Genomic DNA, 115,343 nt, shown 5'->3' with positions numbered 1-115,343 from the left:
CGCACCGGCCTCAGCTCCTCCACCAGCTTCTCGAACGGCACGTCCTGGTGCGCGTACGCCCCCAGCGCCACCTCCCTCACTCTCGCCAGCAGCTCCCGGAACGTCGGCGCTCCGGACACGTCCGTCCGCAGCACCAGCGTGTTGACGAAGAAGCCGATCAGCTCCTCCACCTCCGCGCGCGTGCGCCCCGCCACCGGCGTGCCCACCACGATGTCTTCCTGTCCGCTCCAGCGCGCCAGCAGCGCCTGGAAGCCCCCCAGCAGCACCATGAACAGGCTGCATCCTTCCTGCTGCGCCAGGGACTCCAGGGCCTCGCTCACCTCACGGGACAGCGCCACCGGCACATGGCCCGCACGCGAGGACCTCCGGGCCGGACGCGGCTTGTCCAGCGGCAGGTTCAACACGGGCGGGCTCCCCGCGAGCCGCTGCTTCCAGTACCCCAGCTGCGCCTCCAGCACCTCGCCCTTCAGCCACTCGCGCTGCCACCGGGCGTAATCCGCGTATTGCAGCGGCAGCTCCGGCAGCGGGCTCGGCTCTCCTCGCGAGAAGGCCCCGTACAGCGCCGCCAGCTCCCGGAAGAGGATGCCCGTGGACCAGCCGTCGAAGACGATGTGGTGCACCGTCAGCAGCAACACGTGCTCCCGCTCCGCCAACCGCAACAGCGTCGCGCGCAGCAGCGGCCCCTCGGAGAGCTCGAACGGCCTGCCCGCCTCCTCGGACGCGCGCCGCTCCACCTCCTCGTCCCTCCGCCCGGCATCCAGCGCCGACAGGTCCACCGGATCCAGGCTCAGCCGAGGCGGCTCGTTCAGTCGCAACACCGGCTCTCCGGCCCGGCTCTCGAACGAAACCCGGAGGACCTCGTGCCGGCGCACCACCTCCTCCAGTGCGCGCTCCAGCGCCTTCCGCTCGAGCCGGCCCTCCAGCCGCAACGCATAGGGAATGTTGTAGGCCGAGCTCCCTGGCTGGAGCTGCTCCAGGAACCACAGCCGCTGCTGGGCGAAGCTGAGTGGCTGAGAGTCCCCCGCCCCCTTCGCCTGAAGCACGGGTTGCGCCGAGCTCCCCACCTCGCGAGCGGCGGCGATGCGCGCGGCCCACGCCCCGAGCGTCGGAGCATCGAAGAGGGTCCGCAGCGGCAACTCCACCCCGAAGGTCTTGCGCACCCGCGATACGAGCTGCGTGGCCAGCAGCGAGTGCCCGCCCAGCTCGAAGAAGTCGTCGTGCATCCCCACACGCTCCACCCGGAGCAGCTCGCGCCAGAGCCGGGCCAGCGCGATCGCCACCGGGCCCTCGGGCTCCACGTACCCGGAGCGCGCCGGGCGCCTGGGAAGGAGCGGCGGAGGCAACCCGGGACGAGCCCGCGCGGTGCCATCCCCCAACACGCGGGGAAGCGGCTCGTCCGGCGCCCTCGCCACCTCCGCGAGCAGTGCCTCCAACTCGGAGATCCACCGCCCCACGGTGCCCTCGTCGAAGAGCCGGGCGTTGTAGCTCAGCAGCCCCCGCAGTCCGCCCTCCCACGCCTCCAGCGCGAGCGAGAGATCGAACTTCGAGCTGCCCGCCACCGGCTCGAGCCCGGTGAGCGTGAGGCCCGGCAGCTCCAGGGACGTCCGGGGCATGTTCTGAAGCGAGAACATCACCTGGAAGAGTGGCGTGTACCGCATGTCCCGCACCGGCCGCAGCTCCTCCACCAGCTTCTCGAACGGCACGTCCTGGTGCGCGTACGCCCCCAGCGCCACCTCCCTCACCCTCGCCAGCAGCTCCCGGAACGTTGGCGATCCCGATACGTCCGTCCGCAGCACCAGCGTGTTGACGAAGAAGCCGATCAGCCCCTCCACCTCCGCGCGCGTGCGCCCCGCCACCGGCGTGCCCACCACGATGTCTTCCTGCCCGCTCCAGTGCGCCAGCAGCGCCTGGAAGCTCCCCAGCAGCACCATGAACAGGCTGCACCCCTCGCGCTGCCCCAGGGCCCGGAGCGACTCCACCCGCTCTCTCGACAGGGAGAAGCGACGCGTGCCCTCATGGAACTCCGGCACCTCGGGCCGCGGCCTGTCCAGCGGCAGGTTCAACACGGGCGGGCTGCCCGCGAGCCGTTGCTTCCAGTACCCCAGCTGCCCCTCCAGCACCTCGCCCTGCAACCACTCGCGCTGCCACCGGGCATAATCCGCGTATTGCAGCGGCAGCTCCGGCAGCGGGCTCGACTCTCCTCGCGAGAAGGCCCCATACAGCGCCGCCAGCTCCCGCACGAAGATGCCCGTGGACCAGCCATCCGTGACGATGTGGTGCATCGTCAGCAGCAGCACGTGATCGGCCTCGCCCAGGCGCAGGAGCGTCGTGCGCAGCAGCGGCCCCTCCGCGAGCACGAAGGGCGTCCGGGCCTCCCGCTCCGCCAGCCGAAGCACCTCGGCCTCGCGCTCGTCCGCCGGGAGCTCCGAAAGCTCCACCATCCCGAGCGGCACCGGCATCCGCGCCGCGACACGCGCCACCGGCCTGCCCTCGTGCTCGCCGAACGTCGTCCTCAACACCTGGTGGCGCTGGACGATCTCCTCCAATCCCCGCTCCAGCGAGGGGATGTCCAGGGGGCCCGTCAACCGCACCGCATAGGGAATGTTGTAGGCCGCGCTCCCGGGCTGGAGCCGCTCCAGGAACCACAGCCGCTGCTGGGCGAAGCTGAGCAGCACTTCCTCTTCCCGGCGCGCGATCAGCGGCGGAGGCGCGGCGGTGCCCGTGGCGAGCCGGGGTGCCTCCTCCACCCGGCGGGCGAGCTCCTCCAGCCTCGGGGACTCGAAGACCGCGCGCAGCGACAGCTCCACGCCGAAGCCACCCCGCACCCGCGACACGAGCTGCGTGGCCAGCAGCGAGTGTCCACCCAGCTCGAAGAAGTGGTCCCCCACTCCGACCCGCTCCACCCCCAGCGTCCGGGACCACAGCTCCGCCAGCCGCCGCTCCGTGTCCGTGCGAGGCGGGACGAAGCCCCCACTCGCCCTCACCGAGCCCGGCAACGGCAGCGCCTTGCGATCCACCTTGCCGCTCGGCGTGAGCGGGAAGGCGGACAGCTCGACGATGGCCGCGGGCACCATCGGCTCGGGCAGGCGCGTCTTGAGGGCCGCCCGCAGCTCGGAGGTGTCCACCAGCGCCGACACCACCACGTAGGCCACCAGGCGTTGATCTCCCGGTCCGTATTCGCGCACGGCGGCCACCGCGTCACGCACCGAGGGCTGCTCGCGCAGGGCCGCCTCCACCTCGCCCAGCTCGATCCGGTGGCCGCGCAGCTTCACCTGGAAGTCCACGCGTCCGAGGAACTCCACCGTCCCGTCCGCCAGCCACCGGGCCCGATCCCCCGTGCGGTACAGCCGCGCACCGGGCTCGCCGCCGAAGGGATCCGGCACGAAGCGCTCGGCCGTCGCGTCCGGACGCCCGAGGTACCCACGCGCCAACCCCGCTCCGCCGATGAACAGCTCGCCCGCGACGCCCACGCCCACCGGCTGCCCGTCCCCGTCCAGCACGTACAGCCGCACGTTGTCGATGGGCCGGCCGAGCACGGGACGTCCGTGCTCCGCGGTCACGGGGCACACCGTCGCGTCCACCGTGCACTCGGTGGGGCCATACACGTTGAACGCTCGCACCCTGCGCGAGGCCGCCAGACTCCGCCACAGCGTCTCGGAGAGGGCCTCTCCGCCCACCAGCAGCGTCACGGGGCGCGTGGCCTCCTCCAACCAACCCGTCTCCTGCAGGAGCAACAACTGCGAGGGCGTGCAGTCGAAGACGTCCACCCGCTGTTGCTCCAGGTACTCGCGCAGGGCCTCGCCGTCGAAGCGCACGGACTCCGGCGTCAGATCCAACGCGTGGCCGCGCAGCAGTTGGAAGAGCTGCTTCACCGAGGTGTCGAAGGACACCGAGCCATTCACGCTCACCCGCCGCCCCGGCCCCAGCGGCGCGTACACCGCCCGGTGCAGCGCCTCGATGAGGTTGGCCACCGCGCGCTGCCGCACCATCACCGCCTTGGGACGGCCGGTGCTGCCCGAGGTGTAGATGGCATAGGCCAGGTGCTCCGGACCCGCGCCGCCCGGCACCGGCGTCTCCGGCTCCGCACGCAGCGCCTCGGCCTCGGCATCCAGCCGCAACGACGTCTGCCCGGGCCCCACGAGCCCGGCGGCGGCCTCACCCTCCGTCACCACCACCCCGGCCCCCGAGTCCTCCAACATGTAGCGCAGCCGCTCGGGCGGATAGGCCGGATCCAATGGCACATACGCACCACCGGCCTTCAGGATGCCCCACAGGCCCACCACCAGATCCAGCGAGCGCTCCACGCACAAGCCCACGCGCACGTCCGGGCCCACGCCCATCCGCCGCAACCGGTGCGCCACCTGGTTGGCCCGCGCGTCCAGCTCGCGGAAGGTGAGCCGCGCCGGCCCCATCCCCACCGCCAGGGCCTCCGGCGTGCGCGCCACCTGCGCCTCCAGCAGCGCCGCGAGCCCCCCTCCGTCCTCGCGCGCCACCGCCGTCGCGTTCCACTCCCGGAGGACACGCTGGCGCTCCGCCTCGTCCAACGGGGACAGCTCCGCCACCGGGCGCTCCGCCGACTCCACCATCCGCGCGAGCAACACCTGGAGGTGCCCCAACATCCGCTCCGCGTCCGCCCCGTCGATGCGGCGCTCGTCGTGCAGGAGGTGCAGGCTCAACCCCTGGTGCGTCTCCGCGATCAGCGTCAGCGGGAAGCTGTCGAGCATGTAGCTCCGCACGTCGCGGACCTCCAGCTCCGCCCCCTTCCCGAGCGAGCCATCCAGCGGGAAGTTCTCCACCACCACCAGCGTCTCGAAGAGCGGCGTTCCGAGCGGCACCTCTCCGCAGCGCTGGGCCTCCACCAGCGGGGTGTAGTCGTACTGCCGCATCTCCAGCAGCCAGGCCTGCAGCTCCCGCAGCCACCCGCCCACGGGCTCGCCTCGCGGCATCCGCACGCGCACCGGGAGCGTGTTGATGAACAGGCCCACCAGCGCCTCCACCCCTGGCAGGGTCGCGGGTCGGCCGGAGCTCGTGTTGCCAAAGACGACGTCGTCCTCACCGGAGTGGTGGCGCAGCAGCAGCGCCCAGGCCCCCTGGATGCACGTCCCCAGGGTGACCTGGTTGCGGCGCGAGAACGCTTGGAGCGCGGCGAGTTGCTCCGGAGCCAGATGGACCCGCTTCTCCCGGCGCACGGGCGTGCCGTCAGCCACGGGCCCGCGATCCGCCCACACCCGCGTGGGCGACGAGAAGCCCGCGAGCGACCGGCGCCAGAACTCCCGGGCCTCTCCCAGATCCCTCCGCTTCAGCCATTCGATGAAGTCGCGGTAGGGGCGCGCCTCGGGCCAGGTGCGCGCGAGGCCCCGCACCTGGGCCTCGTAACGTCCGAACACCTCTCCCAGCAGGAGCGGCAGGGACCAGCCATCCAGCAGCAGGTGCGAGTAGCTCAGCGCGAAGAGCCACGCCCGCTCGTCGATGCGCATCAACGCGATCCGCATCAGGGGCGCCCGCTCCACCTCGAAGCCGCGGCGGAGATCCTCCTCCAGCCACGCGCCGAGCCGCGCCTGACGCTCCGAGGGCGGCACCTCGCGCCAGTCCTCCGAGCGGATGGGCAGCTGCACCTCCCTCATCACCAGCTGGAGCGGAGCCTCCAATCCCTCCCAGAAGAAGGCCGTGCGCAGCGCGGTGTGCCGCGCCACCGTCTCCTGCCACGCGCGGGCCAGGGCGGTGACATCCAGCGCCCCGTGCATCTCCCAGGACATCTGGTTGAAGTACAAGCCCGAGGCGCCCGAGGCCTGCAGCACGTGGAAGAGCAGCCCCTGCTGAAGGGGCGAGAGGGGATAGAGATCCTCGATGTTCCGCTGAAGCCGGGCATCCCCTCGCGTCACCCGCGCCACCAGCGCGTCCAACGACTCCTGCCCCAGCTCCGCGAGCGGGAAGTCGGACGGCGTGAAGCCTCCCACTCCCTCCTCCGAGCAGCGGGCGATCAGTCCACGCAGTGCCTGCTGGAAGTCCCGCGCGAGCGCCTCGACGGTCTCCCGCGCGTGGATGTTCTCGCTGTACGTCCAGAAGACCTGGAGCCGATCCCCGGAGACGACGCCGTGGATGTCGAGCAGATGCGCGCGTCGGGTTCGCTCGGGCGAGGTGGGGCCCACCCACTCCGATGCCATGGAGAGGGAAGCGCCCTCGGGCAGGCCCGCATCGAGCTGCCCGCGGTAATGGAAGGAGACCTCCGGCACCGGGAGTGCCCTCATGCGGGCGGAGAGCTCCGGCTCACCCGAGAGGTAGCGCAGCACGCCGAAACCCAAGCCGCGCCAGGGAATGCCTCGGAGGGTCTCCTTGATGTGTTTCAGCCCCGCCTCCAGCCCCTCCCCTGCTTCCAGCAGCACCGGGTACAGGCGGGTGAAGCAGCCCACGGTGCGCGACACGTCCACGCCCTCCAGCAACTCCTCGCGCCCGTGCTCCTCCAGGTTCACGAGCAGCCCCGGTGCACCCGTCCACCGACGGAAGGCCTCCGCCAGCGCGGCCAGCAACACCTCGTCGATTCGTGTCCTCCAGGCGCGTGGCACCTCGTGAAGCAGCGCCCGGGTCTCCTCCACATCGAGCTCCACGCCCACCTGCCGCGCGGAGGCCAGGGTGTTGTCACCGCCCGGAAGATCCACGGGAAGGCGCGAGACACGCGCCCAGGACAGCCCCAGCCAGTACGCGGCCTCCTCGCGAGCAGCGGGGGTCTGGGCATGGGCCTCCAGCCGCTGCGCCCACTGCTGGAAGGAGGTGGTCTTCGGCGGCAGTTGGACCGGAGCCCCTGCCTGGAGCTGGCGCAACGCCGTGAGCAGATCCTCCCGCAGCACCCGCCACGACACCCCATCCACCGCGAGCTGATGGATGACGAGCAATAGCTTGCTCGGCTCCCGCTCGCCCGACGTGTACAGCACCGCGCGCCCGAGCAACCCGCTGCGCAGCTCCAGCGAGGTCCGCGTCCGGGCGGCATGGGCCTCCAGGGCCGAGAGACGCGCGGCCGGCTCCAGCCCGGAGAGGTCCACCCGCTCCAACGGGAAGGAACCCTCGCCGTCACCGTTGCTCGCGAGCCAGCCCTCGCCGTCCCGGGTGAAGCGCAGGCGCAGCGCGTCGTGGTGCAGGCGCAGGTGTCGCAGCGCCTGCTCGAGCAGCTTCGCCTCCACCGGCTCGGTCAGGGTGAAGAGGAGCGACTGGTTGGCGTGATGCGGCTCCGGTAGCTCCTGCTCGAAGAACCAGCGTTGGAAGGGCGTGAGCGGCACCGGCCCCGTCACCAATGCCTGCTCGGCGGCGCTTCCCGGCGCGGAGCCAGCCACCGCAGCGATCCGGGCGATCGTCGGATGGGAGAAGAGCTGCTTCGCGGTGACGCGGACACCCGCCTGCGCCGCCCGCGAGATGATCTGAATGGCGAGGATGGAGTCTCCGCCCAGCTCGAAGAAGTCGTCGTGGATGCCCACCCGCTTCTGCCCGAGCACCTGCGCCCAGACATCCGCCAGCGCCTGCTCCTCGGGGGTGCGCGGTGGCTCGTAGCGGTCGGCGACCTCACGCGATTGCTCCGGCGCGGGCAGGGCCTTGCGATCCACCTTGCCGCTCGTGGTGAGGGGCAGCGCCTTCAGCACGACGAAGAGCGCGGGCACCATGTACTCCGGGAGCTTCGTCCCCAGCCCCTCGCGCAGCGTGCGCACCGAGGGCTCCGCCGCCCCCACCGCGGGCACCACGTACGCCACCAGCTTCGACTCTCCCTGAGCCCCCTTGCGCACCACCACCACCGACTCGCCCACCGACGGCTCCGCGCGCAGGGCCGATTCGATCTCCCCCAGCTCGATGCGGAACCCTCTCACCTTCACCTGATCATCGGCGCGGCCGAAGAACTCCAGCTGCCCGTCCGGCATCCACCGGACGACATCGCCCGTGCGGTACATGCGGGCACCGGGCTCATCCGAGAACGGGTCCGGCAGGTAGCGCTCGGCGGTGAGCTCCGGGCGCCCGAGGTAACCCCGGGTCACGCCCTCTCCGCCCACGTACAGCTCCCCGCGTACACCCTGGGCCACCGGGTGCAGGCGCGCGTCCAGCACGTAGGCCCGCGCTCCGGCCAACGGCCGTCCAATGGGCGTGACCTCCGCGTCCGGTGAGCAGTCCGTCAGGGTCGCGTAGATGGAGATCTCCGTGGGCCCGTAGGCGTTGACGAAACGCCGCCCCACGCCCCAACGCCTCGGCAGACCCGGGTGGCAGGCCTCGCCCGCCACCATCATCGACTCCAGGGCGGGCAGCACCTCGACGGGCGTCGCCTCCAGCACGGAGGGCGTGAGCACGGCGGTCGTCACCCGCTCCTCGCGCAGCACGCGCAGCAGGTCCGCGCCCGGCATCAACGCCTCTCGCGCAACCAGAACCAGCGCCGCGCCGTCGCTCAGCGCGCCGAAAATCTCGAAGACCGACACGTCGAAGCTCGCCGAGGCGAACTGCAGCACCCGCTTGCCCGGCCCGAGGGCCCAGGCGCCACGAGAGGCCCGCACGGTGTTGCTCGCGCCCCGATGCTCCACCAACACGCCCTTGGGCCTGCCCGTCGAGCCCGACGTATAGATGATGTAGGCGAGCTGCTCGGGGAGCACCCGCACCTCGGGGGCCGTGCGCGAAGCCCGTGAGATCGCCTCGCGATCCGCTGGTGCGTCGAACACCACGCGAGACACCCGCGTGCCCTCCAGCCAGGCCGAGGTCCTCGACTGCACGATCACCACGGTGGCCCCGCTGTCCTCCAGCAGGGACTGGAGCCGCGCCGCTGGCCAGGCGGGGTCCACCGGCACGTACGCGCCACCGGCCTTGAGGACGCCCAGCATGGAGATGATGAGGTCCGGGGAGCGCTCCAGGCACAGCATCACCCGGGACTCGGCCCCCACGCCGAGCCCACGCAGGTGGTGCGCGAGCTGGTTGGCCCGCGCGTCCAGCTCCGCGTAGGAGATCCGCTCGGAGCCGAACACCAGCGCCTCCGTGTCCGGTGTCCGAGCCACCTGCTCCTCGAAGAAGCGATGGAGCAGGGCCGGCTCCATGGGCGGTCCTCCCGCGAGGCTCCACTCCCGGAGGACCCGCTGGCGCTCGGCCGCGTCCACCGGAGACAGCTCGCCCAGCCGCTGCTCCGGCCGGGCTGCCATGGACTCGAGCAGGTGACGGAGCTGTCCCAACATCCCGTCCACGTGGGCAACGTCGAAGCGCGCGCTCTCATGGGCCAGCTCCAGCCGCAGCTCACGCCCCGGCACCGCGACGAGTGTCAGGGGATGGTGGTCCGCCTCCACGGAGCGCACATCGCGAACCTCCAGCGAGGGCAGCGACGTGGTGAGCGCGGTATCCACCGGGTAGTTCTCGAAGACCACCAGGCTCTCGAAGAGCGGCGTGCCCGCGGGGACCGCGCTCCAGCGCTGGACCTTCACGAGCGGCGAGTGCTCGTGCTGACGCATCTCGAGCAGCCACGCCTGGAGCTCCTTCAACCACGGAACGAGCGGCTCCTCCGGAGGCAGGCGCACGCGCACGGGCAGCGTGTTGATGAAGAGGCCCACCATGCTCTCGACGCCGGGCAGCTCCGGCGGGCGCCCCGAGACGGTGGTGCCGAAGACGACATCCCGTGTCCCCGCATGGTGCCCGAGCAGCAGCGCCCACGCGCCCTGCACCACGGTGTTGAGCGTGAGCCCCTGCTGGCGCGCGAGCCCGTTCAACAGCTCCGTGGTGGCGGCGGAGAGGTGGATCCGCCGGGCCGCGCGACCGGACGTGGACGCACCACTGCCCCCCGGGAATCCCCGTCCCAGCTCGGTGGGCTCGAAGAAGCCCGCGAGCGAGTGGCGCCAGAAGCGCTCCGACTCCTCCAGGCCGCGCTCCTGGATCCACTCGATGTAATCGCGGAAGGGCCGCCCCTGCTCCACGCGCGGCGTGAGTCCCCGGACGAGGCTCTCGTAGAGGACGAAGACCTGACGGATGAGGAGGGGAACGGACCACCCATCGAGCAGGATGTGGTGGTGGCTGAAGACGAAGCGGTACGCCGAGTCCCCGGTGCGCAGCAGCGACAGGCGCATGAGCGGCGGCGTGCCGAGGTCGACGCCGCGACGGCGATCCTCGTCCAACCAGGAGGTGAAGCGCGCCTCCTGCTCCGTCGCCGGAATCCCGCGCCAGTCCTCCTCGACGAGCGGCAGCTCCACCTCCTCGAGCACCACCTGGAGGGGCTCCTCGACGTCCTCCCAGACCATGGCCGTCCGGAGGATGGGGAACGCCGCCACCGCCCGCCGCCAGGCCTCCACGAAGGCGGAGACGTTCAGGGCCCCACGCAGCTCGCAGGAGAGCTGGTTGAAGTACAGGCCCGTGCCCTGCTCCCGCAGGACGTGGAAGAGCATTCCCTGTTGCAGCGGGGAGAGCGGATACAGGTCTGCGATGTTGTCGCTCATCGGGTCTTCTTGCCGAACCTTGCGGAGAGCTTGTCGAGTTGGGTCTGCTTCACCTTGGCCAGCGGGAAGTCGGAGGGCGTGTGGCCTCCCGCCTCGGGGGACAGGCAGTGCGCGATCAGCCCGCGCAGCCGCTCCAGGAAGTCCGCCGTGAGCCTCTCGACGGTCTCCCTCCGGTGGAGTGCTTCCCCGTACGTCCACGTCATCTGCAACCGGCCGCCCACGACGGCGCCCACCACGTCGAGGAGGTAGGGCCTGCGAGTGCGCGGGCCTCGCTGCGGTCCCATGCCCTCGGGCGCGAGCGCGAGCATTCCATTCCCGGACAGCGCACCGTCCACCTGTCCGAGGTAGTTGAAGCTCACCTCCGCCGAGGGAAGCGCGGCCAGGCGGGAGTCCCCACCCAGGTGGCGCAGCAGCCCGTAGCCCATGCCCTTGGAGGGCACGGCGCGCAGCTGCTCCTTCACGGCACGCAGCGCCTCACCGGGGCCTCCGGACTCCGGCACCTCCAACAGCGCCGGGAAGAACGTGGTGAACCAGCCCACCGTGCGCGAGACATCCAGGCCCGCGAGCAGCTCCTCGCGCCCGTGGCCCTCCACGTCCACCAGGACCAGCGGGTTGCCGGCCCAGCGCCCCACCCCCTGCGCGAGCGCGGTGAGGAGCACATCATTGATCTGCGTGTGGTACGCGCGCGGCACGTCCTGCAGGAGCGCGCGAGTCTCCTCGGCGGTGAGGCTCAGGCTCACGCTCCGGGCCAGTGCCTCGGTGTTCTCCCCTCCCGGATGCTCCACCGGCAGGCGCGAGACGCGAGCCCACGGACGCTCCAGCCACCAGGAGCGCTCGGCCTCCAGTGCGCCCGAGCGCGCGTGCTCGGAGAGCCCCCGGGCCCACGCCTGGAAGGAGGTGGTCTTCGGAGGCAGACGCACCGGAACGCCGCCCGCGAGCTGCTGGTAGGCCCCCAGCAGATCCTCCAGGAGGATGCGCCAGGAGACGCCGTCCACCACCAGGTGGTGCAGCACGAGCAACAGGCGCCCGGGCCGTCCCGCTCCGAGGTCGAACGACACCGCCCGGAGCAGCAGCCCCTCCTCCAACCGGAGCGATCCCTGGAACTGCGTGGCCCACCGCTCCACTTCCACGCCCTGTACTCCGGCCGGTACGCCCGACAGGTCCACGTGCTCCAGGCGCACGGGCTCGCCCGGAGGCGCGCACACCTGCCGCCAACCGTCCTCGCCCCGCGCGAAGCGCAGTCGCAACGCATCGTGATGCTCGACCACGTGCGCCAGCGCGCGCTCCAGTACGGACATGTCCAGGGCCGCGCGCACCTCCAGGAGGAGCGACATGTTCCAGTGGTGTGGCTCCGCGGGCTCCTGGGCGAAGAACCAGTGCTGGATGGGCGTGAAGGCCACCGGGCCCGTCACCGGCCCCTGGTCGGCCTGCACCGCGAGCCGCGTGTTCGCCACCGCCGCGAGCCGGGCCACCGTGGGATTCTGGAAGACCTGGCGCGGCGACAGCTCGATGCCCGCCCGGCCCGCCCGGGTGACGATCTGGATGCTGAGGATGGAGTCCCCGCCCAGCTCGAAGAAGTTGTCGTCCACGCCGACACGCTCCACGCCGAGCACCTCGCTCCAGACGCGCGCGAGGCCCTCCTCCAGCTCGTTGCGTGGCGCGACGTAGGCCGCGCTCCGCACCGCGGACTGGAACTCCGGCGTGGGCAGTGCGCCCAGGTCCACCTTCCCGTTGCGCGTGCGAGGCAGGGCCTCCCGCTCCACGAAGGCGGACGGCACCATGTACTCGGGGAGCCGCTCGCGGAGGAAGGCACGCAACGCGTCCGGTTCAGGGCTCGGGCGCTGGTGGGGCACGACGTAGGCGACGAGCCGCCTGCCACCCCGTCCGTCCTCGCGCGCGGCCACCGCCACCTCGCGCAGTCCGGGGTGTGCGGCGAGCGCCGCTTCCACCTCTCCTGTCTCGATGCGGAAGCCCCGCACCTTCACCTGCCCGTCCTGGCGCCCGAGGAACTCGAGCACCCCGTCCTTCCTCCAGCGCACGCGATCTCCCGTGCGGTACAGCCGCGCACCGGGGCTCGCGTCGAACGGATCCGCGAGGAACCGCTCGGAGGTCAGCTCGGGCCGCCCGAGGTAGCCGCGTGCCACTCCGGCGCCACCCACGTACAGCTCGCCAGGGACGCCCGCGGGGACGAGCTGGAGACGCTCATCCAACACGTACACCCGAGCGCCGGGGATGGGACGGCCGATGGGCACGGAGCCCGACTCCGTGGGCTCCACCCGGTGCACGGTGCTCCAGATGGTGGCCTCGGTGGGGCCGTACTCGTTGAAGAGCGGCGTTCCCGGCAGGGCCTCGTAGTGGGCACGGACCAGTTCCCGGGGGCAGGCCTCTCCACCCACGGAGACGGCGCGCAGGCTGGAGAGCCCACCGGCCGGAGCCGCCGCGAGGAGCTGCGCGTAGAGCACCGGCACGCCGATGAGATGCGTGACGCCGTGCCGCGAGAGCGAGGCGGCCAGCGCCCGGGGATCATCCATCACTCCGGACTCCGGGAAGCGCAGCGTGCCGCCGTGGCTCAGCGTCCAGAACAGGCCGGCGAGCGAGGCATCGAAGGTGAACGGAGACAGCGAGACGGTGACGCCCGGAGCGCCGAACACCTCGAACCGGGCCCGCGTGGCATGAGCGAGCTGGCGATGTTCCACCACCACGCCCTTGGGACGCCCCGTCGAGCCGGAGGTGAAGAGGACATACGCCGCGTGATGGGGCGCGGGTTGCGAGGTGGGAGACGAGTCGGGCTCGGAAGCGGAGGCCTCCAGGGTGAGCACGGTCCTCCCCTCGCCCATCTTGAAACGGGCACTCAGGGACTCGCGGGTGAGCACCAACCGCGCGCCCGCGTCGTCGAGCACGAGCCGCAAACGCTCCACCGGGTGCGAGGCATCCAGCGGGAGCCAGGCGCCTCCCGCCGCGAGCGTGCCCAGGATGGCGGACACCGCTTCCATGGGGCGCTCCAGCGCGATCGCCACCACGCACTCGGGGCCCACGCCATGACGGCGCAGCAACGAGGCGATGCGCCAGGCCCGGGCGGCCAGCTCCCGGTACGTGAGCACCTCCGAGGCATCGGACACGGCGGTCGCGTCCGGAGTCCGGGCCACCTGCGCCGCGAAGGACTCCAGCACGGTGGCGGAGTCGCGAGGCGCGGGAGACGGATTCCACTCGACCAGGAGCTTCTCGCGCTCGGCCTCGGAGAGGAGCGCCAGGGTGGAGAGCCGCTGCTCCGGCGCCGCGGCGATGCCCTCCAGCAGGCGCACGAAGTGGTCCCCCATCCGCGCGAGGGTCTCCGGCTCGAAGAGATCGGTGTTGTACTCGAAGCCGCCCCAGAGTCCGTCGGACGTCTCGCGCAACTCCAGCGCGAGATCCAACTTGGCGGCGCCCGCGTGGACATCCATGCCGCTCAGGGTGAGGCCGGCGAGCTGCACGGTGGGCACGGGGGTGTTGTGGAGCACCAGCAGCGTCTGGAAGATCGGCGTGTGGCTCAGCTCTCGCGGGACGTGCAGCGCGTCCACCAACTTCTCGAAGGGGGCCTCCTGATGGGAGAAGGCACCCAGGGCGGTGCGGCGGACGCGGCCGAGCAGCTCCACGAAGGACGGATCCCCGGAGAGGTCGGCACGCAGGGCCAGCGAGTTGACGAAGCACCCGACCAGGGGCTCCAGCTCGGGGCGGCTGCGGCCCGCGACGGCCGTTCCCACCGCGAAGTCCTCCTGGCCGCTGTAGCGGGACAGGAGCAACTGGTAGGCGGACATGAACACCATGAAGGGCGTGGCGCCCTCCCGCCGGGCGATCGCCCCCAATGAGTCGACCAGGGCGCGGGGAACGGTGAAGCGGTGCTGGGCACCCCGGTAGGTCTGCACCGCCGGCCGGGCCTTGTCCGTGGGCAGTCGCAGCACCGGGACATCGGCCAGCGACTCCTTCCACCAGGACAGCTCCTTCTCCAGCGCGGGTCCACGCAGCCACTCGTGCTGCCACGCGGCGTAGTCGGCGTACTGCACCGGCAGCTCGGGCAGTGGGGACTCGGTTCCCGTGGCGTAGGCGCCGTAGAGGAACGCCAGCTCCTGGAGCATCACGCCCGCGGACCAGCCGTCGGAGACGATGTGGTGCAGGGTCACGAGCAGCACATGCTCCGTCTCATGCACGCGCAGCAGCGCCGTGCGGATGAGCGGACCGACCGCGAGATCGAAGGGTTTCCGGGCCTCCGCGAGCACCCACCGGGTGATCTCCGCGTCGCGCTCGTCCGCCGGCTCCAGCTGCGTCACCTCCAGGGAGAGGCTCAGGGACGGAGCGATGCGCTGGACCGGGCCGGAGTCTTCCAGGGCGAAGGTGGTCCGGAGCACCTCGTGGCGGCGCACCACCTCGTTGAGGGCACGCTCCAGTGCGGCGGCATCCAGACGTCCGCTCAGACGCAGCGCGGACGGGTTGTTGTAGGCCACGTTCCCTGGCTCGAGCTGGTCCAGGTACCACAGCCGCTGCTGGGCGAAGCTGAGGGGCAGCGACTGCTCTCGCGGCACGTGGGGAATGGCAGGCGGGCCCTCGGGACGGCGGGCGGCCTCCGCACGAGGCGCCTGCACGGGCACGGGCGCGGGGGCCGGACGACGGACCTTCGGGGCCTCCACCGGGAGGATCTCCACGGAGCCATCCGCGCGGAGCCGGGCACGCCGTCCCGTGACGAGCAGCCGGGCTCCCGCTTCGGAAGGATGAGGCACGATCCGATCGCGCGTGGCGTCCGGAGCCATCCAGAACCCGCGCGGAACACCACCGCCTCCGACGGCGAGCACACCGGCCACACCCACGGGGACGGGTTGTCCCCTCGAGTCCAACACGTGGAGCCTCGCATGGGTGGAAGGCGGCGGGAGCACCTGGAGACCCGAGGTCTCCTGGGCACGCACCGGCAGCCACGTCCCGAGCCCGAGCGTTCCCTCGCGGCGCACCACTTCAACACCCGCGGCGCGCGCGAGCGAAGCGGCCAGCTCCGGAGCCACGCCCTCGACGAAGAGCCGGCGCACGGGGCGAAGGGACTCGGCCACTCCGGGCAGCGACGAGAGCGCGCGAGCCAGGGCCGGCGTGCAGTGCAGATACGTGACGCCCGCCTCGCGGACGAGCGCGAGCAGGGCCTCCGCCTCCGAGCCGCTCTCGTGCAGCACGGTGGGCGCGGGCCCGGTCTCCTCCGGCTGTGTGCGCCGCCGCAGGGTGTCCAGATGCTGGAGGCTGGCCAGCGTCGTCTCCGTGCCCGTGCCGAAGTCCACCAGGCAGGCCACCTCGTCGACGTCCAGCCGCCGCACGCGCTCGATGATGGCCTCGCAGGACTCGGGCGTTCCGAAGAGCCCTCCGGCCTCCAGGTAGCGCTCGAAGCCGTGCTCCAGCAGCGCGTCCATGTCCTGGGGCGTCAGGGTGCGCGCATCCACCTTGAGTCCCTGGCTGGCGGCGAAACCGCTGAAGATGTCCACCGAGCTGCGGAAGTAGCGAAGCAGCGGCTCGCGTACGGTGCGACGCACCTCCTCGGCATCCGTGCCGAGGAACGCGTGCATCATCAGGCTCACGTGGCCACGGCCGGGGCCATGACCATGCTGCCGCCACGTCTCGCGGTAGAGCGCCACCTTCTCGGCCAGCGAGTCCAGCTCCTGGCCCATCAGGTTGGTGAGTACGTTGGCTCCCAGCTCGCCCGAGAGCCGGAAGGTGTCCGGATTGCCCGCGGCCGTCAGCCAGAAGGGCAGCTCCGCCTGGACCGGACGCGGGCGGATGGAGATCTCCACCTCCTTGCCCTCGCCATTGCGGCGGAGCACCGTCCCGCCGCGCCACAGGTGCCGTACGGCCTCGATGCCGCGGAGCATGATCTCCTTGCGGCGCGCGTAGTGGTCGGGAGCGAAGACGAAGTCATTCGCGTGCCACCCCGAGGCGAATGATACCCCCACCCGTCCACCGGAGAGGTTGTCGATCATCGACCACTCCTCCGCGACCTGGAGGGGATCGTGCAGGGGGATGACCACACTGCCGGCGCGAATGCCGATGTTCTCGGTGAGGGTGGCGATGCCCGCGCCGGTGATGGCGGGGCTCGGGTAGAGACCACCGAAGGAGTGAAAGTGGCGCTCGGGCGTCCAGATCGCCGAGAAGCCATGCGTGTCGGCGAAGCGGGCTCCATCCAGGAGCAGCTGGTACTTGCGCTTGCCCAGCCCGTCCTCGTCATTGGCGAAGTACGAGAGGCTGAAGGCCAGGGGACGGCGAGCCGTGGCGCCCTTCCCCACCGACACGAACCGCGCACGCGTGGACTCGGGAGCGAGGACGACACGCAGACCCCGGCTCAGGGCCCACAGCACCTCCAGCCCACTCCCCTGCGCTCCGGGCTCCTCGGCCCAGAGCCACGCGCCACCCGGAGCCACCTCGTGGCCCTCGTCGAGCGCGCGGAACAGGTGGGCCACGGTGCGGTGCGTGTGGATGGCGTGGAGCGGAGCACCCGCGGAGCCAGCCATCGGCTCGAGGCAGACCATGGCCTCGGCATCCGGCGTGGACGCGCGGTGTGGCACGGAGAGCGCGGACTCACTGCCAGTCAGCGCATCCACGCGCAGCACCCGCGAGGCGTCGAGCACCAGGCTCGTCTGCAGCCGTGAGTGCGTGAGCAGCAGCGGCGGTGGAGTGCCCGCGGGGGCGAGCGACGTCAACTCCCGGAGCCGTGCCGGTGGCAGGAGGACCCAGGCCGCTCCGGCCTCCAACACGGCCCAGAGGGCCACGAGGCGCTCGGGAGACGGATCCAGGCACACGGCCACGAGCTGCTCCGGACCCACGCCCTTCTGGACCAGCAGGCCGGCGAGGCGCAGGGCATGCTCGCGCAGCTCCCGCCAGGAGAGACCACGCTCCCCGGCGGAGACGGCGAGTCCCTCGGGCGTCCGAGAGGCCTGGGCCTCCAACAGGGCCACCACGAAAGCGGCCTCGGCGTTCAGCGCCGGCACCGGAGCGGCGAGCTGGCGCCGCTCGGCCTCGGTCAGCAGGGAGAGCGCGGAGAGGCGCTGATCGGGCTGGGTGACGGCGGACTCGAGAAGCGCCTCGAGGTGGCCGAGCAACCGGTCGATGGTGGGCGGATCGAACAGCTCGGAGGCGTACTCCAGGGTGCCGGAGAAGCCATGCTCGCTCTCTCCCATGTAGATGGAGAGGTGGGAGAGCGTGGCGCCGAACTGCGCGGGAATCTCCGGCACGTCCACGAGCTCCAGGTGGAGTCCCGGCAGCTCCATCGTCGACGCGAAGCCGGCGTGGAGGACGAAGAGCGCATCGAACAACCGGGCGCGCTCCGGGTCCTTGCCGGGCTCCAGCTCGCGCACGAGGTGCTCGTAGGGGATGTCCGGGTTCGCGTAGGCACCGAGCGTGGTGTCGCGCACGCGGGAGAGCAGCTCGAGGAAGGTGGGATCGCCGGAGAGGTCCGTGCGCAGCGGGACGGCGTGGGCCACGTAGCCGATCAGCGGCTCCAGCTCACCCCGGGTGCGATTGCCGATGGGCGTGCCCACCACGACATCCTCCTGGCCGGCGTAGCGGGCCAGCAGCGCCTTGAAGGCGGTCAGGAGGATCATGAAGTCGGTGAAGCCCTCGCGCTGGCCGAGCGCATGGACGGCATCGGAGATCCGGCGGGAGAAGCCGAAGGGCCGGCGAATCCCGAGCAGCTGACGGACGGCCTCTCGAGGACGATCCGTGGGGAGAGCCAGGGGACCGGGCGGGTCGGCCATCCGCTCGCGCCAGTACGCCTGCTGATCCGCGAAGGCACCCGCCTCCAGCGCGCGCCGCTGCCACGCCGCGTAGTCCAGGTATTGCGTGGTCAGGGCCGGGAGCGGCGAGGGCTTGCCCAGACGGAACGCCTCGTAGATCGCCGCCAGCTCACGGACGAGCACCACCATGGACAAGGTGTCCGAGACGACGTGGTGCACGGTGGCGAACAGCAGGTGGACGTCCGTGTCGATGCGGATGAGGCTCGCGCGGATGACGGGGCCGCGCTCCAGGGAGAAGGGCCGTGCCGCCTCTTCACGAGCGAGCCGCATGGCCTCCGCCTCACGGGCCTCGCGGGAGCCCTCCAGCGCGGTGACCAGGAGCGGCAGCGCCAGACTGGGATCGATGCGGAGCACGGCTCTGCCGTCCACGGTGGCATAGGTGGTGCGAAGGGTCTCGTGCCGGCGGATGACCTCGCCCAGGCTCCGCTCCAGCACGGCCACGTCGAGCGAGCCCGTCAGCCGCAGGGCCACGGGCATGTTGAGCGTCGGAGTGCCAGGAGTGAAGCGCTCCAGCGCGCACACCCGCTCCTGCACGAAGGAGAGCGGAAGGACGCCCTCGCGCGGGATGGACACGATGGGCGGCACCGGGACGCGTCCCGAGCCAGGCTGGAGATCCTTCAGACGGGCCTCGATGCGCGCGGCGACTCCCGCGACCGTGGGCGCCTCGAAGAGATCACTCAACGGGAGCTGCACCGGGAACGTCTCGCGCAGGCGCGTGAGCACCTGCGCCGCCATCAGCGAGTTTCCGCCCAGCTCCAGGAAGTTGTCGTGGATGCCGAAGTCCGCGATGCCGAGCCGCTCGCGCCAGATCTCCATCACCTGACGCTCGATGTCGGTGCTCGGACCGGCGGCTCCCTCGACCGCCACGGGGCTCGGAACCACCGCGCTCGGAACAGGGCTCGGAGCGGGACGAGCGGAAGGCTCGGGCGACGGAAGCTCGGGAGCATCCACCCACCTGGGCTCGAGCGAGAAACGGCGGCGCTCGAAGGGATGGGTGGGCAGGGAAATGCGGAGGCGCCGCTCGTGCGCGTAGAACCGCTCCCAGCGGATCTCCAGCCCCGCCTTCCACAGCGTGCCGACCGCCTCGAGCAGCGTGCCATGCTGGGACGTGGACACACCCGAGCGAGGAAGCGACGGCACGGCCATGGCCCCTGCCTCGCCGCGCAGCTTCAAACGGGCGAGCGCGGTGAGTGCCTGATCCGGACCCACCTCCAGGTGAAGGACGCACCCGTCGCGCAGCAGGGTGTCCAATGCCTCGGAGAAGCGGACCGGCTGGCGCATCTGCCGGACCCAGTAGGAGGGATCGGTCGCCTCCTCGGGGCGGATCCACGTTCCGGTGAGACTGGAGACGTAGGGCCGCTGGGGCGCGGAGAGGCGCAGGCCCGCGACGACCCGCTGGAGCTCCGGCATCACCGGCTCCACGTCGGCCGAGTGGAAGGCATGACGCACGGGCAGCCGCAGCACGCCCACGTTGCGGCGCGAGAGCTCCTGCTCGAGCCGCTCCACCTCGGGAACGGGGCCGGAGACGACGCACCGGGAGGCACCGTTGACGGCGGCCAGGGAGAGCCCACCGGTCAGCAGCGGGCGCAACTCCTCCTCGGAAGAACCCACGGCGGTCATGGCCCCCAGGGGCATGTCGGCCATCAACCGGCCCCGCGCCACCACGAGCGTCAGCGCGTCCTCCAGGGACATCACGCCCGCGAGGCACGCGACGACATACTCACCCAGGCTGTGCCCGAGCATCGCGTGGGGCTCGATGCCCCAGTCCATCCAGAGGCGGGCCAGCGCGTACTCCACGGTGAACAGCGCGGGCAGGGCATTGCGAGGATCCGCCATCGCCTCGCGGGCCGCGTCCTCCTGGCCGGGCGCCGGGAATAGCACCGGGCGCGGGTCCTTCCCCATGCGGGGGGAGAGGAGGGAGAGACACGCCTCGGCGTGCTCACGGAAGACGGGCTCGGAGACGTACAGCTCGCGCGCCATGCCCACCGACTGCGAGCCCTGTCCAGGGAACAGGAAGGCCACGCGCTGCTCGCGGGCGGCCTCCAGGTTGGCGAGGCTCCGGCTCGCGGGAGGCGTCTTCAACCGGGCGAGCAATCCGGCCACGTTCTCCGCGACGAGGGTGCGCCGGTGCTCGAAGGCCTTGCGACCCACGGCGCGGGTGAAGGCCAGGTCCGCCAGGTCCACGTCCGGCCGGGCCTCGAGGAACGCGGCGAGCTCGTGCGTCATCGCCTCCAGCGCGGTGGGAGTGCGAGCGGAGAGCGTGACGAGCTGATGGGGCCGGGCGCTCGGCTGCCCTTCCACGAGCGGGGCCTCGCCGAGGATGGCATGCGCGTTGGTGCCGCCGATGCCGAAGGAGCTGACGCCCGCGAGCCGTGGAGCCTCACCCCGCTTCCACTCGCGGCGCTCCGTGACGACGGAGAAGGGGCTGTTCTCGAAGTCGATGGAGGGATTGGGGCGCTCGAAGTGGAGGCTCGGAGGGAGCTCCTCGTGGTACAGCGAGAGCGTGGCCTTGAGCAGGCCGGCGATGCCCGCGGCGGTGTCCAGGTGCCCGATGTTCGTCTTCACCGAGCCGATGCCACAGAAGCGCCGGGCCTCCGTGCCACGCCGGAAGGCGCGGGTGAGCGCGGCGATCTCGATCGGATCCCCGAGCGGCGTACCGGTGCCGTGCGCCTCCACGTAGCCGATGTCCCCTGCCTCGACGCCGGCATAGGCCAGGGCCTCGGAGATGACCTCGGATTGCCCCTCGACGCTGGGGGCGGTGTAGCCGACCTTGAGGTTGCCATCGTTGTTGATGGCCGAGCCCTTGATGACGGCATAGACATGATCCCCATCCCGCAGCGCGTCCGCGAGCGGCTTGAGGACGACCACGCCCACGCCATTGCCACTCACCGTGCCCCGGGCGCGCGCGTCGAAGGCGCGGCAGTGCCCGTCGGGGGAGAAGATCATCCCCTCCTGGAAGAGGTAGCCGGTGCGCTGCGGGAGCGAGATGCGCACGGCTCCGGCCAGGGCGATGTCGGACTGACGGAGCAGCAGGCTCTGGCAGGCCATGTGGACGGAGACGAGGCCCGTGGAGCACGCGGTGTAGATGGCCAGGCTCTCGCCGCGCAGCTTCAGCTTGAAGGACACCTTGGTGGCGGCGTTCTCCGCGGTGGTGGTGCCGAGCGCCTCGAAGAGGGCCGCCGGCTCCTTCTTCACGTGCCCCAGCAGGGAGAGCACGTGGCTGGACTGACCCACGCCCGCGTAGAGGGAGATCTTCCCCGGGAAGCGATCGGGATCATACGCGGCGTCCTCGAGCGCGGCCCACGCGCACTCGAGGAACACGCGCTGTTGGGGATCCATCCACAGCGCCTCGCGCGGGGCGATGTCGAAGAACTCGGGATCGAAGAGATCCGCGCCCTCGAGCACGCCGCCCGCGCGCACGAAGTCCGGGTGTCCGCGCAGCGCCGCCGGGACGAGCGGCGACGTCTCCAGCTCGTCCTCGCGGAAGCGGGAGATGGACTCGACGCCCTCGCGCAGGTTCTTCCAGAAGGCCCGTACGTCACCGGCCCCGGGGAAGCGCCCGGCCATGCCGATGATCGCGATGTCGTTCCCCGTACCCTCCATCATCTCCTGCTCAGCCATGGCCTCGGGTTCCTCTCGGGTTGCGGCGCTGGAGGGCCTGACGACGGGCCTCGGCGCGATCCTGGTGTGGGGTGTTCCCAGCCTGTGGGGCGGGAGTCGGGTCCAGACGCTTCGCGAGCGCGTGGACGGTGGGGTGTTCGAAGAAGTGGGTGATGGGCACGTCCTGCTTCAACTCCTCGCGAAGCAGGGCGCAGGCGCGAACCACGGTGAGCGAGCTGCCGCCGAGGTCATCGAAGAAGTGCTCGTGCAGCCCCACCGCCTCATGGCCGAGCGCCTGGGCCCAGACGCGGGCGATGGACACCTCGAGCGGCGTGCGCGGCGGAACGAAGGAGGCATCGCGCTCGGGCGGACGGGGAGGCGGGAGGGCCCGGAGGTCCACCTTGCCGTTGGGAGTGAGAGGCAGGGACTCCAGGAGGACGAAGGCGGCGGGCACCATGTGCTCCGGCAGACGCTGGCGAAGGAGCGATCGGGCGTCGCGGGCCTCTCGCGGCGTGGACTCTCCTGGAACCAGGTACGCCACCAGCCGCGTCTCTCCACCCGGCCCCTTCCAGGGACGAACGAGCGCCTGCCGGGCACCGAGCACCTCATGCAGCGAGGCCTCCACCTCTCCGGGCTCCACGCGCATGCCGCGCAGCTTCACCTGGGCGTCGGCGCGACCGAGGAACTCCAGCGCGCCATCGGTACGCCAGCGCACCAGATCGCCGGTGCGGTACAGGCGCGCACCGGGCTCACGGGAGAAGGGATGGGGAACGAAACGCTCCGCCGTCAGCTCCGGCCTGCCCAGGTAGCCCCGAGCCAGTCCAATCCCTCCCACGAACAGCTCTCCGGCCACGCCCGGGGGCACGGGACGCAGGGCCCCATCCAGCACGTACACCTGGGCGTTGCGCATGGGCCTTCCGATGGGAGGAACGCCCTCGCCCGCCACGCACTCCGCCCAGGTGGCGCACACCGTCACCTCCGTGGGCCCGTAGGCGTTGAAGAAGCGCCGCCCGGGTGCCCACCGCGCCACCAGCTCCGGCGAACAGGCCTCGCCCGCGGAGATCACCACCCGGAGGCCGGCCAGAGCACCCTCGGGCAGCAGCGCCAGCACCGAGGGCGGCAGGGTCGCCACCGCCACCCTGCCCTCCTCCAGCGTGCGCTTGAGTGCCTCGCCCACCAGCACCTCACCAGCGGGAGGGACGACGAGCGTGCCGCCCCCGGAGACCGTCATCAGGTACTCCGACACCGAGGCATCGAAGCCGAGCGGCGCGAACTGCAACACCCGGTCTCCCTGCGCCACGCCAAAGCCCCGCTGCTGGGCCACGGCCAGGTTGCGAGCGCCCCGGTGCGTCACCTCGACCCCCTTGGGCCTGCCGGTGCTGCCCGACGTGTAGATGACGTACGAAATGTTGTCGGCCTGGACTCCACCCTCGAGTGGGCTCGCGTCCTCCCCCACCTCCTCCAGGCGGATGACACGGACGCTCTCCGGAACGCGGCACCGCTCGCCCAGACCGGCGCGCGTCACCACCGCCCGGGGGCGCGAGTCCTCCACCATCCACTCCAGCCGCTCCCGAGGCTGCACCGCCTCCAGCGGCACGTACACTCCGCCCGCGAGCTGCACGCCCCAGAAGGCCACCACCGCGTCCACACCCCGCTCCAGGAGCACGCCCACGCGCACCTCGGGGCCCACGCCCTCGCGCCGCAGCCGGTGCGCGAGCCCTCGGGCCCGAGCCTCCAGCTGCCGGTAGCTCAGCCGCTCGGCGCCACACACCACCGCCTCCGCCTCGGGCCGGACTTCCACCTGCCGCGCCAGCAGCCGGGCCAGGTTCCCCTCCTCCTCGGCCTCCCGCGGCCCCTCGCTCCAGGAGCCGAGCACCGTGGTGCGCTCCTCTCCACCCAGCAGCTCCACTTCCTCCAGCCGCCGCTCCGGCGCCGCCACCAACCCCTCCAACAGCGACCCGAAGTGCCGCGCCATGCGCGCGGCCGTGGAGGCCTCGAAGAGGTCCGTGCAGTACTCCAGCGAGGCGCTCAGCCCCTCCCCGGACTCGGCCACCATCAGGGTGAGATCGAACGCCGAGCCCCGTTGCGCGAGCGGCAGGGACTCCAGCTCCAACCCGCCCAGGCGCATGCGCGCGCCGGACTCACCCAACGCGAAGGCAGCGAGGGCCTCGCCCACCCCTGGCAGGTGCCCGCGCTGGAGGACGAACATCGCCTGGAAGATGGGCGAGCGCCCCGGCTCTCGCGAGGGCTGGAGCTGCTCGACGAGCCGGGCGAACGGCAACTCCTGGTGCTCGAGCGCCTTCAACACGGTGCCACGGACCTGGGAGATCAACTCCTGGAACGTGAGCCCCGAGGACAGACTGGCGCGCAGCGCTACCGGATTGACGAAGTAGCCCACGAGCCGGGCCAGCTCGGGCCGGGCGCGTCCCGCGGTGGGCGAGCCCACGACGAGCTCTTCCTGGCCGGTGTAGCGGCGCAGGAAGGCGAAGAAGGCCGCCAGCAGCACCATGTAGGGCGTGGCGCCATGCTCGCGCGCGAGCGCCTTCACCCGCGCGGTGGTCTCCGGCCCCACCTGGAACGCGAGCGAGGAACCCCGGAAGGACTGGAGCCGGGGCCGGGGGTGATCCGTGGGAAGCGCCAACGCGGGCAGCTCACCGGCGAGCTGGGTCCGCCAGAAGTTCCACAGCGCCTCTCCGCTGGGGCCGGAGAGCCGGGCCGCGAGGGCCCGATCGGCCTCGGTGGGGCTCAGGGCAAGAGCCGGCAGGACCGCGGGGGCACCTCCCGTCTCCGCGGTGTAGAGCGAACCCAGCTCCTCCACCATTACCGCCAGGGACCAGAAGTCGGTGACAAGGTGGTGCAGCGCGAGCAGCAACACGTGCGCCTCAGGCCCCCGGGAGAGGAGCAGGACACGCATCAGCGGACCCCGGGCCAGCTCGAAGGGCTGGTGGGCCTCGGCGTCGAGCCGCGCACCCAGCTCGGCCTCGCTCCAGCCGGAGGCGTCCTCCACCCGGAGCACGGGACCCGAGGGCTCCACGAACCGCTGGACGGGAGCGCCCTGCTCCTCGGGGAACACCGCGCGCAGCGACGGATGCCGCACCACGAGCGCATGGAAGGCCCGCTCGAGCGCGGCGACATCGAGGCGCGAGTGGATCCGCACCGCGCGCACCACGTGGTACGCGGTGCTCTCCGGAGCCATGCGCTGCAGGAACCACAACGCCCGCTGACCATCCGAGAGCGGCTGTGGGCCCGCTGGCACCACGGGGGCGGGAGGCGTCACGACTTCGCGCGTGGGACGCTCCACGAGGAGCGCGGCCAGCTCGCGAAGGGAAGGACCTTGCAGCAGACAGGTGATCGGCAGCCTCACGCCCAACGCCGTCTCGAGCCCGCTCTGCACTTCCATCGAGCGTAGCGAATCGAGCCCGTACCGGGTAAGGGGCGCCTCCGGATCCAGCTCGCCGGACGGAATCCCGAGCGCCCGAGACAGCCGCACGGAGAGCCATGGAAGCAGCGCCTCCGGACCGGCCCCAGCGGCGGGAGGAGCGGTCTCCTCGGCCACGACCGGGTTGGAGGTCTCCGCCAGCACCCCTTCCAAGGAGCCCTCGAGGAACGCGGCGCGGCAGGCATGGCGCTGGATCTTCCCGCTCGAGGTCTTCGGGATGCTCCCGGGAGCGAGCAGCATCACGGCATGCACGCCGAGCTCGTGCTGCTCGGCCACCGCCTGGCGGATGCGAGCGATGGCCTCGCGAGCGCGCTCTCCGGGCTCCCCGCCGGAGCGGTCGGCGAACTCCTGGACCACGACCAGACGCTCCTCGCCCTCCACGTCCACGGAGAACGCCGCGCCGCAACCGGGCCGCATCCCCGGATCACACCGCTCCACCGAGAGCTCGATGTCCTGCGGGTAGTGATTGCGCCCCCGGATGATGAGGAGATCCTTCCGGCGGCCCATGACGAACAGCTCGCCCCCGTCGAGCACGCCGAGATCTCCGGTGCGCAGGAAGGGCCCTTCCCCGGAGCTGGCCAGGCGGGCGTGGAAGATGCGCTCGGTCTCCTCGGGCCGCTCCCAGTAACCCCGAGCCACGCTGGGGCCGCGGACCCAGATCTCCCCGATGCGGCCGGGAGGGCTCGGCTCGAGCGTCTCGGGATCGACGATGCGCACCTCCTGGTCACCCAGGGATTGGCCGCAGCCGATCATCGGCACGCCCTCCTGCTCCCCATCGGGAGCCCGCGCCTCGCCTCGCGGCAGCCCCTCCCGAGCGAAGCGGCGCACCACGGGTGGCTCGGCCCGGCGTCCACCGCTGACGATCAGCGTGCCCTCGGCGAGCCCGTAGCAGGGATAGAAGGCCTCGCGCCGGAAGCCGGCGGGAGCGAACGCCTCGGCGAACCGGTCCAGCGTCTCCTGCCGGATGGGCTCGGCGCCGCAGAAGGCGACCTCCCAGCTGCGCAGGTCCAACGCGGCCCGCTGCTCGGGGGTCGTCTTCCGGACGCACAGCTCATAGGCGAAGTTGGGGCCCCCGCTGACGGTGCCGCCATGCCGGGAGATCGCCTCCAACCAGCGCAGGGGCTGCTGGAGGAAGAAGAGCGGCGACATCAGGACGGTGGGGATGTCGCGGTAGAGGGGCTGGAGGATGCCGCCGATGAGCCCCATGTCGTGGTACGGCGGCAGCCAGATGACGCCCACCGGCCGGGGCGACGCATCGAACCCGAGCGAGATGAGCCCCGAGTTGTGCAGCAGGTTGCCGTGACTGAGCATCACGCCCTTGGGCGTGCCAGTGGAGCCCGAGGTGTATTGAAGGAAGGCCAGGTCCTCTACGGAGACGTGAGGGGCGGACCATTGCCCGGCGGCACCGGGCTCGAGCGAGTCCGTGGCCAGCCAGCGCAGCGCGCGGAGATCCGGAGCGTCCTCGGTGAGGAACCCGACCATGTCCAGCAACGCGGAGGTGGTGAGCGCGGCGGTGGCGCGGCAGTCCGCCACCAGGGCCTGGAGCCTGGGCAGGGTGCGACCCAGACGCATCGGATCAGGCGGATACGCGGGAACGGCGACGACCCCCGCGTAGAGACACCCGAGGAATCCCAGCACGTACTCACGACCTGGCGGATAGAGCAGGAGCACCCGCTCGCCCGGAGCGAGGTGCCGTCGCAGGGTGGCCGCGACGGCGCGCGCACTCTCATCCAATTCTTGGTATGTGAGAGAAGACTCGCCATCTTCGTCGAGGAAGGTAAAGACGCGCGCCTCGGGCTGACGAAGGACCCTCTCGCGGAGCACGTCCACGAAAGTGACATCCTTGGGAAGACAGACAGCGCGTGCGGAATCATCTCGCGACAGCAATGGCATTCGACCTCACGAGCGGAGCTCAGAGGGCGCACATGGCCATGCGTGGAACCACACGACCACCGGGGCCGGGCAGTTCGACATACCCATCTGCCCCCTGTGTCGGCCGTTACATTAAACATGATGCCCTCTGAATTCCAACACTCCTGATTCAAAACCATGACCTCCCCCTTCACTGGCAGAGAAGGGCGAGAAGAGGTGCACATCCCCAGACAAAGCGTGAGATAGAGTCGCGCACCTATGCGCCATTGGTTGATGCTCGCCGCAGTGCTCCTTCCAGGGCTGGCCGCGGCCTCCGGACAGGAGCTGTCCCTCGGGGGAACCCTGTTCTCCGCGAGTGGTCTCTCCCTCGCACTACCTTCCCGCCCGGGCCTCGAGGCGGCCTATGCGTATGAGTTTGACGCATGGCGCCTCGGGGGCGGTGTGCGCTGGGGGATCACAGACACCAGCAAGCTCCCGCTCGAACTCTACGTGCGTGCCCAGCTCTCCGCCGGGCAGGGCGTCTGGAGGCCGCTGGTGGGCCCGGAGTTGGGCCTCTCGGGATTGACCGTCGTGACCCAACCCCGCAGCGGCCTCCCCGACGACTATCCCAAGACCCGGGCCGAGCGGTTCGGGCCCGCCTACATCGCCATCCACGCGGCGCCCCTGCGCTTCGCCTTCAACCATTTCACTGTGAGTGCCCTGGAGCTTCACTGGGGCACCCTCCTCTCGCCCATGCCCGGCTCCATGCTGCGTCTGCAGTTCGGCCTCGTCCGTCTGGGGGTGATGCTGTGAGAGCCCTGTTCGCCGCCCTCCTCTTCCTCGCCGTGAGCTCCTGCACCTCGCGGTCCCCCGTCGACGACGCCGCCGTCACCCGCGTGGGGACCTTCGCCGCCGACGTGGAGAAGGACCGCCTGATGTCGGACGTGAAGGCACTCGAGAAGGCCCATCTCGAGGACACCCCGATCGACTGCTCCGTCCTGGATCTCGAGAAGATCAACACGGAGCACTCCCCGGTGTGCCACCTCACCCGCGAGAAGGCTCGCCAGTTCGTGCGCGAGCGCTTCGAGGCGCTCGGGTACACCGTCACCACGCAGGACACGGAGGATCCGCACTTCCCCACCAGCAACCTCATCGCCGAGCTGCGCGGCACCGAGCGCCCCGGTGAGGTGGTGGTGATTGGCGCCCACTACGACGCCTACTTCTCGGGAGCGGACGACAACAGCTCTGGCGTGGCCGCCATGCTGGAGATGGCGCGACTGGCCGCGGGCAAGCGCTTCGCGCGCACGGTGCGCTTCGTGGGCTTCGACCTGGAGGAGCTCGGCGTGGTGGGCAGCACGCGTTACGTGCACTCGCTCCCGGGGGAGACGATCATCGCCTCCATCGTCTTCGACTGTATCGGTTACCGGGATGCGCGCCCTGGCACCCAGCAGCAGCTGCCCGGCTTCCCCATTCCCACCACGGGGGACTTCATCGCCGCCATCGCCAACGAGCAGTCCCGCCCGCGCCTGGAGGAGCTCCACATCCTGGGCAACCGGCTGGGCTTCGTCCCCGTGCGAGGCGCGATGATGCCGATCGACGGCTCCGGCGCCTTCGCGGGCAACCTCATGCGCAGCGACCATGGCCCCTTCTGGCTGGCCGGGCAGAGCGCGCTGTTCCTCACCGACACCGCCAACTTCCGCAATCCCCACTACCACACGGAGAAGGACGTGCCCTCCACGCTCGACCCGGACTTCCTCGCGGGAGTCACCCGGCTGTCCGCCGCCGGGCTCGCCTTCTGGGCGGAGGGTCCCCAGCCATGACTCCGACGACACTCCTCCTGCTCTCCACGCTGGCCACCGCGCCGAACGGGGAGACAGTACCCCCGAGGCACCAACTCTCGCTGTACGCCCACTCGGGGGCGACGGTGTACCTCTCTTCGAAGCGCACCCAGGGCGGCGTGGGAGGCGGATTCGGCCTGCGTGACACGGTGGATGGCCGATGGCTGCTCCAGGTGGACGCGAGCGGCCTCACGGGCCTGGGCTCGGTGCTCGCGGTGCGAGTGGGTGCGGGCATGCAGCGCCAGGGGTGGTGGTCTCCCGCCGCGTTGGTGAATCTCACCGGCCTGTTCGGAGACAGGATCGACTTCCTCACGCCCGAGCATGTGCGGCCCGTGCAGGGGCCATCCCTGGGGCTCGGACTGACGCTGGCCCCCGCGCGCTTCGACCTGGGGCGCACGCAGGTGTCCGTGTTGGAAGTGGGCGTGGGGGTGGGCACGGACAGGCCCGGACTGGGACTGTTCTACGGGCTCACCCTGCTCGAGGTGGGTGTGGCACTCTGAGGCCCGTGCCTCCCGTCCAACACCAAAATCTCCTGGCACTGAGACCCAACTGGGGGGTTACCAGCAGCTCACCAGGAGATGCCCTGTAGCGCTCATCACCCCCGGCGGACTCTGGCAGTTTGGCATTGAATGATGACTGGCCACTACCCCCGCCTTCGCCTTCGCGGCATTCCCCCGGGCCATTGGAAGCTCTACGACGGAGAGCCGCCTCGCCCGCGACGAGAATTGCTCGCACGAGAGGTGGTCCGTGTCGCTTTCCACATGCCACACGATCATCCTGACCTCTCCCGTGGGGTCAGCCACGCCATCGACAGTTATATAATTGCGGTTGGCCAGGGGCCCAGGACCATCAACTCCGTTCACTTCTCACATGACGAAGGCTCCCGCCTGACGGAGGAGCGGTGGACCTGGGTGAGCCGCCTTCTACAGGCCACGAAGCGGTGATCCTTCCCCGAGGACTACGATTCTTCTGAGCGGAGGGAAATCGAGAAGCGAGGCTTTGAACGAGGGCTCCTCTTCACCGGGGGCATCGACAACCCCAATGGCTACCAACTCGAGTACCGGGCTCGCATTCCCTGGAGCAATCCCCCCGAACATTCGGTGAGCCTGCTGACCGCGATACTTCCCACCGAATATCTCGAAGAGCACGGGCCTGCGCGGGTGCGCGAGTTGGCTCTCGACATGGCGTCCAAGCTCCCCTTCGCCTCTGGGGCACGCTGGCTCAACTTCTTCGGCCCGCCCCTCCTCGCTCGGCTCGGCGGCGCCATGGCCCTCCGTTCTCGGCTGCGCTCAGCCGAGACGATGCTGGAGGAACTCGTCAATGAGCGCGTCATTGTCTCTCTTGGAGAAGGACCGGAGGCGGGAGACCTGACCACCGAGAAGACCCTTCCCGCGTACCGCGAGCTCGCCCAGGTGCTGGAGCCCTGGCTCGAGCCGCTTTTCCTCTCACGAACCACGGTGTCCGCTGCGCCACCCCGGTACACGTCACTTCGCCTCACCGAGAACGAGGCTCGGCGCTGGTGCAGACGCTTCCTCGACTGAGCATCTCTCACGAGCGCCCTCCCCCAGAGGGGCCCCCGGTTCCGCTCGGGGTGCTCAGGGGAGTATCCATCCATGCGCGCAAGCATGTCTCCGGCCAGGAACACCCTGTACGAGCTCGGGCTCGCCCTGGCCATGGGCGGAACGTACTTCGGGAAGTTTCACCTGGACCGAGCACCAGCGTCCTGGCGGTGGTGCTCAACTCCCTCAGCGCCGCCCTGCTCCTGCGAGAGGCGCATGGCACCGCCATCCCCGTGGAGACCGGACTCACGGCCGCATCGGAAGCGACGCCTCGCATGGTGTGGCTACAACACTCCATGACGGTGACGAGCTTCATCCACCTGGCGGCCACGGCGGCCCGCCCTGGGAATGTCCACGGTGTTGGCGGGCTCGAGGGCAACGCCAGGGATTGCAATGGGGTGGCCGTGACGGTCCGCCTCACGGATGATCCAAAGGACGGGAGCTGTAGTAGCCTGCGGCGCCTCAAGGAGGGCTCGCCAGGTGCTCAACGGTCTTCGGTGGTTTGAATCGGTATTCGATACGCTGCGGGGCTACGTCCTGGGCAAGCCGCCCGAAACGCCCCGTCGCTCGCTGTATGACGCTCCCCCGTCCGTGCCGAACGGATATGTGCACGAGCCCCCCGAGCCAGCCGTGTCGATCTCGATCCATCCCCAGCCCGCCACGGGTCGTATGGAGGTACGGCCAGCGGAGATCCGGCGCGAGGCACCCAGGACCGGGGCTCGGAAGGCCGCGCGCGCGAAGAAGGCCGCCACGCCGAAGAAGAAGGCCGAGCCCACCGCCACGCGGAAGGCGGCCTCTGGGAGCCGCAAGAAGGCCCCGGTGGAGAAGGCGGCCAGCCCGGCGCGGACTCCGGCCGAGGAGCCGGGGGATGCCGTGGGGGCGCTGGTGGACGCGCTCCGGGCACACCCCAAGCAGGAGGAGCTGGTGGAGGCCGGGAAACAGAAGGATCAGCTCCTGCGCTCGCTCATTCCGCTCTACCTCGCGCGAGCCCTGGACGTGGAGGTGACATCGGGGACGACCTCGCGCTTCTGGGGTGAGCTCGGCGTGACGTACGCCGCCCCGAACGCGGCCAAGGCGCTGCGCCTGCACACCGGCTTCGCGCAGGACACGAAGAAGGGAAAGGCGATCACCTCCAAGGGCATCAAGTACGTCGAATCGGCGCTGGCCCAGATCCGCTGACGTCTGGGCCGAGCATTCGGGTGCCCATGACGAAGCCCGTGGGCGGCACGCGGTGGTGTGCCGCCCGATTAGCGTACATGCCGCATGGAATCGAGGCGGATGGGCTCGAGCACGTCTGGCAGGAGGAACTGAAGCGATGCCCACCATCCTCGTACGAGGGGACCTTTTCCGGGAGGACTACGTGCCTGGCACGGTGGCCGAGTTGCCCTGAGCCCCCATCCGCATCCCATCGGGTTTGGATTAGACTGGCGGGGTCCTGGAGGCGCGCGTGCGCTACCTGTTCTGCTCGCTTGACAGTCCCGGCTTCCTCTTCCCGGCCCTCGCCATCGCACGCGAGCTGCGGCGGCGCTCACACGAGGTGGCCTTCGTCACCGGCCAGACCTTCGCGAGCTTCGTGCGGGACTCCGGCTTCGAGCGCATTCCCCGGGGCGAGCAGGACGGGAAGAGCTTCCAGATCGAGACCTTCGCCCAGCCGGCGGAGATGGTGAGGCAGGCCCGGCACGTGGAGTACGCGCTCGGGCGCTTCCACCCGGACGTGCTCGTGGGCCAGCAACTCGCGCTCGGGCCGCTCCTCGCCGCGGAGCGCCAGGGCCTGCCCGTGGCGAGCCTGGGCCTGGCCTCGTACATCTTCCCCGTCAGGGACGGGCCTCCGGGACCGGAGCCGCTCGATCGGCGCGCCGCCTCCCTGCATGACGGACTGCTGGCCCGCTACAACGAAGCACGCGCCGCCGTTGGCCTGCCCTCCTCCACTCCGCCCTATCGCGAGACGCCCCTCATCGGAGAGCTGCTGCTGCTGCGCACGGTGCCGGAGCTCGAGGGGAACGTGGAGGCCCTGCCAGAGCGCGTGCGCATGGTGGGAGACTGCCTCTGGGAGCCGCCGGAGGCGCCGCCCGATCCCGAGCTGGAGCGGTGGTTGGAGGACGCGGTGGCCTCCGGCCAACCCCTCTTCTACGTGCAGCCGGCGAGGGACCTGGAGTTCTGCGACTTCTGGCCCCTGGTGGTGGAGGCCCTGAAGGAACTGCCCGTGCGGGTGGTGGCGGCCATCCGCAGGCCGGGCATCGAGGAGGAGACGTTCCCGCCCCACTTCCTCGTCCGCCGCCACGTGCCGCAGTCCGCCATCCTGCGCCGGGCCCGCGGCATCATCGCCAGCGGGACCACGACGGTGGTGCTCGGGGCCCTCACCCACGGGTTGCCCGCCCTGCTCATCGTCGCCGGAGGAGAGCAGTACTCCACCGCCGAGCGCTGCCGGCGCGCCGGTGCCGCCCTCAACCTCCTGCGCCGCACCGACGGCGATCTCACGCCCCAGTCCATCCGCGCGGCCGTGGAGGAGCTGCTCGCGACGCCCGGGCTCGCCGGGAACGCCCGGCGGCTCCAGGAGGCCCTGGCCCGGGTGGACGGGCCCGCTCGCGCCGCGGATCTGCTGGAGGAGCTCGGCCGCCAACGCCAGCGTCCGCCTCGTGTCGCCGCCTCGTGAGCCCACCCGGAGGCGCCCTTGCGTTACCTCTTCTGCTGCATGGACCGGGTGGGGGACATCCACGCGGCCCTCGCCATCGCCCGCGCGCTGCGTGAGCGCGGGCACTCGGTGGCCTTCGTCACCGGCCCTCCCCTCGCCCCGCTCCTGCGGCGTGAGGGCTTCGAGCGGCTGACCCGCGGCGAGCGGGATGGCCCGAGCTTCGAGACGGCCACCTGCGCGAACCCGATGGAGATGGTGCGGCAGGTGCGGCACATCGAGTCCGCGCTGGCGCGCTTCCCGGCGGACGTGCTGGTGGGCCAGCAGCTGGCCTTCGGAGTCCCCCTGGCCGCCGAGCGCCAGCACCTCCCGTTGGGCGTGGTGGGACAGATGGCCTACTTCTTCCCCCGCGCGGAGCCTCCGCCACCCGGGCAGCGCGACGCCGCCACCGAGCACGCCGTGCGGCTCTACGAGGGGCTCCTGCCCCACTACGCCGCCGCGCGCCAGACGTGTGGTCTGCCCCGCGAGGACCGGGCTCCCCAGGACACCTCGCTCATCGGCGAGTTGCTGCTGCTGCGCACCGTGCCCGAGCTGGAAGGAGACGTGGGCTCGCTGCCGGCGCGCGTACACCTGGTGGGAGACTGCCTCGGACTGCCCCGCGAGGAGCCCGACGCGGCGCTGCGCGACTGGCTGGACGAGGCCGCCGCCAGCAACCTTCCCGTCCTCCTCGCCCGCCTCGGCGGTGACACCCTGCCTCCGTCCACCTGGCCCGCCTTCGTCGAGGCCCTTCGGGACGAGCCCGTCCGGGTGCTCGCCCTCGCGCCACGGGCCTCGGCACGCACCGCTCCCGAGCACTTCCTGGTGCGCTCCCACGTCCCCGAGTCCTTCGTTCTCGAGCGGGCGCGGGCGGTGGTGACGCAGCCCACCTCCACCGCCGCGCTCGGCGCGCTCACCCACGGGTGCCCCGCGCTGCTGCTCCTCCACGAGGAGACACAGCTCGCCCTGGAGTACCCCGCCGTGGCCGAGGCCTGCGTCCGCACGGGTGCCGCCCGGAGTCTCGCCCTTCCCTCCTCCGGCTCCGATCCCCTCCGGCTCCGGGAAGCCCTGCGCTCCCTGCTGGAGGATCCGGCTCCGCGCGCCCAGGCCCAACGCCTCCAGCGGGCCCTCTCGGCTTTCGGCGGCCCCGCCCACGCCGCGGCCCTGCTCGAGCGGCTGGGCAACCCCGACGGACCTTTCCAGTCTCCCGGTTCTAACCGGTAAAACATGCCGGACGAGATTTCAGCCGTACTCGCAATTGACAGCTAAACAACAATTAAGTACTGTTTTCTTGGTTGTGAAGAACAGCTCATCCCCGAGCTGAAGCCCACACCGTCAACAGGGAGGCAGCCCCCATGTCGAAGAACGTGATCCGTGCGTGGAAGGACGAGGAGTTCCGCAACGAGCTGAGCGAGTCGGAGCGGGAGATGATCCCCGAGAATCCGGCCGGCATGATGGAGCTGACCGACGAGGCCCTCGACGTGCTCGTGGGCGGTAACGCCGCCGCCAGCTGCGACTGGTGCAGCTGCGTCGCCGCCGAGGAGGCCGCCGAGTAGGCGAGATGCCCTCCTCCGTACGCTGGCGGCCTGTTGAGGTGGTCGCCGCGGGCGGATGATGCTTCGGGCGGGGCGCGCTTCAACGCCCCGCCTTTTTTTTGCCTTCCGGGAGCACTCCCGGAGCCACAGCGAGAGGACTGGCTCGTGCCCGTGACGCCATCGCCCCCGTCGCTCCCTTCTCCTGGCGCGAAACCCGCGCGGCGGGAGCGGGCCGTACTGGAGCTTCCGCGATTCGTCTCGCCCCGGGGCTTCACCCTGCTGTGGTGCGTGCTCGGGCTGGTGCTCGCCGTGGGTGCGCTGGCGGTTGGATACCTGGCGGACGGAGTGCTCGCGCTCCAGGAGGAAGAGGGGGTGGCCGATGAGCGGCGGTGATCAGACTCCGGCCGGGCGCGCGGCCCCACCCGCTCCGAAGCAGCGGACCCGGAGGAGCCTCTTCCGGCGCCGGGTGCCCGTCATCCTGCAGATGACCGCCACCGAGTGCAGCGCCGCCTGTCTGGCCATGGTGCTGGGCTACCACGGCCGCAACACCACCCTCAACGAGTGCCGGGAGCTCTTCGATTCGGGGCGGGATGGAACCACGGCCCGGCGGATCCTCGAGGCGGCGAGGCAGCATGGGTTGAGCACCAAGGCCTTCGCCATCAAGCCGGAGCACTTCGCCCAGGTGCCCCTGCCGGCCATCGTCTACTGGAACGCCAACCACTACGTGGTGGTGGAGCGTTGGTCCCCCTCCCACGTGGACATCGTGGATCCCGCGGTGGGCCGGCGGCGCCTCGGGGCCGAGGCATTCGCGCGGAGCCTGAGCGGCGTGGTCCTCACCTTCGAACCCGGGCCCGGTTTCGAGCAGCGGCGCGCGCCGCCCCCGACGTGGCCCGCCCACCTGGCGAGGTTGGTGGGGACGAAGCTGCTGGGTGGGGTGCTGGCGCAGCTGCTCGGGGTGTCCCTGGTGCTGCAGGGGCTGGGGCTGGCGCTGCCGCTGGCCACGAAGCTCGTGGTGGACAGGCTGCTGCCGGGCCCGACGGACGATCTGCTCACCCTGTTCGGTCTGGGCATCGGGGTGCTGGTGCTGACGCAGCTCGTGGCGGCCTGGCTGCGCTCGATGCTGACGGTGTACCTCTACGCGCGGTTGGATCAGCGGATGATGCTCGGCCTGTTCGAGCACCTGGTGGCGCTGCCGCTGCGCTACTTCCAGCAGCGCACCATCGGCGACCTGATGGCGCGCCTGGGCAGCAACGTGATCATCCGCGAGGCGATGGCGGGCCGCGCGCTCTCGGTGGTGCTCGATGGAGGGCTGGTGCTGGTGTACCTGGCCCTGCTGCTGGCGCGCGCGCCGCTCTTCGGCGCCGCGGTGGCCGGGCTGGGCCTGCTGCAGGTGCTCCTGGTGGTGACCACCAGCACGCGGCGGCACGCGCTGATGCAGCAGTTCCTCGCCACCCAGGGCGAGGCGCAGGGCTACCTCACCGAGTCGATCACCGGCATCGCCACGCTGAAGGCCTCGGGAGGTGAGGCGCGCGCGATGGAGCACTGGACGGACGTCTTCACCCAGCACCTCAACGTCTCCGTGCGGCGCAGCCACCTGGCGGCCGGGCTGGAAGTGGCCCAGCTCACGCTGCGCACGTTGGGCCCGCTCGCGCTGCTGTGGCTGGGCGCGCGGATGGTGATGGCGGGGCAGATGACGCTGGGCACGATGCTCGGCCTGCACGCGCTGGCCGCCGCCTGCCTGCTGCCCCTGGCCTCGCTGGTGGCCACCGTGCAGCAGCTCCAATCCGTGGGAGCCAACCTGGAGCGGCTGGTGGATGTCTTCGACGCGGCGCCGGAGCAGGACGTCTCCCGGGTGCGGCCTGCCCCCCGGCTCACGGGGCGGCTGGAGCTGCGCCACGTGAGCTTCCGCTACAACCGCCACTCCCCGTGGGTGCTGCGCGACGTCTCCCTCTCCATCGAGCCCGGGCAGAAGGTGGCCCTGGTGGGGCGCACCGGCTCCGGGAAGACGACGCTGGGGACACTGCTGCTGGGGCTGCACGAGCCCACCGAGGGAGACATCCTCTACGACGGCCAGCCCCTGCGCGAGCTGGACTACCGCTCGCTGCGCGCGCAGTTCGGCGCGGTGCTGCAGGAGCCCTTCCTCTTCACCGGCTCCATCCGGGACAACATCGCCTTCAACACCCCGGACGCCTCGCTGGAAGAGGTGCAGCAGGCGGCGCGGCTGGCGGCCCTGCACGACGAGCTCTCCCGCCTGCCCATGGGCTACGAGACGAAGGTGACGGCCGGGGGCACCAACTTCTCCGGAGGCCAGCGTCAGCGGATGGCCCTGGCGCGCGCCCTCTGCCAGCGCCCCACCGTGCTGCTGCTGGACGAGGCCACCAGCCACCTGGACGTGGTGACGGAGCGGCAGGTGGACGCGCACCTGGACGAGCTGCGCTGCACCCGCGTCGTCATCGCGCACCGGATGAGCACCGTGCGCAGCGCGGACCTCATCCTGGTGCTGCACGAGGGCTCCATCGTCGAGCGTGGCACGCACGAGGAATTGCTGGCGCTCGGTGGCCACTACGCCGCGCTGGTGGATGGACAGTTGGTGGAAGCGCCCGCGCCCGGAGCGCGGCGCCAGGTGGGATGAGCCGCGCACACGGGGAGGACGCGCCATGAAGTACACCATGCTGGACTACTTGAAGGTGGCCGAGCCGCACCTGCCGCCCGAGCTCGTCTCCCCCGAGGCGTTCGCGGACATCGCCCCCATCGCGCGGGCGCTGCCTCCGTGCAGCGGCTCCGGCTTCGAGTGCCGGCTGGGCGAGCCCGACGCCCGGGCGGACTTCCTGGTGCGCGTGCAGACACATGACGGAACCCGAGGAGCCTTCGCCGGGCGCAATCCGGACGTGCGGCCCCCGGCCGAGCTCCTGGAGAACCCGGTGTGGCGGCGCGTCTTCGACTTCTGCGCGCGCTGGGCCACCCCGGAGGATGCACTGCACGCGGACGTGGAGGACTTCTGGCTGGAGTTCGACGTGATTGGCCGGCTCCCCACCGCGCCCACGCCCGCCATCTTCTTCGGACCGCGGCAGGAGCAGCCGGAGCCGTTGGGCCTCGTCGCCCTGGCCACCGGGGTGATGCGCGGGGAGCCCGGCCCCGCAACGGTGCGCGGCAGCGTGCGCCGCTGCTACGAGGCCCTGCCTCCCGGGGGCTCCGTCTACCAGGTGGGGATGATGCTCTCGCGGCCCATCGACGCGCTGCGGCTGTGCGTGCGGGGAATCCCCACGTCCGGGCTCACGCGCTACCTCCAGGAGATCGGCTGGGACGGGCCCGTGGGCGAGCTGGACGCGCTGCTGTCCTCGCTGGCGCCGCACACCGACCGCATCTGCCTGGCGTTGGACGTGGGCGAGCGCGTGTACCCGAAGCTGGGCCTGGAGTGCTACGTGGACGCCCTCACGCTGGGTGGCTTCAAGGAGCGGTGGAAGCCGCTGCTGGAGCACCTCGTCGGGCGGGGACTGTGCCGGCCGGAGAAGCGCGACGCCCTGCTCTCGTGGATGGGGCTGTCCGACCACCGCACGGAGCGCGAGCGCTGGCCGCCCAACCTCGTCCGGGGCGCCGAGGCGCAGGGGCCGGGCGCGGTGAGCCTCTTCATGCGCTACCTCAACCACGTGAAGCTCGTCTTCCAACCGGGTGCCCCCCTGGAAGCCAAGGCCTACCCGGGCCTCAAGCACCTCTGGGGCCGCGCCCAGGCCAGCGCCTCCTGACTCCGGACTCCCCACCATGAGCCCCACTCCCGAGCCTGTCTGGTACCGGGCCCTCACCCTCCTGGAGCGCGCGGCCACCCTCCCCGCCTCCTCCGCCGAGGCTCCACCGCCCGTGGACGCCGAGCTCGCCGGGAAGCGACTGAAGCGCTGGCGCTCGCAGCCTCCCATGGATCAGGACGAGACCTTCGCCCGCCGCCTCGCCAACGACGGCCTCACCGACGCGCGCTTCCTCCAGCTCCTGGGCACTCCCCCCGAGGTGCTCCAGGCCCGGAGCGGCGAGGTGCCCCGGTGGGTGCGGGACTTCCTCCGGGCGCTCGCGCGTCACGGCGAGCCCCTCCCGGAGCTGCCCCTGCCAGAGAGCGTGCGCCGCCGGCCGGACCACGGCTTCCTCGCCGCCGTGGCACCGCTCGTCCACGAGGGCCTCGAGCGCCTGCGGGCCGGGCTCCGGGGACTCCTCGAGCGCTACCCCGCGGCGCCCTTCTCGCTCGAGACCGCCGAGGCCACCCTCTTCGCCCCACTGCCCGCGGAGTTGCTCCAGCTGCTCGGCCGCACCCTGGTGCTCGAGCTGAACGTGGCCCGTCTGGAGGAGAAGCTCGAGGGCACCACCGCGCAGGAGCGCTTCACCAGCTTCGTGCGGCGGTTGAAGGACCCGGCCTCCGTGCGAGCCCTCTTCGAGGAATACACCGTGCTGGCGCGGCGCCTGAGCCAGCAGGTGGACACGTGGGTGGAGGTGTCACTGGAGCTGATGGAGCGGCTGTGCGCGGACTGGGAAGCGCTGCGGCGGACCCTCAGCCCGGGACGTGAGCCCGGCCGGCTCGTCCGGGTGCGCACGGGCGTCGGCGACGTCCACCGCGGCGGTCGCTCGGTGCGCATGCTCGTCTTCGAGTCCGGCCTGCACGTCGTCTACAAGCCGCGCTCGCTGGCCATCGACGCACACTTCCAACAGCTCCTGGCGTGGCTGGATCGCCGAGGCAACCCCACGCCCTTCCGGCGGCTGGAGGTACTGGACCGGCACACCTACGGGTGGATGGAGTTCGCCGAGACGGCCCCCTGCGAGACGGAGGAGCAGGTGGCGCGCTTCTACGAGCGCCTGGGCTCGCTCCTGGCCCTGCTCTACGCGCTGGAGGCCACCGACTTCCACTTCCAGAACATCGTCGCCTCCGGCGAGCACCCGGTGCTGGTGGATCTGGAGTCGCTGCTGCACCCGCGCCTGCCGGTGGTGGACGCGCGCTCGGCGGACCAGGCCCGGCAGGAGATGTTCGAGTCGGTGCTGCGCGTGGGGATGCTCCCCCAGCGCGTGTGGGCCAACGCCGAGTCCGCCGGTATCGACATCAGCGGCCTGGCCGAGCTCAGCGGACAGGTGAGCCCCCGCGCCGTGCCCCGGATGGAGGGCACCGGCACGGATCAGATGCACATCGCGCGCAAACGGCAGGTGATGCCCGGCGGCCACAACCGCCCCACCCTGAAGGGACAGAGCGTGGACACGCTCCGCCAGACGGACGCGCTGCTCGCCGGCTTCACGCGCATGTACGAGCTGCTGCGCACCGAACGCGACGCGCTGCTCGCCGAGGACGGTCCCCTGTGGCACATGAGCGATGACGAGGTGCGCGTGCTGATGCGCCCCACCCTCCTCTACACCTCGCTGCTGGAGGACAGCCTCCACCCGGACGTGATGCGGGACGCGCTGGACAGGGATCGCTTCCTCGACCGGCTGTGGACGGACACCACGCGCTTCCCCTTCATCCCCCTCATCGTCCGCGCCGAGCGCGAGTCGCTGGAGCGCGGGGACGTTCCACTCTTCACCACCCGCCCCGGCTCGCGCGACGTGTGGGCCGGTCCCGACGCGCGCATTCCCGGACTGTTCGAGGAGGAGGGACTCGCCCTGGTGCGGCGGCGCCTGGCCGGGTTCGGCGCGGAGGATCTGGAGCGGCAGACGTGGCTCATCCGCGCCTCCATGGCCACGCTCGTCCCGGACGTGGACTCGCCGGGCGTGACGTATCCGCTATCCGAAGGGTCCGCGCCCGCCACGCCCGATCGCCTCATCGCGGCGGCGGTGACCCTGGGAGATCGGCTGCTGGAGCTCGTGCCCCTGGAGCCGGGCGCCCGAGCCGCGTACGGGCTGTCGCTCGGCCGGGAGCGGCGCTGGGTGCTGGGCCCGCTGGGCCTGGATCTCTACGCGGGGCTGCCGGGCATCGCCCTCTTCCTGGGTCAGCTGGAGTCGATGGCCGGCACGGGCCGCCATGGCGAGGCCGCCCGGCGGCTGGTGGCCGTGGTGCTGCACCGGCTGGAGCAGGAGCACGAGCCCCTCACCTCCGCGGGCGGCTTCGACGGCTGGGGTGGCATCGTCTACGTGCTGACGCAGCTCGGGGCGCGCTGGGGACGGGAGGATCTGCTGCGCAAGGCCGAGGCCCTCGCCACGGAGCACCTGCCCGCGCTCGTCGACGCGGACACCGGGCACGGGATTCTCAGCGGGACCGCGGGGGCGCTCCTCGTCCTGGTGGCACTGCAGCGCACCGCGCCCTCACCGCGCGTGCTGGAGCTGGCACGGCGCTGTGGGGAGCGGCTGTTGAACCCGAAGGCTCCGGTGGAAGCAGACCTCGCCCGAGGCTCGGATGGCACCGCGCTGGCTCTCCTGGAGCTCTCCTCGCTCACCGGAGAGGAGCGTTTTCGCGTCGCGGCCCGCGAAGCGCTCGCCACCGGGAACGAGCGACGCTTCGGGCCCGGAGAGACATCCTGGTGCCAGGGCTCGTCCGGAGCGGGGCTGGTCCGGCTGCACGCGCTGCATCACGGGGAGTCGAACGTGCGCGAGGCACTGGAGGCGGCGCTGGAGACGGTGCGGGCGCACGGCTTCGGCCAGAACCACTCGCTGTGCCACGGTGACCTCGGCGCGCTGGAGCTCCTGCTGCGGGCGCGCGAGGCACCGGGCGGCGAGCGCTGGGCTCCCGAGCTGGAGCGGCGCTCGGCCAGCGTCTTGGAGTCACTCGAACGGCGCGGGTGCCTCGGTGGCGTTCCCTTCGGGTTGGAGATGCCGGGGCTGATGCACGGACTGGCGGGAACGGGCCACGGCCTGCTCCGCCTGGCCCGGCCGGAGCAGGTGCCTTCCGTGCTGCTCCTGGAGGGGCCGATCAAAGACTCTCGGGATTGAGCAGCCCGCGCGGATCCAACTCCTGGCGCAGGGCCCGCATCCGCGTGTAGTCCTGCTTGTAGAGGGCCTGCCGGGCGTCGCGGTCCAGCTCCATCCAGCCGTAGAGGTAGGGACGGCCGCCCAGCTCCAGGCACTTCTCCATGCACGCGCGGTGCGCCTGCCGGGCCGCCTCGAGCCCGGCCTGATCCGAGAGCGGGCCCAGGTAGTACAGGCCAATGCCATACACGCGCTGGGGCCCACCGTAGGCGGCCCGGATGTCGAAGGGCCAGCGCCCGCCGTCCTTCGGCTGGGCGAGCCCGAGCAGGCGCACCAGGTCCAGATTGGGCAACCAGAAGCGCGAGGGCTGCTCCTCGAGGAAGGCCACGAAACGCCGCAGCCCCTCCAGATCCAGGCAGTAGTCGCCCATCACCCGATACATGGCGGGGTCGAAGAGCTCCCCCTCGTCCTCGCCCTTGTGCAGCATGTCGACGTTCGCCACCATGTGCACGCGCTCGCGCGCCATGCGAACGAGCGGCTCGGGGAGCGAGGAGGCCTGGGCCGCCGCGTCCGTCTCGAACTGCGTGCCGAAGATGGACCAGAGCTTCCCCGCGCGGTGCTCGGCGAAGAAGAGCTCCGGTCCCGGCCCCTCCCACTCCGCCGTCCACGCCAGCGAGTCCACCATCTCCCGCCAGTTGCGGTGGCGGTTCATCTGCAGCCGGGCGATGGGCCGGTCCGGAAGGGTCCGCAGCACCACCCGCTCCAGGACGCCCACCTGGCCGAAGCCCGCGAGGGCGAAACGGAACAGCTCCGGGTTCTCCTCGCGCGAGCACCACACCGCCTGTCCCTCCGGAAGGATGAGCCGGGCCCGCTCCACCTGATCCACCTGCGCCCCGTCCACGAAGGAGCGCACGCCGTAGCCGCCCACGGACAACGTCCCGCCCACCGACGTGCGGAGCAGGTTGGTGAGGATGGGAAACATCCGCCCCGCCCCGGCCAGGGTGCGCTCCACGCGCTTCCACCGGCTGCGGCAGGTGACCTCGGCGCGCCCGTCCTCCAGCACGCGCACCTCGCCCGCTTCCGCGTCGTGGGCGAGCACGATGCCCTCGCACAGACACTGCCCGCCGACGGAGTGCCCGGCGCCACGGGAGCTGACGGGGACGCCGAAGGACCGGGCCACCCTCAGCGTGTGCACCACGTCCTGCTCGCTCTGGGACCGGACCACGGCCAGGGGCAGGCGCCGGCGCAGATTCCCGAAGTCGAAGCTGTAGCGTTCGAGCGAGCTCTCATCGGTGAGGACGGGACCGCGCACGCCTTCACGGAGAGCATCGGCCAGCGAGGAGGAGGACATGACTGCAATTCTACCGGCACACCCAAGGTATCGCGCCAGCCCCCACCCTTCAGCGCTTCGACCTGAAGCCGTGGCCGTCTACCCGGGACGCGAGTCAATGGGCGGGAGGTTCACATGAAACGGGTCCTGGACGTACTGACGGTACTGCTGTTGGCGGGATGTGGGAGCAACCCGCCCCCCGTGACGGGTCGCTTCGGAGAGGTGACGAGCGCGGTGGTGGTGGTCAACCCGGTCATCAACCAGGGATCCACCACGACCGTGGTGGTGGGCAACGATCGCTCGGGCGTGCGCCTCAAGGCAGCGGACCTCGAGCCGGTGCAGACGGATTCAACGGGCCTGGCGCTGGTGGAGGAGCTGCCAACGGGGACGGTGAAGCTGGACTTCGAGCCCAGCACGTACTCCTTCCAGGTGTTCCAGGAGAAGGAGCTCTATGACGTGGTGGTGGCGTACCGGGACGGCACGGTACAGCAGGTCATCCCCCCGGTGCGCTACCCCATTGGAGGCACGGTGGCCGAGGTGGAACCTGGGGGCGACATCGCCCAGGCGGCGGCCAGCGACAACACCATCATCGTGCTGGCCCCGGGCACGTACCCTGGTAACTTCGAGCTGCGCGCCGCGAATGTGCTCATCTTCGGCGCCTGGTCTCCGGAGGAAGGGCCGCTCTCCACCATCGAGGGCAACGTGACGGTGCTCGGAGGTGGCAACCGGATGCGGGGCGTCAAGATCAACGGCCGGCTGACGAGCAATGCCAACAACCTGTCGGTGTCCTTCTCGGACATCGCGAGCGCCACCCTCTCTGGCAATGGCGTGTCGCTGCTGCGCAACCGCTTCACGGCCGGTCAGGCCACGGTGCCCAGCTCCAACGCGGTACTGGTCGACAACACGGGGATTCCCTGATGCGAATGCAGACACTGCTACTGCTGGGACTGGCGCTCGGGGTCTCGGGCTGCCGCATCCACCTCCACGATGACTGGCCGCGACGACCGCCCCGAGGGGAGCCGTATCCGTACCCACCACCACCAGGCGAGCCGCAACCCTCCCCCCAGCCGCCACCACCCCAGGACGTGCTACGCGCCAAGGAGATCAAGGCCGAGCGTGTCTACGCGCGAGTCATCTACGCCAAGGAAGTGAAGGCGCGAGGTGGCCGGGTGGGCCGCACCTACACCGGAAAGGGCGGCAAGGGCGGCAAGGGCGGCAAGGGCGGATGGGGTGGTGGTGAAGTGCATGCCCCAGAGGTCTCCGCGGAGATCATCTACGCCAAGGAGATCAAGGCCGATTGGATCGAAGCGGACGAAATCCACGCCAAGGAAGTGAAGATTGGCCGGTAGAATTCAGCGCACTCCCAGTGCCACCCCCTGAAGGGAGTGCTCCTGGTAACCTTCCCCCTCCTTCCATGGAACCGACCGCCGTCACCGATCCCCGAATCGGCATTGTCTTGCAGGAGCGATACCGGATTCTCCAGCGGCTCGCCGCCGGGGGCATGGGCGTGGTGTACCGCGGCGAACGACTGGAGCTGGGCCGGGCCGTGGCCATCAAGTTCCTCCACTCGTGGATGGCGGCGGACGAGAGCTTCCAGCGACGCTTCCAGATCGAAGCGCAGGCGATGAGCCGGCTGTCCCATCCGTGCTGCGTCCCGGTCATCGACCATGGCGTGCATGAGGGCGCCCCCTTCATGGTGATGGAGTTCGTCACGGGACAGACCCTGCGCGCGCTGCTGCGCGAGGGCGGACCCCTTCCCGTGAAGCGGGCGCTGGGCCTCGTGCGCCAGGTGCTGGCGGGATTGGCCCACGCACATGCCCAGGGCATCGTCCACCGGGACATCAAGCCGGACAACATCCTGCTGACGGAGGCCATCGGGCTGGGCGATCAGGTCCGCATCCTGGACTTCGGATTGGCGAAGCTGCGCGATACGGTCTCGGGCCTGACCACGGGCCTGGCCGTGGGCACGCCCAGCTACATGGCCCCGGAGCAGATCCGTGCCGGGGAAATCGACGCCCGGACGGACCTCTACTCCGTCGGCGTGCTCCTCTTCGAGCTGCTCACCGGCGCCAAACCCTTCAACGGCGAGCGGGCGGCCGAGGTGATGAGCCAGCACCAGGTGGCCCCACCGCCCTCCCTGAGCAGCATCCGCCCCGAGGCGGGGTTCTCCCAGGAGTTGGAGGCGGCGGTCCGCAAGGCGATGGCGAAACAACCCGGGGACCGATTCCAGTCGGCCACGGACTTCGCCGCCACGCTGGAAGCACTCCCGGACGCGAGCGCCCCCTCCGGCTCGTCACCCACGGTGCGGGACCACGCGGCGGCCTCGTCCTCCGCCCTCGAGGCCACCGTCTCCAGCCGTCCCCAGAGGACGGTGTCCGACTCGCGGACACTGGTGCCACCCCGGGACAAGCGCCCGATGCTGGCCGTGGGGGCCGCGGGAGTGCTCCTGGTGGGCCTCGGCGCGGCGCTCCTCTGGCCGGACGCGCAGGAGTCCCGGCCCGCCACGAACACGCCCTCCCCCGTTGCGAAGAGCCCCCCTGCCCCGAAGCAACAGCCCGCTCCCAGCGGGAAGCCAGCCACCTCCGCTCAGGAGGAGAACGTTCCGCCGGAGGACCTCCCCAACATCGAGCAGATCGAACGCTGGGTGAAGGAGGGAGAGCGGCGGAGGGATCAGACGCTCCGGGCGCTCGCCAGTCTGCGCGCGCAATACCCCCGGAGCGCCTACGCCCCCTACCTGGAGGGACACGTCAACTTCGACAACCTCCGCTGGGTGGATGGGCTCGCCTCCTACGGCGCGGCCCTGCGCAACAACCCCGCCTATCGCACGGACGCGAAGCTCATCCGCAACGTCATCCGCTGCCTGGTGAGCGATCGCTTCCACACGAAGTGCGCCGACTTCCTCGTCCGGGAGGTGGGAGCCCCCGCGGCACCGTTCCTCGAGGAGGCGGCGCGCTCGGACCCGTACGCCAATGTCCAGAGCCGTGCGGCCAGACTCCTGCCGAGGGTGAAAGCGCAACGCTGACGCTCACACCTGGCGCCTGACGAATCCAACGAACAGCCTCACCGCTCACAAGGAGCCAGGTCATGATCACACACGATGGCATCAAGACCTGCCGTTGAAGCCACCCGTTGAATCACGCGCGCCCCTCAGCGCTGTCGGGCGCCGCGCTTGACTCCGTGCCGCTCGCGCTCGAACCACGCCTGAAGCAGATCCACGAACACGCGCGTCTTCGGCACGAGTGCACCTCCGACGGGAAAGACGGCATGCACCTCGAGCCCGGGCGGTGTCGACTCTCGCAGGATGGCCACGAGTTGCCTCTTCGCGAGATACGGCTCCACGACCGAGGACGGAGCGCGGACGATCCCCAGCCCAGCGGCCGCGGCCCGCGCGGCGAGCGCCAGGTCGGACACGACCAGGCGGGGGCGCAACGTGACTCGCTTTGACCTTCCCGCGACGACGAAGGTCCAGTCCATCGGGGCATCGCCCTTGGGAACCGCGATCGTGTCGTTCGCAAGCTGGACTCGATGAACGACCTCGAGGCGCGCCATGGCGAGCGCCTCTGGCTCGCGCACCTCGACGTCACCGATACGCCGGCCATCAAGCAGGTGGTGAACCGGGCGTTCGCCGAGTCAACACCTACCTGCTCGGCTCGATCCAGGTCATTCGCGCTGCCACTCCGCACCTGCGCGCGCAAGGGGGTGGGCGAATCCTCCAGGTCTCGACGTACGGCGGACAGGCGGCCATGTCATGTTCGACTCCGGCTCGTGGGAGCAGGTCAGCCGCACGAGGCGAGTCTGGAACATGACCTGGCCGGCCCATGGGCGTCCCTCGCACCTTGCGCCATCGGCTTCCCGTTTTAGCTTGGCGCCGCACCGCTCACGGAGCGGTGTGACTCCGAGTCAACAGCCATGCAGCTCCAGCGGATCGCGGGCTCTCGTCCCTTCCAGACCCTCATCACCCTGTCCATCCTGTTCGCCGGTGCCCTCGTCGGTGTGGAGACCTCCCCCGAGCTGGTCTCACGATACGGGGCGCTGCTCCACGTGCTCGACCGGCTGGTGCTCGCCATCTTCGTGGTGGAGCTCCTCATCAAGCTGGGAGCCGAGGGCCGCAGGCCCTGGCGGTTCTTCCAGGATCCGTGGAACGTCTTCGACTTCCTCATCGTGGCCACCGCGCTCCTGCCCATCTCCGCGCAGCACCTGATGGTGCTCCGGCTGGTGCGGCTGTTCCGGGTGCTCCGGCTGGTGCGCGCCCTGCCCAGACTCCAGATTCTCGTCACCGCCCTCATCAAGAGCATCCCGTCCATGGGGTACGTGGCGCTCCTGTTGGGGCTGGTCTTCTACATCTACGGGGTGGCGGGAACCTTTCTCTTCGGCGCCAACGACCCGGTCCACTTCGGCGACCTGCCCACGGCCCTGCTCTCCCTGTTCCGCGTCGTCACCCTCGAAGGGTGGACCGAGTTGCTCTACATCCAGATGCGGGGCTGCGACCGGTTCGGCTACGGAGACTTCGCCGCGCTGTGCACCCAGCCTCAGCCCCAACCAGTGGCGGCGGTCGTCTTCTTCGTCTCCTTCGTCCTGCTGGGCACGATGATCATCCTCAACCTGTTCATCGGCGTCATCATGAGCGGCATGGAGGAGGCCGCCGAGGAAGAGGAGGAGCGTCGCAGGCTCGTTGTCCCCTCGCGGGGCCAGAGCCTGGAACACGAGCTGGAAGAGCTGGAGCGCGCGATGGCGAAGATGCAGCAGCACCTCGCCCGCGTGCGGAAGACCGCGGCCGCCGCACAGCGGCTGACCGCTGATCCCCCGGAGATGGTGTCAGAAGATTCGAAACGCGGGACACACGTCACGCAACGAGACCCGGTATGGACGGGAGACCCCACCGGTTCCCCCCTCTTTCCGAGGACTTGAGGCTGGCTCGCTTCGAATGTCCCGAAAGGTTGCATCTATGACCTTCGGGACATGCGGCACCACGCTACTCTTCTCATCATCAAGCAACCGGTTCGAGTGACGAGCCCTCGTCGTGCGCACTCAGGGAGTGCGTTGCGGCGCATGAGAAAGAAGAGGAGCTGTATATGGTGGAGACTGTTCGCGTGGTCGTCGTCTATCACAGCGGTCATGGTGGCCACACGGCGAAGGTGGCCGAGGCGGTCGCGGCTGGTGCGGCCCAGGTGGCCGACACGGAGGTCCAGCTCATCAGGGCTGAGGATGCGCCGGGACGCTGGGACGTCCTGGACTCCGCCGATGCCATCATCATGGGCGCGCCCACGTACATGGGCAGCTTGTCGGCCCAGTTCAAGGCCTTCATGGATGCGACCTCGTCCCTGCAGTACGCGCAGAAGCGCTGGGCCAACAAGGTGGCCGCGGGATTCACCAATGGCGGCTCCCGTGGCGGCGACAAGCAGACGTCCTTGATTCAACTCATGACGTTCGCGGCGCAGCACCACATGCACTGGGTGAACCTGGGCCTGCCGTACGGCAACAACCGTTCCTTCACCAACGAGGACATGCTCAACCGGGATGCCTATACACTCGGCGTAGCGGCCCAATCCAACATCGACCAACCCGCGGATGTCACGCCGCCGCCAGCGGATTTGAGAACCGCCGAGTTCCTCGGGAAACGCGTGGCGAACGTCGCGAAGGAGCTGAAGGTTGGCCGGGCTGTCCTCGCCCGCGGATAGGGCTAGCGGACGCGAACGCGCATCCCGACACCGTCGAGGATACGCGCCAACCCGAAGTCGAAGTCGGCGGCTCCGTCGTCACTGTCGTCACCCGGATCGAAGGAGCCAGCAGCGGAAAGCTCAGCCAGCGCGGGAAAGCGCTCGGCGTCGATCAACCTGGCCAGCGTCCGGCCATACCAGGCCTGCGCCTCCCGGCTGCTCTGGGAGGAATGCTCGTTCGTCCGCAGCAGCCCCGCCTGGATCTGCGCCTCACCGCGAACGTAGTTGAGGACCAGGAGTATCACCCCCAGCTTCTCGTTCGGGCTCAGGCCGGTACCGGCCAGGGTGCGTAGGCCACGATCGAGCCAGGCGAGCTGGCCCGGTTCCAACGGTGGCCGGCCGATGGTGACCTGCAATATCCAGGGGTGCCGGTAGTAGACCGACCGCAGTTCCCGGGCCCAGCGCTCCAGCCCGCCGCGCCAACCGTCAACCGCGACATCGATGACGGGCGGCTTCCCTGGCGCGGCATCCATCATGAAGACCAGGAGATCGTCCTTGCTCGCGACATGCCGGTAGAGGGACATGGTGGCGCAACCAAGCCGCTCGGCGAGGTGGGCCATGGACAGCGCGTGAAGGCCTTCAGCGTCGGCGATCTCGATGGCCGCGGCGACGATGCGCTCCAAGCTGAGCGCCTGTGGGGGTCCGCGCTGGCGCCGGTCGGTCCGCCCCCAGAGCACCTCCAGACTGCGCGGAAGTTCGTCGTCGGTCTTGTTGCCCATCATCACTCCTGTTCCCGCGTACGGCGACAGCATCGCACGCCAGCGTACACCCCATATGTTGCGTATGAGATACGCAAAGCGTATGCTATACGCAGACGGGCGCCGCTCCACGCTGCAGTCAAGCGAGAGCCACGCGCTTTTCCGGTGCCATGGCCAGACAGGAGCCACTCATGACCACGAAGACAGAAACGACGGACGCACGGAAGCCTCCAGCCCAGCGCACCGCTCCGGCCGACTGGCCGCCTGGACGGCCACGGTGGTGGCAACGACCCTGGATCGCCCCGCTGGCGAGCATCTCCCTCCTGTTCGTCGCGTTCTCGCTGCCGCCCTACCTGTCACTGAATCCAGAACGGTCCCGGGTACCGCAGCCGGACAACTTCGCGGCGCACTACCCGCTCTTGGTCGCGCACGTGGTCTTCGCCTCGGTGGCGTTGCTGACCACCAGTCCTCAGGTGTGGCCCTGGTTCCGCCAGCGTTACCCGGTTGCCCACCGGCTCATTGGTCGGGTGTACGTCCTGGGAGGGGTGCTCCCCGCCGGAATCACCGGCCTGCTCATCGGCGCGTTCAGTCCCTTCGGCCCACTGGCCCGGGTGAGTAGCGTTCTGATGGCTTCGCTCTGGCTGCTCTTCACTGTCACCGGTTACCGCATGGCGCGGCGGCGCCAGTATGTCGAGCACCGCCGGTGGATGATCCGCAGCTTCGCGCTCACCGCATCGATCATCACCAACCGGCTCTGGGGGGTGATCGGCTTCCTCATCCTTTCGCCGCAGTTGGACACGACCTTCGAGGGCAGCGAGAAAATGCTCACCTGGACCATCGCGGGCCTGTCCACCTGGCTGGGATGGGTGATTCCGCTGCTCATCGCCGAGTGGTGGCTGGACCGCGGCGAATCAGGCAGGCACGGCGCCTGGCTTCCAGCCTCCGTTGTCCGGAGCGCGACGGGACCTGCGTAATCCCAGACGCCGACGACGACCTTCGCGACAGGACCGCCGCCGCGAAGGCCGCCGCCGGCTCGACGTGCGGTCAGTCGTTCCGGTTTTGAGCGGTGTTGTCCACCCGGGAGCGGGGTGTCCACCACTTGCCAGCGGCGGGGGCTCCCAGCACACTGACCATCGGCGGCATGATACGTCCCTACCTCTGGTGTAGCCGACCTATCAGGTGTGTCCACGAACTCATCGGGGCAGGCTCAGCTCACTTCACATCAAGATGTGCGCGATGAGGCTGCGAGTGCCTCAGATAGCGGACCGTCCGCTCGTGGGCCACACAGTCCATATCGGATCTCCTGAGTTACACATGCTTCCGGGAAGCTATCGTATCGTCATGGCGGAGTTCGGTGCCCCCCCTCTAAAGGAAGGAAACCATCCATGCCTCGAAAGCTTCACACGCTCTCCACCGTGACCGCAGTGCTTGCCGGACTGGCTACGACCCAGGGATTGGCGGCTCCCAAGGCGGCTTCCGCCTCGCCGGAGCTCATTTCACAGATGCAGCACGACTTCGGCCTCACGGAAGCGCAGGTCCAGCGCCGGCTGGCATTCGAGGCGGCGGCCCCACACATCGAGAGCACGCTGAAGGCCGAGCTGGGCAACCGCTTTGGCGGCGCCTGGCTGAACGAGGACGGCACCCAGCTCATCGTCGGCGTCACCCATGAAGCCGACGCCGACCTCGTGCGCAGCGCCGGGGCCGAACCCCAGCGGGTCTCCCGGAGCCTGGAACAACTGGAGCAGGTGAAGGCGGCGCTGGACCGCAATGCGCGGAGCGCCAGCAAGTCCATCCATGCCTGGTATATCGACGTCACCACCAACAGCGTCGTGGTGCTTGCCGAGAGCTCTGGCATGGCGAAACAGCGGATAGACCCTTTCATCGCTCTGGCTGGGGACAAGGACGGCGCGATCAAGGTCGTGCCTTCAGAGGACGCGCCTCGCCCCTTTTACGACGTGCGGGGGGCGGATCCCTTCTTTACGCCGAATGGCGGACGCTGCTTGATCGGCTTCTCCGTCGTCGGTGGATTCATCACGGCGGGCCACTGCGGCACCGTTGGCACCCCCACCAAGGGGTACAACCTGGTCGACCAGGGCGTCTTCCAGGGCTCGTCCTTCCCAGGCAATGACCATGCCTGGGTCAAGGTCAACTCCAACTGGACTCCCCGAGGGGTGATCAACAACTCCGGTGGCGGCACCGTCGCGGTCACCGGCTCCACGGTCGCCCCGGTCGGCGCCTCGGTCTGCCGCCCCAGCCCCTCGACGGGCTGGAGGTGTGGAACCATTCAGAGCCTGAACGCCACCATCCACTACGCCGAGGGAGTCGTCACCGGTCTCACCCGGACCAATGTCTGCGCGGGGATTGGCGACTCGGGCGGCCCGTGGCTCTCCGGCACCCAGGCGCAAGGGGTGACGTCCGGCGGCTCGGGCAACTGCACCTCGGGCGGCACCACCTACTTCCAGCCGGTCAAGGAGATCCTGAACGCCTACGGCCTCACCCTTGTCGTCGGCGGATAGCCACCCGGGCCCGCTCGGGTGCCCACGGACCGTGGGCACCCGGCACCGTGCCCACTTCGGCGATGGGCCTCAGCGTCTCCAGGTCAGCCGCACCCGCATGCCACGGGGCTCCAGGGGGGCGATGGAGATACCCCAGGAGAACCGCCGGGCCAGCCGCTCCACCAGCGCCAGCTCGAGGAGCGCGCGCGTCACGCTCCTGGTGACCATGGTGCCACCGCACGTGGATCCCGTGTTGGGAGATGCCGCGCCCGTGAATCGGATGGGCGGCATCCAGCAATCCTGGCTGCTGTTGACGGCGGCGCAGGACACGTTCTCCACGGCGGAGAACAACCAGGCGCTGTTCGACGCCGCACCCAGCAAGCACAAGGCCCGCGAGGCCTTCGACAGCGGGCACGCGCTGCCAGGGACGATACGAGCCGGGGTCCTACCTGATGGCTGATCGACACAGGCCAGCTCCCAAACCTTGGAGCTGGCCGGTGTCATCACAGAGAAGATGGGGCGGGAGGAACGCTCCTGGACTGCACTAAATCTTGACGCCGTCCACGAGGCGCCGGGTGCCGCCGCCGTCCACGGTGCTGACGTTCATGACGTAGTCGTCGGCCTTGGCACGCGCGGCGTCGTTGATATCCCAGATGGAGGCGAGGCCCGTCCGGTAGCCGCGCGCCACCAGCACGTTGCTGAAATCGAGGCCGGCGGCCTGGACGGTCTTGGTGCCACTGTCGTGCAGGTGGATGGTGTAGCCGCCCCCCTGGAAGAAGGTGTAGTTCCATCGCGTCTTCGTGATGGTGGTGGCGTCCGGCTTCACGAGAATGGCGGACGTCACGGCGTTCCGGTAGTCGATGAAGCACCTCTGGCAATCGACCGAGCCGCCGTACTGCTGGAAACCATCCTGATGCCCGTTTCCAACCGTCTCCACGTAGGGGCTCACGCTGTGGATGTACAGGTAGCGGGCGTTGACGGTTCCGCTGGAGCGGATGCCGTCCTGACTGTTGCGGATTTCGAAGCGGTTCAGGTTGACCGTCGCTGCTGCCCGGACCTCGAAGAATCCGACGGCGTCGGTGGCGCGCTGCGGGTCATTGATGACGTTGTTGAAGGTCACTGTTCCGCTCTGCGCGACGATGACGTCACGGAAGACGGCGTTGGACACGGTGCACCCGCTGGAGCAGGCGAAGGTGACGTTGCCGATGACCGTGCGGCCCGAGAGCGCGTCCGCCTGGGCCTGCGTGGTCACCGTCCCCGGCGAGGAGACGGTCGGCCCCGGCGTGAACGTGCCGACGTGGGCCTCGAAGAACGAGCGCAGCGTCTCGTGGTTACGCGTCGCCCACGCATCGTCGAAGGCGGTGTCGATGTTCGTGGACGGCGGGGGATTGCTGCCGCACAGCTGGCCATTGGGGATGTTGATGGGGGCCGCGTTCGAGAAGCCCGAGGCTCCCGAGGCGTCCACGGCCTTGACGTAGTAGGTGTAGTCGTCGTTGGGCAGCACCCCGGAGGTGCGGGTGGACGCGGTGACGGTGGCCACCGGCCGGTCCGGGGTATTCGAGGGTTCCCAGACTTCGTAGGAGGTGGCGTCGACGACGTCGGACCAGTCCAGCGTCACGCGGTTGTCGGACGTACGGCACGAGGTCAGATCGGTTGGCGCCGGTGGTGCAGCGAGGGCTGGGGCAACCAGCCCCACGGTCATGACGGCCGCACTGATGTTCAGGACCGCCCGGGAGAGAAGCTTCATTCAGGCCTCCGGAGGAGAGTTGATGCCGCAGAAACGTCTGCTGGCAGGTGTGGACTATAGAGAAATGAAGCGGCAAGGCGACCAAGGGGTACTCCAAAAGATCCGCGTCAGCCCTCCCGGAAGCGCTCCGACAGATCCTCGGCGATGGCGGCCTGCACCGGTCCGGGGTCGTTCTTCACGAACAGGTGCTCCCCCTCGAAGAGCCGGAGCTTGAACACTCCCCGCGTGTGCTGGCCCCATGCTTCGAGGTGCTCGCGGCCCACCAGCGTGTCCCTCGTGCCTCCGAAGATCGAGATGGGGCAGTCGAACGGCGCTTCGTTCCGGTAGACGTGGCTTCGCAGCAGCCGGAAGTCCGCCTGCATCGTGGGCAGCAGCATCTGCACCATCTCCGGGTAGGCCAACAGCGCCTCGGGCACCAGGTTGAAGCGGCGCAGCAGGCCCACGTCCACCTTCGAGCCTCCCGCCACCACCGCCCCCAGCATCTCGTCGAGCCGCGCGTTCGGCACCTGTGGCTCGGACGAGGCCGCGATGAACAGGTGCGCCGGCTCTAGCCCCCACTCCGCCCGCAGCCACCTCGCCAGCTCGAAGGCGATGATTCCTCCCATGCTCGCGCCGAAGAGCGCGAAGGGCTCGTCCAGCAACGGCCGCATCACCCGCGCCAGCTCCGGCAGCAACGCCGGGAAGCGCTCGAAGGCTCGCTCCTTCAGCCGCTCCTCCCGGCCCGGAAGTTGGACCGGGATGACCTCGAGCCAGTGGGGGAGCTTCTCCGCCCAGCCGCGGTACACCAGCGCCCCCGCTCCCCCGAATGGGAAGCAGAACAGGCGCACTCGCGCCCCCGTCGCTCCGGGCTTCCGGCGGAACCACCGGGAGAGCTCCTCCGGCGGAATCGGATCCCCGGGGGGCGGCGTGCGCCTCGGACTCTCCGTCACCGGGGCGGCAATCGGTGTCAGGGATTGCGCGAGCTGTTCCGCCAGATGGCGCGGGCTCGGGCCCTGCAGCAGGTCCGCCACCGGCACGTCCACCCCCAGATCCTTCTGGATCCACCCCTTGAGATCCACCGCTCCCAGCGAGTCCAATCCCAGCTCTCTCAGCGACGCCTCGGGATCAATGTCTGACGCCGCCAGTCCAGACACCGAGGCGGCCTGGTGCAACAGATAGGATTCGAGGTGCCCACGCTTCTCGGCCGCGCTCGCCGAGCGGATCCGCTCCAGCAGCTCGACCGGTTCCTGGCGCCGGGACACCGTGGTTGCCCTGCTCGGACCCTCCACCGCCCGGCGCAACACCTGGGCGCTCACACGCCGCAGATGCATGCCCTCCGAAACGGCCACCACCGCTCCCACCTCGTCCAACAGGCGCAGGTCCGCTCGCAAGGAGTCCGGATCCTCCGACGGGTGCAAGCGCACGTGGCACCAGCGCGTCCGCCCTGCTCCTCCGTGCCGCTGATCGTGCCGATCCACGCCCACGCCGATGAACACGCCCCGCTCCCCTACTCCCGCGGGCAGCGCCACCTTCACGAGCTGCCCACAGGCCTCCACCACGCACGCCTCCGCCAACAGCGGGCCCACCGGGAGCGCGGTCCGCTCTCCGCTCAGCTCGGGCATCTCCGGCACCGAGATCTCCGCCAGTGCCTCGCCGTCCCGGCGCCACAGCCTCCGGATGAGCCGGAAGCTCGGGCCGATCTCATGCTCGCCCACCTTCCAATGCGTGGCGTAGAAGGCCTCGCCCGTCATCTCCTCGCCGCACCTCGCGCGCACCGCGTCCAGCGGGCCCTCCACCCGCGCTCGCTCGAACGCCCCCTCGCGAGCCTCCCCCTGGAAGGTGCCCGAGGTGTGCAGCTTCCACGAGGGCTCGCCCCCACCCTGCCCCGCTTCGAGGCTGAAGAGCTGGAAGGCCGTGCCCCCTTGCCCCTTGTCCTGCAACACGAGCTGCACCGTGCGCGGCTCGCCCTCCGAGAGCAGCAGCGCGTCGGAGAACGTGATGCCCTCCGCGTGCACTCCCGGCGAGGCCCCCGACACCTCCGCCATCGCCGCCATCGCCATGGACAGGTGCACCACTCCCGACACCACGATGTGTCCGTGCACCCGGTGATCTCTCAGCACCGCGAGCCGCCCCGCGTCGAGCTGCGTCTCGAAGGCCACCGTCACCGGCGAGCGCACCCGATGGCCAATCAGCGGATGGCCTCCCCTCGCGCTCATGGCTGGCATCGGCGTGGCACCAGCGGCTCGCGCCGAGGGCTCGACCCAGTAACGCTCGCGTTGGAAGGGATACGTGGGCAGCGTCACCCGGCGGCGGCTCGTCCCCACCAGCCCCTTCCAATCCACCTCCACCCCTCGCGTGTACAGCTCCGACACCGCCTCGAGCACCGTGCGCGTCTCGTTCTGGCCCTCGCGCAGTGAGGGAATCCACCCCGCTCCCGCGTCCTCGGGGACGCAGCGCTTCGCCATCCCCAACAGCGTCGGCTTGGGGCCGAGCTCCACCATCAGGCCGATGCCCGCCTCGTGCAGGCTCTGGACTCCCGCCAGGAAGCGCACCGGCTCCCGCACGTGGCGCTTCCAGTACGCCGCTCCCGTCAGCTCCGCCGCCGTCGCCGGCCGGCCCGTCACGTTGGAGATGACGGTGAGCTTCGGCGCCGCGTACGTCACCTTCTCGGCCACCCGCTCGAAGGGCTCGAGGATCGACTCCATCAACGGCGAGTGGAATGCGTGCGACACCTGCAACGCCCGCGTCTTGATGCCCTTCCCCTGGAAGGACTCCACCACCGCCAGCACTGCCTGCCGCTCACCGGAGATGACCGTCTCCGTCGGTCCGTTGATGGCCGCGAGCGACACCCGTCCCTCGTGGAGCCGCAGCGACTCGGCCACCTCGGCCTCCCCGGCGAAGACGGCCGCCATCTCCCCGTCCCTCGGCAGCGAGTGCATCAACCTCGCGCGCTCGGCGATCAGCTTCAGCCCGTCCTCCAGGCTGAACACCCCCGCCACGCACGCGGCCACCAGCTCGCCCACGCTGTGTCCCAACACCGCCTGCGGCACCACGCCCCACGAGCGCCACAGCTCCGCCAGCGCGTACTCCAGCGCGAACAGCGCCGGCTGCGTGTACCGCGTCTCGGTCAACAGCTCGGCCTCGGCAACCCCCTCCTTCGCGAAGAGCACCTCGAGCAGCGGCCGCTCCATCAACGGACGCAGCAGTGCGTCGCACCGGTCCAGCGTCTGGCGGAACACGGGCTGGGACTCGTACAGGCCGCGCCCCATGCCCACGTACTGGCTGCCCTGCCCCGTGAAGAGGAAAGCCACCTTCGGAGGCGTCTCGCCCCGCGTGCGCCCGGCCACCAGGCCCGCGGCCGGCTCGCCCGCCACGAACGCCGCCAGATGCGAGCGAACCTCGGACACCGAGTCGGCCACCACCGCCAGCCGGTGCGAGAAGTGCGTCCGCCCCGTGGCCGCCGTGGCGCACACCTCTCCCAGTGAGGTCGAGGGGTTGTTGGCCAGGTGCTCCTCGAAGCGCCCCGCCAGCTCCAGCAGGGCCTCCCAGCGGCGCGCAGACAACGGCAGCACCGCCCACCGTGGCTCGGGCTCCGTCGCGGTGGCCTCCGTGGGCGGCGGCTCCGACAGCACCACGTGGGCATTCGTCCCGCTCGCACCGAACGAGCTCACCCCCGCGACGCGCCGCTCGCCCCGGCGCGTCCACGCAGACAGCGAGGTGCGCACCTCCGCCGGAATCGACTCCCAGGGCACGTGCGGGTTCGGCACTCGGAAGTGCAGGTGCGGGGGAATCTGGCCGTGCCGCAGCGAGAGCACCACCTTGAGGAGCCCCGCCATGCCCGCCGCCGCCTCGGCGTGCCCCACGTTCGTCTTCACCGAGCCGAGCACGAACCTGTCACCCGCGGCCCGGCCCTCGCCCAGCACCTCGCCCAGCGCGCGCAGCTCGATCGGGTCGCCCAGTGACGTGCCCGTGCCGTGCGCCTCCACGTAGTCCACCTCCGTGGGCTTCACCCCGGCCCGGGCGAGTGCCTCGCGGATGACGGCCTGCTGCGCCTGACCGTTGGGCACCGTGGGCCCGCTGCTCGGCCCGTCCTGGTTCACCGCCGAGCCCCGGATGACGGCGAGGATCGGATCCTTCGCGGCCACCGCGTCCGACAGCCGCGCGAGCACCACCACGCCGCAGCCCTCGCCCCGGGCATAGCCGTCCGCCGACGCATCGAAGGTCTTGCACCGCCCGTCCGGCGCCAGCGCCCGCGCCTTGGACATCAGCACCGTGCCGCCCGGCGAGAGGATGAGGTTCACCCCGCCGACGATGGCCAGGTCCACCTCGCCCGACCGCAGGCTCTGACAGGCCAGGTGCAGCGCCACCAGCGATGACGAGCACGCCGTGTCCACCGCCACGCTCGGCCCCTGCAGGCCCAGCATGTACGAGAGCCGGCCGGGCGCGAAGTTGAGAGCGTTGCCCGTCATCACGTACCCGTCCTGCTCCGCCGGATCGCGCAACGTGGCCAGCAGCTGGCCGTAGTCGTTGTTGGTGATGCCCAGGAACACCCCGGCGCGGCTCCCCGATAACGAGCCCGGTGCCCGCCCCGCACGCTCCAGCGCCTCCCAGCTCTGCTCCCAGAAGAGGCGATGCTGCGGATCGATGCTCACCGCCTCGCGCGGGTTGATGTTGAAGAAGCGAGCGTCGAAGCGATCCACGTCCCGCAGGAAGCCGCCCCGCCGCGTGTATGCCTTGCCCGGTGCGTTCGGATCCGGATCGTACCAGGCGTCCACGTCCCAACGCTCCGGCGGCACCTCGCTCGTCGCGTCCACCCCGTCCCGCAGCAGCCGCCAGAAGGCCTCCGGGCTGTCCGCTCCCGGGAAACGGCACGCCATGCCCAGGATGGCGATGGGCTCGCGCTTCGCCCGCTCGGACGCCTCCACCCTGGCGCGCATCTGCTTGATCTCATGCAGCGCCTGCTTGAGGACCGCCTGGCGATCCGTCCCTTCCGGAGCCCCACTCATACCGTGCCGTCTCCCTCTGACTTCAACGCGGCCAGCTCACTGGCGAGCATCGCCAGCAGCTCGTCCTCGGAGGCCTCTTCGCCCGCCTCCGTCCCGCCCGGCGCGGGGGCCTGCGCCACCGCCGGCTTTCGTGCCACCGTCTCCGGCGCATCCACCCGGGCCATCGCATCCGACAGGTAGCCCGCGAGGACCCGCACGCTCGGGTAATCGAAGGCCAGCGTCGAGGGCAGCGCCCTGCCCAGATCCAGCTCCAACCGCTTCTTCAGCCGGACGCTCATGATGGAGTCCATCCCGAGCTGGAAGAACCCCTGCTCCAGCCCCAGCGAGCCACCGTCTCCCAGTCCGAGCACGTCCGCGACGCGGGTGCGCACGTGCAGGGCCAGCAGCTCGAAGCGCTCCTCGCTCCCCGCCGAGGCCACGCGCCGCAGCAGCTGCGAGGTGGCCTCGTCCGGCGGAGGCGGAGGCGCCTCGGGCACCTCGAGCAACTCCAGCAACGGCCTCGCGCGCCGGGCCTCGAACACGGGCTTGAAGAGGCTCCAGTTGATGACGGCCACCGCCCGGTGCACCGGCGCCCCGGAGCCCAGGAACAGCCCGAGGGCCTCCAGCGCATCCTCCGTGGCCATGGAGCCGAAGCCGATCTGCTCCAGATAGCGGCGGGCCTCCTCGGGCATGGCGGCGATCATGCTGCCTCCCTCCCAGGCCCCCCAGCTGATGCTGACGGCCGGCAGTCCCAGGGCCCGGCGATGGTTCGCCACCGCGTCCATGAAGTGGTTCGCCGCCGCATAGGGACCGAGCAGCGCACCGCCCCACATGGCCGCCGCCGAGGAGAAGAGGACGAAGAAGTCCAACTCCCGCTCGCGCGTGAGCAGGTGCAGGTTCCACGTGCCCGCCACCTTGGGCGCCAGCACCGCTTCCACGTCCGCTCGCTGCGTCTGAGCCAACATCATCGGCCGCGACACACCCGCCGCGTGGATGACGCCGCGCACAGGCGGCTGGGCCTCCTCGAAGACGGCCGCCATGCGCCCGGCGTCCGAGGCATCCGCCGCCACGATCCGCACCGAGACGCCCCGGCGCTCCAACTCCTGGATGACCTCCGCCGCCTTGCCCTCGTCGCTGCTGCGCGCGAGCGAGTCCCACAGGGACCGCTCGGGCATCCCCCTGCGTCCGGTGAGCACCAGGTGTCTCGCGCCGTTGTCCGCCAACCACAGCGACAGCCTGAGGCCTAGGCCTCCGAGGCCGCCCGTGACGAGGTACGAGGCATCCTCGCGCAGCCGCGCGGAATCGGTGCCCAGCTCCTCGCCGCGACGGGGCTTCACGCGGGCTACCCGCCGCCCGTCGGTCCGCAGGGCGATGTGGTCCTCCCCATCCGGTGACAACAGCTCCTCCGTGAGTGCCGCCAGATCTCCTGGGCCCTGGCCGGACTCCAGGTCCACGAGCCCCCCCCAGAGCTCCGGATGCTCGAGCGCGAACACCCGGCCGATGCCCCACAACGGCGACTGAGCCACCGCGAGCGGCCCCGGCGCCCCAACCGCCGGTTGCGCACCCCGGGTGACGAGCCACAGCTTCGGCGGCGTGCGCCCTCCCGCCCCCGTCAGCGCCTGCGCCAGCGGCGGGATGCTGCCCGTCACGGACTCCTGCGCCGCCAGCAGGACATCCGGTGTGGCGCCATCCGCCTCGGGCGCATCCAGGCTCCACAAGTGCACGATGCCGCGCAGCTCCGGCCCCGCCTGGGACAACAACCATTCGAGGTCTTCCCGCTTCGTGGGCGACACCGCCCACCGCCCCTCGCCTCGGACCTCGCGCTCCGCGGCGGTCCAGGCCCACAGCACCTGCTCGCCCCGAGCCTCCAGCCGCGCCGCCAGCGTCTCGGCGGTGCCTCCCTTGTCCGCCAACAGCAGCCACCGGCCCCGTCCGGAAGCGCGCGGCACACCCACCAGGCGCGGCTTCGACTGCCAGGCCAGCTCGTACATCCACCCCTCCAGCCGCTGGCGCACGGCCAGCCGCAGCAGCCCGCGATCCACCGGGAGCAGGTGCACCCCCGCGATCTCCACCAGCACCCGGCCGGACTCGTCCAGCAGGCGCACGTCGCCCACCACTTCCTCTTTGCCACCGCGCAACACCGCATGAGCCCACACCGCCTCGCTCGGCCGGGAGAGGACGCGGACGGTATCGACCCGCTCCGGCAGCAAGGGCACCTCCTGCACTCCTGGCAGGGCCAGGGACAGAAGCCGCAGGGCCTGCTCCAGCAGGGCCGGGTGCACGTGGAAGGCTCCTGATCCGGCCACCTCCGCCTCGGGGAGACGGATCAACCCGAGCACCTCGCCCACCCGCCGCCAGAGGGACACCAGCCCTCCGAGTTGCACGCCCGACTGGCGCAACCGCTCCTCGTGCTCCGGGGCACTCAGCTCCTCCCGGCAACGCGCGCGAATGGCGGTGAGCGAGGCGGCCTCATTCGGCGTACCTCCGCGAGGCGCCTTGATGAGCCGCCCGGCGACATGCCGCTTCCAGGGTCCCTCTTCCGCTCCGGCACTGAGGAGCTGGAAGGAGAGCCGCCCCTCGCCCTCCGGCGTGAGCACGAGCTGCGTCGGATGGTGGCCTTCCTCGGGGAGGACCCACGGCTCGTAGAGCATCCCCGCCTCCAGCACGCCCGCCGCCCCCTTCCACAGAGAGAGCGCGGCGGAGAGGGCCAGCTCGAACCCGACGGACGCCGGCACGAGCCGCAGGCCGCGCACCGCCGACTCCTTCAACAGCGGAAGCGCCTCGGGCTCCATCACCACGTCCCAGATGTGCTCCCGGCTCCGAGCCACCGTGAGATGCACCCCCAACAGCGGATGTTCCGCGCCCACCCGGCTCCGGCCCGAGTCGGACCGAGCACGGGAAGCGGCACGCGGGGGCGGATCCGCCCAGTAGCGTTGGCGCTGCCATGGGTACGAAGGCAGCTCGACGAACCGTCCTCCCTCCGGGTGCAGCCGCGACCAGTCCACATCGCCGCCCAGCGCGTACAGCGCGCCGAGTGACTCGAGGAGGATCTCCCGCTCGCCCTCGTTGGAGCGCAAGGACGGAAGCGTGGTGGCCTCGCGGCCCAGGTGGGCCAGCCCCTGCTCCAGCGGGTGCAGCAACACCGGGTGCGGGCTCACCTCCAGGAAGACGTCATGGCCCTCGGCCACCAGCCGCTCGAGGGCGGGCCAGAAGAGCACCGGCGCGCGGAGGTTCCTCGACCAGTACGCCGCGTCGAAGCCCGCGCCATCACAGGGCTCGGCCGTCACCGTGGAGTAGATGGGCACCGACGCCGGCTTCGGCGAGACGCCCTCCAGCAGCCGCAGCAGCTCGGGCTCCAGCGCATCCATGTGAGGACTGTGCGAGGCGTAGTCCACCTTCACCCAGCGGCAGAAGACGCCCCGGCCCTCCAGCTCCGCGAGGATCCGCGCGAGCGGCTCCCGGTCTCCCGACAGCACCGTCGAGCGCGGGCCATTGCTGGCACCCACCGCCACGCGTCCCTCGAGGCCGCGCAGCAGCGCCTCCGCCTCGTCTCGCGGCAGGTCCACCACCACCATGCCCCCGACCTGACTCGAGCGCGCCACCAGCCGGCTGCGCTCGCAGATGACCCTCGCCGCGTCCTCCAGCCCGAGCGCGCCCGCCACGTGCGCCGCGGCCACCTCGCCCATGCTGTGCCCGATGACGGCGTCCGGCTCCACGCCCCAGCTCCGCCACAGGGCCGCCAGCGACACCTGCATGGCGAACAGCGTGGGCTGCACCACATCCACGCGCTGGAGCAGCTCGGCGTCCGCCTTCTCCAGCACCTCCTTCAGCGACCACTCCACATGCCGCCGAAAGGCCGTCTCGCACGCCTCGATGGACGCGCGGAACACCGGCTCCGCCGCCATCAGCTCGCGGCCCATTCCCGGCCACTGCGAGCCCTGTCCCGGGAAGACGAAGACACGCCTGCGCGGGCCCACCTTGCCCTCCGGGCGCCGCACAGCCAGGAAGTCCTCCAACCTCGCGGCGAGCTCCTCACGCGTCCGGCCCACCACCGCCGTCCGATGTGCATGGTGCGTGCGGCGGGTGGCCGCGGTGAAGCAGAGGTCCACCACCGCGCCCGCCCGCTCGTCCGACAGGAAGGAACGCCACGAGGTGGCCAGCTCGCGCAGAGCCTCGGGGCTCCTCGCCGAGAGCGGCAACAGGTGGGGACGGGGTGTCTCCTCACGCGCGGGGCGCTCGGCACGCGGAGGCGCCTCCTCCACCACGAGGTGCGCGTTGGTGCCGCTCATGCCGAAGGAGCTCAGCCCGGCGATGCGCGGGCCCTCTGTCTCCCAGGGCGTCAGCGCGGTGGGCACCTTCACCGGCAGCCGCTCCCACGGAATGTGGGGGCTGGGGGTCTTCAGGTGGAGGTGCGGCGGAATCTCCCGGTGCCGCAGCGCCAGCACCACCTTCATCAACCCCGCCACTCCCGCGGCGGCCTCCAGGTGGCCGATGTTCGTCTTCGCCGAGCCCACCCACACCGGAGTCCCCGCCGGACGCTCCTCGCCCAGCACCGCCCCGAGCGCCTGCAGCTCGATCGGATCTCCCAGCGGCGTGCCCGTGCCGTGCGCCTCCACGTACCCCACTCGCGAGGGCTCCACCCCCGCGCTGGCCAGGGCCTGACGGATGACGGCCTGCTGCGACTGCCCATTGGGCACCGTGAGCCCGCTGCTCCGCCCATCGTGGTTCACCGCCGAGCCCCGGATGACGGCGAGCACCTCGTCACCGTCCCGCAGCGCGTCCGACAGGCGCTTGAGCACCACCACGCCACAGCCCTCGCCCCGGGCGTAGCCATCCGCCGACGCGTCGAACGTCTTGCATCGCCCGTCCGCCGACAGCGCCCGCGCCTTGGAGAACAGGACGTGCGCGTCCGGCGTGAGCATCAGGTTGACGCCTCCGGCCAGCGCCAGATCGGCTTCGCCCTCGTGCAGCGCCTGACAGGCCAGGTGCGTGGCCACCAGTGACGACGAGCACGCGGTGTCCACCGGCAGGCAGGGGCCCTGCAACCCCAGCACGAAGGACAGACGGCCCGCCGCCACGCTGAAGGCGTTACCGGTGACGGAGTAGATGTCCGCCTGCTCCATGCCTCCCGCCTTGTTCAGCACCTGGACGTAGTCGTTGCTCGCGAGCCCCACCATCACCGCCGTCCGGCTGTCGGTGAGCCGCTCCAGGGGCTGCCCGGCCCGCTCCAGTGCCTCCCAGCCCACCTCCAGCAGCAAGCGCTGCTGCGGGTCCATGCTCGTGGCCTCGCGCGCCGAGACGCCGAAGAACCCGGCGTCGAAGCGATCCACCGCGACCCCTCGCAGGAAGCCGCCTCGCCGCGTGTACATCTTCCCGGGCGCGTCCGGATCCGCGTCGAAGTACGCGTCCGCGTCCCACCGCTCCCGAGGCACCTCGGCCGTCGCGTCCACGCCGTCGTGCAGCAGCTTCCAGTAGGTCTCCGGATCGTTCGCGCCGCCAGGGAAGCGGCAGGCCATGCCGATGATGGCGATGGGCTCGCCCGGCGCTGCCTTGGGTGGCGACGCCCGGCGCTGCTTGCTCGCGGGTCCCTCCAACTGGAGTACGTCCCGGATGAGGTGCTCGACCAGTACGCCGATGTTCGGATGATCGAACGCCAGCGTCGTCGACAGCGTCCGCCCCAGCCCCGTCTCCAGGCGCTTGCGCAGCTCCACCGCCATGAGGGAGTCCATCCCCATGTCGAAGAAGCCCTGCGCGGGATCGGAGAGCTGCGCGGCCTCCATCTCCATGATCCGGGAGATGGAGCCCCGGACGTAGTCCATCAGCAGGGTCCGGCGCCGCGAAGGCGCGGCCTGGTGCAGCTGGCGGACGAGCTCCGGCTCATCAGCCCCTGGCGCGGAGCTCGTCCGAGCCTCGTTCTCCACGGGGAGGTCCTGCTGCTGCCGGACGTCCATCCAGTGACGCTGGCGCTGCCACGGGTAGGTGGGCAGCTGAACGCGGCGCCTTGCCGCTCCGGACTCCAGCGCGGCCCAATCCACTTCCGCGCCCCGTACCCACAGGGCCCCGAGCGCCGAGAGCATCTGCTTCCACTCGCCCTGCCCCTCCCTCAGCGAAGCCACCCACTCCGGGCCTCCCTCCGCCACGCACTGCTTGCCCATCCCCAGCAGCGTCGCCTTCGGGCCCACCTCCACCACCACGTCCACCCCGGCCTCCACCAGCGCCTTCACGCCCTGGGCGAATCGCACCGGCTCCCTTACGTGCCTCCGCCAGTACTCCCCTCTCGTCACCTCCCCGGCCTCCGCCACCTTCCCCGTCACATTCGCCACCAGCTTCAGCTTCGGCTCCGCGTACCCCACTCCCTCCGCCACCCTCCCGAATGCCTCCAGCACCGGCTCCATCAGCGGCGAGTGGAACGCGTGCGACACCACCAGCCTCTTCGCCTTCACTCCCTCCGCTGACAGCTTCGCCAGCACTGCCTCCACGCCCTCGCCGCTTCCCGAAATCACCGTCTCGCCCGGCCCGTTGAAGGCCGCCAGCGACACCTTCGCCTCCTGGCCCGCCAGCGCCTCCCTCACCTTCTCCTCGGGCGCGAACACCGCCGCCATGGCTCCACCCGATGGCAGCGACTGCATCAACCTTCCGCGCTCCGCTATCAGCTTCAGCCCGTCTTCCAGGCTGAACACTCCCGCCACACACGCCGCCGCCACCTCTCCCACGCTGTGGCCCAGCACCACCTGCGGCTCCACTCCCCATGCCTTCCACTGCCGCGTCAGCGCGTACTCCAGCGCGAACAGCGCCGGCTGCGTGTACTGCGTCCTCGACAGCAGCTCCCCGTCTCCGGGTTCCCGCCCGAACATCACCGACAGCAGCGGCCTTGGCAGCAGCGGGCGCAGAATCTCCTCACACCTGTCCAGTGCCTCCCGGAACACGGGCGCCGTCTCGTACAGCTCTCGGCCCATGCCCACGTACTGGCTTCCCTGTCCCGTGAACAGGAACCCCACGCGTGGCTTCTTCCCTCGCGCGACCTGCCCTCGCACCACTCCGGCGCGCTCTTCCCCTCCCGCCACCGCCTCCAGCTTCTCGCGCAGCTCCCCGGCCGAGCCCGCCACCACCGCGGCCCTCTGCGTGAGCTGCGTGCGCGCCACCGCGGCCGTGAAGCACACGTCCGCCAGGGACTCGGAGGGATTTGCTTCCAGGTGCTTCCCGTGGCGCTCGGCCTGCGCGGCCAACGCCTCCGGGCTCCGGGCCGACAACGGCAGCAGGAACACCGAACGCTTGCTCGTCTCCGAGCGTCGCGCATCCGCCGGAGCCTCCTCCAGCACCACGTGCGCGTTCGTCCCGCTCAGGCCGAAGGAGCTCACCCCCGCCACGCGCGGGCCTTCTCCCGCCGGCCAGGGCGTCAGCTCGGTGGGCACCTTCACGGGCAGCTCGGCCCACGGAATGAGCGGGTTGGGACGCTTCAGGTGCAGCGTCGCGGGCACCTCTCGGTACCGCAGCATCTGCACCGTCTTGATGAGCCCCGCCACGCCGGCCCCCGCCTCCAGGTGGCCGACGTTCGTCTTCACCGCGCCGATGAGCAGCGGCCGCTCCCTGGGCCGCCCCTCGCCCATCACCTCCGCCAGGGCCTCCACTTCGATCGGGTCGCCCAGCGAGGTGCCCGTGCCGTGCGCCTCCACATAACCCACCTGCGCGGGCGTCACCTCCGCGTTGGCCAGCGCGGCGCGGATGACCGTCTTCTGCGCCAGACCGTTGGGCACCGTGAAGCCGCTGCTCGCGCCATCGTGGTTCACCGCCGAGCCCCGGACGACCGCGTAGATGGTGTTCCCATCCGCGAGCGCGTCCGACAGGCGCTTGAGCACCACCACGCCACAACCCTCGCCCCGGGCATAGCCGTCCGCCGACGCATCGAACGTCTTGCACCGCCCGTCCGGCGCCAGCGCGCGCGTCCGGCTCAGGAAGATGTACGGCAGCGGGGAGATCATCAACTGCACGCCCGCCGCGAGCGCCAACCGGCACTCGCCCGCGCGCAGGCTCATGGCCGCCAGGTGCACCGCCACCAGTGAGGACGAGCACGCCGTGTCCAGTGACAGCGACGGGCCCTGCAAACCGAGCAGGTACGACAGGCGCCCGGCGGCGAAGCAGAAGCCGTTGCCCGTGCCCGAGTAGGCGTCAATCCGCTCCAGCGCACCGGGGTCCATCTGGAGTTGCGCGTAGTCGTTGACGCCGATGCCCACGTAGACGCCCGTCCGGGTGCCCAGGAGCTTCTCCGCTGGCTCACCTGCTCGCTCCAGCGCTTCCCAGCTCACCTCGAGCAACAGGCGCTGCTGGGGATCCATCCGCGCCGCCTCGCGCGGCGAGATGCCGAAGAAGCGCGCGTCGAAGCGATCCACCTCGGGCAGGAAGCTTCCGTGACGCGTGTACATCCGCCCCGGCCGGTCCGGGTCCGGGTCGTAATACGCGTCCACGTCGAAGCGATCCTTCGGGATCTCACGGACGGCCTCACGGCCCTCGCGCAGCAGCCGCCAATAGGCCTCCGGATCCTCTCCACCGGGGAAGCGGCAGGACATGCCGACGATGGCGATGGGCTCCTTCTGCGCGCGCTCGAGCGAGCTCACCCTGGCCTGCAACTTCTTGAGGGCCAGCAGCGCGCGTTTCTCGGCGGAGAGGTCCGCCAACCGTTCATTGATGTCGGTCATCGCGGATCATTCCTCGAGGAGCTGGTTGGCGAGCTCGGCCAGCTCGGACGAGACCTCGTCGTCGGACAGGCCCTCCACCTCGGCGAGGAGGGCGGCGTCCCGAGCCACCTCCTCGGTGGGCATGGCGGCGGTTCGTGGCTCCGGAGCCAGCAGTGCGGCCAGATGCCGGGAGAGGGACTCCACGGTCGGGTAGTTGAAGACGAGCGTGGCCGGCAGCGTGCGGCCGAGCGAGGCCTGGAGCCGCTTGCGCAGCTCGATGGCCATGAGCGAGTCCATGCCCATTTCGAAGAAGCCCTGCCGGGGCTGGGGCGCACGCGACGCATCCAGGCCGAGCACCGTGGACACCTCCGTACGCACGTGGGTGGCCAGCAGCTCCTCGCGCTCGGAGTCCGCGGCGGCCATCAGCCCCTGGAGCAACACGGAGGGCCCGGCATCCTTCGGCGAGGACTCGCCGGGGGACCGCGAACCGCCCGCGAGCTCGGACAGCAGCGGAGGCACGGAGGGCATCGCGCCGAGGAACACCGGCCAGTCGATCGGGAACACCCCCACCTCCGCGGCCCCGGACGCGAGCCACCGGCCCAACGCCCTCACACCCTGCTCGGGCGACAGGGGCGACACGCCCATGGAGGTCCACCTGCCCGCCGCCGTCCGCTCGGCCATGCCACCCTCGGACCACGGACCCCAGTGGATGCTCAGCGCCGGCTGTCCGAGTGCCCGCCGGTGATGCGCCAGCGCGTCCAGGAAGGCGTTGGCCGCCGCGTAGTTGCCCTGACCCGGCCCACCCAGCAGCGACACGCTCGACGAGAAGAGGACGAAGAAGTCCAGCGACAGGCCCGCCGTCAGCGCGTGCAGGTTCCACGATCCCGCGACCTTGGGCGCCATCACGCGAGCCAGCCGCTCCGGGTCCATGCGCAGCAGGATGCCGTCGTCCAGGATTCCCGCGGCGTGGACGATGCCCTTCAGCGGAGGCATTCCCGTCCGGATCCGCTCCAGCACCCGCTCCACGTCCGCACGCACCGAGACATCGCCGGCCACCACCTCCACCCGGGCACCCGCCGACTCCAACGAGCGCACCGCCCCCTGGGCCTCGGCCGTGGTGCCACGACGCCCCATCAGCACCAGGTGCCGGGCACCTCGCGTCACCAGCCACCGCGCCACGTGCAGGCCAATGGCCCCCAATCCACCCGTGACGAGGTACGTGGCGTCCGCCTTCGGAGTCAGCTCCTTCGCCGGAGCCTCCGAAGGGGGAACGAGACGAGCGGCGAGCCGCTGTCCACGCTGCGCCACCTGCTCCTCTCCATCTGGCTCCAACAACTCCGCCGCGAGCCGCGCCTCCTCACCGGCGGGCGAGGACGGATCGAGATCGATCAATCCACCCCACGCCTCCGGCTGCTCCAGTGCGAGGACCCGGCCCAGGCCCCACAGCGGCGCCTGCGCCACGGCCGGAGCCTCGGACTTCCCGGTGGCCTGTGCGCCACGCGTCACCAGCCAGAGCCGGGGTGGAGTCCCCTGCGCGGCCTCCTCCATCGCCTGGAGGATCGTGATGACACTGCCGCAGCCCACCGCCCGGGCCCGCTCCAGCACCGAGACATCCTCGGAAGTGGGCGCCGGAAGGTCCAGGCTCCACAGGTGGACGATGCCGCGCACCGGCCCACCCGCGAGCACCTCGCGCACGAGCCGCCGCACGCCCTCCGTGTCCGCGCTCACGCTCCCCAGCGGGGCCCGCACCACCGTGCCGCCGCGCGCTTCCAGCAGTGCCGCCAGCCGATCGCCCACGCCTCGCGCGTCCGTCAGGACCAGCCACCGGCCCTCGGCCTTCGCTCCCGAGACCTGCCGCTCGCGAGGACGCCACTCCAGCGAGTGGAAGCCCTCGTCGCGGGCCTCGGGCTCCCTGGCCGTGCCATCCACGGCCGGGCGTCGCACGCCATCGAGCCAGTAGCGCTGCCGTTGGAACGGGTACGTTGGCACCGGCACCCGGCGCCTCGGGCCCTGGTTGAAGACCACCGGGTCGATGCCCACTCCGCGCGTGTACAGCGTGCCCACCGCCGCGAGCACCTGCCGCACATCGTCGCGCCCCTTGCGCAACGACGGCACCCAGGCGGAAGCGTCCTCGGGCACACAGCGCTGACCCAGTCCCAGCAGCGTCGGCGAGGGACCCACCTCCACGAAGAGACGCACCCCACGCGCGTGCAGCGCCCGCATTCCGGCCTCGAAGCGCACGGGCTCGCGCGCATGCCGGCGCCAATACGCGGCCGATACGGACCGCTGCGTATCGCCCGTGAGATTCGAGATGAGCTCGATCTTCGGCGCTTGATACGAGAACCGCGCCGCGACCCCCTCGAGGGCGTCCATCGCCGGCTCCATCAGCGCCGAGTGGAAGGCGTGTGATACCGGCAGCTCGCGCGTCTTCACGCCCTCGGCCTGGAGACGTTCCAGCAGCGCCAACACCGCCTCTCGCCGGCCGGACACCGTGGTGTCCGTGGGTCCATTGATGGCGGCGATGGAGACCTCCGAGCCCGTGCCCAACATCGCGGCCACGCGCTCCGGCTCCGCGAAGACGGCGGCCATGGCCCCGCCCCTCGGCAACGACTGCATCAACCTCGCGCGCTCGGCGGTCAGCTTCAGCCCGTCCTCCAGGCTGAGGACACCCGCCACGCAGGCCGCGGCCAGCTCGCCCACGCTGTGCCCCATCACCACCCGAGGCACCACGCCCCACGAGCGCCACAGCTCCGCCAGCGCATACTCCAGCGCGAACAGCGCAGGCTGCGTGTACCGCGTCTCGTCCAGCAGAGCGGCCTCGGGGCTCCCCTCCTTCGCGTGCATCACGGAGAGCAGGGGCCGCTCCAGCAACGGGCGCAGCACCTCGGCACACCGGTCCAGCGCCTGACGGAACACCGGTTGGGACTCGTACAGGCCGCGCCCCATGCCCACGTACTGGCTGCCCTGGCCCGTGAAGAGGAACGCCACCGCTGGCGCACCGCCCTCCGCCACCTGTCCCCGGCTCAGCCCCACGGCCTCGCCGCCCTCCGCGAGCGCGGTGAGGCTCTCGCGCAGCTCAGTGACGGTGGAGCCCACCACGGCCGCGCGGTGCTCGAAGTGCGCCCGGCCCGTGTACGCGCTGAAGCACACGTCCGCCACGGACGGCTCGGGCGCGCGCGCGAGGTGCTCCGCGTACCGGCCCGCGAGTGCTCGCAGTGTCTCCGGACGCCGGGCCGACAAAGTGAGCACGTGAGCGGGACGCTCGACACCCGCCGCCGCGGGCCGCGGCAACACCGGGGCCTCCTCCAGCACCACGTGCGCGTTGGTGCCTCCGAAACCGAACGAGCTCACCGCCGCGAGGCGCCGCCCCACCGGGCCCGGCTCCCACGCTCTCGGCGCGGTGGGAATGTAGAAGGACGAGCCCGCCAACGGGACATTCGGGTTCAGCTCGCGGAAGTGCAGGTGCGGGGGGATCGTCTGGTGCCGCAGGCTGAGCACCGTCTTGATGAACCCCGCGATCCCGGCCGCCGCCTCCAGGTGGCCGATGTTCGTCTTCACCGAGCCCAGCGCGCATGTCGCCTCGGGCCGAGTGCCGCCGTACACCTGCCGGAGCGCGTCCACCTCGATGGGGTCTCCCAGCGAGGTGCCCGTACCATGGGCCTCGATGAGGGAGATCTCCTCGGGCCGCACCTGGGCGTTGGCCAGCGCCTGCCGGAGCAGCGCCTGCTGCGCGAGCAGATTGGGCGCGGTCAGCCCGTTGCTGCGGCCATCCTGGTTCACCGCCGAGCCACGGATGACGGCCAGGATGCGGTCCTTGTCCGTCAGCGCATCGGAGAGCAGCTTGAGCACCACCACGCCGCAGCCCTCGCCGCGCACGTAGCCATCCGCCCGGGCGTCGAACGTCTTGCAGCGCCCGTCCGCCGAGAGCATCCGCGACCGGCACAGGGCGACGGTGATCTCCGGGGACAGCATCACGTTCACGCCGCCCGCGAGGGCCACGCGGCACTCGCCACCGCGCAGGCTCTGCACCGCCGAGTGCACCGCCACGAGCGACGACGAGCACGCGGTGTCCAGCGCCATGCTGGGGCCGCGCAGGTCCAACAGATACGAGAGCCGGTTGGCGACGATGCAGTTGGCCGAACCCGAGCCGGCATAGGCGCTGAGCTGGCGCGGATCCGCGAACTGGAGGCTCGAGTAGTCATTGAGGCTGACGCCCACGAAGACGCCCGTGGCGCTCCCGGCGAGCGAGGGCGCCGGCATGCCCGCGTCCTCCAGGGCCTCCCAGGCCACCTCCAACAGCAGGCGCTGCTGCGGGTCCATATGCTGGGCCTCGCGCGGCGAGATGCCGAAGAACTCGGGATCGAAGCGGTCCACCTGGTCCAGGAAGCCGCCCCAGCGTGTGTACATGCGGCCGGGCGCCTCCGGATCCGGATCGAACCAGGCGTCGATGTCCCAGCGATCGCGAGGCACCTCGACGATGGCATCCCGGCCCTCGGACAGCAGGCGCCAGAAGTCCTCGGGCGAGCCGACGCCGCCGGGCAGGCGGCAGCCGAGCCCCACCACGGCGACGGGCTCGGAGCGCAGCAGCTCCACGCCTTCGATCTTCGAGCGCATCTGACGCGCCAGCAGCGCGAGCTTGACGGCGGAGAGGGATTCCCTGGGAGGGGTGGATTGGCTCATGGGTCGGCTTCAGCCCTGACCGGCGAGCAGCGCCTGGAGGGCATCGTCCTCGGAGAGTGTGGAGACCTCGCGCATCGCCTCGTCGAGGGCGCCCCGGTCCTTCTGCTCCTGGGGCGCGGCCTCGGCGGCCGGGGCGAGCGGCACCTGCATGCGGGCCGCCAGATGTGGCGCGAGCGCGGCGATCGTCGGGTAGCCCCAGACGACCGTCACGGACAGGGTGAGGCCCAGGCTCTCCTCCAGGCGGTTGCGCAGCGCGAGCGCCATGAGGGAGTCCAGACCCAATGTGTTGAACGGCGTCTGCCGATCGATCCGCGAGGGATCCAACCGGAGCACGCGAGCGAGCTGCTCGCGCAGGTGGGACTCGAGCAGGGGCAGGCGTGCGGGAGGCTCGGCGGCCAGCAGCGCCGCACGGAAGGCGCCGGCCTGGGCTCCAGCGGAGGCACCCTGCTCCGCCACCAATTCGGCGAGCAGCGGCGAGGCGGCGGCGCGAGGGAAGGATTGGATCCACCGCCGCAGGTGGAAGGGCGTCACCACCGGCCTCGGAGCCCCACCGAGCAGGGTACGCATGAAGGCCTCGGCACCGGCCTCGGGTGGGATGCTGGACATACCGTGCGAGGCCGCTCGGGCACCGCGGTTCTCCTGCGCGGCGGCGAGGCCCACCTCGGCCCACGGGCCCCAGTTGATGCTCTGTCCCGGCAGCCCACGCGCACGCCGCTCGGAGATCAGCGTGTCCAGGAAGGAGTTGGCCGCCGCGTAGTTGGCCTGGCCCGGCGAGCCCAGCACCGACACCACCGAGGAGAGCATCACGAAGAAATCCAGCGGCTCGTTCCGGGTGAGCCGGTGCAGGTTCCACGCGCCGTCCACCTTGGGTGCCAGGGCCGTGCGGAAGCGCTCCGGCGTCTGCTGGAGCACGACGCCGTCATCCAGCACCACCGCGCCATGGAGGATGCCCCGCAGGGGAGGCAGCTCCGCCCGGATACGCGCCAGGGCCTCGCCGAGCTGCGCGGCATCCGCCACGTCCGCGCGCAGCACGAGCACCCGAGCTCCCGCCGCTTCCATCGAGGCCACCGCCTCACGCGCCGCCGGAGTGGTGGCGCCACCGCGCCCCAGCAGGGCCAGGTGCTTCGCGCCTCGGGCCACCAGCGCCCGGGCCAGCACCGAACCCACTCCACCCAGGCCTCCGGTGATGAGGTAGGTGGCATCCGGCCGGATCCGCACGGCCTCGGCCGGCGGGGCGATCCGCACGTCCGGCACGTCCAGCGACAGCACCAGCTTGCCGATGTGCTTCGCCTGCGCCATGCGCCGGAAGGCCTCCGCCGCCTCGGTGATGGGCAGACACGTCACCGGCAGCGGCTCCAGCTCTCGCCGCTCGAAGCGCTCCATCACCTCGCGCAGCAGCCCGGCGAAGCGCTCGGGGCGGTCCATCGCCATCCGCGACAGATCGATCGCGTGGTAGGCCAGGTTGCGCCGGAAGGGCAGCAACCCCACCCGCGAGTTCTCGTAGATGGGGCGCTTGCCGATCTCCAGGAAGCGGCCGTAGGGAGCGAGTGACTCCAGGCCCTTCTGGATGGCCGCGCCCGCGAGCGAGTTGAGCACCACGTCCACGCCCGCGCCGCCCGTGAGGCCTTGAATCTCCTCGGCGAAGGCCAGCGAGCGCGAGTCCATCACGTGCCGGATGCCCAGCGAGCGCAGGTACGCGCGCTTCTCCTCGCTGCCCGCGGTGGCGAAGACCTCGGCGCCGGCCCGCTGGGCGATCCGCACCGCGGCGAGACCCGTACCACCCGAGGCCGCGTGGATGAGTACCCGCTCCCCAGTCTCGACGTGACCCAGACGGTGGAGCGCGTAGTGCGCCGTCATGAAGGCCACGGGCAGCCCCGCGGCTTCCTCGAAGGACAGGTGTGCCGGCTTGCGCACCGCGAAGGCCGCGAGCGTCGTCACGTGCGTGCCGAAACAGTGACTCGCGATGGCGACGACCTCGTCCCCCGGCTTCAGAGCCGAGACGCCCTCGCCCACCGCCACCACCACGCCCGCGCACTCGCCACCGAGCCGCGGAGACTCACCCGGCGCGGCACCCGGGAGCGCCCCGAGCGCCGACAGCACGTCCAGGAAGTTGAGGCTGGCCGCTCGGACCCGGATCTCCACCTCGCCGGGCCCGGGCTCGCGGCGCGGCACCTCGCGCAGCACGAGGCTGTCCAGCACGCCGGCGCTCGCCACCTCCAACCGGTACGGACGCTCCTCCGCCGGACGCAGGGCCTCGGAGGAGGAAGAGACCTGCGCCGAGCCACGCACGAGCCGAGCGGCGTAACGCGCCTCGCCCCGGAGCGCGACCTGCTCCTCCTTGTCGGCGGAGCGGAGCTCCTCGGCCAGGACGGCGGCGTCACGCGCGTCGGGCACCGGTGCCAGATCCACGGCGGTGCAGCGTAGCTCCGGGTGCTCATGAACCACGGAGCGAGCCAGACCCCACAACGGAGCCTGCACGGGAGACAGCGGTGCCTGCTCGGACTCCAGCACCGCCTGGGCTCCGCGCGTCACCAGCCACACACGCGGCGCATCACGCCAGCCCGCCTGGAGCACGGTCTGGACGAGGTGCAGCGCACCGACCGTCCCCACCGCCTCGGCGGCCGGGAACACCTCGGGCCCCGCGTCCTCGGGCAGCTCGGTGCCGAGGGCCCACAGGTCCACCACGCCAGACGGTGCCTCGTTCCCGAAGGCCTCGGCGAGGAGCTGACGGAACGACTCCTTGCGCGCCGGATCCAACCGGTAGCGCTCCGGCCCGATCCGCTCATGCCCGGAAGCGAGCCCCGGCGCCGCCTGCACCAGCACCACGCGGGTCCCGAGCATCGGGGCCAGCCGCTCGGCGAGCCCGTGGGGATCCGCCAGGAGCAACCACGCACCGCGAGCTTCCGCCACAGCGGCGGCCGAACGCGACACGGGCCGCCAGGCGAGCGAGTAGAACCAGGAGTCCACGTCATCGCCCTGGCTCCCGGTCTCGAGCCGCCGGGCCCGGAGGCCGAGGATCTCGATGACGGCGCGCCCCTGCTCGTCGAGGAGGAGGATGTCTCCCTCGAGCTCGTCAGCGGAGTGCGAGGCCCGCAGCGTGGCGTGGCTGTAGAGCGGCCCCGAGGGCGAGGCATGGAGGCGCAGGCGCTCGATGCCGACGGGGAGGAACGTGTCCGAGGACTGACCCGAATCACCCCGAGGCGCGGCTGCCGCGAGGACCTGGAGACCCGCGTCCAGCAGCGCGGGGTGGGCCCGGTAGGAGGACGCCTCCGGAGCGAGGGTCGCGGAGAGCTGAACGCGGGCCAGCGCCTCGCCCTCTCGCCGCCACAGCCGCGTGATGCCCTGGAAGGAGGGGCCGTACTCGAGCCCACGCGCGCGCAGGGCCTCGTAGTGCGCGCCCACCGGGACCTCGGCGCAGCGGGTGACGATGGAGTCGATCAACTCCACCACCTCGGCGCTCCGGCCACGCCGCAGCGAGCCCTCGGCATGGAGGATCCACGGGCTGCCGTCGGCCTGTCCCCGGCTGTGCACGGAGAAGGAGGCCACGTCATCCGCGTCTCGGGAGACGGAGACCTGGAGGCGTACCGCCCCCTCGGGCAGCGCGAGCGCCTTCTTGAACTCGACCTTCTCCAGGACGAGTCCCTCGGCACCGAGCACCTCCGCGGCGGCCGCGAGCCCCATCTCCAGGTACGCGGTGCCCGGAACCACCACCGTCCCCTCCACCTTGTGGTCATCGAGGTACGGCAACGCGCGGACGTCGAGCTCTCCCTCCCAGATCGACGAGCGGGCATCCGCCGCGAGCTCCAGCCGATGCTGCAAGAGAGGATGCGCGCCACTCGCGAGCCGGGCCATCCGCCGGGGCTGCTCGGCGCTCGGCTCGATCCAGTAGCGCTGGCGCTGCCAGGGATAGGTGGGCAGGGCCACGAACCGGCCGCCTTGGGGATGCTGCTTCGTCCAGTCCACCTCGTGGCCCGCCGCGTACAGCGCGCCCAGCGAATCCAGCAGTGTCGCTCGCTCCGGCTCTCCGCGACGCAACGACGGCAGTGCGATCACACCGCCCTCGGCGCTGCCCTCCACCTCGTTCTTGAGGATGGGGTGCGGGCTCATCTCCACGAAGAGTCCGTGTCCTTCCTCCTTCAGCTTCTTCACCGTCTCCGCGAAGCGCACCCGCTCCCGGAGGTTCCTCACCCAGTAGCCCGCGTCGAAGTCGGCCCCACTGCCCGCCTTCATGCTCACCGTCGAGTAGATGGGCACATTGCCAGCCTTGGGCCTCACGCTGCCCAGCACTCGCATCAACTCCGGCTTCAGCGGCTCCATCTGCGCCGAGTGCGAGGCGTAGTCCACCTTCACCCACCGGCAGAACTTTCCCTCTCCCTCCAGCTCCTTCAGCACCTCCCCCAACGCTTCCTTCTCTCCCGCCAGCACCGTGCTCCGCGGCCCATTGCTCGCCGCGACGGAGACTCTCCCGCCCTTGCTCGCTATCCGCTTCTCCGCCTCCTCCGCTCCCAGCTCCACCACCGCCATCCCGCCCTTACCTCTCGTGCTCGCCACCAGTCGGCTTCGCTCGCAGATGACCCGCGCCGCGTCCTCCAGGCTCAACGCCCCCGCCACGTGCGCCGCCGCCACCTCTCCCATGCTGTGGCCCACCACCGCGTCCGGCTCCACTCCCCAGCTCCGCCACATCGCCGCCAGCGCCACCTCCACCGCGAACAGCGCCGGCTGGATGACCTCCACCTTCTCCAACCCCTGCCCCTTCTCCAGCACCTCCTTCAGGCTCCACTTCACGTGCCGCTTCAACGCCGCGTCGCACGCCTCTATCGCCTGCCGGAATACCGGCTCCTTCCCCATCAACTCCCGGCCCATTCCCTCCCACTGCGAGCCCTGGCCCGGGAACACGAACACAACCTTGCCCCTCCGCCCCTCCTCCACCTTCCCCGCCGCCAGCCCGGGGCGCTCCTCTCCCCTCATCCACGCTCGCAGCTTCTCCGTCCACTCCTCCCGGCTCGCCCCCACCACCGCCAGCCGCTGCTCGTGGTGCGCCCTGCGCACCGCCGCCGTGTACCCCGCCTCCTCCACTCCCGGCGCGCCCTGCTCCTCCAGCGCCTTCACGTACTCTCCCGCCAGCGCCTTCAGTGCTTCCTCACTCCTCGCCGACAGCGGCAGCACCACCTCTCGCGCCACCTGTGCAGGGGCCCGCACGGCCTCCTTGCGCTCCGGTGCCTCCTCCAGCACCACGTGCGCGTTCGTGCCGCCGATGCCGAACGAGCTCACTCCGGCCCGGCGTGGCGTGGCTCCCCGCTTCCACTCCGCGAGCCGCGTGTTCACGAAGAAGGGGCTGTTGTCGAAGTCGATCTGCGGATTGGGCTTCGCGAAGTTCAGGCTCGGGGGAAGCTGCCGGTGCTCCAGCGCGAGCACCGTCTTGATGAGCCCCGCGATGCCCGCCGCCGCCTCCAGGTGACCGATGCTGGCCTTCACCGCCCCGAGCGCGCAGAAACGCTTCGCCTTCGTCGCGTTCCCGAAGACCTCGGACAGCGCATCCACTTCGATCGGGTCGCCCAGCGGTGTGCCCGTACCGTGCGCCTCGATGTAGCCGATCGTCTCTGGCGCCACCTGCGCCACACCGAGCGCCGCGGAGATGACCTCCACCTGGCCCTCGATGCCCGGCGCGGTGAACCCCGCCTTGCGCGAGCCATCGTTGTTGATGGCCGAGCCCTTGATGACGGCGTGGATCCGATCGCCATCGGCGAGAGCGTCCTCCAACTTCTTGAGCACCACCACGCCCGCGCCACTGCCGAACACCGTGCCCTTCGCATCGGCATCGAAGGGCCGGCAGTGCCCGTCGGGGGAGAAGAGGCCACCCTCCTGGTACAAGTACCCCGCGTGGTGTGGCAGACGGACGGTGACGCCACCGGCCAGCGCGAGCTCGCACTCACCATCGAGCAGTGCCTGACAGGCCAGGTGCACGGCCACGAGCGACGTGGAGCACGCCGTCTGCACGGTGAGCACGGGGCCGCGGAGGTCCAGCTTGTAGGCCACCTGGGTGGCCAGGTAGTCCTTGTCGTTGCCGAGGAGTGTCTGGAGGTTCTCCACGGACATCGTCAGGTCCCGCTCACCGGCGAGGTTGCCGAGCAGGTACGTGCTGATGCTCGCGCCGGCATAGAGGCCGATGGAGCCCGGGAAGCGCCTCGGGTCGTACCCCGCGCGCTCCAGTGCCTCCCAGGTGCACTCCAGGAACAGCCGCTGCTGCGGATCCAACTGCTCGGCCTCGCGAGGGTTGAAGCCGAAGAAGCCCGCGTCGAAGCGGTCCACGTCCTCGAGCACCGGCGCGGCACGCACATAGCGGGGGTTCGAGCGCAGCGACGGGTTCACCCCCGAGGCGGCCAGCTCCTCGTCGGTGAAGTTTCGGATGGACTCCACCCCGTCGCGCAGGTTGCGCCAGAACTGGTCCAGGTCCTTCGCGCCGGGGAAGCGGCCCGCCATGCCGATGATGGCGATGTCCATGTTGCTGCTCATCTCTTCGTCCGTCCTTGCCGTTCCGTGCTGCGGGAGTTCAGCCCTGCCTGCGGCTGCGCGATGCGAGCCGTGCCTCGGCGCGATTCCGCCCCTTCTGCGTCACCGACTCCCCCTGGGGCGCCTGGCCCAGGTGGGCCGCCAGCGCGCGGATGGAGGGATAGCGGAAGGCATCCGTCACCTTGATGTCCATCCCGAGTGCCTGCCTCAGCTTGCCGTGGATCTGCACCACGTGCCGCGAGTTGGCGCCCAGGTCGAAGAAGTTCCGTGTGACGCTCACCTGCTCCAGCCCGAGCACCTGCTGGACGATCTCCGCCAGCACGCCCTCGAGGTTGCCCGTGGGGGCCTCGTAGACCTCCTCGACGGTCGAGACCACCGCCTCGGCCAGCAGGGCCTTGCGATCCACCTTCCCGTTGGGCGTGAGGGGTAGTGCGTCCTTGAGCACGAGCCGCGGCACCATGTGCCCGGGCAGCCGGGCGCGCAGGAAGTCCCGCAACTCCTCCGCGAGCGAGCGAGGCGCACCGCCCCCTTCCTCCGCCGGAGGCTTCAGCACGCTGGACACCTCCACACCACCACCGACGAGCGAGTGCACCAGCACGTCGTCCGCCCCCAGGCCGAGCCGGTTCCGGACGGCCTCGGCGTCCACCAATCCCAGGCCACACAGGCCGATGCCGCACGAAGCCGACTCGGTCATGAGGAGCTGACCCATGTAGCCAGCCTCGAGCAGGCAGAAATCCCGCGCCATCGGGCCGTACATGGGGGCGATGGCCGCCAGGTGGCCCACCAGGAAGATGGTGAACGCGGCCTGGGCCGCCATCGTCTTGTTCGCGGGCGCGTGGATCTCCTGCCCCAGAGCCTCGCCGGACACGCGGACCAGCCGATGCTGCGCCGGGTGGTGGTAGTAGACGCCGCCCGGCAGTCCCTCGACGCGGCCCGGCTCCACGGACACATAGAGCCGCACCGGGTACAGGCCGCCCGCCGACGGGTAACGGTACTTCGGCAGCCCTCCGGCCTCGATGGACACCAGGCTCTGCAACAACCGCCCGAGCTGCTCCATCGTCACCGGCTTCGGGAACTCGCGGTGGCTACGGCGCAGCGCGTAGAGCGACTCATCGATGGCCGGCGCGGGCAGTTCCACAACCTCCTCGCCCGGCTCCACCTTCCGCACACCACGCTTCGCCAGCTTGAACTCGAGCCGCTGCACGGGATCCGTCAGCATGCTCGGGCCCATGCCTCCACCCTGAGCCGGCTCGAGCGCGGCGGGCGTCTCCGCCTTCTCCGGCTCCTTCGACTGCTCGTCGGCGACGACGTACGCCACCAGGTGCTTCTTGCCCTGCTCCCCGCCCGCCACCAGCGCGACGGCGTTGCGCACACGCGGGTGCTGGGTGAGCGTGGTCTCGATCTCCCCCAGCTCGATGCGCTGGCCGTTGATCTTCACCTGGAAGTCCACGCGGCCGAGGAACTCGATGTTCCCGTCCGGCAGCCAGCGGCCCAGGTCTCCGCTCTTGTAGAGACGCTCACCGGTGCGCGGGTGGGTGATGAAGCTGGCGCGCGTCTTCTCCGCATCCCGCCAATAACCACGCGCCAGGCCCGCGCCGCCGATGTAGAGCTGTCCGGGCACCCACACCGGGCACGGCTCCAGCATCTCGTTGAGGACGTGGTAGCGCGCGTTCGCCAGCGGCTTGCCGTAGGGGATGCTCGGCCACGACGGATCCACCGTCCCCACCTCGTACCAGATGTCCCAGACGGTGGTCTCCGTGGGGCCACCGGAGGCGATGATGCGCACCTCGGGCACCTTCGCGCGCAGCCGCTCCGGCAACGTCACCGGAATCCAGTCGCCCGCGAGGATCACCTTGCGCAGCGCGCTCGGAGCCGGAGCCTCGGGTGCCTGCTCCAGATGCTCCACCAGCATCTCCAGGAACGCCGGCACCGAGTTCCAGAAGGTGATGCCCTCGCGAGCCATCCACTCGGCCTGGTGCGACGGATCCTTCACCTTGTCGGCGTCCGGGATGACGAGCGTGGCGCCCGCGGCCAGCGCACCGAAGAGATCATAGACGGACAGGTCGTGGTGCAGCGCCGTGAGCGCGAGCGCCTTGTCCTCCGGACCCACCGCGAAGCGCGCGTTGATGTCGAGGATGCGGTTGATCACGCTCCGGTGCTCGATCATCACGCCCTTGGGCAGACCGGTGGAGCCCGAGGTGTAGAGCACATAGGCCAGGTCGTTGGAGCGCGGGAGCGCGGCCGGAGCCACGGGCTCGGGAACGGGGCCGTCCTCCACGAGCAGGCGCTGCACGCCCTCGGGCCACGAGAGCCGCGCGTCCAGCTGGGGCTGCGTGAGCACCAGACGCACCTCGCCCTGCTGGAGCAGATAGCGCAGGCGCTCGGGAGGCACCTCCGGATCCACCGGCAGGTAGGGCGCGCCCGCCGAGTGGATGGCGTACACGGCCACCACCTGCTCCCAGCCCTTCTCCATCACCACCGCCACGGGCGCGTCCGTGCGAGCCCCCAGCGAGGCCAGACGCTGGCCCAGGTGGAAGGCCCGGCGGGTGAGCTCCTCATAGGTGAGCACCTTCGAGGAGGACACCACGGCGCGGTGCTGGGGCCGCAGCGCGGCCTGCTCGGCGAGGAGCTGGGGCAGCGACTTGTCCGGAATGGGCGCGGAGGTGGCGTTGAGGGCCTCGCGGGCGGAGAGCTGCTCGGACGGAGGCAGCACGCGCTGGGCCCGGAGCTCGCTCCAGGTCTCCTCGCGAGTGGCCAGCCGCAGCAGCAGCTCGTTCCACGCGGCGAACATGGCGTCCAGCATCCCCGGCGGGAAGAGCGCCTCCACCGCGTCCCAGTGGTAGACGAGCGCGCCCTCCTCCTCGAAGACCTGGTTGTCCAGCCACACCTGCGGCGTCTGCGTCAGGCTGAAGGCCACCTCGCCCAGAGCCTTCCACGAGGTGACGGGCGGGCGGTACCCCTGCGCGCCCAGGCTGAGCAGGCTGGTGAAGACGACGGGCATGCCACCCGCCTCCGTCCCGTTGTAGCGGGCCAGCTCGCGCAGCACCTGCACGCCGCTCACGTAGCGGTGCTCCAGGTCGGTCCAGAGCTGCTCCTGCAGGCGCTGCACGCGCGAGACGAGCGGCTCCGACACCGAGCCATCCACCCCGAGGAGGATCATCGAGGTGAAGTCACCCAGCAGGGAGTTCACCTGCGGGTGCAGCGGCAGACGGTTGAAGAGGGTGACGTTGAGCGTCAGCCGGGGGTTGCGGCTCCAGGCGGCGAGCACCTCCGCGTAGGCGGCCATCAGCACCGCGGACGGAGTGAGGCCGAGCGCGGTGCAGCGGGCCATCACCCGGCTCCACAGCTCCGGGGACAGGCGGCCATCGCGGCGGGTGAAGCGGGTGCTCCCGTGCGAGCCCGGCTTCTTCGCCAGCGGCAGTTCCGGGGCGGGCGGCAACGCCTTCACGCGCTCGCGCCAGTAGTCCATCGAGCGCCGGTACAGCTCCGTCTCGTGCAGCGCCTGCTCCGCCAGCACGTAGTCGCGGTAGGACAGCTCCAGCGGTGGCAGCGCCTTGTCCGGATTCAGGTAGAGCTGGATCCAATCCTGGTTGAGCAGCAGCAGGCTTCCGCCGTCGATGTGGAGCAGATCCACGCTCACGTGGACGCGGGTGCGATCGCCATCCATCCGCGTGGCGCTCACCTCGAAGGTGGGCCACTGGTCCGCCTGGAAGACCTGGTGCGACAACCGCTCGCGGGCCTCCGCCAGCTCCGCCTCGACCTCGGCCGCGGACCGCCCACGCAGATCCCTCACGGGGAAGGAGTACCGGGGCACCTCCGGGAGGATCTGCTGGCGTCCGTCCGGCAGGATGACGGCGCGCAGCATGTCATGTCGGGCGATGGCCGCGTTCCACGCGTGCTCCAGCCGCTCCAGGTCCAGCCCCACGGCATCCAGCTCGGTATAGAGGTGGATGGAGACGTCGCCCAGGTCGTACGCGGCGCTGCGGCCGATCCAATAGGCCTGCTGGATGTCCGTGAGCGGAAAGGGCTCATGACGGTGGGCCGGATCCGGAACGAGCTGCGGGAGCTGGCGCTCGCCCCCCCCGGCGCGAGCGCGCATGACGGCCAGGAGCTCCTCCTTGCTGCGGGCCAGCTCGTTGCGTAGCTCGGGCGTGAGGGAGCCCTTGGGCGCGCGTACGTCGATCTGCCCCTCGACAAGGGAGAGCTGGATGCCACGGCGGGCCAGCTCGGACAGCAACACCTGGATACTCATAGACGTACGATCTCCCACTCTCCATCATCCGCGGCCGGGGTGGCGGCCGTGGGCACCAGGACGGCTTCGAGCGCGTCTCCGGTGGCGATGTGCTCCAGCAGCTCTCCGGCCAGCTCGGAGATGCTGGGGCCCTTCAGGAAACGAACCACGGGGAGCGACACCCCGAGGCTGGCCTCGACACGCTTCTTCAGCTCCATGGCCATGAGCGAGTCGAGCCCCATCCGGTTGAGCGCCTGGATCAACGACAGCTTCTCGGGAGCCATGCGGAGCGTGCGGGCCACCTGCTCCTGGAGGTGAGACTCGAGGAGCGAGCGGCGCTCGGGGGGCGGCACGGAGCGGAGGGTGCGCAGGATGGCGGCGGCATCGAGCCGGACACCGCCCGCCTCACCCTCTCCCGCAAGGAGCTCGACCAACAGGGGACGAGACATGATCACTTGAGGGGAGCGCCGCAAGCGCGCGACGTTCAAGGACAGCACCACCACCTGCTCCCGGTCCTCACGCAGCAGCCGCTCGAGGATCTCCAGACCCTGGGTGGGGCTGATGCTGCTCAAGCCGTACGACTCCAGACGGGCGCCCCGCTCGGGCCGCGCCGCGGCGAGACCCACCTCGGACCAGGGACCCCAGTTGATGCTCTGGGCCGGCAGCCCCCGTGTCCGCCGGTGCCAGGCCAGCACATCGAGGAAGGCATTGGCCGCGGCGTAGTTGGACTGGGCCTGCGCGCCGAGCACCGAGGCCGCCGAGGAGAAGAGAACGAAGAAGTCCAGGGGTTGTCCGCTCGTCAGGGTGTGCAGGTTCCACGCACCCTCCACCTTCGGAGCCATCACCCGGTGCAGGCGCTCGCGATCGAGCTGCAGCATGATGCCGTCGTCCAACACCGCCGCACCGTGGAAGATGCCACGCAGCGGAGGTCCGCTGCGGGAGATGTCCGCGAGGAGCACGGCCAGGGATTCTGGCTGGGTGACATCCGCCGACGCCACCACCACCCGCGCTCCCGCCGCCGACAACCGGGCGAGTGTCTCCTGGGCCTGCTGCGACGTGGGCCGGCCGCGTCCCAACAGGACGATGTGGCGCGCCCCCTGCTCCACGAGCCAGCGAGCGAGCACCAGCCCGATACCTCCCAGCCCCCCCGTGATGAGGTACGTGCCATCTGGCCGGACGGCGCCGGCGAGCGGCGCGATGCGGACCTCGGGGGAGACGTCCGGGCAGAGGACGATCTTCCCGATGTGCCGTGCCTGGGCCATGTGGTGGAAGGCCTCCTCCGCATGGGACAGCGGGAAGGCTCGCACCGGCGGAGACGACAGGGTGCGGTCCGCGAACAGGGCCACCACCTGGCGCAGCAGTGAACCCGCGAGCGCGGGCCGCTCACGCAGCATGCGCGCCAGATCGATGGCCGAGTAGGTCAGGTTGCGCTGGAACGGGGCCAGTCCCAATCGCCGGTCCTCGTAGATGTCCCGCTTGCCGATCTCCAGGAAGCGGCCATAGGGCGCGAGCACCGAGAGACTCGTGGAGACGGCCTCGCCGCTGAGCGAGTTGAGCACCACGTCCACGCCCTCGCCGCCGGTGAGGCCGCGGATCTCCTCGGCGAAGGCCAGCGAGCGCGAGTCCATCACGTGATGGATGCCCAGGAAGCGCAGGTACGCGCGCTTCTCCTCGCTGCCCGCGGTGGCGAAGATCTCCGCGCCCGCGAGCCGGGCCAGCGCCACGGCGGCGAGCCCCGTGCCACCCGAGGCCGAGTGGATGAGCACCCGCTCCCCGCGCTGCAACCGGCCCACGTGGTTCAGCGCGTAGTGGGCCGTCATGAAGGTGATGGGGATGCCCGCCGCCTCCTCGAAGGACAGGTGCGGCGGCTTGAGCGCCACGAAGGTCGCCGAGGTGGTGACGTGGGTGCTGAAGCTGAAGGGCGCCAGGGCGATGACCGCGTCCCCCGGACGCACCTCGGTGACACCCTCGCCCACCGCCACCACCACGCCCGAGCACTCGCCACCCGGCTTCACCACCCCGTCCGGCTCCACATCCGGGCGCATGCCCAGCGCGGACAGCACGTCCAGGAAGTTGAGGCCCGCGGCGCGCACCTCGATCTCCACCTCGCCTGCGCCCGGAGCGCGACGCACGATCTCGCGCAGCGTCAGGTTCTCCAGCAGGCCGGGTTGGGAAATCTCCAACCGGTACGGGCGACCCGCCGCCGCGACCCGGGCACCCGCCGCATCGGAACGAGGCGCGGACGCACGGACGAGCCGCGCCACCGAGCGCTCCGTGCCCCGCAGGGCCACCTGGGTCTCGGTGTCATCCGCGTCCAGCTCGTCGAGCAGGCTCGCGGCCTGGGTGGAGATCTCTCCCTCCGTGTCGAGATCCACCGCGGTGCAACGCCACTCGGGGCTCTCGAGTTCCAGGGAGCGGGCCATGCCCCACATGGAGGATCCACCCGGCAGCACCGGCCTCGAGCCCACCGGCTGCGAGCCCCGGGTGACGAGCCACAACCGGGGCGCCTTGCTCCACCCCGCTCCAGCCAACGCCTGGGACAGGTGCAGCACGCTCGTGGGGTTGAGCATTTCGGCCTCGCGCAGCCACGCCGCGCTGTCCAGGCCGGGCGAGGCCACATCGAGGCTCCACAGGTGCACCACGCCCACGGGTGGCTTCGCCCCGAAGGCCTCGGCGATGAGCTGACGGAAGGACTCGGGGCGCCTCGGATCGATCTTGTAGCGCTCGGGCGATTCGAGGACGAGTCCCGCCGCTCCGGACGAGGCAGTCACCAGCACGACGCGCTCGCCCCGGGCCTGGAGCCGGGTCACGAGCCAGGAACCAACCCCGCTCTCATCAGCGAGCACGAGCCAGCTCGACCTTCCGGCCTCGGCGGGACGCTCGGTGCGCACGGGGCGCGCGCGGGGCACCCAGCGCACCTCGTACAGCCAGTCCTCCAGCGAGTCGCCGCTCTTCGTGGCGTCCAGCTTCTGTGCGCGGATGCCGTGGACCTCGCCGACGAGCTGGCCCTCGGCGTCATGGATGAGCACGTCGCCCACGAAGCCATTGCCATCCTCGGCGCGGCGCAGGGTGGCGTGGCTCCAGAGCGAGCCCTTGGGCGGCGCGAGGATTCGGAAGGACTCCATGCCCACGGGCAGGTACGTCTCGTCCTGATCCATGGCATCCGCTGGCACGGCGGCCGTCACCACCTGGAAGCAGGCGTCCAGCAGCGCGGGATGGATGCGATAAGCGCCCGCGGCCGGCGCCACCGGCGCGGGAAGCTGGATGCGGCCGAGCGCCTCTCCATCGCGGCGCCAGAGCGACTCGACGCCCTGGAAGCCAGGACCGTAGTCGAGCCCGCGCGCCCTCGAGTCCTCGTAGTGCCGGGCCCCTGATACCTGCTGCGAGCAGCGAGCCCGCACCTGAGCCTCGTCCAGGGTGGCGGTGTCTTTCGACGGCGCGGCCTCCAGACGCAGCGAGCCCGAGGCGTGCAGCGTCCACGTATGCTCATCCGGCGACGCACTGGACACCTGGAAGGACACGCGCCCGCCCGGCTCCGGGGTGAGCGCGAGTTGCACGCGGCGAGTCCCCTCGTCCGGCAGGAAGAGGGCTCGGGAGAAGCGCACGTCCTCGACGCGTGGGGACTCGGCGCCGAAGCCCTCGATGGCGGCCGAGGTGGCCATCTCCAGGTACGCGGCTGCTGGCAGGATGATCGCCTCCTGCACGCGGTGGTCCGCGAGGAAGGGCAGCCGCTCCAGGCCGAGATCGATCTCCCAGAAGCGAGTGCCTGGGCCCACTGACGCATGCAACGAGTCACCCAGCATGGGATGGCGCGAGGTGGCCCGGTTGCGCGCGCTCCTGTTTCCACCCGCGTCGAGGCCCTCCAACCAGTGGCGCTGGCGCTGCCAGGGATAGGTGGGAAGGGCCACGAGCCGGCCGCCCTGGGGATGCTGCTTCGTCCAGTCCACCTCGTGGCCCGCCGCGTACAGCGCGCCCAGCGAACCCAGCAGTGCCGCTCGCTCCGGCTCTCCACGACGCAGCGACGGCAGCGCGATCACACCGCCCTCGGCGCTGCCCTCCACCTCGTTCTTGAGGATGGGGTGCGGGCTCATCTCCACGAAGAGTCCGTGTCCCTCCTCCTTCAGCTTCTTCACCGTCTCCGCGAAGCGCACCCGCTCCCGGAGGTTCTTTACCCAGTAGCTCGCGTCGAAGTCCGCGCCGTCTCCCGAGGTGACGGTCACCGTCGAGTAGATGGGCACGTTGCCAGCCTTGGGCCTCACGCTGCCCAGCACTCGCATCAACTCCGGCTTCAGCGGCTCCATCTGCGCCGAGTGCGAGGCGTAGTCCACCTTCACCCACCGGCAGAACTTTCCCTCTCCCTCCAGCTCCTTCAGCACCTCCCCCAACGCTTCCTTCTCTCCCGCCAGCACCGTGCTCCGCGGCCCATTGCTCGCCGCGACGGAGACTCTCCCGCCCTTGCTCGCTATCCGCTTCTCCGCCTCCTCCGCTCCCAGCTCCACCACCGCCATCCCGCCCTTACCGCTCGTGCTCGCCACCAGTCGGCTTCGCTCGCAGATGACCCGCGCCGCGTCCTCCAGGCTCAGCGCCCCAGCCACGTGCGCCGCCGCCACCTCTCCCATGCTGTGGCCCACCACCGCGTCCGGCTCCACTCCCCAGCTCCGCCACATCGCCGCCAGCGCCACCTCCACCGCGAACAGCGCCGGCTGGATGACCTCCACCTTCTCCAACCCCTGCCCCTTCTCCAGCACCTCCTTCAGGCTCCACTTCACGTGCCTCTTCAACGCCGCGTCGCACGCCTCTATCGCCTGCCGGAATACCGGCTCCTTCCCCATCAACTCCCGGCCCATTCCCTCCCACTGCGAGCCCTGGCCCGGGAACACGAACACCACCTTGCCCCTCCGTCCCTCCTCCACCTTCCCCACCGCCAGCCCGGGGCGCTCCTCTCCCCTCATCCACGCTCGCAGCTTCTCCGTCCACTCCTCCCGGCTCGCCCCCACCACCGCCAGCCGCTGCTCGTGGTGCGCCCTTCGTACCGCCGCCGTGTACCCCGCCTCCTCCACTCCCGGCGCGCCCTGCTCCTCCAGCGCCTTCACGTACTCGCCCGCCAGCGCCTTCAGTGCTTCCTCACTCCTCGCCGACAGCGGCAACACCACCTCTCGCGCCACCTGCGCCCGTACCGGCTCCTTGCGCTCCGGTGCCTCCTCCAGCACCACGTGCGCGTTGATGCCGCTCAGACCGAAGGAGCTGACACCACCTATGCGCGACTCTCCGGAGGGCACGTCCCACGCCGCGAGCTGCCTCGGGATGTCGATGGGCATCCGGTCCCAATCGATATATGGATTGGGATTCTTCAGGTGCAGGTGCGCGGGGATCTGCTTGTGCCGCAGCGCGAGCGCCAGCTTGATGAGCCCCGAGATACCCGCGGCGCCCTCCAGGTGGCCGAAGTTCGTCTTCACCGAGCCCACCGTCAGCCGCCGCTCCGCGGGCCGGCCCTGCCCGAGCACCGCCCACATGGCGCGCAGCTCGATCGGATCTCCCAGCGACGTGCCGGTGCCATGGGCCTCCAGGTAGCTCACCTGGTGCGGCGCCACCCTTCCATTGGCCAGCGCCCGGCGGATGACGTCCTGCTGAGCCGCTCCGTTCGGAATGGTGAGGCCGCCGCTCGGCCCGTCGTGGTTGGTGGCCGTGCCTCGAATGACCGCGAGGATCTCATCCCCCGAGGCGAGCGCGTCCGACAGGCGCTTGAGCACCACCACGCCACAGCCCTCGCCCCGCCCGTACCCGTCCGCCGAGGCATCGAACGTCTTGCACCGCCCGTCCTTCGCCAGCGCCTTGAGCTGGCACATGATGACGTTCGACTCGGGCGCGAGGATGAGGCTCACTCCGGCGGCGATGGCCAGGTTGCACTCGCCGCTGCGCAGGCTCCGCACCGCCAGGTGCACGGCCACCAGGGACGAGGAGCACGCGGTGTCCACCACCATGCTCGGCCCCTGGAGTCCCAGCAGGAACGACAGCCGCCCGGCGAGGAAGCTCCACGCATACCCGGTGCCGGTGTACGGATCGATCCGCGCCGGATCATCCATGCGCATCTGGAGCCGCGAGTAGTCGTTCCCCATCACGCCCACGAACACGCCCGTGGGGCTGTTGGCGAGCCGCGTGGGCACCTGTCCGGCGTTCTCCAGCGCCTCCCATGCCACCTCGAGCAGCAGGCGCTGCTGCGGATCCATCGCCGCGGCCTCCCGGGGCGTAATCCCGAAGAAGCCCGCGTCGAAGCGATCCACCTGCTCCACGAAGCCGCCCTCGCGGACGTACATCTTCCCGGGCGCGTCCGGGTTGGCGTCGTACCAGGCGTCGAGGTCCCAGCGGTCCTTCGGCACCTCGCTCATGGCGTCCACGCCGTCGCGCAGCAGCCGCCAGAAGCCGGCCGCGCCGGTGGCTCCGCCGGGGAAGCGGCAGCCCATGCCGACGATGGCGATGGGCTCCGCCTTCTCGCGCTCGGCGGACTCCAGCTTGCCGCGCATCTTGTTGAGGGCGACGACGGCTTCGCGCAGGCGGGCGGTGGTGTCGTTCGTCTCGGGAGTGCTCATGGCGGTGGGTTCCGTTCAGGACTCGATGAGGTCGGTGGCGGCCGCGAGCTCCGCGTCGAGCAGCTTGCGCAGCTCGGCCTCGGAGAGGGTGTCCAGGTTCTCGGGAAGCTCGGGGCCCTGGCGCGTGGAGGAACTCGACAGGGAGGCGGACACGGGCACCACGGAATCGGGCGGAGTGGTCGCCGTGAACACCTGGCCGAGAATCAGCTCGACGATGGCGTCGACGGTGGGGTTCTCGAAGACGAGCGTGGGCGGCAGGCTGACGCCCACCGCGCGCTGGAGGCGGTTGCGCAGATCCACCGCCATCAGCGAGTCCAGGCCCAGCTCGAAGAGCGGCTTGCGCGTATCGATGGACTGGAGGCCGAGCACCTCGGCGCTCCACTTCTCCACGCCCTGGCGGAGCAGCTCGCGGCGGCGCTTGGGCTGGGCCTGCTCGAGCTGCGCGAGGAAGTCGCTCTTCTCCGAGGTCTCGTTCCGGGCTGGCGAGGAGTCCCTCACCACGGGCCGCACCTCGCGCGCGAGGGCGGAGAGCACCCTCGGCTCCTCGCCCGGGGCGAAGCGCTCGAGGACACGGGCCCAGCGCGCCGACATCACACCGAGCCGTGGCACATCCCTCCGGCCGAGCAGCGCCAGGAAGAGCTGCGCGCCCTGCGTGGGGGTGATGAGGTCCACGCCCCGATCGGCCCAACGCCGGCTGGCCACCTCCGCGGCCATGCCCGAGCCGGACCACGGGCCCCAGTTGATGCTGAGCGCGGGCAGGCCCTCGGAGCGCCGCAGGTGCGCGAGCGCGTCCAGGAAGGCATTGGCCGCGGCGTAGTTGGCCTGTCCCGCCGATCCCACCAGCGACGCCGCCGAGGAGAAGAGGATGAAGAAGTCCAGCGGCAGGTCTCGGGTGAGCACGTGCAGGTTCCACGCGCCCTCCACCTTGGCGGGGAAGACCTCGGCGAAGCGCGGCCACGTCTGCTCCAGCAGCACCCCGTCCGCGAGCACGCCCGCCGCGTGCACCACGCCTCGCAGCGGAGGCAGGGACTCGCGGATGTGCTTCAGCACTCGCTCCACGTCCTCGCGCCGGGAGACATCCGCCGCCAGCACCTCGACCCGGGCGCCGGATGCCTCCAGCGCCTTCAAGGCCTCACGTGCCTGCTCCGAGGGAGCAGTGCGCCCCAGTAACACGAGGTGTCGCGCGCCCTGCCGCACCAGCGTCCGAGCCACCTGCAGACCCAGCGCGCCGAGTCCTCCCGTCACCAGGTACGTGGCCTGGGCCTCCACCACCGGAGACTCCGGACCGGAATCCCTCTTCCTGCTGCGCGCCAGCCGGGCCACATGGCGCCGGCCTCCACGGAGGGCGATCTGATCCGCCGCCGGGTGCGCCAGCTCCGCGATCAGCCCCGCCACCTCGTCACCGGGCGCGGTGGGCTCCAGGTCGATCAACCCGCCCCAGTGGTCGGGCAGCTCCAGCGCCGCGACGGGACCGATTCCCCACAGCGGCGACTGCGCCACCGAGGAGGACGTCCCACCCACTGCCTGGGCGCCGCGCGTCACCACCCACAGCTTCGACCGGTCGCCACCGCTCCCGCCTCGCGCGAGCTGCTGGAGCACGTGCAGGGCGGAAGCCACGGACCGCTCGCGAACGGACCCGAGCACCTCGGGGGTGAGGTTCGCGTTCGCCGGGGCGTCCAGGCTCCACAGGTGCACCACGCCGCGAGGGGAGCCACCGGAGCTTCGCAGCGTCTCGAAGATCCGGGCGAAGTGCGCCGGTCGCGAGGGCGAAACGGTGTAGCGCCCGTCGCCAGAAACGCTCCAGTCCTCGCCCGCGAAGGCGAGCACCGGTGTGGCTCCGGCGACCGCGAGCTTGTCGGCCAGCGCGGCCCCCGTGCCTCCGCGATCCGCGAGGATCAGCCACGGACCCTCCAGACGTCCACCAGCCGGGGCCTCCGAGGGCTGCCACTCCAGCTCGTAGTACCAGTCGGAGAGGCCCTCGAGCGTGGCGCGCACGCGCATCAGCGCCTCGCGGCGGGCGCGCTTGAAGATGAGATCCCTACCCCAGGCCACCAGGGCCCCTGACTCGTCGAACAGCCGGAGCTGCCCGCGCACGGTCTCCTTGCCGCTGGAGCCGTCATCCTCCACCGACACGTGGCACCACAACCGCCCGCCTCGGAAGTCGTGGAAGCGCAGGTGCGGCATGCCGAAGGGCACCCACCCGTCCCCCGTCTCCATGCCCGTCGCCACACCGAAGCGCGCCGCGATGAAGAGCTGGAAGCACGCGTCGAGCATGCTCGGGTAGATACGGTAGCTCGAGGCCTCGTCGCCCGACACGACCTCGGGCAGCTTCATCCAGCACAGCGCCTCGCGCTCCTGGCGCCAGACCTTCTCGATGCACTCGTAGGTGGGGCCGAACTTGAACGCCGCCTTGGGCGAGACGATCCGGTAGAAGTCCTCGCGGGAAATCTCCTCGGTGCAGCGCGCCCGCACCTCCTCGAACGACGGAGAGGCAGCGCCCTCCGTGCCGCCCTCCGGGGCACCGCGCACCTTGCCGCTGACGTGGAGCCGCCAGGCGCTCGCGTCCTGCTCGTCGCCCGCCTTGCAGCTCGAGATGCGGAACGCCGCCTCGCCGGAGCCCTGGGGCGTAATCACGGTGTGCACCGTGCGCGAGCCCTCGTCCGGGAGGATGAAGGCCTCCTGGATGACCATCTCCTCGATGAGCGAAGGCCCCGGCCCGAGCACCCGCGCCGCCGCGTCCAGGACCATGGAGGCCTCGGTGGGGCCGGACACCACCGCCAGCCCCTGCACGCGGTGATCATCGAGCAGCCGGGGCGACCGCACGCTCAGGCAGGACTCGAAGAGGATCTCCTTCATGCCGGGCGAGGACACACGGCGGCCCAGCAGCGGGTGCTCGCCCGGACGCGACACGGGCGCCGGAGTCACCACGGCCTGAGTGGCGGGACGAGCGGGAGGTGCGTCATCAAGCCAGTAGCGGCGCCGCTGGAACGGGTACGTGGGCAGGGAGATCCGACGACCCGCCCCGCGCTCCAGGGCCTCCCATCGGGGCTCCACGCCGCGCGCGTAGAGGATCGCGAGGCTCTCTCGCATCTGCTGCCCGTCCTCCTTGCCCTTGCGCAGCGACGGCAGCCACAGGCCATGACCCTCGGGTACGCAGCGCTGCGCCAGTCCGAGCAGCGTCGGCTTCGGGCCAATCTCCACGAAGAGCTCCACCCCCTGGGCATGCAGGGCGCGGATGCTGTCGGCGAAGCGCACCGGCTCACGTGCGTGCCGCTTCCAGTAGTCCGCCGTGAACTCCCGCTGCGCCTGTCCCGTCAGGTTGCTGAGGACCTCCAGCGTCGGCTCCCGGTGCGTCACCTTCGCCGCCACCGCGCCGAACGTCTCCAGCATCGGCTCCATGAGCGGCGAGTGGAACGCGTGCGACACCATCAGCTTCTTCGCCTTGATGCCCCCCGACGCCAGCTTCGCCAGCACCGCGTCCACGCCCTGGGCCGTGCCCGAGATGACCGTCTCGCCAGGCCCGTTGAGGCCCGCCAGCGACACCGACGTCTCGTGGCCCACCAGCGCGGGCAGCACCTTCTCCTCGGTGGCGAACACCGCGGCCATCGCTCCGCCGCGCGGCAATTCCTGCATCAGCCGCCCGCGCTCGGCGATGAGCGACAGTCCCTCCTCCAGACTGAACACGCCGGCCACGCACGCCGCGGCGATCTCGCCCACGCTATGGCCCAGCACCACGTGCGGCACCACGCCCCACGAGCGCCACAGCTCCGCCAGCGCGTACTCCAGCGAGAACAGTGCCGGCTGCGTGTACCGCGTCTCGTCCAGCGGCGTGGCCTCTCCGCCCGCCGGGTACAGCACCGACAGCAGCCGCTTCTCCAGCCGGGGACGCAGCAGCTCGTCGCACCTGTCCAGCGCCTCGCGGAAGACGGGCTCCGACTCGTACAGGCCCCGCCCCATGCCCGCGAACTGCGCGCCCTGCCCCGTGAAGAGGAAGGCCACGCGACGGCGGCTCGGATCCACGGCCTCGCCCGTGAACACCGCGTCTGGCTTCTCGCCCTCGGAGAAACGCTCCAGCGTCTCCCGCAGCTCGTCCGCCGAGCGAGCCACCACGCCCGCGCGCCGCGCCAGGTGCGAGCGCCCCGTGTTCGCCGACAGGCACACGTCCGTCAGCCGGGCCCCGGGCTCCTGCTCCAGGTACCGCGCATGGCGGCCGGCCAGCTCGCGCAGGGCCTCGTCCGTGCGGGCCGACAGCGCCAGCAGATGCGGCGTCTCATCCTCGGGCGTGGCCGCTGTCTCCGCCTCGGGCTGGGCCGGGGCCTCCTCCAGCACCACGTGCGCGTTGGTGCCGATGAACCCGAACGAGCTCACCCCGGCGATGCGCTTCCTCGGCCCCGCGGGCCAGGGCGTGAGCTCGGTGACCACGCGCACCGGAATCTCGTCCCAGGAGATGCGTGGGTTCGGCTTCTTGAAGTGGAGGTGCGGGGGAAGCTCTCCGTGCTGCAACGCCAGCACCACCTTCATCAACCCGGCCACGCCAGCGGCCGACTCCAGGTGGCCCACGTTCGTCTTCACCGAGCCCAACAGGAAGGGCTCCTCGGGCGAGCGCCCCTCCGAGAGCACCGCCCCGAGCGCGCGGACCTCGATGGGATCTCCCAGCGAGGTGCCGGTGCCATGGGCCTCCACATAGCCCACCTGCGCGGGCTTCACGCCAGCGTTGGCGAGGGCCTCGCGGATGACGGCCTCCTGCGCGGTGCCGTTGGGCGCGGTGAGCCCCACGCTGCGCCCGTCCTGGTTCACCGCCGAGCCCCGGATGACGGCCAGCACCCGCTCCCCCGCCGCGAGCGCGGCCGAGAGCGGCTTGAGCACCAGCAGTCCGCAACCCTCGCTGCGCACGTAGCCGTCCGCCGCCGCGTCGAACGTCTTGCAGTGGCCGTCGGGCGCCATCATGCGCGCCCGGGACAGGTTGACGTTCGTCTCGGGCAGCAGCGTGAGGTTGACGCCACCGGCGAGCGCCACCTCACACTCGCCCGCGCGCAGGCTGCGGCAGGCGGTGTGGAGCGCCACCAGCGAGGACGAGCACGCCGTGTCGATGGCCAGCGCGGGCCCCTGGAACCCGAGCACGTAGGATACTCGGCCCGCCGCCGCGCTCAGCGCGTTGCCCGTGGCGAAGTACGCGTCGATGCGCGAGGGGTCTCCCCGGCGGAGCTGGAGCTGGGCGTAGTCCGTGCCGCTGATGCCCACGAAGACACCGGTGCGGCTGCCCGCGAGCCGCGACGGCGCGATCCCCGCGTGCTCCAGCGCCTCCCAGGCCACCTCGAGCAGGAGGCGGTGCTGGGGATCCATGTTGTTGGCCTCGCGCGGGGCGATGCCGAAGAACTCCGGATCGAACTGGTCCACGTCCCGGAGGAAGCCACCGTGGCGCGTGGACATCTTCCCGGGCGTCTCGGGGTTCGGGTCGTACCAGGCGTCGCGGTCCCAGCGCTCCGGAGGCACCTCCACGATGGCGTCGCGGCCCTCGCGCAGCAGTTGCCAGAAGGCCTCGGGGCTGTTCGCGCCACCCGGGAAGCGGCACCCCATGCCCACGATGGCGATGGGCTCGTCCCGCTCCGCACGGGGCGCCACGGACGGCGTGGGCGTGGAGGCCTCGTCGGGCAGCAGGCGCCCGGACAGGTACGTGGCCAGGGCCTGGATGTTGGGGTGGTTGAAGATGAGCGTGGGAGGCAGGGCCACTTCGCCGCCCACGGCGCGCTGGAGCCGGTTGCGCAGCTCCACCGCCATCAGCGAGTCCAGGCCCATGTCGAACAGGCCCCGGTGCAGCTCGAGGGGCCGCGAGCCATCGAGGCCCAGCACGCGCTCGGTCTCGCGGCGCACGAAGTCGAGCACCACGTCGGCGCGATTGCCGGACGGCGCGGACTCGAGCCGTTTGCGAAGCTCGGACTCCACTACGGGGGCGGGAGCGGAGGCGGCACGCCGCGAGCGCTCGGCCAGCCCCGCGAGCATCGAGGGCACACCGCCCGGTGCGGAGGCGAGATACTTCTCCCAGTCGATGGGCAGCACCGCCACCTCGCTGGCGCGTCCGGCGGAGAGCAGCCGTCCCAGGAGCGAGAGTCCCTCGGCCGGAGCGATCAGCGCCATGCCGCGACGGGCCCACCGCTGGAGGCTCCGCTCGTCGAGCGAGGCCGCCATGCCCGCCTCGGCCCACGGACCCCAGGCGATGCTCAGCGCGGGGAGGCCATTGGCGCGGCGGAGGTGCGCCAGCGCATCCAGGAAGGCATTGGCCGCCGCGTAGTTGCCCTGCCCCGGCGAGCCGAGCAGCCCCGCCGCCGAGGAGAACAACACGAAGAAGTCCAGGGACAGCTCTCGCGTGGCGAGGTGCAGGTTCCAGGCTCCCGCCACCTTGGGCGAGAGCACCCGCTCCACCCGCTCGGGCGTGAGCTGGAGCAGCACGCCGTCATCGACCACACCCGCCGCGTGGAGGATGCCCTTGAGCGGCGGCAACGCGCCCTGAATGGAGCCCATGACGCGCGCCACGTCCTCGGCGCGGGCCATGTCGCCCTGGAGAACGGTGACACGAGCGCCCTTCTCCTCCAGCGCGCGCAGCTCGGCGGCGATTTCATCGGAGGGGCTCCGGCGTCCCACCAGCGCCACGTGACGCGCCCCCCGATCCACCAGCCAACGAGCGAGCCGGCGGCCCAGCGCGCCGAGTCCTCCCGTCACGAGGTAGGTCGCCTCGGCCTCGAACCGGGGCGCGGTAGATGGAACCGAGGCGCCTGCCTCCAGCCGGGCCGTCCAACGGTACCCCTCACGGAAGGCCACCTGGGGCGCCTCGCGGGATGAGGAGAGCTCGCTGCACAGCGCGGAGATCTCCGCCTCGGGAGCACCGGGCGCCAGGTCCACCAGCCCGCCCCAGAGGTCCGGGTGCTCCGCCGCGATCACACGACCCAGCCCCCACAGCGGAGACTGAGCCACCGCCACCGGAGCACCTCGAACGAGCTGAGCGCCCCGGGTGACGATCCACAGCTTCGAGCCCGCGCCCGTCTTCGCGATCGCCTTCACCACCGCCAGCGCGCCCCGCACCGCCGCGCCAGCCTCCACGGGCACCGCCTGCTCACCGGAAGCGGCGTCCAGGCCACCCAGGTACACCACGCCCCGAGGAGCCGTCCCCTCCGAGCACACCGCCGCGAGCTTCCGCTCCAGTTCCTCCGGCGTCTCGCTCCCGGCGGGCACCACCGAGCAGGAGGCACCACCAGCGGTCAGCTTCGCCGCGAGCGCCTCACCCACGCCGCCGCGATCGGCCAGGACGATCCACCGTCCCTCCACCGGGCCCGAGGTGTTCGAGGCGAGCGTCCCGTCCTCTACCCAGGAGAGCTCATGGAGCCACTCATGCGAGCGTCCGCTGGGAGAACGGACCTGTGAACCCTCACGCCGGTCCACCCAGTAGGACTGCCGCTGGAAGGGGTACGTGGGCAACGAGACGCGGCGGCGGACGGCTCCGCCCGACAGTCCGGCCCAGTCCACCGGAACGCCCCGGACATAGAGCGCTCCGAGACTGGAGAGCACCTGCCGGAGGTCGTCCTGCCCCTCCCGCAGCGAGGGCACCCAGAGCCCCTCCCCCTCGGGCACGCAGCGCTGCGCCAGCGCGAGCAGCGTCGGCTTCGGGCCGATCTCCACCAGCACCCGTACGCCCTGGGAGAACAGCGCTCGGATGCTGTCGGCGAAGCGCACCGGCTCGCGCACGTGCCGCTTCCAGTAGTCCGCCGTGAACTCCCGCTGCGCCTGCCCCGTCAGATTGCCGAGCACCTCCAGCTTCGGCGTCTGGTGCGTCACCTTCGCGGCCACCGCGCCGAACGCCTCCAGCATCGGCTCCATGAGCGGCGAGTGGAACGCATGGGACACGACCAGCTTCTTCCCCTTCACGCCCTCGGCGGCCAGCCTCGCGAGCACCGCGTCCACGCCCTCGGCGCTGCCAGAGATGACCGTCTCGCCGGGGCCGTTGAGGCCCGCCAGCGACACCGCCGACTCATGACCCGCGAGCGCCGCCTTCACCTGCGCCTCGGGCGCGAACACCGCCGCCATGGACCCACCGGACGGCAGCGCCTGCATCAACCGCCCGCGCTCGGCGATCAGCTTCAGCCCGTCCTCCAGGCTGAACACCCCTGCCACGCACGCGGCCACCAGTTCGCCCACGCTGTGGCCCAGCACCACGTGCGGCACCACGCCCCACGAGCGCCACAGCTCCGCCAGCGCGTACTCCAGCGCGAACAGCGCCGGCTGCGTGTACTGCGTCCTCGACAGCAGCTCCCCATCGCCGGGCTCCAGCCCGAACATCACCGACAGCAGCGGCCTGGGCAGCAGCGGGCGCAACAGCTCCTGGCACCGCTCCAGCGCTGCGCGGAACACGGGCTCCGATTCGTACAGGCCGCGCCCCATGCCCACGTACTGGCTGCCCTGTCCCGTGAAGAGGAACGCCACCTCGGGCGCCTCGGGCTTCTCCAGGCCGCCGCTCTGGACGCCCGCGGGCTGCTCCCCGGCGGCGAAGGCCGCGAGCTTCTCCCGCAGCTCCCCGGTGCTCCCGGCCACCACCGCGAGCCGGGTCCCCAGGTGCGCACGCCCCGTATTCGCCGAGGCGCACACGTCCGCCAACGCCAGCGAGGGCTCTCCCGCGAGCCGCTCGGCATGGCGTCCGGCCAGCTCGACCAGCGCCTTCTCATCTCGTGCCGAGAGCGCCAGCAGATGCGCGGGCCGCACGGAAGACACGGGCGCCGAGGCAGGCGCGGGCGGCTCCTCCACGATGACGTGCGCGTTGGTGCCACTGAAACCGAACGAGCTCACTCCGGCGACGCGCTTTCCACCGGACACGGACCACGGCGTCAACGCCGTGGGCACCGACACCGGCAGCTCGTTCCAGGGAATGTGCGGGCTGGGCTGGTGGAAGTTCAGATGCGGGGGAATCTCCCCGTGCCGCACCGCGAGCACCGCCTTGATGAGCCCGGCCACACCGGCGGCCGACTCCAGGTGGCCGATGTTCGTCTTCAACGAGCCGACGAGACACGCCCTGCCCGCCTCACGTCCCTCGCGGAGCACCGAGCCGAGCGCCCGCACCTCGATCGGGTCTCCCAGCGAGGTACCCGTGCCATGGGCCTCCACGTATCCCACGTCGGAGGGCTTGAGCCCCGCGTCGGACAGGGCCTCGCGGATGACGGCCTCCTGCGACGGTCCGTTGGGCGCGGTCAGCCCGGCGCTGCGCCCGTCCTGGTTCACCGCCGAGCCGCGAATGACGGCCAGCACGGTGTCACCACTGGCCAGCGCGTCCGCCAGCCGCTTGAGCACCACCACGCCGCAGCCCTCGCCGCGCACGTAGCCATCCGCCGCCGCGTCGAACGTCTTGCACTTCCCATCCGGCGCGAGCATCCGCGCCTTGGAGAAGTTGATGGACACCTCGGGAGCCAGGATGAGGTTCACCCCGGCGCCGAGCGCCACGTCGCACTCGCGGCGGCGCAGGCTCTGACAGGCCAGGTGCACCGCCACCAGCGAGGACGAGCACGCCGTGTCCACGGAGAGGCTCGGGCCCTTCAGCCCCAACAGGTACGACAGGCGTCCCGAGGCCACGCTGTCCGCGTTGCCCGTGCCCACGTAGGCGTCGATCCGCTCGGGGTCCGCGAAGAGGAAGCGCAGGTAGTCGTTGCCGCTGATGCCCACGAAGACGCCGGTGCGACTGCCCGCCAACCGGTCCGGGGCGAGCCCCGCGTGCTCCAGCGCCTCCCAGCTCACCTCCAGCAGCAGGCGCTGCTGCGGATCCATGCTCTGGGCCTCGCGCGGCGACACGCCGAAGAAGCGCGCGTCGAAGCGATCCACGTCCTCCACGAAGGCGCCGTACCGCGAGGCGATCTTCCCCGGCGCGTCCGGATCCGGATCGTACAGGGCGTCCACGTCCCAGCGGCTCGGAGGGACCTCGGTGACGGCCTCGCGCCCCTCGCGCAGCAGCGTCCAGAAGGCCTCGGGCCCGTTCACTCCACCCGGGAAGCGGCAACCCAGGCCGACCACGGCGATCGGCTCGGTGCGAGCACGCTCCATGGCCTCCAGGCGGGCACGCATGTCCTGCACCGCCAGCAGTGCTCTCTTGAGCGCGGGGCTCGCCTCTCCCGTTCCTGATCCGGTGCTCATGTGCTCGTTCTCTCTTCCGGGCCTGGGCTCGCTAGTACTTGAGACGCTCCAGCTCCTCGAGGAGCAGGGCCTCCACCTGTGCTTCCGTGAGTCCGTCCAGCGAGGACGGCGTCGCTTCCGCCGGAGCCGCTGGCGCCTCGGGCGCTTCCGCGGGGACCATGCCCAGAAGCAGCTCCGCGAGCGCGTCCAGCGTGGGGTGATCGAACAACAGCGTGACGGGCAGCGTGCGGCCCACGGCCTTGCCCAACGCGTTGCGCAGCTCCACGGCCATGAGCGAGTCCAGCCCCAGCTCGCGCAGTGGCTGCTTCGGATCCACCGGGCCTCCGAGCTGCAACACCCGCCGCACCTGCTCCTGCAGCTGGGCAACGGCCACGCCACGCCGCCGCGAGGGCACCGCCTCCGCGAGCGTCTCCAGCAGCGAGGGCCCCGAGGAAACCGCCGCCGGCACCTCCACCGTGCGGGAGGAGCGAGAGACGAGCCCGGACAGCACGGGCGGGACGGCGCCCTGGACGAAGGTGTCCCAGTGCACGGGGAGCACGCCCAGCTGCGGAGACGTCTGGCGCATCAACGCGCCGAGCAACCGCATGCCCTCGCTCGGAGGGATGAGCCCCATGCCTCGGGCCACCCAGCGATCGAGCGTCACACGCGAGGCCATGCCTCCCTCGGCCCACGGGCCCCAGTTGATGCTGAGCGCCGGCAGTCCCCGCGCGCGGCGGAAATGAGCCAGGGCGTCGAGGAAGGCGTTGCCCGCGGCGTAGTTGCCCTGCCCCGCCGAGCCCAGCATCGAGGCGCCCGAGGAGAACAACACGAAGAAGTCCAGGGGCCGCTCGCACGTGGCGAGGTGAAGGTTCCACGAGCCCCGCACCTTGGGAGCGAGGACCCGCTGGAAGCGCTCCCAGCCCTGTTGCACCAGCATGCCGTCATCGAGCACACCGGCCAGGTGGAACACGCCTCGAAGCGGAGGCAGGGAGCGATCGATGTCCGCCAGGACGCGGGCGAGGCTGCCGGCATCCGCCACATCCCCCGAGACCACACGCACCCGGGCTCCCGCGGCTTCCAGCTCACCGAGCACGGCACGGGCCTCTTCCGAGGGAGCGCTGCGCCCCATGAGCACCAGATGCCGTGCCCCCTCCTCGACCAACCACCGGGCCACCGCGAGGCCCAGTCCGCCCAGGCCACCCGTCACGAGGTACGAGGCCTCCGCGCGAACCACCGCCTCCGCCGCCTGCGTCAGCACCACCTTCCCGATGTGCCGGGCCTGCGCCATGTAGCGGAAGGCGTCCGGGGCCTGCTCGAGCGGGAAGACGCGATGGGGCAGCGGCTTCAGCTCTCCGGACTCCACGCGCGGCATCAGCTCGCGGAAGGCCTCGGCCACCCGGGCCGGCTCGCTGGCGGCGAGCGCATCGAGCGCGAAGACGGCATAGGACACATCGCCGCGCAGCCGCGCCACCTGCTCGGGGCTCCAGATGCCCGTCTTGCCGATCTCCACGAAGCGCCCGCCCGGAGCCAGCACCTCGATGCTGCGCGGGATGAAGTCTCCGGCCAGCGAGTTGAGGACGATGTCCACCCCACGCCCACCCGTGCGAGCCCGGACTTCATCGGCGAAGCCGAGCGAGCGCGAATCCATCACGTGCCGGACGCCGAGCGACTCCAGGAAGCGGCGCTTCTCCGGGTTGCCGGCGGTGGCGAAGATCTCCGCACCGGCCTTCTGCGCGAGCTGCACGGCGGCCAGGCCCACACCACCGGCCGCGGCATGGATGAGCACCCGATCTCCCGCCTTCATCCGGGCGATGCGAGCGAGCGCGAAGTCGGCGGTGAGGAACGCGATGGGCAGCGTCGCCGCCTCCGCGTCACTCATCCACGAGGGCCGCCGGGCGACGAAGTCCGCGCGCGAGGTGGCATGGGTGGCGAAGCAACCCGGAGGCATGGCGATGACGGCGTCCCCGGGCGCGAGCCCCTGGACGCCCTCGCCCACCGCCACCACCTCTCCGGAGCACTCCAGTCCGAGCGGCCCGGCATCCCCGGGGTACATGCCGAGGGCGTTGAGCACGTCACGGAAGTTGAGGCCGGTGGCGCGCACGCGCACTTCCACCTCACCGGGGCCTGGTGGGCGGCGGGTCATGGGCTCCAGACGGAGGCCCTCGAGTGTGCCGCGAGACGCCACCTGGAGCCGGACCGGCGCGGGCTCGGCGACGGGGCGGGCGCTCTCGGGACGGGCCACCAGCCGCGCCACGAAACGCTCCGGACCGCGCAGGGCCACGCGATCCTCGCTCCCTCCCGCGAGCAGCACGTCGGCGAGGGCCCGCGCGGACTCCTCCTCGGAGCCCGCGGGATCCAGGTCCACCAGCGAGGCCCGCCATTCGGGGTGCTCGGCCGCGAGCGCCATCCCCATGCCCCACAGAGGCGCCTGTGCCACCGCAACGCCCGAGCCCTCCACGGGCTGTGCTCCGCGCGTCACCCACCACACGCGAGAACGCACCGCGCTGCGAGCCAACGCCTGTACCAGACGCAGCGTGCCGCCACAGAGCCGCGCCTCGGCCACATCCAGGGCCTCGGCCGAGAGCGACTCGGGCGGGGGCATCTCCAGCGCCTCCAGGGAGACCACTCCCCACGACGCCGTGCCGGAGCGCAGCGGCTCCAGTACCTCTCCGTCTGGAGGAGCGAGCACCACCCGTTGGCCTCGCGCCTGGAGTGCCTCGGCCAGCCAGGTGCCGAGCCCCCGTGGCTCACCGACGATGAGCCATCCCCCGAGCTCCGCCTCGGGAGCGGGAGCCGGAAGCGTGGCGCGTTGCCACTCCAGCGCGTACAGCCACTGCTCGCGGCTCGACGGCATGAGCGCGTCGCGAGGCGCCCGCTTCGCGCTGAGCCCCACGAGCTCGGCCACCACGCGTCCGCCCTCGTCGAGGACCACCACGTCACCCGTGAAGCGCTCCTTCGAGGGCGAGCTTCCCGGACGCAGCACGGCCCGGGCCTTCAGGACCGGACTCGGAGGAGCGTGGAAGTGGAAGGCCTCGAGGCCGAGCGGCACATAGGCCGTGGAGTCGAAGCCATCCACGAGCCAGGTGGCACCAAAGAGTTGGATGCACGCGTCGATGAGCGTGGGGTGTAGCGGGTAGTGCCGAGCATCCGTGATGGAAGACGGACAGTGCAGCTCGCCCCAGGCCTCGCCCTCGCGGCACTGGATGCGCTTCAACCACTGGAAGCCCGGCCCGAGCGCGATGCCGCGCTCCAGGACGTTCTGGTAGAAGCCCTCGGGAGAGATGTCCTTCAGCTCCGGGGTGCCGACGGGAGGTGCCTCGGCCACGCGAGTGACGCGGCGTGCGGTGCCCGTGGCGTGGAGCAACCACGTGGGCTCCTCGGCGTTCCCGGCCTCACGACTGTAGACGCGGCAGCCCGCGCCCGAACCCTCGGGGCTCCACACGAGCTGCAGGGCTCGCGTCTCGCCCTCCTCCAGCCGCAAGGCCCTCGGAAACGTCACATCCTCGATCGAGCACGGCCCCGGCCCCAACACCTGGGCCGCCGCGCAGAGCATCATCGCGACGTGGCTCGCACCGGGGACGACGACGGTGCCGTAGATCCGGTGATCATCCAGGAAGGGCAGCGAGTCGACGGAGATCTCGCTCTCGAAGAGCTGCTCCTTGAGCGCGGGCGAGCGCACCCGGCGACCCAGCAGCGGATGCGCTCCGGAGACCCGCGAGGACGAGCGGCTCACACGAGGCGGCTTCACCCAGTGCGTCTGGCGTTGCCACGGGTAGGTGGGCAACTGGACGCGGCGCCGTGCCGCTCCGGACTCCAGCGCGGCCCAGTCCACTTCCGCGCCCCGTACCCACAGGGCTCCGAGCGCCGAGAGCATCTGCTTCCACTCGCCCTGCCCCTCCCTCAGCGAGGCCATCCACTCCGGGCCTCCCTCCGCCACGCACTGCTTGCTCATCCCCAGCAGCGTCGCCTTCGGGCCCACCTCCACCACCACGTCCACCCCCGCCTCCACCAGCGCCTTCACGCCCTGGGCGAATCGCACCGGCTCCCTTACGTGCCTCCGCCAGTACTCCCCTCTCGTCACCTCCCCGGCCTCCGCCACCTTCCCCGTCACATTCGCCACCAGCTTCAGCTTCGGCTCCGCGTACCCCACTCCCTCCGCCACCCTCCCGAATGCCTCCAGCACCGGCTCCATCAGCGGCGAGTGGAACGCGTGCGACACCACCAGCCTCTTCGCCCTCACTCCCTCCGCTGACAGCTTCGCCAGCACTGCCTCCACGCCCTCGCCGCTTCCCGAAATCACCGTCTCGCCCGGCCCGTTGAAGGCCGCCACCGACACCTTCGCCTCCTGGCCCGCCAGCGCCTCCCTCACCTTCTCCTCGGGCGCGAACACCGCCGCCATGGCTCCACCGGCTGGCAGCGACTGCATCAACCTTCCGCGCTCCGCTATCAGCTTCAGCCCGTCTTCCAGGCTGAACACTCCCGCCACACACGCCGCCGCCACCTCTCCCACGCTGTGGCCCAGCACCACCTGCGGCTCCACTCCCCACGAGCGCCACAGCTCCGCCAGCGCGTACTCCAGCGCGAACAGCGCCGGCTGCGTGTACTGCGTCCTCGACAGCAGCTCCCCGTCTCCGGGTTCCCGCCCGAACATCACCGACAGCAGCGGCCTTGGCAGCAGCGGGCGCAGAATCTCCTCACACCTGTCCAGTGCCTCCCGGAACACGGGCGCCGTCTCGTACAGCTCTCGGCCCATGCCCACGTACTGGCTTCCCTGCCCTGTGAACAGGAACCCCACGCGTGGCTTCTTCCCTCGCGCGACCTGCCCTCGCACCACTCCGGCGCGCTCTTCCCCTCCCGCCACCGCCTCCAGCTTCTCGCGCAGCTCCTCATGGGACGCCACGACGATCGCCGCCCGGTGCACGAAGCGCGCGCGCCCGGTGTTCGCGGTGAAGCACACGTCCGCGATCGACCGCTCCGGGTGGGCGGCCACATCGCGCGCATACCGCTCCGCCATCCGCCGCAGCGCACCCTCGTCTCGCGCGGACAGGGTGAGCAGGTGCTGTGGGCGAGGCGTGGCCTCCACCGGCAGGGGCTCGGAGGGTGGCGCCTCTTCCACCAACACGTGCGCGTTCGTCCCGCTCAGGCCGAAGGAGCTCACCCCCGCCACGCGCGGCCCATCCCCGGCCGGCCACGGCGTCAGGGCGGTGGGCACCTTCACGGGCAACTCGCTCCACGGAATGAGCGGGTTGGGCGTGTGCAGGTGCAGGTTGGGAGGAACCTCCCCATACCGCACCGCCTGCGCGGCCTTGATGACTCCGGCCATTCCGGCCGCGGTCTCCAGGTGCCCGATGTTCGTCTTCACCGCGCCAACGAGCAGCGGCCGCTCCTGGGAACGCCCTGCACCCAGCACTCCCGCGAGCGCCTCCACTTCGATGGGATCTCCCAGCGAGGTGCCGGTGCCATGGGCCTCGACGTAACCCACGCGGGACGGCTCCAACCCGGCGTTCTCCAGTGCCGCGCGGATGACGCCCTGCTGGGCCGGGCCATTGGGCACCGTCAGCCCGCTGCTCGCGCCGTCGTGGTTCACCGCCGAGCCACGGATGACGGCCAGGATGGTGTCACCATCGGCCTGGGCATCGGACAGGCGCTTGAGCACCAGCATTCCGCAGCCCTCGCCGCGCACGTAGCCGTCGGCCGCCGCGTCGAACGTCTTGCACCGCCCGTCCGGGGAGATCGCCCGCGCCCGGGACAGATAGACGTTCACCTCGGGCGAGAGGATGACGTTCACGCCACCCGCCAGGGCCATGCGGCAGTCCCCCGCGCGCAGGCTCTGACAGGCCAGGTGCAACGCCACCAGCGAGGACGAGCACGCCGTGTCCACCGTGAGGCTCGGGCCCTGCAACCCGAGGACGAACGACAGACGCCCCGCGGTGAAGCACAGGCCGGCGCCGGTGCCGCTGTAGACGTCCAGGGCCTCCACGTCTCCGGCGCGCAGGTGCAGTTGCGAGAAGTCGTCCAACCCCACGCCGACGAACACCCCGGTCCGGCTCCCACCGAGTCGATCCGGTGCCACGCCCGCGCGCTCGAGCGCCTCCCAGCCCACCTCCAGCACCAGCCGCTGCTGGGGATCCATCGCCGCGGCCTCTCGAGGCGAGATGCCGAAGAAGCCCGGATCGAAGTCCCGCAGCCCGTCCACGAACCCACCGTAGCGCGTCAGGATCTTCCCCCGAGCCTCCGGATCCGGATCGTACCAGGCGTCCGGATCCCACCGCTCCCGAGGCACCTCGCGGATGGCATCCAGGCCCTCGCGCAGCTGCCGCCAGAAGGTCTCGGGATCCTCGGCGCCACCGGGAAAACGGCAGGACATGCCGATGAGGGCGATGGGCTCGCGCCGGGAACGCCCGGCGGCTTCGAGCTCTCCCTGCAGCTTCTTGATCGCAAGCAACGCGTTCGTCAGTCGGGCGCGATGATCCATGTCGGGGAGAGTGGACGAGCGGGTCAGGAGTTTCACTCCCTACGCATCTGTGCAGTTTAGGTCAATTAGAGACCAGGTGTCCGATGAGCATCTTGCGTTCCCCGGATCCGGTCTGCAGGCGAGGGAGCTGGCGACTGTCTCTAGCAGAGGGAGAACCCTCACCCACGGTACGTCATCAGGAGAGGGGATGTCCTTGGTCCCCCAGTGACTTCGCCGCTGGAAGTCAGTAGTCATCATCCATGCTCCCCCCAGGCCCCGCGCTGCCGAGCCCGCTGCAGATGTCGCTGTACATGGCCGACCCGCTGTCATTCCTGAGGAAGCAACGGAAGCGTCACGGAGACACCTTCACCCTACGTATGTCCGGCATGGGCGAGTTCGTCTTCGTGAGCGCGCCCGAGGATATCAAACGCATCTTCAACGCCCCACCGGACGCGCTGCACGCGGGAGAGGGCAACGCGGTGATTCTGCCGCTGGTGGGATCGAGCTCCCTGGTGATGCAGGACGGAGCGGAGCACATCCGGCTGCGGCGCCTGCTGCTGCCGCCGTTCCAGGGGGAGAGGCTTCACACCTATGCCGGCCCGATGCGGGAGACCACCCACGCGTCGCTGGAGCAGTGGCCCGTGGGCAAACCCTTCCCGCTGCTGCCGCGCATGATGTCGCTCACGATCGAGATCCTGCTGCGCAGCGTCTTCGGTATCGAGGGCAAGGAGGAACTGGCGCTCTTCGCCAGGCGATTCCCGCGGCTCGTGGACAGCATCGCCTCGCCGCTGTACCTGATCCCGGCGCTCAGCGGAGTGGACGTGTTCCAGAAGGTGCCCTGGCTGCGAGCCTCGAAGATGAAGCGGGAGGTGGACGAGGCCATCTACGCGCTCATCGCCCACCGGCGCGCGCAGCCGGCGGATCCCCGGCGCCAGGACATGCTCAGCCTGCTGTTGGAGAGCCGGGACGAGGCGGGCCAGCCCCTCACCGACAGGGAGCTGCGCGACGCGCTCTTCACCGTGATCGTGGCGGGATATGAGACCACGGCGATCGGCATGTGCTTCACCGTGGAGCGGCTGCTCTCCACGCCCGAGGCCCTGGCTCGCGTGCACGAGGAGCTGGAGCGGGTGGTGGGAGACACGGAGCTCCAGGCGGAGCATCTCGGCCAGCTCGAGTACCTGGACGCGGTCATCAAGGAGACGCTGCGGCTGAGGCCGGTGGTGCCGCTCGTATCGCGCCGGACGAAGGTGCCGTTCGAGCTGTCCACCTACACGCTGCCTCCCGAGACGATGCTGGTACCGGGCATCGCGCTCACCCACCTGCGCGAGGACATCTACCCGGAGCCCGATAGCTTCCAACCGGAGCGCTTCCTCGGGAAGAAGCCGGACCCGTACGCGTGGCTGCCCTTCGGGGGAGGCTCGCGCCGGTGCCTGGGCATGGCGCTCTCGTTGTTCGAGATGAAGGTGGTCCTGGCCACGATGCTGCGCCGGGCGAAGCTGCGGCTGGCCTCGAAGCGCCCCATCCACATGGTGCGCCGGAGCATCATGTTCGCGCCCTCGAGGGGAATGCCCGTGGTGCTGGACGAGGTGCGGCCCCGGTTCGGCCAACCCCAGAAGCAGGTGGCCTGAGACACATCGCTCAAGGCAGCGCGCCCTTGCCCGCGAAGGCTTGCATCCATACGAGTTCGTCCCGGGCTCGTGGCGCGCAAGACTCCTCCACCAACGGAGCCAGCGGCCAACGGTAGTAGGCCGCCTGTTTCACGGCCTCCTCCCATTTCCCCAACTCAACCCATAGAGCGATGCATTGCTCCCGGCTCGGAACGTGTTGCGTCAACTCGGAGCCAAACATCTGGAGTCGCAGCCCCGTCTCCCATTCCAGGCGTGAGCGCTGCTCGAGCAGGCGCGCCCCCACATCCCAGAGCAGCCGCCCCATCCACCGCTGCTCGTCCTCGGAAAGGTGTGCCTTGCTGGCCCTGGCCTTTCCCAAGAGCGACAAGCCAAGGGACGCTCCCTGGGCCAGGGTCGCCATTGCCAGGGCATGATGGCCAGGCGCGAACATCATGCCGACGAGCCCTCGCATCTCCAGGAAGAATTGCTCGCTCGAGGGCTGCTTCCACTCACGCACCGAGACGATCTTCTCGAGTGTCTCCAACTCCTGTCGTGTGAAGGGCGCCGAGAGCGAACCGCCAGCCAGGAAGGAGGCCAGGGCGAGCTGGAGGGTCCGTGGGGAAGAACCGGCAAGCTGCCCCAGCCGCTCCTCCACCGCGGAGAGCAGGAACCGTCGCAGCGGTGCTTGTTCCTCGAAGGAATACAACTGCTCTCGCAGCGCCATGAGAAGTGGCACGGAGGGACTGACACGGACCTGCTCGAGCGCCCACTGTTGATCCTGCTCCAGCGATCCCGGATGCATCACCGCCAGAGGAAAGCGCCACGACTCGTCTTTCGGCGACCGGGTGAAGCCTGTCGAGATCAGGTGATTCCACTCCAGCGGCACGGGAAGCAGGGTGCTCTTGCGGAAGTCGGGCCGCCCGAGCGCCGTCCACGCATCGAAGAAGGCATGGCGCCAATCGGGAGCACGGGGCTGACGTTCGGCGAGTTCCCGCAGCAGGCGGCCCTCCGGGGTGTCCTTGATGGTGGAGACCGAGAGATCCTCCCGCACCAGGTCCCACCGGCCTTCCTGCATGAACCAGCACGCGCTCACCAATCGGGCCGGCGCATAGGAGGGAGCGGCCTTGATCGCCAAATCCAATTGGAGGCTCGCGCTCGAGTCGCCCGCGAAGCTGAACCAGGCCGCTTTCTGGGTCAACTCCACGGCCCAGGCCTCATTCCCTTTTCTTTCCTTGGAGGGTCCTCCTCTCGCTCGCCCCCATTCCGCTTCCCATCCATCCTCCGGCCCCTCCTCTTCCTCGACCGCGACGTCCCGCTCGCGTTCTCCGAACCGCTTGAAGACAGCCCAACCCCCGCCCACCATGGCGGGCAGCAGTCCCAGGGCCCAGCGCAAGACCCGGCGGCGCGGCCAGCGTTGACTCCGCCCTCCGGGCTCCTGCCGTGGCTCCTCGCCACCCGGGCCCATCTCCTCTATCTCCCTGCTCATCGCGGCCCTATTCTGCATTCCATGCGTCGTACCGTGAAGAGCGTGCCCGTGTGGCCGCTGGTGATTCTCACCGTGCTCCAGGCAGGGTGCCTGTTGGAGGCAGAGCTCGCCGAGGTGACGGGGGAATGCGGGCCACGGGATCTGACACCCGAGTGCTGCCTCAAGCAACACCCCGGCCAGTGGGAGCGTTGTACCGGCTCGTCCGAGATGGCCGAAGTGGCGGGGCGCTCAACATCCCTGGGAATGAAGGCCTTGGCCACGGGCATGGCGGTGGCCACGGCGGTGGCGATGAAGCCGCAGATCAACTCGGCCGAGCGCCGGGGCGTGGAACTGGCCGCGGACCTGCTCACGAAAATCGAAAAGGCCATCACGAAGTGTGTCCGCCAAGCAGACCAATATGTCAACGATTACCACTTCGATGGCAAGAGTCCGGACCGGGAAATCTGCGAACAGATCAAGGTTGGCGAAAAGACGACGTGGGCCGCGTACCTGGGACTCTTCAAGCATGAGCAAACCTGGCCGTGCCTGCGCGAAGCTCTGAATAAGCTGATACCGCCGGACCGTTACCGACTCTACCCTCGTTTCCAGTTCAACGAAAAGAAGGGGCAATGGGAGTACATGGATGAAAACACGGTAAGCCAGATCGTGTCGGCGCAGGGATGGAAGGGACTGACTGGCACCATCGAGCCGGACATCATCCTCTTGGATGAGAATGGCGTCATCGTTCGTGTGTACGATCTCAAGTTCCCTTGCCCGGAGACCAACTCAGCCTACTGGAGTCGGTACACCAAAGGGCGCTGGAGAGATCAATCACAGGGAGATCTTTATTTTCATGCCCTTCAGGTCAAACCCATGCTTGTCTCTCCACGACAGGGCGTAATACGAGAGGACTGGTAAGAAATGCCCACCATTCGATACCCGAGACTGAAACACCACGATGAGCGCGGCGGACTGATTGCAAACGACGCTCTGCTCATGTGTTTCTACATGCAACACCCCAACGAACAGATTGCACCCATCATCATACGTGCCCTGGAACTCTTCCGTGAACGGATACATCCCCATCAACTCGCCTGGTACAACGCAGGTGATGGGCAGGCGAAACCGCTCGATGACTCCGCATGGGAAGGAATCCGCAAGGAAACGCTGGATCCGGGGCCCGAAACAGCCGCCTTCATACAAATGTGGGATGACCCCATCAGGATTGGTGGACTCCACGTGGACTACAGAGGCTTGGACATCATCCCCCTGCCCTGGCCAGATCGAAAAGATGATGTGAGCGTCCTGTACCTGCGCCTGCCCACGGAGTACCTGGAAGAGCGGGGTCCGGACCGGGTCCGTGCACTAGCCCTCGATCTAGCGGCGGAACTCCCCTTCAACTCGGGGTATGTAGACTTCGTCCTCTGCTCGAACAAATGGGATTTTGGTGAAGCCCTCGAGCTCATCCGCCCGCGCTACCCGGGAGTGCACCTCGCATCGAGCGGGGCCAACCTCCGGATGAACACCTGGGTGGAAGGGGTGCACTGGATGAACTTCCTCGGGCAACCGGTGCTCGGTCAGCTCGGCGGTGTGGCCGCATTGCGTGAACGCCTGGCGCTCCCGGGCGTCTCCCTCCAGGAGATGAGCGGTGACCGGGTGCTCGTCACCCTCGGCGAACAGCCGGAGACGGGGGACCTGGAGGCGGGCCAGACGCTTCCCCTCCACCGCGCGCTTGCCCGAGTCCTGGAGCCCCACCTCTATCACTGGAAATTGCCTTACTTCCACCTGGACCCAGAGGAGATACTCCTCTGGGAACGCCGCTTCTTGGACTGAGAGCATGATGAACAACAGACTCGGGTCTCTTTCCAGCACGAAGCAGAAGGCCAGCATCAATGGGCAGGCCCTCGAGTACATCATTGCAGGGCAGGGCTCCCCCACCATCGTTCTCATCAATGGTTCCGGCGGCCCCATCGAGGGATGGCTCAGGGTGTGGGAGCCACTGTCCGCCCTGGGAACCGTCTTCGCGTACAACCGCCCAGGTATCGGCGGCAGCGGGAAGCCGGTTGTACCGCAGACCGGAGAGGTCATCGTCGAGTCGCTCCGTGCGCTCCTGCTTCACGCCAACCTGTCTCCGCCCTACCTCCTGGTGGGTCATTCGCTCGGCGGCCTCGCCGTCAATCTCTTCGCCCGGACATTCCCAACTGAGGTTTCAGGCGTGGTGCTGCTCGAGGCCACCGCTCCCGAAGACGTCAGCGTCATGGCCAGGTATCAAAACGGCTTTCAACGTTTCGCCCAGCGCACGCTCGATTCAATCTTCGGAAAGGATGAGCTCGGAGAGACTGGACACGTTTCACGCACCGTCGACCTCATCCAGCGCGCAGGCCCCTTCCCAGACGTCCCATTTGTCGTCGTGACGGGCGGCAGACCCGCCATGGCCTGGGCCACCCCGGCGCAAGCCCTCGCCGCACGGGCGGAACACCAGCGGCGCCTGGCTGCACTGTCGCCCCAAGGAAAGCAGATGATCGCCAGCCGAAGCGGGCACTTCCCGCAGCTCACGGAGCCAGAGGTCGTGGTGGAAGCCGTGCGCTTCGTAGTTGATCACCTGCCCCCGGGCTGAGCTCACCCCGAGCGCGCAAGCTGTATGTCATTGCGCGCCGCCCAGGCGCGAAGGTCCTGTTTCTGGATGGCCGCGGCCATCAACTCCGGAAACAGATCCGGCGTGCAGGCGAAGGTCGGGATGCCCAAGGCCGTCAGCTGCGCGGCGTTGTGGCTGTCATAGGCCGGCGTCCCCTGGTCGCTCAGAGACAACAGACAGATGACCTTCACGCCGCTCTGGACCAGCGACGCGGCCCGCTGGAGCATCCGCTGCGCGTTGCCGCCCTCGTACAGGTCCGTGATGAGCACGAGGATCGTCTGCGCCGGCCTCGTAACGACCTGCTGGCAGTACGCGAGCGCTCGATCGATGTCCGTGCCTCCTCCGAGCTGCGTGCCGAACAGCAGGTCCACCGGGTCCGACAGCTGCTCGCTCAGGTCCACCACCGCGGTGTCGAAGAGCACCATCCGCGTGGACACCGCGCGCAGCGAGGCGAGCACCGCCCCGAAGATGCTCGAGTAGACGACCGAGGCCGCCATGGAGCCGCTCTGGTCGATGCACAGCACCACGTCCCGCAGGCTCGAGCGCTTGCGTCCGTGTCCCACCAGCCGCTCCACCACCACGGACTTCCGCTCCGGCTGGTAGTTGCCCAGGTTGGCCCTCAACGTCCGGTCCCAGTCGATCTCCGCGGCCCTCGGCCGGCGCGTGCGCGAGGTCCTCGACAGCGCTCCTCGCACGGCCCGCTCCGTGGGGGCCCGCAGCCGCCGCTCCAGGTCCTCGACCACCTTGCGCACCACCCTCCGCGCCGTCTCCTTCGTCTTCTGCGGGATGACCTTGCGCAGAGACAGCAGCGTCGCCACCAGCGACACGTCCGGCTCCACCGCCTCGAGCATCTCCGGCTGCAGCAGCATCTCCGTGAGCCCGAGCCGCGTCATCGCATCACCCTGCATGACGCGCACGACGGAGGCGGGAAAGTACTCGCGGATATCGCCCAGCCAGCGCGCCACGTGGGGCGAGGAGGCTCCCAGTCCTCCCTTGCGCTCGGAGTCGTACAGCGCCGCGAGCGCACGATCCATGCGCAGCTCGGACTCCCCGAGCGGCACGCCCAGTGTTTCCTGCACGGGCTCGCCCAGCACGAGCCGCCAGCGCTCCAGCCGCTCCTCTTCAGACTGCTTCATGGATCCTCACCCCCAGCAGGGTGGACAGCACCGGCAGCACCTTCGCCACACGCTCCGGGTCCAGGTCCTCCGTGGCCGCCGCCGCGCTCCCCGCCGCCGAGGCGGTGGCGAGCTGTTTGACCCGCTCTCCCATGGCGCGCCGCTCGGCCGTGCTGAAGCTGGCGAACGCGCGCCGCACCAGGGGGAGATGCTCGACGAAGGCCTCCCGCGCGAGCCCCGAGAGCCACCCGTCGAGTGCCGCCCACAGTTCCTGCCGGTGCAGCAGCAGGAGCGCGCTCCCCGAGACGAGCCCTTCCAGCCAGGCCGCCGCCTCGTCGGGAGGCACGGCCGCGGACAAGGCCCTGCGGGAGAGCGTCCCCAACTCCTCGTCCCCTACCCGCCCGAGCTCCACCCGCAGCCGCAGCGCGGCCCCTCGGACGAGTCCATGCACCGAGTCCCGGTGCACGAGCTGGCCCAGGGCCTCGGCCCACTCCTCCGTGCGCTCCCCGCCCTCCAGCAGCGCCACCGCGGCATGCATGGCGCGCAGTTGATCGCGGCGCTGGTGCGCGGCCTCGTCATCGAGCGAGACGCACGCGCCGGGCAGCCCGATGAGGATGCGCTCGAAGAGCCCGTCGGCGATGGCGAGGATGGGCGCGGTCGGCGTCTCGCGGACGCTGCCGTAGCGAACCGCGTGCGCCAGGGCCGGGAAGGCCTCGAGCAGCTTCGGGACATCCGCCGAGCGGGTCGAGAGCGCCTGCACGTGGCGGAGCACGGTGTCGATGGCGGCGGACAGCTCGGCGAGCAGGGAGGCCTCGAGCAGGGCCGTCAGCGTGCCGAGCTCGGTTGCATCCGACGCACGCGCCACCACGCGCCCCGTGGCGGCCGATTCCACCGTGTTCCCGAAGAGGCTCGCCTCGACGATGCGCACGGACAGCTCGGGCTCCCACTTCAGGCGCCACGTCTCGCGGAAGGTGCCCGTCGTGTTCCGCGGGTCCTCCTCCGGCGTGCCCCAGGGGATGTCGAGCAGCCGCAGCCGGTGCAGCAGCCGGCTCCGATCCCGGTCCATGTCCTTGCGCAAGTCCAGCTCCTGCAGCTTGCTCTCGGACGAGGGTGGCAGGCGCAGCGACTTCTGCAGCGTGGCCAGATCGCGGGCGAGCGGGACCGAGGGCACCTCGGAGGGGACCGAGCCCAGTCCGGTGCCAACCTCCAGCTTCTCGTGGACGAGCACCAGCGGCGTCGCATCCCCGCCGCACATCACGGAGAGCGCGGCGTCCCGCAGCTCCCCCAGGCCCACCGTGGAGAGGCCTCGCAGGGCCGCGAGCGCCTCGGCGAGCCGCACCGTCTCGATGACGTTCGCGGAGGAGGCATCCAGTCCCTCCTCACGCAGCAGGTGCGCGATGCGCGCCGCCCAGGACGTCACCGGGCGCTGGGGCGTGAGCCACAGATGCGCGTACCACCCTGGCGACTCCACGCCCGCGCCGTACCCGCTGCGCCAGCCGAGCCGGTCATACGTCCAGGGAATCCACGTGGCCGCCACCTTCGTCTTCGGCAGGCCCTTCAGCAGGGCGTCGTCCTCACGGGCCGGCCGCTGCCGCACGAGCGCCGGTGCGTGCCACGCCCCGCATATGACAGCGATCCGCTGGAAGCCGTCCTTCTTCGCCTGACGGATGCCGCGCCGCATGTGGGCCTCGCGTCGGGCCTCGCGCGGTGACAGCTCGCCTTCGCCCTCGCGCAGGGCACTCATGGCCTCCAGCACGGCCTCGAACACGCCCTCGGGCTCCCGGCGCTGCTCGATGAGGTGCTCCCACCACAGCTCACCGTCCTCATAACCCGCGGCACGCGCGAGCGCCCCGAGCGGATCTCCCCGGGGTGACCCGGCCTCCGCGCTGGCCTTGGGCTCCGGGTCCCTCCCCTCCTCGGTTCCCTCGTCCTCGGGCGCCATCTGGTGGGTTTGAGGGAGATCGATGAAGCGCACCGGAAGGGTGCGCTCCAGCGCGTACTGGAGGGCCTGCCACTCGGGAGAGAAGACGGCGAACGGATAGAAGACGGCCTGGGCCGGTCGATCAATCGCGTAGACGAGCAGCGCCACCGGAGGCTTCATCTCCGCGTGGGCCGCCAGGGGAATGAGCGCGTCCGCGTCCGGGGGTCCCTCGATGAGCACCACGTCCGGCTGGAGCTTCTCGAGAGCGGCCCGCACGCTGCGCGCGCTGCCCGGGCCGTGGTGCCGCACACCGAGCACGTGCACCGACGTGTCCGCCTCCCGGCTCACAGCACCTCCATGCACGCGCGATAGAGGTCCTTCCAGCCCTCGCGCTCCTTCACCACCGTCTTCAGGTACTCCAGCCACACCACCCGGTCCTGCACGGGATCCTTCACGATGGCGCCCGTCAGGCCCGCGGCCATGTCCGGTGCACGCAGCACGCCGTCACCGTAGTAGCCCGCCATCGCCAGGCCTCCGTTCACCACGGAGATGATCTCCGCCGTGGACAGCGCGCCCGAGGGTGTCTTGAGCTTCGTCGCCCCGTCGGTCGTCGCGCCGCTCCGCAGCTCGCGGAAGAGCGTCACCACCCGGCGGATCTCCTCCATCGCTGGCTTCTCCGCGGGCAGCGCCAGGGCCCGGCCGAGCTCGGCCACGCGCTTCTCGACGATCTCCACCTCCTGCTCCAGCGAGTCGGGCACGGGCAGCACCACCGTGTTGAAGCGGCGCAGCAGGGCG

General features: G+C 70.6%; 45 protein-coding genes (2 of these 45 running past the window's edge). 25 read left to right on the top strand and 20 right to left on the bottom strand.

The window, feature by feature from the left end; genetic code table 11:
* The 3 genes in view from JQX13_RS38740 to JQX13_RS38730 are tightly spaced (each overlapping or abutting the next) and all read right to left on the bottom strand, a layout consistent with a single transcriptional unit that may run on beyond the window.
* A protein-coding gene (locus JQX13_RS38740) for a non-ribosomal peptide synthetase (RefSeq protein WP_203404445.1) crosses the window boundary here: on the bottom strand, positions 1 to 10,433 show its 5' portion. Its footprint begins 2,950 nt before the window's first position; only the first 10,433 of its 13,383 coding nucleotides appear in the window; its start codon is at positions 10,431 to 10,433; its stop codon lies beyond the left edge, outside the window.
* Complete coding sequence (locus JQX13_RS38735) at positions 10,430 to 21,847, bottom strand: non-ribosomal peptide synthetase/type I polyketide synthase (RefSeq protein WP_203404444.1); 11,418 nt, start codon at positions 21,845 to 21,847, stop codon at positions 10,430 to 10,432. Before JQX13_RS38735 ends, JQX13_RS38740 begins: the two co-directional genes overlap by 4 nt.
* On the bottom strand, positions 21,840 to 27,095 hold the full coding sequence (locus JQX13_RS38730; protein WP_239014113.1) for a non-ribosomal peptide synthetase: 5,256 nt from the start codon (positions 27,093 to 27,095) through the stop codon (positions 21,840 to 21,842). The genes JQX13_RS38735 and JQX13_RS38730 overlap by 8 nt, the downstream gene beginning before the upstream one ends.
* Before the next feature lie 300 nt (positions 27,096 to 27,395).
* Here JQX13_RS38730 and JQX13_RS38725 point away from each other — a divergent pair, with 300 nt between their 5' ends.
* The 13 genes from JQX13_RS38725 (at position 27,396) to JQX13_RS38665 (ending at position 41,601) form a co-directional block, all read left to right on the top strand.
* Positions 27,396 to 27,929: a hypothetical protein gene (locus JQX13_RS38725; protein ID WP_203404442.1), complete on the top strand. Its 534-nt coding sequence runs from the start codon at positions 27,396 to 27,398 to the stop codon at positions 27,927 to 27,929.
* Positions 27,926 to 28,936, top strand: coding sequence for a M28 family peptidase (locus tag JQX13_RS38720; protein ID WP_203404441.1), 1,011 nt, complete (start codon positions 27,926 to 27,928; stop codon positions 28,934 to 28,936). Before JQX13_RS38725 ends, JQX13_RS38720 begins: the two co-directional genes overlap by 4 nt.
* Complete coding sequence (locus tag JQX13_RS38715; RefSeq protein WP_203404440.1) at positions 28,933 to 29,454, top strand: hypothetical protein; 522 nt, start codon at positions 28,933 to 28,935, stop codon at positions 29,452 to 29,454. The genes JQX13_RS38720 and JQX13_RS38715 overlap by 4 nt, the downstream gene beginning before the upstream one ends.
* Before the next feature lie 600 nt (positions 29,455 to 30,054).
* Positions 30,055 to 30,495: a type VI immunity family protein gene (locus JQX13_RS54760; RefSeq protein WP_239014112.1), complete on the top strand. Its 441-nt coding sequence runs from the start codon at positions 30,055 to 30,057 to the stop codon at positions 30,493 to 30,495.
* 191 nt (positions 30,496 to 30,686) lie between these two features.
* Positions 30,687 to 31,019 carry a hypothetical protein gene (locus JQX13_RS38705; RefSeq protein WP_203404439.1) on the top strand — a complete coding sequence of 111 codons (333 nt, stop codon included), beginning with the start codon at positions 30,687 to 30,689 and terminating at the stop codon, positions 31,017 to 31,019.
* The gene (locus JQX13_RS54755; protein WP_239014111.1) at positions 30,994 to 31,692 is read left to right on the top strand and encodes a hypothetical protein; all 699 of its coding nucleotides are present in this window, start codon (positions 30,994 to 30,996) and stop codon (positions 31,690 to 31,692) included. Before JQX13_RS38705 ends, JQX13_RS54755 begins: the two co-directional genes overlap by 26 nt.
* A 268-nt stretch (positions 31,693 to 31,960) precedes the next feature.
* Positions 31,961 to 33,166 (top strand): glycosyltransferase, encoded by a 1,206-nt coding sequence (locus JQX13_RS38695; protein WP_203404438.1) that lies wholly within the window; start codon positions 31,961 to 31,963, stop codon positions 33,164 to 33,166.
* 18 nt (positions 33,167 to 33,184) lie between these two features.
* Entirely contained in the window at positions 33,185 to 34,402 is a 1,218-nt protein-coding gene (locus JQX13_RS38690; RefSeq protein ID WP_203404437.1) for a glycosyltransferase, read from the top strand.
* Between the two features lie 131 nt (positions 34,403 to 34,533).
* Entirely contained in the window at positions 34,534 to 34,734 is a 201-nt protein-coding gene (locus JQX13_RS38685; protein ID WP_203404436.1) for a mersacidin/lichenicidin family type 2 lantibiotic, read from the top strand.
* A gap of 150 nt (positions 34,735 to 34,884) precedes the next feature.
* Entirely contained in the window at positions 34,885 to 35,106 is a 222-nt protein-coding gene (locus JQX13_RS38680) for a hypothetical protein (protein WP_203404435.1), read from the top strand.
* A complete protein-coding gene (locus tag JQX13_RS38675) occupies positions 35,093 to 37,345 on the top strand; it encodes a peptidase domain-containing ABC transporter (protein ID WP_203404434.1) in 2,253 nt (750 codons plus the stop codon). Before JQX13_RS38680 ends, JQX13_RS38675 begins: the two co-directional genes overlap by 14 nt.
* Positions 37,346 to 37,370: 25 nt before the next feature.
* Positions 37,371 to 38,456: a hypothetical protein gene (locus JQX13_RS38670; protein WP_203404433.1), complete on the top strand. Its 1,086-nt coding sequence runs from the start codon at positions 37,371 to 37,373 to the stop codon at positions 38,454 to 38,456.
* 16 nt (positions 38,457 to 38,472) lie between these two features.
* Entirely contained in the window at positions 38,473 to 41,601 is a 3,129-nt protein-coding gene (locus tag JQX13_RS38665; protein WP_203404432.1) for a type 2 lanthipeptide synthetase LanM family protein, read from the top strand.
* On the opposite strand, the gene JQX13_RS38660 is transcribed toward JQX13_RS38665, so the two are convergent.
* Positions 41,582 to 42,928, bottom strand: a complete 1,347-nt coding sequence (locus JQX13_RS38660) for an FAD-binding oxidoreductase (RefSeq protein ID WP_203404431.1) — start codon at positions 42,926 to 42,928, stop codon at positions 41,582 to 41,584. The two genes, JQX13_RS38665 and JQX13_RS38660, sit on opposite strands and share 20 nt — an antisense overlap.
* Positions 42,929 to 43,042: 114 nt before the next feature.
* On the opposite strand from JQX13_RS38660, the gene JQX13_RS38655 reads away from it, so the two are divergent.
* The 3 genes from JQX13_RS38655 (at position 43,043) to JQX13_RS38645 (ending at position 45,929) form a co-directional block, all read left to right on the top strand.
* On the top strand, positions 43,043 to 43,825 hold the full coding sequence (locus JQX13_RS38655) for a hypothetical protein (RefSeq protein ID WP_203404430.1): 783 nt from the start codon (positions 43,043 to 43,045) through the stop codon (positions 43,823 to 43,825).
* Positions 43,825 to 44,256, top strand: coding sequence for a hypothetical protein (locus JQX13_RS38650; RefSeq protein ID WP_203404429.1), 432 nt, complete (start codon positions 43,825 to 43,827; stop codon positions 44,254 to 44,256). The genes JQX13_RS38655 and JQX13_RS38650 overlap by 1 nt, the downstream gene beginning before the upstream one ends.
* A gap of 107 nt (positions 44,257 to 44,363) precedes the next feature.
* Positions 44,364 to 45,929, top strand: a complete 1,566-nt coding sequence (locus JQX13_RS38645; protein ID WP_203404428.1) for a serine/threonine-protein kinase — start codon at positions 44,364 to 44,366, stop codon at positions 45,927 to 45,929.
* 125 nt (positions 45,930 to 46,054) lie between these two features.
* Here the strand turns inward: JQX13_RS38645 and JQX13_RS38640 are convergent, their stop codons facing one another.
* On the bottom strand, positions 46,055 to 46,456 hold the full coding sequence (locus JQX13_RS38640; protein ID WP_203404427.1) for a LysR substrate-binding domain-containing protein: 402 nt from the start codon (positions 46,454 to 46,456) through the stop codon (positions 46,055 to 46,057).
* 360 nt (positions 46,457 to 46,816) lie between these two features.
* Between JQX13_RS38640 and JQX13_RS38635 the strand changes: the two genes are divergently transcribed.
* Positions 46,817 to 47,815: an ion transporter gene (locus JQX13_RS38635; RefSeq protein WP_203404426.1), complete on the top strand. Its 999-nt coding sequence runs from the start codon at positions 46,817 to 46,819 to the stop codon at positions 47,813 to 47,815.
* A gap of 164 nt (positions 47,816 to 47,979) precedes the next feature.
* Positions 47,980 to 48,585: a flavodoxin family protein gene (locus tag JQX13_RS38630; protein ID WP_239014110.1), complete on the top strand. Its 606-nt coding sequence runs from the start codon at positions 47,980 to 47,982 to the stop codon at positions 48,583 to 48,585.
* Between the two features lie 2 nt (positions 48,586 to 48,587).
* Here the strand turns inward: JQX13_RS38630 and JQX13_RS38625 are convergent, their stop codons facing one another.
* The gene (locus tag JQX13_RS38625) at positions 48,588 to 49,346 is read right to left on the bottom strand and encodes a TetR/AcrR family transcriptional regulator (RefSeq protein ID WP_203404425.1); all 759 of its coding nucleotides are present in this window, start codon (positions 49,344 to 49,346) and stop codon (positions 48,588 to 48,590) included.
* A 167-nt stretch (positions 49,347 to 49,513) separates the two neighbouring features.
* Between JQX13_RS38625 and JQX13_RS38620 the strand changes: the two genes are divergently transcribed.
* Together JQX13_RS38620 and JQX13_RS38615 are read left to right on the top strand one after the other, a co-directional pair.
* Positions 49,514 to 50,296: a DUF2306 domain-containing protein gene (locus JQX13_RS38620; RefSeq protein ID WP_203404424.1), complete on the top strand. Its 783-nt coding sequence runs from the start codon at positions 49,514 to 49,516 to the stop codon at positions 50,294 to 50,296.
* 528 nt (positions 50,297 to 50,824) lie between these two features.
* On the top strand, positions 50,825 to 51,838 hold the full coding sequence (locus JQX13_RS38615; protein WP_239014109.1) for a S1 family peptidase: 1,014 nt from the start codon (positions 50,825 to 50,827) through the stop codon (positions 51,836 to 51,838).
* 69 nt (positions 51,839 to 51,907) lie between these two features.
* Here JQX13_RS38615 and JQX13_RS38610 read toward each other — a convergent pair whose 3' ends face one another.
* The gene (locus JQX13_RS38610; RefSeq protein ID WP_203404422.1) at positions 51,908 to 52,045 is read right to left on the bottom strand and encodes a hypothetical protein; all 138 of its coding nucleotides are present in this window, start codon (positions 52,043 to 52,045) and stop codon (positions 51,908 to 51,910) included.
* Between JQX13_RS38610 and JQX13_RS38605 the strand changes: the two genes are divergently transcribed.
* On the top strand, positions 52,044 to 52,277 hold the full coding sequence (locus tag JQX13_RS38605) for a hypothetical protein (protein WP_203404421.1): 234 nt from the start codon (positions 52,044 to 52,046) through the stop codon (positions 52,275 to 52,277). The genes JQX13_RS38610 and JQX13_RS38605 overlap by 2 nt on opposite strands.
* Before the next feature lie 84 nt (positions 52,278 to 52,361).
* Here JQX13_RS38605 and JQX13_RS38600 read toward each other — a convergent pair whose 3' ends face one another.
* From JQX13_RS38600 to JQX13_RS55675, 9 genes are all read right to left on the bottom strand, one after another.
* Positions 52,362 to 53,564, bottom strand: coding sequence for a fibronectin type III domain-containing protein (locus JQX13_RS38600; protein ID WP_203404420.1), 1,203 nt, complete (start codon positions 53,562 to 53,564; stop codon positions 52,362 to 52,364).
* 107 nt (positions 53,565 to 53,671) lie between these two features.
* Positions 53,672 to 58,549, bottom strand: a complete 4,878-nt coding sequence (locus tag JQX13_RS38595; protein ID WP_203404419.1) for a type I polyketide synthase — start codon at positions 58,547 to 58,549, stop codon at positions 53,672 to 53,674.
* The gene (locus JQX13_RS38590; protein ID WP_203404418.1) at positions 58,546 to 67,221 is read right to left on the bottom strand and encodes a type I polyketide synthase; all 8,676 of its coding nucleotides are present in this window, start codon (positions 67,219 to 67,221) and stop codon (positions 58,546 to 58,548) included. The genes JQX13_RS38595 and JQX13_RS38590 overlap by 4 nt, the downstream gene beginning before the upstream one ends.
* A gap of 6 nt (positions 67,222 to 67,227) precedes the next feature.
* Positions 67,228 to 71,880 (bottom strand): type I polyketide synthase, encoded by a 4,653-nt coding sequence (locus JQX13_RS38585; protein ID WP_203404417.1) that lies wholly within the window; start codon positions 71,878 to 71,880, stop codon positions 67,228 to 67,230.
* A 9-nt stretch (positions 71,881 to 71,889) separates the two neighbouring features.
* Positions 71,890 to 78,393 (bottom strand): type I polyketide synthase, encoded by a 6,504-nt coding sequence (locus JQX13_RS38580; RefSeq protein ID WP_203404416.1) that lies wholly within the window; start codon positions 78,391 to 78,393, stop codon positions 71,890 to 71,892.
* A 37-nt stretch (positions 78,394 to 78,430) separates the two neighbouring features.
* On the bottom strand, positions 78,431 to 82,642 hold the full coding sequence (locus JQX13_RS38575; protein ID WP_203404415.1) for a non-ribosomal peptide synthetase: 4,212 nt from the start codon (positions 82,640 to 82,642) through the stop codon (positions 78,431 to 78,433).
* Positions 82,639 to 89,208: a type I polyketide synthase gene (locus JQX13_RS38570; RefSeq protein WP_203404414.1), complete on the bottom strand. Its 6,570-nt coding sequence runs from the start codon at positions 89,206 to 89,208 to the stop codon at positions 82,639 to 82,641. Before JQX13_RS38570 ends, JQX13_RS38575 begins: the two co-directional genes overlap by 4 nt.
* Positions 89,209 to 89,223: 15 nt before the next feature.
* Positions 89,224 to 99,372: a type I polyketide synthase gene (locus tag JQX13_RS38565; protein ID WP_203404413.1), complete on the bottom strand. Its 10,149-nt coding sequence runs from the start codon at positions 99,370 to 99,372 to the stop codon at positions 89,224 to 89,226.
* 31 nt (positions 99,373 to 99,403) lie between these two features.
* Entirely contained in the window at positions 99,404 to 105,862 is a 6,459-nt protein-coding gene (locus JQX13_RS55675; RefSeq protein ID WP_203404412.1) for a type I polyketide synthase, read from the bottom strand.
* A 203-nt stretch (positions 105,863 to 106,065) separates the two neighbouring features.
* On the opposite strand from JQX13_RS55675, the gene JQX13_RS38555 reads away from it, so the two are divergent.
* Positions 106,066 to 107,433 (top strand): cytochrome P450, encoded by a 1,368-nt coding sequence (locus tag JQX13_RS38555; protein WP_203404411.1) that lies wholly within the window; start codon positions 106,066 to 106,068, stop codon positions 107,431 to 107,433.
* A gap of 10 nt (positions 107,434 to 107,443) precedes the next feature.
* Here the strand turns inward: JQX13_RS38555 and JQX13_RS38550 are convergent, their stop codons facing one another.
* Positions 107,444 to 108,616, bottom strand: a complete 1,173-nt coding sequence (locus JQX13_RS38550) for a hypothetical protein (RefSeq protein ID WP_203404410.1) — start codon at positions 108,614 to 108,616, stop codon at positions 107,444 to 107,446.
* A gap of 330 nt (positions 108,617 to 108,946) precedes the next feature.
* Between JQX13_RS38550 and JQX13_RS38545 the strand changes: the two genes are divergently transcribed.
* Genes JQX13_RS38545 through JQX13_RS38535 form a run of 3 tightly spaced genes read left to right on the top strand, consistent with a single transcriptional unit; the run spans position 108,947 to position 111,494 of the window.
* The gene (locus JQX13_RS38545; RefSeq protein ID WP_203404409.1) at positions 108,947 to 109,795 is read left to right on the top strand and encodes a hypothetical protein; all 849 of its coding nucleotides are present in this window, start codon (positions 108,947 to 108,949) and stop codon (positions 109,793 to 109,795) included.
* A gap of 3 nt (positions 109,796 to 109,798) precedes the next feature.
* Positions 109,799 to 110,710, top strand: coding sequence for a type VI immunity family protein (locus tag JQX13_RS38540; RefSeq protein WP_203404408.1), 912 nt, complete (start codon positions 109,799 to 109,801; stop codon positions 110,708 to 110,710).
* 7 nt (positions 110,711 to 110,717) lie between these two features.
* The gene (locus tag JQX13_RS38535) at positions 110,718 to 111,494 is read left to right on the top strand and encodes an alpha/beta fold hydrolase (RefSeq protein ID WP_203404407.1); all 777 of its coding nucleotides are present in this window, start codon (positions 110,718 to 110,720) and stop codon (positions 111,492 to 111,494) included.
* Between the two features lie 2 nt (positions 111,495 to 111,496).
* On the opposite strand, the gene JQX13_RS38530 is transcribed toward JQX13_RS38535, so the two are convergent.
* The 3 genes in view from JQX13_RS38530 to JQX13_RS38520 are tightly spaced (each overlapping or abutting the next) and all read right to left on the bottom strand, a layout consistent with a single transcriptional unit that may run on beyond the window.
* Positions 111,497 to 112,648, bottom strand: a complete 1,152-nt coding sequence (locus JQX13_RS38530; RefSeq protein ID WP_239014108.1) for a VWA domain-containing protein — start codon at positions 112,646 to 112,648, stop codon at positions 111,497 to 111,499.
* Entirely contained in the window at positions 112,635 to 114,896 is a 2,262-nt protein-coding gene (locus tag JQX13_RS38525) for a DUF5682 family protein (protein WP_203404406.1), read from the bottom strand. Before JQX13_RS38525 ends, JQX13_RS38530 begins: the two co-directional genes overlap by 14 nt.
* Positions 114,893 to 115,343: the end of an ATP-binding protein gene (locus tag JQX13_RS38520; protein ID WP_203404405.1), read on the bottom strand. Its footprint extends 635 nt past the window's final position; only the last 451 of its 1,086 coding nucleotides appear in the window; the start codon falls outside the window, past its right edge; its stop codon occupies positions 114,893 to 114,895. Before JQX13_RS38520 ends, JQX13_RS38525 begins: the two co-directional genes overlap by 4 nt.

Origin of the sequence: Archangium violaceum (assembly GCF_016859125.1) — a bacterium.
Classification (GTDB): Bacteria; Myxococcota; Myxococcia; order Myxococcales; family Myxococcaceae; genus Archangium; species Archangium violaceum_A.
This window is presented reverse-complemented; position numbering and strand designations above follow the sequence as displayed.

Excerpts from the sequence above, each read along its gene's own strand:
- JQX13_RS38735 (WP_203404444.1), bottom strand. The coding sequence starts at position 21,847 with ATGGCTGAGCAGGAGATGATGGAGGGTACGGGGAACGACATCGCGATC.
- JQX13_RS38725 (WP_203404442.1), top strand. The coding sequence starts at position 27,396 with ATGCGCCATTGGTTGATGCTCGCCGCAGTGCTCCTTCCAGGGCTGGCC.
- JQX13_RS38715 (WP_203404440.1), top strand. The coding sequence starts at position 28,933 with ATGACTCCGACGACACTCCTCCTGCTCTCCACGCTGGCCACCGCGCCG.
- JQX13_RS38685 (WP_203404436.1), top strand. The coding sequence starts at position 34,534 with ATGTCGAAGAACGTGATCCGTGCGTGGAAGGACGAGGAGTTCCGCAAC.
- JQX13_RS38675 (WP_203404434.1), top strand. The coding sequence starts at position 35,093 with ATGAGCGGCGGTGATCAGACTCCGGCCGGGCGCGCGGCCCCACCCGCT.
- JQX13_RS38670 (WP_203404433.1), top strand. The coding sequence starts at position 37,371 with ATGAAGTACACCATGCTGGACTACTTGAAGGTGGCCGAGCCGCACCTG.
- JQX13_RS38665 (WP_203404432.1), top strand. The coding sequence starts at position 38,473 with ATGAGCCCCACTCCCGAGCCTGTCTGGTACCGGGCCCTCACCCTCCTG.
- JQX13_RS38660 (WP_203404431.1), bottom strand. The coding sequence starts at position 42,928 with ATGTCCTCCTCCTCGCTGGCCGATGCTCTCCGTGAAGGCGTGCGCGGT.
- JQX13_RS38655 (WP_203404430.1), top strand. The coding sequence starts at position 43,043 with ATGAAACGGGTCCTGGACGTACTGACGGTACTGCTGTTGGCGGGATGT.
- JQX13_RS38650 (WP_203404429.1), top strand. The coding sequence starts at position 43,825 with ATGCGAATGCAGACACTGCTACTGCTGGGACTGGCGCTCGGGGTCTCG.
- JQX13_RS38640 (WP_203404427.1), bottom strand. The coding sequence starts at position 46,456 with ATGGCGCGCCTCGAGGTCGTTCATCGAGTCCAGCTTGCGAACGACACG.
- JQX13_RS38635 (WP_203404426.1), top strand. The coding sequence starts at position 46,817 with ATGCAGCTCCAGCGGATCGCGGGCTCTCGTCCCTTCCAGACCCTCATC.
- JQX13_RS38630 (WP_239014110.1), top strand. The coding sequence starts at position 47,980 with ATGGTGGAGACTGTTCGCGTGGTCGTCGTCTATCACAGCGGTCATGGT.
- JQX13_RS38625 (WP_203404425.1), bottom strand. The coding sequence starts at position 49,346 with ATGATGGGCAACAAGACCGACGACGAACTTCCGCGCAGTCTGGAGGTG.
- JQX13_RS38620 (WP_203404424.1), top strand. The coding sequence starts at position 49,514 with ATGACCACGAAGACAGAAACGACGGACGCACGGAAGCCTCCAGCCCAG.
- JQX13_RS38615 (WP_239014109.1), top strand. The coding sequence starts at position 50,825 with ATGCAGCACGACTTCGGCCTCACGGAAGCGCAGGTCCAGCGCCGGCTG.
- JQX13_RS38605 (WP_203404421.1), top strand. The coding sequence starts at position 52,044 with ATGGTGCCACCGCACGTGGATCCCGTGTTGGGAGATGCCGCGCCCGTG.
- JQX13_RS38610 (WP_203404422.1), bottom strand. The coding sequence starts at position 52,045 with ATGGTCACCAGGAGCGTGACGCGCGCGCTCCTCGAGCTGGCGCTGGTG.
- JQX13_RS38600 (WP_203404420.1), bottom strand. The coding sequence starts at position 53,564 with ATGAAGCTTCTCTCCCGGGCGGTCCTGAACATCAGTGCGGCCGTCATG.
- JQX13_RS38595 (WP_203404419.1), bottom strand. The coding sequence starts at position 58,549 with ATGAGTGGGGCTCCGGAAGGGACGGATCGCCAGGCGGTCCTCAAGCAG.
- JQX13_RS38590 (WP_203404418.1), bottom strand. The coding sequence starts at position 67,221 with ATGACCGACATCAATGAACGGTTGGCGGACCTCTCCGCCGAGAAACGC.
- JQX13_RS38585 (WP_203404417.1), bottom strand. The coding sequence starts at position 71,880 with ATGAGCCAATCCACCCCTCCCAGGGAATCCCTCTCCGCCGTCAAGCTC.
- JQX13_RS38580 (WP_203404416.1), bottom strand. The coding sequence starts at position 78,393 with ATGAGCAGCAACATGGACATCGCCATCATCGGCATGGCGGGCCGCTTC.
- JQX13_RS38575 (WP_203404415.1), bottom strand. The coding sequence starts at position 82,642 with ATGAGTATCCAGGTGTTGCTGTCCGAGCTGGCCCGCCGTGGCATCCAG.
- JQX13_RS38570 (WP_203404414.1), bottom strand. The coding sequence starts at position 89,208 with ATGAGCACTCCCGAGACGAACGACACCACCGCCCGCCTGCGCGAAGCC.
- JQX13_RS38565 (WP_203404413.1), bottom strand. The coding sequence starts at position 99,372 with ATGAGCACCGGATCAGGAACGGGAGAGGCGAGCCCCGCGCTCAAGAGA.
- JQX13_RS38555 (WP_203404411.1), top strand. The coding sequence starts at position 106,066 with ATGCTCCCCCCAGGCCCCGCGCTGCCGAGCCCGCTGCAGATGTCGCTG.
- JQX13_RS38540 (WP_203404408.1), top strand. The coding sequence starts at position 109,799 with ATGCCCACCATTCGATACCCGAGACTGAAACACCACGATGAGCGCGGC.
- JQX13_RS38535 (WP_203404407.1), top strand. The coding sequence starts at position 110,718 with ATGAACAACAGACTCGGGTCTCTTTCCAGCACGAAGCAGAAGGCCAGC.
- JQX13_RS38530 (WP_239014108.1), bottom strand. The coding sequence starts at position 112,648 with ATGAAGCAGTCTGAAGAGGAGCGGCTGGAGCGCTGGCGGCTCGTGCTG.